Source organism: Streptomyces sp. NPDC002181 (genome assembly GCF_042890485.1).
In the GTDB taxonomy this organism is placed as follows: Bacteria; Actinomycetota; Actinomycetes; order Streptomycetales; family Streptomycetaceae; genus Streptomyces.
This window is the reverse complement of the sequence record NZ_JBIASC010000010.1, coordinates 169,301-278,684: the sequence shown is the minus strand read 5'-3', so window position 1 is coordinate 278,684 and position 109,384 is coordinate 169,301. Positions and strand designations below refer to the sequence as shown.

The window sequence follows — 109,384 nt, the reverse complement described above, 5'->3', positions numbered from 1 at the left end:
CGGGCCCACGAGTCCCACCGCAGGAGGATCTGACATGGTGACACCAACAGAACGCCCGACCGTGACCGTCTGGTCGGACGTCGGCTGCCCCTGGGCGACCCTCGCCCTGCACACCTTGCGCGCCGCGGCCCGGCGCCGTTCCGTACCGCTGCTCATCGACCACCGGGCGTTCCCGCTGGAGCTGTTCAACCGCGAGCCCACCCCCAAGTTCATCGTGGACCCGGAGATCATGGCGATCGCCGCCCGCCTGCCCGAACTCGGCTGGCGGATGTGGGACGGCCCGGCACACACCTACCCGGTGACGACCCTGCCGGCCCTCGAAGCGATCCAGGCCGCGAAGGACCCCGCGATCGGCGGGCTGGAGGGCAGCGACGAGCTGGACGAGGCGCTGCGCCGGGCGTTCTACAACGACAGCAAGTGCATCAGCGTGCACGCGGTGATCCTGGACCTCGCCGAGCAGTGCGAGCACGTCGACGCAAAGGCGCTGGCCGAGGCACTGGCCCGGGGCAGTGGCCGGGCCGAGGTGTACGCGCAGTGGCGGACCGCCGAGGGGCCGCAGATCCAGGGCAGCCCGCACCTGTTCGCCGTGGGCGACTACGCCTCGCACAACCCCGGCGCCACGTTCACCTGGACGGGCTCCCCCTACGAGGGCGGCCTTCCGCGGCTGGACGACTACAGCACCGCCTGGGCCGACGAACTGCTCGACGCGATCCACGCGGAAGGCTAGGCGGTCACCCCAGGGGGCTCGACCGGGTGTCCGGGAGCGGGCGCCTCAGCGGACCGGCCGTTCGGCCGCCCGCACGGCGCCCGCCAGGGCGATCCACAGGAGCAGTGCCACCGCCGACGCCAGGGCCCAGCGCGGACCGTGGTGGATCGTCAGGAGCCCGCCCACCAGCGCCCCGCAGAACAGGACCGCCACGGAGACGACCCTCCGCACGGCGGCCCTGTCCCACGGGTCGGCGGCCAGGCCCGTCAGCGTCCGGGTGACCACGGTGGTGGTCAGATCGGGCACGCCCAGCCGGAGCACGACGGCGTTCTGCAGTCCCATGCCGAGCGCCAGCAGTCCGACGACCGGCAGCGTCCCCGCCCCGGCCGCCGACAGGCCGAGGGCCCCGGCCACCAGCGCGGCCTGCGCCGCGACCAGCGGCGCGAACGTCCGCACCGGTTCCCGGCCCCGGCGCAGCCGCCCGGCGGCCGTCGCGCCGGCCAGGAACGCGCCGAGCGCCAGCAGGGAGGCCGTGGCCGACAGCTGGCGGTCCCCGGCGAGCGCGAACCCGAGGAACGCCACATTGCCCGTCATGTTCGCCACGAAGGTGTGGTCGAGCCCGAGGTAGCTGACCGCGTCGACCACCCCGCTCACGAAGGTCAGCGCGACCAGCAGCGCGGGCAGCACCCCGTGCGGCCCGTGCCCGCCCTCGGGCCCCGGCGGGAAGAGCAGCTCGGCCAGCCGCCGCTGGATCCCGCGCCGGCGGGCCCCGGCCGTCACCGCGCCGGACCCGCCGTCCCGGGCCCGGCGGTACGGGCCAGCAGCGCGAGTTGCAGCCGGTTCGCGGCGCCCAGCTCGGCCAGCGTCCGGCCGACCAGATCCCGTACGGCGTCGTGCGCCGTTCCCAGCCGCTCGCCGATCTCCCGGTTCGACAGCCCCTCGGCGACCAGGCCCAGCACCTCCGCCTCCCGCGGCGGCAGGAGGTCCAGCCGCTCCCGGACCCGCCGGCTCCACGCAGCGGCCGGAGCGCTCAAGCCCTCCAGGACCTGCCGCAGCGCCTCCGGGGACAGCACGGCGTCCCCGTCCCTCACGGAGCGCAGGGCGGCGAGGAGTTCCTCGCGCGGGGTGTCCTTGCGGAGGAAGGCGTCCGCACCGAGGGCCAGGGCCCGCTCCACGTCCGCGTCGAGCCCGAAGCCCGTCATCAGGACGATGTGCGCGGCGGCCTCCGCGGCGTCCGACTCCGGTGCGCGCAGCGCCGCCGTGGTCTCGACGCCGTCCAGTCCCGGCATGCGGAGGTCCAGCAGCAGGACGTCCGGCAGGTGCGCCCGTACGGCCTCCACCGCCTCGTGCCCGTCGCCGGCCTCGGCCACCACGTGGAATTCCCCCGTCGACTCGACGGACGTCCGCAGCGCCCTGCGGACGACCGGTTCGTCGTCGGCGAGGACCACCCGCCCCACACGGCCGAATTCCATGCGCCAACCCCGTTCCGAAAGGGACTTCCGGTGGGAAACCGTACCCGCCGAACGAGCGGCACCGGAGGAACGACCCGGAGTCCGGGGGCGGCTTCCGGGGCCGCTGTCAGTGCTCCTCAGTAGGGTCCCTCCCATGGCATACACATTCCAGGTGACCATCGACTCCGCCGACCCGCACTCCCTCGCCGACTGGTGGGCCGAGGCCCTCGGCTGGAACGTGGAGCCGACGGACGAGGGGTTCATCCGCAAGATGGTGGCCGAGGGCCAGGCCTCCGAGGAGGACACCACCACCCACCGCGGGGCCCTCGTCTGGAAGGTCGGCGCGGCCATCCGCCACCCCGGGGGCACCGAGCGCGCGCCCCGGGTCCTCTTCCAGCTCGTCCCCGAGTCGAAGACGGTCAAGAACCGGGTCCACCTGGACGTCCGCACCGGCGCCGACGATCCGAAGGACGTCGTCGCGCGCTTGATCGCCAAGGGCGCCCGCCACCTCCACGACAGCAGCCAGGGCCCGTACACCTGGACCACCCTCGCCGACCCCGAGGGCAACGAGCTCTGCGTCTCGCACTGAGGTGGGCCGCAGCCCCGCGGACCAGCGATAATTCGGTACCGGGCCATCCCTCCCGCACGTGAGAATGAACGATCTCGAACCGGGAGGAACCCATGGGCCAGAGCCAGGCCTACCCGACCCTGCACGACCTGCTGCCGCGACAGGAGCTTGAGGCAGCCATCGACGCCGGGTACGTGACCCGCAAGTCGCACCCCGAACTGCCGCTGTCCATCTACACCTACACGCGGACGGCACAGTACGAGCACGTCTGGAACCGGGTCACCACGCGCTGCCGCGGACTCGTGGCCGACGACGCCACCGGCGCGATCGTCGCCCTGCCGCTGCCGAAGTTCTTCAACGTCGCCGAGCACGAGTCCGGCAGGCCGTACGCACCGGCCCTGCCCGACGAGCCGTTCGAGGTCTACGACAAGGTGGACGGCAGCCTCGGCGTGGTCTTCCACTACGCGGGCAGCTGGCGCGTCGCCTCCAAGGGATCCTTCATCAGCACCCAGGCCACCTGGGGCCGGCGCCACCTCGACGGCCGCGACACCTCGGCCCTCGTCCCCGGCGTCACCTACCTCGCCGAGATCCTCTACCCGCAGAACCGCATCGTCGTCGACTACGGCGACCGCCGGGACCTGGTGCTCCTCGCCGCGTTCGGGACGGACGGCACCGAGGTCCCGCTCGCCGAGGCGGCGGTCCACTGGCAGGGCATCGGCTCCGTCGTGACGGTGTGGCCCGCCATGCCGCTCGCCGAACTGCTGGCGCTGGCCGAATCGAACACCCTGCCCGGCGGCGAGAACGCGGCCGGCACCGACGCCGAGGGCTTCGTGCTGCGGTTCGCCTCCGGCGTGCGCGCGAAGGCCAAGCTGTCCGAGTACGTCCGCCTGCACAAGCTGGTCACCGGAGTCACCGAACGGGACGTCTGGCGCACCCACGGCATCGAGCGCTTCGCCGGAGTGCCCGCCAAGGAACTGGCGCAGGGCCTGAACTGCACCGCCGCCGACATCGAGGCCTCGGGCGGGAAGCCGCTCGAAGCGCTGCTCCAGCAGGTGCCGGACGAGTTCGACAGCTGGGTGCGCGAGGTGGTCGCCCGCCTGGAGGACGCGGCCGCCGAGCGCGAGCGCGCCATCGACGAGGCCTACGCGCGGCTCGCCCATCTGGCGGACGACCGGGGCGCGTTCGCCCGCGCCGCCAAGGCCCTGCCCGACCCCCGGATCCGCGCCGCGGTGTTCCTGCGACTGGACGGCCGGTCCACCGAGCTCGTCGTATGGCGGCAGGTGCGGCCCGAGGCGTCCGACCCCTTCACGACCGATGAGGAGAACTGATCCAGTGTCCGAAGACCCCGCACGCCCCGTCGTCCACGTCATGACGGGGCTGCCGGCCTCGGGGAAGACGACGGCCGCGCGCGCCCTGCAGGCCGAGGCCGCGGGCCGGATGCGCCGCGTCAACCTGGACGACCTGCGGGCCATGCTCGACCTGCCCGATCCCGGGCGCGGCCGCTCGTACCGGCACGAGCAGACCGTTCTGGCGGTCCAGGACGCGGCCGTCCGGGCGGCCGTGGAGGGCGGGTTCGACGTGGTCGTGGACAACACGCACCTGACCTCGAACATCCCCAAGCGGCTCAAGGCGGCGGTCGCCGGGCTCGCGACCTTCGTCGTGCACGACTTCACCGACGTGCCGGTGGAAGAGTGCCTGCGCCGGGACGCCGCTCGGGAGCGGCCGGTCGGCGAGGAGATCATCCGGATATTGAACGAGAAGCACCTGAGCGCCAAGAAGGGCGGCTGGCGGCTCACCGCGGAGTGGCTGAACGACCAGCCCGTGGTCGAGCCCTACGTGCCCGACCCGGCGCTGCCCTCCGCGGTGATGTGCGACATCGACGGCACGCTCGCGCTGACCGGTGACCGCAGCCCGTACGACTTCTCGCGCTGCGAGATCGACGCGCTCAACGAGCCGGTGCGGTACGCGCTGGACGCCTTCCGGCGCGCCGACGGGGACACGATCGTGCTGCTGTCCGGGCGCGGGGAGGAGCACCGGCCGCAGACGGAGGCGTGGCTGCGCCGGCACGAGGTGCCCTACGACGAGCTGTGGATGCGGCCGCTCGGCGACACGCGCCGCGACGACGTGGTGAAGGCGGAGCTGTTCGACGCCCATGTGCGCCACCGGTACGCGGTGCGGGTGTCGCTCGACGACCGGGACCGGGTGGTCGCGGTCTGGCGCCGGATGGGCCTGCCGACCTGGCAGGTCAACTACGGGGACTTCTAGGAACCGGGGGCGCTGCGGGTGGGTCCGGGCGTACGGGGCGCGGTGTGCGGGGCCGCGCGCCGTACGGCCGGCGGACCGACCCGTGCGGGGACCGGAAGGTCAGTCGCACCACTTCACGCGGTCGAGGTTCTTCACGTAACGGGCGGTGACCCAGGCCTGCTTGCGCTCCTTGCCGCCCGGCGCGTCCATGCGGTCCGCCGCCTGGGCCCCGTTCACGGCGTCCGTGCCGGTTCCCGTGTCCGAGACACCCGGCCGGTCCACGGGCGCCTGGCCGTCCCGCTCCTTGACGTGGAGGAGGTACCAGATGTCGTTGCCGTCCACCTTCTCGCCGCGCACCTTGCACACGATGGCGACCTTGTGGTCCTGCTTCACGTGCCCCACGGACTTCGAGCGGCTGGTCGGCTTGGAGCGGAGCTTCAGCGGCCCGTGCGAGACGACCTTGCCGACGGAGTACTCCTTGCCCTGGTAGGTGCCGGACTGGTCGCCGTCCGGTTCGAGGACGACCAGTTCCTGCGACGGGCCGTCGGCCGTCGGACCGTCGTCCGCGACGGCGGTGCCCGCCCCGGCCCCGCCGAGCACCAGGCTTGCGGCGGCGAGAGCGAGGATGGCCCTGGTGGGCTTGCGCATGTGCAGGCTCCTCTGCGAAGACATCCGCCCGGCCGCGGTGGACCGCGGGCCGGGGTGGCGGCCAGTCGGCCGCCACGGCCGACTATGGCGAGAGCGGGTCGGGCAGCCCCGGTGACGCACCGCCGTTCAGCCTGAAATGCCCCATAAGAACCTTTTGTCATGAGAGTCGGATCATCGGGATATCGTCCGGTCGAGGCACCCGTTCGAGGGACTCCCGTGGCCCGTACATCTGGCTAGCATTTCCGTCATGCAGATCAGCAATGGCGTGATGGCCGGCGCGATTCCCGGCGCGATTCCCGGCGTGGTGTGGATCAAGAGCAGTGCCAGCGTGGGCAATGGCAACTGCGTGGAAGTCGCCTCCCTGGCGGGTGGTGACGTGGCGGTACGGAATTCGCGCTTCCCCGACGGCCCGGCGCTGGTGTTCACCACCGCCGAGATCGAGGCGTTCCTGCGCGGCGCCAAAGACGCGGAATTCGACCACCTGACGGGATGACGGCGGGGGCCTTGCGGCTCACCGCGGGGCCGGAGCACGAGGGGGTGGACCGATGGGCAGCGATCCGGTCCGGGCGGCGGCCGACCGCCTGCTGGGGAGGGAACTGCGCAGATGCCGCGAGGCCCGTGGCCTCACCCTGCGGCAGGTGGCACCGGTCATCCGCGGCTCGGTGTCGAAGATCAGCCGGCTGGAGCGCGGCGAGAGCCCTCCCAGACCGCGCGACGTACGCGACCTCGCCCGGTACTACGGCGTCGACGCCGACGAGATGCGCGCGCTGGAGCGGCTCCTGGAACACGCGCGGGACTCGGAGTGGTACGAGCAGTTCAGCGATGTCACCCCCGATTTCCTCAAGCGCCTGATCCAACTGGAGGGCGATGCCGAGGAGATCTGCGTCTACGAGAACCTCGTCGTCCCCGGCATCCTCCAGACCCGCGCCTACGCCCGGCACATGGTGCGGGCGGTCATGCCGGGAGCCGACCACGAGGAGGTCGACCGGGTCGTCGAACTGCGCGCGGAGCGGCAACTGCGCCTGATGAACCGCCCGCTGCCCAGGGTGACCGCCCTGCTGGAGGAAGGCGTACTGCACCGCCGCTGCGGGAACGCCGCCGTGATGGACGAGCAGCTGACCCACCTGCTGCGGGCCGGGGACTGCGGCAAGGTGAGCATCCGCATCCTGCCGATGGCCCGCGCGTACGGGAGCACACCGCCCTACGCGATCACCCACCTGCGGTTCCGCGACGGGGAGCACGCCGAGCTGGCGTACGTGGAGCACATCAACGGCGCGAACTACGTGACCAGGCCGCGCGCCCTCGACGACTACCGCGACGCCCTGGCCGACCTGCGCCGTACGGCGGCGGCCGAGGAGGAGAGCGTCGAGCTGATCCTCGCGGCGCGGCGCCGGTTCGGCGCTCCGGGACTCCGGGTGGGCTGAACGCCCGCCCGGGAGGCCCGCTCCCGAGGCGGCCGCCGATCGTACGCGGGCCGTGCCCGCCCCCGAACGGGCACGGCCGCGCGGCGGGGCCCCGGGGGGCAGGGCCGGTGCCGGCTCGGGCCGGCTGAAGGGAATCTACGCGCGCCGCCCGGCGGACTCGCCCATCCAGGGGGTGAAATCCGCCTACCCCCCAAGGGAGTCACCCTGTACAACCAGGGGTGTACACAAGGGGGGTGACGTGCAGCTGTCCGCGCATCCGGCGATGGTCCGGCTCCGATCCGTGCTTCCGGCCGTCGGCGAGATCGTGTACGCCATCGGCTCGCTGTGGATCTCGGCCACCATGCTCCGCAACTGGCCCGACCCCCAGGGCTACTGGCGTGACACCGACGCATGGGCCTACGCCCTGCTCGCCGCGATCTACCTGCCGCTCGTCCTCCGCCGGCGCTACCCGGTCGCGATCCTGGTCAGCACCGCCCTCTGCGTGGCCTGCTACTTCACCCTCGGCTACTACCACGTCGTCGCGGTCTGCGGCCTGGCGCTCGCGCTGTACACCGTGGCCTCCCTCCGCGACCGGCGAGTTTCGGCCAGATGCGCGGCCGGTGCCCTGCTCGTCCTCCTCTGGGGGACCCGGCTCGCCGAACCGGGCATCGGGCCGCTCAGCGTCGGATTCGTCACCGTCACCACCATCGTCTGCTGGGTGACCGGCGACGGCTCCCGCAGGTTGCGCGAGCTCACCCGGCAACTGCGCCGGGAACAGGCGGAGAAGGCCCGGCGGGCCGTCATGGAGGAGCGCATCCAGATCGCCCGCGAACTGCACGACGTCATCGCCCACCACGTCTCGGTGATCTCCGTCCAGACCGGCCTCGCCGGGTACGTGTTCTCCTCCGACCCGCCCACCGCCCGGCGGGCGCTGGACACCATCGGGGACAGCGCCCACGAGGCCCTGGCGGAGATGCGCCGGATGCTGGTCGTGCTCCGGGACGACGGCCGGGCGCCCGCGGGGCCGGACCCGGCCCGGGGGGCCGGGCTCGGGCGCCTCGGCGAACTGGTCAAACGGGTCGGTGAGGCCGGTGTTCCCGTCGAGGTGTCGGTCACGGGGACCGCCCACCCGCTGCCGCCGGGGATCGACCTGTGCGCGTACCGCGTCATACAGGAGGCACTCACCAACGTGATCAAGCACGCCCCGGCGTCGCGCACCACCGTCCGCGTCCATTACGGCGAGGACGAGCTCCGCGTACGGGTCACGGACGACGGAAGCGGCCGGGCGGCGGCCCGTACGGGGGCGCGGGTTTCGGCCGCGGCCCCCGGCGGCACGGGCCAGGGCTTGATCGGCATGCGCGAGCGGGCCACGATCTACCACGGCACGGTGACCGCCGCACCGGCTCCGGAAGGCGGTTTCGAAGTCAGCCTCCGGGTCCCCGTGCCCCGGGCCGCCACCGAGGCCCGGGCACAGAGTGAATAGAAGAGGCGCCATGCTGCGTGTGCTCGTCGTCGACGACCAGTTCCTGATCCGGTCCGGGCTGACCGCGCTCCTGAGCGCCGCCCCCGGCATCGAGGTCGCCGGTGAGGCGGCGGACGGCGAGGAGGCCGTCCGGCTCGCCGCCGAGACCCGCCCCGACGTCGTGCTGATGGACATCCGCATGCCGGGCACCGACGGGATCACCGCCACCGAGCGGATCCTCGCCGAGGCCGAGGCCGAGGGCGTGGGCGATGGCGGCGGCGATGGCGGCGGCGGCGGTGGTGCCGGGCGGGTCCGCCCCAAGGTGCTCGTACTGACGACCTTCGACTCCGACGAGTACGTCTTCCGGGCCCTGCGCGTCGGCGCGAGCGGGTTCCTGCTGAAGGACACCCCGCCCGACCGGCTGCTCGCCGCCATCGCCACCGTGCACGCCGGCGAGATGCTGTTCAGTCCCCGGGCGCTCCAGGGGATCATCGCCGCGTACGCCGCCCCGGTGGCCCGGGACCCGCACCCGGGCCTCGCGGCCCTGACCCCGCGCGAACGCGAGGTGCTCGGCCTGGTCGGCGCCGGTCTGTCCAACGCCGACATCGCCGGGCGGCTCGTGCTCAGCGCCGCCACCGTCAAGACGCACGTGCACCGCTGCATGAGCAAGCTCGGGGTGTCCAGCCGGGCCCAGGCCGTGGTCCTGGCCCACGAATCGGGACTCGTCACCCGCCCGTCCTGAACCCGGCCCCGGCGCCGTACGCCGGAGACGGCCGGAACGGGTCCCCTCCGGATGCGCGGGCCCGCGCCCGCGGCCAGAGTGGTTGCCATGGGTATCGAAGATTACAGCGGCGGCCCCGGGGCCCAGCAGACCGGCGTCCTGGTCGTGACGACGAACGACGTTCCCGGCTACCGGGTCGAGCAGGTCATCGGCGAGGTCTTCGGCCTCACGGTCCGCTCCCGCCACCTCGGCAGCCAGATCGGCGCGGGCCTGAAGTCGATGATCGGCGGCGAGCTGAAGGGGCTGACCAAGACCCTGGTGGAGACCCGCAACCAGGCCATGGAGCGGCTCATCGAAGCGGCGAAGGCCCGCGGCGGGAACGCCGTCCTGATGATGCGCTTCGACGTGACCGAGGCCGCCGACGTCGGGACCGAGGTGTGCGCGTACGGGACGGCCGTGGTGATCACCCCGGCCGCCTCCTGACCCTCACCACCCCCGCCACCCCCGCCATTCCCTCCCTCCACTTCCGTAAGTCCAGGACGGGGCTCTGCTTTGTCCATGGGCCTGCGCGGGCGCGGTCCGCAAGCTGACAGGTCAGTGAGCGGACCGCGGGCCTCCGTGCCGTGCGGTCTTCCGCCCAGGAAGCACCGACCCCCGGAGGCCCGATGCGCACCCCCCTCTGGCCGACCGCCGCCGCGGTCGCCGGTCTCCTCGCCACGCTGGTCGTCTCCGTGCCCGCGGCCTCGGCCGCCGATCCCGCCGGAGCCGCCGGCGCACCCGTGACGATCAGTTCGCCCGAGCTGTCCGTCAGCGTCGACAGCGGCTTCCCCCGGGTCGTCGGCTACACCCGGCGGGCCACCGGCGACGTCCTGAACGGCAACGAGGACACGCTGAGCACCATCCTTGTCGACGGCACCGCCTACACCCCCACCGTGACCTCGACGGCCTCCGCCTCCGCCGTGGACTACGCGCTGTCCTTCTCCGGTGTGACCATCAGATCCCGGCTCTCGGTGTCCGGTTCGGTCGTGGACTTCAAGGTCACCGCGATTGAGGACACCGCCGCCCTGCGCGTCCACAGCCTGGCCATCCCCGACCACACCCTCGTCAGCGTCCGCAGCGACCAGCCCGGCGCCGCGCTGGCCACCGCGAACATGCACACCGCCACCACCGGCACCGGGGACACCTTCACCCCCGTCACCGCGAGCACTCCGGTCGATCCCGCCGCGACGACCGTGATGTACGGGCTCGCCAACACCGCCGAGCTGGCCGCCGCCATCGACTCCAACTCCCTCTACGACACCCCCTCCGGAGGCACGGCGCGGGAGAACGGCCGGATCAGCAAGCGGATCACCGACAAGGGAGCCCACCGCCGCGCCGGACTGTGGAGCGGAGCCTGGCTCTACCGGGCCGCGGGCGCCGCCGACGGCGACACCGAGCCGCTCCCGTACGCGCGGATCGCGATCACCGGGGACCGCAACGGCGACGCGGCCGTCGACTGGCAGGACGCCGCCATCGCCTACCGCGACATCTGGACCCCGCCCACGGGCTGGCAGCGGACCGCCGACCGGGTCGTGCAGCGCATCCCCTTCAACTTCGCCTCCCAGGCCACCCACCCCTTCGCCGAGACCCTCGACGAGACCAAGCGGGTCAGCCTCGCCACGGACGGACTCGGCCAGTTCGTCCTCCTCAAGGGGTACGCCTCCGAGGGCCACGATTCCGCGCACATGGACTACAAGAACATCGCCTCCAAGCTGGGCGGCGCGGCGGGCCTGAACGCCCTCACCACGGCCGGGCACGCCTACAACGCCGACTTCGGCGTCCACGTCAACGCCACCGAGGAGTACCCGGTCTCCGCCACCTTCGACCCGGCCCGTCAGAGCGGGGGACAGGGATGGGACTGGCTCGACCAGTCGTACTACGTGGACACGCGCAAGGACGGCCGGTCCGGCGAGCGGCTGAAGCGGCTGAAGGACCTCAAGGCGGCCGCGCCCGGACTCGACTTCCTGTACGTGGACGTCTGGTACGGGGACGGGTACGTGTCCCGCGCACTCCAGCGAGAGGCCGGGAGCCTCGGCTTCCAGCTCGCCACCGAGTTCCCCAACACCCTGACCGAGCAGTCCCTCTGGCACCACTGGGCCGCCGACGTCGACTACGGCGGCAGCGACCTCAAGGGCATCAACTCCACGATCGCCCGCTTCGTCGCCAACCACGCCAAGGACGACTGGATCGCCGCGAACCCGCTGCTCGGCGGCGCCGAACTCACCGCGTACGAGGGCTGGCTGGGAAAGAAGGACTACCCGGCCTTCCTGAACACCACCTTCGCCGTCAACCTGCCGACCAAGTACCTCCAGCAATCCCCGATCGTGAAGTGGACCGCCGACACGGTCACCCTCGAGAACGGCACCACCGCCACCACCGCCGGCGGCACCCGGAAGATCACCACCGCCGGGCGCACCGTCCTCAGCGGCGGGAGCTACCTGCTCCCGCGCGACGGGAAGCTCTACCACTGGAACGACAAGGGGGGGCCCAGCACCTGGACCCTGCCCGCGGGCTGGTCCGCGCCCCGGCTGTACAAGCTGACCGACACCGGGCGCGAGCCGGCCGCCGGCCTCTCCGTCAGCGGCGGCCAGGTCACGATCAACGCCACCGCGAAGACCGCCTACGTCGTCACCGACGGCGCCGCGCCCGCCCAGGCCGACCCGAACTGGGGCGAGGGGACTCCGGTGAAGGACCCCTCCTTCTACGCGGGCGATCTGAACGCCTGGACGGTGACCGGGGCAGGCGCCGCCGTCACCCGCAACGCCCTGGGCCAGAGCGAGCTCACGTTCGCCGCCGGGACCGCCCCGGCCGTATCCCAGCAGCTCACCGGACTGACCCCCGGCACGTACGCCGCCTCCGTGTGGGTCTCCACCCCCGCGGGCCGCGCGACCACGCTCACCGTCACCCCGGCGGGCGGCGCCCCCGCGTCCGTGTACGCCGACTCCTCGCCGCTGACGGACAACCTGGGCGGCAGCGAGAAGAACGGGACCGGGATGCAGCGCATGAAGGTGCTCTTCGACGTACCGGCCGGACAGTCCGCGGCCGCCCTCAGGCTGTCCGCCGCCGCGGGTTCCGGCACTGTCCGCCTGGACGACGTACGGGTGGTCCGCTCGGCCCGCACCCCGCTCTCCGGCCACTGGTTCACCGAGGACTTCGAGAACGTGGACGCCGGCTGGGGCCCCTTCGCCTTCGGCGGTGCCGGCGGCTCGGCCGCCGACCCGCGCACGCACATCGCCCAGCGCAACGCCCCCTACACCCAGGCGGGTTGGAACGGAAAGCTCGTCGACGACGTGATCTCCGGACAGAACTCGCTCAAATCGCACGAGGAGCGCCAGGGCCTGGTCTACCGCACCCTCCCGCAGACGCTGCGGTTCACGCCCGGCCGCTCGTACAAGGTCACCTTCGCCTACGAGAACGGCTTCCCCGGCGACTACCGGTTCATCACCGGATCCGGCAGCACCGAGACGGCGACCGCGCTGGACCGGGCGCGGACGGCGACCACCTTCACCAAGACCTTCACCGCCGGAGCCGACGCCTGGATCGGCATCCGCAAGGTCACCGCCGAAGGCTCCCACAACGAGGCGGACTTCATCCTCGACGACCTCGCGATCGACGACCTCGGGCCGGCCGGAGGCGGTGAACGCCTCGTACCGCAGGGGCAGATGGCGGTGAAGGACGTCGACAGCCAGGAGACCGCCGGCGAGGACGGCAGAGCCGCCAACGTCCTGGACGGCGACCCCGCCACCATCTGGCACACCCAGTGGTACGCGGCCACCGCGCCGATGCCGCACGAGATCACCCTGGACCTGGGAACCCCGTACGACGTCTCGTCGCTGTACTGCCTGCCCCGGCAGACGCAGAGCAACGGCCGCATCGCCGACTACCAGGTGCTCACGTCCGCGGACGGCGTGAACTGGGCGACCGCCGCCACGGGCACCTTCGCGAACACCACCGCCCGGCAGGACGTGCCGTTCACGGCCAGGACCGCCCGCTACGTCAGGCTCAGGGCCACCGGAGAGGTGGGCGGCAACCCCTGGACCTCGGTCGCGGAGCTCAACATCGGCTATCTGCCCTGAGGCCGGGGGAGCGTCGACTGCTGCCGGCGGAAGCGGACGGGCGCCATGCCCACCCTGCGGCTGAACAGCCTGCTGAAGTACGCCGGATCCTCGTACCCGACCCGCCGGGCGATCCCCGCGACCGGCAGGTCGGTCCGGGCCAGCAGCTCCTTCGCCCGGCTGAGCCTGATCCCGAGGAGGTACTCCTTGACCCCCTCCCCGGTGCTGCGCCGCACGGCCGCGCGCAGCTCGGGCAGGGGGATCCCGAGCCGGGCCGCGTGCTCGGCCACCGAGATGGGCAGCAGGGCGTCGCGGGCCAGGGCGTCCATCACCGCGTCCCCGTGCCGGGACACCTCGGCGCGGGCGTAGCGCAGCGCCACGAGCAGTCCGTGGACGGCCGCGGCGGCCTCCACCTCCAGGAGCGGTCCGCCGCGCCGGGCCGCCCGTACGATCCCGTCGACCACGTGCCGTACGCCCTCCGTCCCGCTCAGCGGCACCAGCGGGCGGTCCGGGGTGACGTAGCCGAGGTCGGTGTACGCCTCGACGCCGCGTCCCGCGAAGTCCACGAAGCACTCGTCCCAGCCGGTCTCCGGGTCCGGTCCGTAGTGGTGCTCCACGCCCGGCACCAGCCACAGCAGCGCGGGCGCCGCCACCGGCTGCGGCGGGCGCCCCCCGTGGCTGAACCAGCCCCGCCCCCGGGTGACGACCACGGCGACGTGGTGGTCCAGCGCCCGGGGGCCGACCACCGGCAGCAGGCCCTGCTGCACCCCGACGCCGAGACAGACCAGGCCGAGGCGCCGGTGGTTGGCGGTGGGGGAGAAGTACCGCATCCAGCTGCTGTACGGGGGCTTCGGCATCTGCGGATTGTGAGCCACCGGGCAGGGCCCCCTCAAGGGGACGCGGGAGCCCGCCCCTTGTGCGGCCGCGGCCGTGGCCGCATCCGACCCGGTACGGACCCCTGCCGGGGGCCGCGGAGCCCGGCCGCCAGCCCGGCGACCACCACGACCAGGCCCAGCCAGACCGGCGGCCCGGGCGTCCCGCCGCCGCAGAGCGCCCCGATGGCGGCCGCGGCGAGGGGCGCGACCCCGGTCAGCAGCCCGGCCCGGCCGGCGCCCACCGCGGCCACCGTGCGGTACCAGAGGAGGAAGGCCACCGCGGTGACCATGACGGCGAGGTACCCGGCGGCCGCCCACCGCACCGGCCCGAGGGACAGCAGGTCCGCCGGGCGCTCGGTGAGCAGTGTCAGCGCCGCCAGCATCACGGCCCCCATCCACACCGCGTGTACGGAGACTCCCCACGGGCCGTGCCGGCGCAGCACGGGCACGGCGAGCAGGGTGAACGCGGCCTCGCAGGCCAGGGCGAGCGCCGCCCACGCCACTCCCGCGGCGTCGGTCCGTCCCGTGCCCTCCACGAGGACGGCCCCGGCCACGACCACGACGGCCGCCACCAGGATCCGGCGGCTGGGCCGGCGGCCCTCAAGCAGGGGACCGAGCACACCGAGGAGGACCGGTACGGAGGCCACCGCGACGGCGATGACGGCCGGCTCGGCGTGCGCGACCCCGCGGACGACGGCCACGTTGAACAGCACGAGCCCGGTCGCCGCGATCCCGGCCAGCCACAGCCACTCCCGGCCGCGCGGACGCAGGACGGGCACCCGCGCGACCCGGGCGAAGGCGATCAGGAGGAGCGTGGCGGCCGCGTAGCGGACGGCCTGGGTGGCGAACAGCGGGGCGTGGACCAGGGAGCGGGAAACGGACACGCTGCTGCCGACCAGCACCATGCCGAGGGCGCCCGGGGCGAGGTCGCGCAGCGGGCTGCGCGTGCGGGGAGCGGAGGAGGTGTTCACGAGGTCCAGGCTCTGCCAGCATTGGACCCGTGGACAGTGCCGAAGAGGGGCGACCCGAGGGGTCCGAAAGGCCGGTACGCGCCGTCACCGCCACCGGCTCGGACTTCCTCCAGCTCGACCTGGACCAGGCCCCGCCGGGTGGCCGCACCGCGTGGCTGACGGCACGCATCCGGGCCGCCATCGCCGACGGCACGCTCCCGCTGGGCAGCCGGCTCCCGTCGAGCCGGGTGCTCGCGGCCGAGCTCGGCGTCACCCGCGGCCTGGTCACGGAGGCCTACCGGCGGCTGGCGGACGCGGGCCAGGTCCAGGGCGGCGGCCGCGCGGGCACGAGGGTGGTGGCCGCCCCGCTGCCCCCGCCCACCCCGACGGGCGGGCCCGGACAGCCCCCGCCCGGTACGGGCGGGCCATTCGGGCCGGGCGGGCCGTTCGGGCCGGGGGCAGGCGGGGCGCTGGTCGACGCCTTGCGGGCCGTGCCCTGCCGGATCGACCTCTCGCCGGGAGTACCCGATCTGACCGCCTTTCCCCGTACCGCCTGGCTCCAGGCCGAGCGGCGCGTGCTCGCCGGACTCACCGCCGCCGACTTCGGGTACGGGAACCCGCAGGGCGCCCCCGCGCTGCGGGCGGCGGTCACCGGCTGGCTCGCCCGCAACCGCGGGATCCGCGCCGACCCGGGCGAGGTCGTGATCGTCGCGGGGGTGGCCCAGGCACTCGGCCTGGTCGCGCACGTCCTGCGCGACCGCGGCGTACGGAGGGTGGCCGTGGAGGACCCCGGCTCGCTCGGGGCGCGACAGCAGCTGGAGTACGGACGGCTGGAAACCGTGCCGGTGCCCGTGGACGAGGGCGGGCTGGACACCGCCGCGCTCCGGGCGAGCGGGGCCCGCGCGGTGCTGCTGACCCCGGCGCACCAGTTCCCGACCGGGGTCGTCCTGGACGGCGCGCGCCGTCGGGACCTGCTCGGCTGGGCGGCGGCCGGGGGGCTGGTCGTCGAGGACGACTACGACGCCGAGCACCGCTACGACCGCGCGCCCGTCCCCGCCCTGCGCGCCCTGCTGCCCGAGGGCGTCTGCTACGCCGGGAGCGTGTCCAAACTGCTCGCCCCGGCGCTGCGGCTCGGCTGGCTGCTGGTCCCACCACGCCTGCACGACGCGGTGGTCGCCGCCAAGCGCTACGCCGACCTCGGCAATCCGGTCCTCGCCCAGCTGGTGCTGGCCCGGCTGATGGACTCGGGCGAGCTGGAGCGCCACCTGCGCTTCGTCCGGCGCCGCCACCGCCGCCGGCGCGACGCCATGCTCCGGGCGATCTCCGCGCACCTGCCGGCGGCCCGGGTCCACGGGGCGGCGGCGGGCCTGCACCTGGTGGTCACCTTCGACGGCGCGGACTTCGAGGACACCGCCCTGGCGGCGGCGGCCCTGGCGCTCGGGGTCAAGGCCCACCCCCTGTCCTGGCACCGCATGCGGCCGGGCGCCCCCGGGCTGGTCCTCGGCTACGCGGCGGGCCCGCCGGGCGAACTGGAGGAGGGCATCGCCCTCCTCGGGCGCGCCCTGTCCCGCCTCCGCTGAGGGCGGCCCCCTCCGAAGGCGCGGAAGCGGAACTTTATGCTCAACTGCATGCAGCACGCGTCCGTCCCCGACATCACCGTGATCATCGCCGTCTACAACGCGATGCCCTACCTGAACGAGTGCCTCGACTCCGCGCTCGGGCAGAGCCTCGGCATCGAGCGGCTGGAGGTGATCGCCGTCGACGACGGCTCCACGGACGGCAGCGGCGCCGAGCTGGACCGCTACGCCGCCCGGTACCCGCAGCTCCGCGTCCTGCACCAGCCGAACTCCGGCGGCCCCGGCGGCCCCCGCAACCGGGCCCTCGACCTGGCCCGCGGCCGCTACGTCTTCGTCCTCGACGCCGACGACCACCTCGGCCCCGAGGCCCTGGAGCGGCTCCTGGACATGGCCGAGACCCAGGGCAGCGACGTCGTGCTCGCCAAGCAGGTCGGGCTCGGCCGGCCGGTGTCGGACAAGGCCCACCGGCACGCCGAGGAAGCCGGCCTCCACACCTCCGAGGTCTACCGCTCCCTCCACTCGGCCAAGCTGATGCGCCGCCGGATCATCGAGGACGCCCGCCTGCGCTACCCGGAGGACCTCTGGTACGGGGAGGACCAGGTCTTCGTCACCGAGGTGTACCTGGCCGCCGGGAAGATCTCCGTCGTCGGGGACTACGACTGCTACTTCCTGCGCCGCCGCGAGGACGGGCAGAACATCACCGCGCGCCCCCGGACCGCGGCCGAGACGGTGGCCCACATCGAGCGCGTCATGGCCCTGGTCGCCGAGCGGGTGCAGGACCCGGTCGGGCGGCGCCGGATGCTCGGCCGGCACTTCCGCAGCCTGCTGCGCACGGCGCTGCGGCCGGCCGTCGAGGCCCGCCGCGAGAACCCCGGCTTCAGCGCCGAGGTGTACGAGCGGGGGAGGGCGCTGGTGCAGACGTACTGGCGGCCGGAGATGGGCGGCGAGCTGCCGACCCTCGACTGGATCCGGCTGTACGCCTTCGCCTGCGGCCCGCTGTCCGCCTTCGAGCAGCTGATGGAGTACGACCCGGCACTGGAGCCGGCGCCGCGGGAGATCGTCGACGACGGCCGCGTGTACCGCTGCTACCCGCTGTTCCGCGATCCGGCGGCGGGGCTGCCGGACGTGCTCTTCGACGTGACCGACAAGCTCAAGACGCAGCACCGGCTCGCGTCGCTGACCTGGCAGGGCAGCCGCGTACGGCTGACCGGGCACGGGTACGTCCAGTCGCTCGGGACCGGGCGCATGGAGAGCGAGCTCGTGCTGCGGGCGAGGGAGACGGGCGACGAGCACCTGGTGCCCGCCCGGGCCCGGCCGGCCCCGGAGCTCACCGAGCAGAACCCGGAGCTGATGATGGCCGGGTTCCTGGCGGAGCTCGACCTGGCCACCCTGGCCGGCGGCGGGCCCGTAGCGCCCGGCACCTGGGACTGCTTCCTGAACGTACGGGCGGACGGGGTCACGCGCACCGTGCGGCTCGGCCGCCGGCACGCCCCGGAGCTGGACCGGACGGCCCGCCGGGCCAAGGTCGTGGCCCGCGACCCGGGCGGCGCCACGGAACTGACGGCCGCCGCCTTCTTCACGGCGTACGGGAATCTGAGCTTCGAGGTGGTCCGCAGGATCCCCCTGCCGACAGCCTGAGAAAAATTCTTCGGAATCGGCGGCAACCTCCCGGGGGGTCGCGCGTCGTGCGGGGGTGAAGGGCGGCATTGCGAGCCCTGCACCGACCGTGACCCGACCGTGGAGAACCACTGTGATGAACCTGAAGCGCGTCCCCTCGACCGTCCGCCGGGCGGCCGTCACCGCTGCCGCCGCCGGGGCGGTCCTCGCGCTCGCCGGACCCGCCTTCGCCGCACAGGGGGCCTCGGCCACCCCGTCGCCCGCCCCCAGCACCCCGTCGAGCGCGTCGCCCACCCCCTCGCGCAGCGTCCCGCCGACCGCGGTGCCGAGCGCCAAGCCGACTCCCTCGCGCAGCGTCCCGCCCACGGCGGCGCCGAGCGTCCAGCCGACCGGCGGCCGGACCGACGCCGTGCCGAGCGCGTCGCCCTCCGCCGCGCCCTCGCAGGGCGGGGACGAGCTCGCGAAGACCGGTTCGTCCGCGACCACCGCCGCCATCGGGGGCGGGGCCGCCGTCCTCATAGCCGCCGGGGCCGGCACGCTCTACGCCGTCCGGCGCCGCGCCAACGGTTAGGAACCCAGGACTCCAGTGCTCCATCTCGTACCACCAGCACCATCCGCACGCCCCCTCACGCTCGGCTTCGGCCGGGCGTGGCGGGGCTCGCGGTCGTGGCGGCGTCTGTGGTCGGCGGTGCTGCGCCGCGAGCGCACGACCCCGCCGACGTCCGCGCAGCCGTACGGGCAGGGGACCGCGTACGGGGCCTGGGCGGGGGAGGGCGCCGGCTGCGACGGCGCCGCGCGCGGCGACGCGCCGCAGCCCACCGTCACCGAGCTCTACCACGCGCACCGGCTGCGCATGGTCCGGCTGGCGGTGCTGCTGGTCGACGACCTGGCCACCGCAGAGGACGTGGTCCAGGACGCCTTCACGGCCCTGTACCGGCGCCACGGGGAGCAGATCAGCGAGGTGGACAACGCGCTCGGCTACCTGCGGACGGCCGTCGTCAACACCTCCCGGTCCGTGCTGCGCCGCCGCCGCACGGCCCGCGCGTGGACGCCGCCCGCGGCGGCCGAGGTCCCCTCGGCGGAGGACCACGTCGTCCTCGACGAGGCGCACCGCGAGGTCCTCGCCGCACTCGCCCGGCTGACCCCGCGCCGCCGCCAGGTCCTCGTACTGCGGTACTGGGCCGAACTCAGCGAGGCGGAGATAGCGACCACCCTCGGAATCAGCCGGGGCGCGGTGAAGTCGAACGCGAGCCGCGCCCTGGACGCGCTGGAACGGATTCTGGAGGGACGGATATGACGCACGGCGAACGCCCCGTCGAACGCAGGCTGCGCCAGGCCCTCGACGCCCGCGCGGCCGGGATCACCATCCGCGAACTGCGCCCCGCCCAGCCGCCGGGTCTGCACGCCGGGCGGCTGCCCGCCGCGCGGCTTCGGATGACCCTGCGCCGGTACGCGCTCCCGCTCGCGGGACTGGCCGCGGCTGCCGCCGCCGTGACCGGGTACCTCGTCCTGGGACCGGACCATTCCCCGTCCCGGCCGGTGCCGCCGGCCTCGCCCCCCGAGATCACCGGCCCGGTGCCGACACCGGATTCCCGTACGGGACCCGGCAGCCCGCGTCCGTCGGTGGCCCCGTCCCCGCCGGCCTCCCCGGCCCCCGGGACCCGCTCGGCGCACCCGCCCGAGGCGACGCCGACCCCGTCGGGGTCGCGCTCCCCGTTCCCGCCGTCGAGGTCCCCGTCCGCCGGCCCGACGTCCACGCCGGCCCGGTCCTCCCCGCCCCCGAGCCCCAGCAGCTCCAAGGGCTAGGCCGGTTCTTTCGGATCAGGGCGGGCCCGGGCTGCCGCGCCCTGATCCGAAAGACACGGCCCGGGCCGCGTCAGAGCCGCGCTCGATCGTCCGTCCCGCGGGGAGTCCTGAGTTCACCCCCGCATGGTCTCGGCAGGGTGCTTCGCGGCACGCGCCCGGTCCGGTCCGCCGAGCGGCCGCCCGGGCCCGCCCGCGGTCCGGCGCGCGGTCTAGCCCCGGGTGTTCTCCACCGCCGCGACCAGCGGGGCGAGTTCGGGGTTGCGGCCGGCCTCGGCCAGCGCCTCGCGCAGCGCGGCGTCATTGGTCGGCCGGGCGGCGGCCAGCAGGGCCAGGCCGGCCTCGCTCACGTCGGTGTAGATGCCCCGGCGGTCCGTGTCGCAGATGTAGCGGTTGAGCAGCCCGCGGTCCTCCAGCCGGCTGACCAGCCGGGTGGTCGCGCTCTGGCTGAGCACCACCGAGTCGGCCACCTGGTGCATCCGCAGGTGGCCGCCCGGGCCGCTGTGCTGGCGGCTCAGGACGTCCAGCAGTGAGTACTCGCGCACGCTGAGCCCGTGTCCGGCCTGCAGGGCCCGCTCGATGTGGGCCTCGATCCGGCCGTGCAGCAGGGAGAGGGCGCACCAGCCCTGGGCGAGGCCGGTGAGTGCGCTGTCGGTGGCCGTCATGGCTGCTCCCTGCTCCTTCACACCGCTTCCGGTGTTCCCGTACCCCGTGTTCCCAGGGGTTCCCTCCAGGATAGGTCACTCGCGCAATAGCCCGCGTTTGCAATTATCCCGCGTCTGCAATTAATGTGTACGCATGTAACTGGCGCTGGCAAGTGCCACGGAACCGCACCACCACCTCCCCCTGAAGGGCACTCCCCTCATGCCTCTCGCCCTCCTCGCCCTGGCCATCGGGGCCTTCGGGATCGGCACCACCGAATTCGTGATCATGGGCCTGCTCCCCGAGGTCGCCGCCGACTACGGCACCTCGATCCCCACCGCCGGCTTCCTGGTCACCGGATACGCCCTCGGCGTCGTCCTCGGGGCCCCGCTCATGACCGTCCTCGGCACCCGGGTCCCCCGCAAGCGCATGCTGATGCTGCTCATGGGCCTGTTCATCGCGGGCAACGTGCTCTCCGCGCTCGCCCCCGCCTTCGGCGTCATGCTCGCCGGGCGCGTCGTCGCCTCCCTCGCCCACGGCGCCTTCTTCGGCATCGGCTCGGTGGTCGCCGCCGGGCTCGTCGCCCCCGAGAAGAGGGCCGGGGCCATCGCCATGATGTTCACCGGTCTGACCGTGGCCAACGTCGTCGGCGTCCCGCTCGGCACCCTGGTGGGCCAGACCCTCGGCTGGCGCGTCACCTTCCTGATCGTCGCGGCCCTCGGCGTCCTCGGCCTGCTGGGCATCGCACGGCTGGTCCCCGAGCTGCCCCGGCCGCAGGGCGTCCGGATCCGCCACGAGCTGGCCGCCTTCCGCAACGTCCAGGTGCTGCTCGCGATGGCGATGACCGTCCTCGGCTTCGGCGGCGTCTTCGCCGCGATCACTTACATCACGCCGATGATGACCAACGTGGCCGGCTTCGCCGACACCTCCGTGACCTGGCTGCTCGTGCTCTTCGGCCTCGGCATGGTCGCCGGCAACCTCATCGGCGGCCGGTTCGCCGACCGCGCCCTGATGCCGATGCTGTACGTGTCCCTGGGCGCCCTGGCCGTCGTGCTGGCCGTGTTCACCGTCACCGCCCACCACAAGGTCGCCGCCGCCGCCACGATCGTGCTGATCGGCGCGCTGGGCTTCGCGACCGTGCCGCCGCTGCAGAAGCGCGTGCTCGACCAGGCGGCAGGCGCCCCCACACTGGCCTCCGCCGTCAACATCGGAGCCTTCAACCTCGGCAACGCGCTCGCCGCCTGGATGGGCGGGCTCGTCATCGCCGCCGGGCTGGGCTGGACCGCCCCGAACTGGGTCGGCGCCGCCCTCGCCGCCTCCGCCCTGGTCCTCGCCCTCGTCTCCGGCGGGCTGGAGCGCCGTACGGCCGCCCGCGCGGGCGCCGGGGGCCGGGGCCTGGCGGGCGCAGCCGCCGCCCCCGTACCCGTCCACCACTGATCCACCACCCCCCGTACACCCGCCCCGCACCACGATTCAGGAGAACCCGCATGTCCGGCACCACCACCCCCGCCCGCTCCGCCGTCGCCCCGCTGACCACCGAGGACGCCGAGCTGCTCGTCTCGGCCGCCCGCGCCGCCGCCGAGCGGGCCGGGGCCACGGTCAGCGTCACCGTCCTCGACGCCGGCGGCCACCCGCTCGCCTTCCGCCGCGACGACCGGGCCGTGCTGATCTCCGGCGAGACCAGCACCCGCAAGGCCTTCACCGCCCTCCAGCTCGACGCCCCGACCGTCGACCTCGTCGACGCCGTCCGGCCCGGCGGGCTCTTCCACACCCTGCCCACCGCCCTCGACCGGCCGCTGCTGTTCATCGCGGGCGGGCTGCCCGTCCACCGCGACGGCCGCCTCATCGGCGCCATCGGTGTCGGCGGCGGCGCCCCCGACCAGGACCACGGCTTCGCCGCGGCCGCCCTCGACGCGCTGGTCTGACGCTCCCGGCCCGGCTCCCGGGTCGCGCGCCCGGGTCCCCCGTGCCAGGTTGGTACGGGGGACAGGGGTGCATGATGCGAGAGTCCGGTCAGTTCAGGTCCATGCGGGTCACGTCCGGGAAGCCCAGGCGCGGCCACGCCGGCGCGACGGCGGTCGTCGCCGCGCTGGTCACGCTCGCCGTGCCCGGCTGCACGGCCGCTTCCGAGGGGCCCCGGGGCGCCGGGGAGGCCAGCACCGCCGGTTCCGCCGCCCCCGCCGCCACGGGTTCCGCACCCACCGCCCCGCCCCCCTCGCCCACCCCCTCGTACGCGCTGTCCAGCGCCCCGCGCACCATCCCGGCCGTACGGGAGCACACCCCGGCCCGCGGCCCCGGCTGGAAGCCGGCCGCCGACGCGCGGGTCGTCGTACCGCCCGGGAACGCCGCGGCCCTCGCCGACGAGGGGAAACTGCTCGCCGGTGAACTGCGCATGGGCTTCGCCGAGACGGCCGACCCGCGCCCCGGAGACGTGGAACTGGCCCTCGGCGCCAAGAACTCCGGCCCCCCCGAGTCCTACACGCTCACCGTGCGGGGCAACCGGGTCCGGGTCACCGGCCCCGACGAGGCCGGGGTCTTCTACGGCACCCGCACCCTCAAACAGGCCGTGAAGTCCGGGGGTTCGGCCCCCGAGGGCACGGTGCGCGACGCCCCGGCCAAGCCCCAGCGCGGTCTGAACCTCGACATAGCCCGCAAGAACTTCACCGTCGGCTGGATCGAGGACGAGCTGCGCCGCATGGCCGACCTCAAGCTCAACCAGCTCGGCCTGCACTTCTCCGACGACCAGGCCTTCCGGATCCAGTCCGACACCCACCCCGAGATCGTCTCCACCCCCCACCTCAGCAAGGCCGACGTCCGGCAGATCAACGCCCTCGCCGCCCGCCTGCACATCACGGTCGTCCCCGAACTCGACTCGCCGGGCCACCTCGGCGCGGTGCTGCGCGCCTACCCCGCCCTCCAGCTGCGCGACGTACAGGGCAGGGCCGTGAAGGGCGCCGTGGACATATCGAACCCCGCCTCGGCCAAGCTCATCGACGAACTGCTCCGCGAATACCTGCCGTTGTTCCCCGGCGCCTTCTGGCACCTGGGCGCCGACGAGTACCAGGCACTGGTCTACCGCGACCCGCAGGCGTCCTTCCCGCAGCTCGCGCGGGCGGCGCGGCAGAAGTACGGGCCCTCGGCGCGCATCCAGGACCTTGCGGAGGGCTGGCTGAACGACCGGGCGGACGTGGTGCGTCCGGCGGGCAAGGTGCCCAAGGCGTGGAACGACGGCTTCTTCACGGGAGGCGTGGTCCAGGCGGCCAAGGACATCCAGGTCGAGTACTGGACGGGCAAGGAGAACGGGGCCCGGCCGCCCCTGGAGTACCTGCGCGAGGGCCGCAAGCTGGTCAACCTGAACGACGAGTACCTCTACTACGTGCTCGGCCAGCCCAACCAGTTCGCCTACCCCACCGGCAAGAGGATCTACGAGCAGTGGACCCCGCTCGTCCTGCGCGGCACGACCCCGGTACCCGCGCAGTACGCGGCGCAGGTACTCGGCGCGCGGCTCGCCGTGTGGTGCGACCTGGCCGGCGCCCAGACCCAGGCCCAGGTCGCCGAAGGGATACGGCTGCCGCTCGCGGCGCTCGCCCAGAAGGTCTGGGACGCCCGCCCGCCGCAGCCCGCCTGGACCGAGTTCAAGGCGCTCGCCGACCGGCTCCAGCCGCCGGTCTGACCAGGGCCGGGGCGCCGGCGGATATTCGCTGGCCGGACCGGTGCCCGCGTTGCTTGGATGCGGGGATGAACAGTGAGCTTCCGGACGGCTATGAGCTGTCCACCGACCCCGCCCGCCTCGACGCCGAGCTGGTCCACCGCTGGCTGTCGGGGGACGCGTACTGGGCGCTGGGCCGCAGCAGGGAGAAGCACGACCGGGCCGTGGCGGAATCCCTGAACTTCGGCGTCTACGAGAGGGTCTCGGGCGCCCAGGTGGGATACGCCCGAGTCGTCACCGACCGTGCCACCTTCGCCTGGCTGTGCGACGTCTACATCGACCGGGCAGCCCGCGGCAAGGGCCTGGGCACGATCCTCGTCGCCGCGATCCGCGACCACCTGGCCCCGTACGGGCTGCGCCGGGTGATGCTCGCGACGGCCGACGCGCACGCCGTGTACGCCAAGGTCGGCTACGAGCCGCTGGCGGACCGGGAGAAGTGGATGCTTTACGGCGAGCAGTAGGGGGACGAGCAGGAGGGGAGCCGGGCGGGAGGGGAGCCGGGCGGGAGGGGAGAGCGGTCGCCGGAGCCGCTAGAGGCGCCCGGCGTGCTCGCGGCGCTGCCAGCGGCGGCGGATCCACTGGCCGACCAGCGGCAGGGCCAGCACCACGGTCAGCGTCCACGCCGCGGCGAACCCCCAGATCAGCGGGAGGGACACGGTGACCGCGGCCGCCACCAGCAGGGCCAGTGTGGCCGCGCCGAGCAGGCAGGCGGCCACGGTGCGGTGGCGAGGACGGGTGTGCGCGGCGCGCAGGATCCGCTGGAGGGTGTGGTCCGCTTTGAGATCCGCCTCGATCTCCGAGAGGGCACGCCGCTCGTGGTCGGACAGTCCGGGTCCGTCCATGACGACCTCCCTCGGCCGGCGTCGCCGGGCGGCGCGCACCGCAGCCTCTGGCCTGCGAATACCCGACCAGGGGCGGCCCAACCCTCGCGGGCCGTCCCCTGTCCGCCGGGGGAGCGTCACCAGATGGAGTTGACCCACTCCGGGTGGTCGATGAACGGGTTCCGGTTGTGCTGGAACTGGTCGAATATGACCTGGTTGCGGCGCTGCTCGAAGGCGTCCGGCGGGTCCTGCTGGCTCCACTGCTTGAGCACGCTGATCCGGCCGATCGCCGGGGCGCTGCCGTTGTTGACCTTGTCGTTGACTTCCAGGTTCGCGAAGCCGTCGCCGCCGTCGTAGCGCACGGCCATGTACAGGAGCATCCGCGCGACGTCGCCCTTGACCGCGTCGCGCGGCTCGAAGGAGTCGGAGTCGGTGAAGCTGCCGGGGGCCTCGGCGACGGGGCTGCCGCCCATGTCGAAGTCCTTGTTGCCGCGGGTGCTGTTGACCGTGACGTCCTCGGGGCGCAGGTGGTGCAGGTCCGTGCCCGGGCCGGTGGCGGTGCCGAAGTCGCCGTGGCTCTTGGCCCAGACGTGCTCGCGGTTCCAGTCGTTGACGCCGCCGCCGTTGGTGGACTTGGACTGGGAGCGGCCCGAGTAGACGAGGATGACGTTGTTCGGGTTCGCCGGGTCCTGGTCGGTCACCTTCAGCGCGTTCCACACGCCTTCGTAGGTCACCTTGGACTGGGTCTTGATGATGTTGTGGAGCGCGGTCTTCAGCGCGGCTCCGGTCTTGCCCTCGGCGGCCGCGTAGTACGCGTCCACGGAGGCGGTGGTGGTGGCCGCGGTGACGGCCGGGCCGGAGGCGGCCGCGTCGGCGTGGGGAGCCGCCGTCCGCTGCGAGCCGGCCGACGCGGTGGCCGGAACGAGGGTCAGGGCCGCGACGGCGAGGCCGGCGACCCAGGGGGCGCGTGGGGAGATTTTCATGATGTGGGGGAGACCTTTTCGCAGGCACCGCCCCCGCCATGGCAGTTGGCGGGGCGTCAGGTGACAGAGCCGAGGCTCACATTGTCATGTGCCCTACAGATGAAATCCATGTGTCGGAAGGCCGGATTCTGCCCCCGGAGGTCACTGGGCCGAACGGGTGAGGGCCTCTTGGCAGATCGCCGCCCCGCGGGCACGGTGGCGGTGGCCCCGGCCGGGGCCGCTCGGACGTGCACACTGTGAACACCGTGCACGCCGTGAACACCCCACCGGGAGCAGCCCATGGCAGTGAAGATCCTCATCGTGACCGGCGACGCGGCGGAGTCGCTGGAGGTCCTCTACCCGTACCAGCGCCTGCGCGAGGAAGGGTACGAGGTGGACATCGCGGCCCCGGCGGTCAAGAAACTGCGGTTCGTGGTGCACGACTTCGAGGAGGGGTTCGACACCTACACGGAGAAGCCCGGCTACACCTGGCCCGCGGACGTGGCGTTCGCCGACGTGGTGCCCGAGGAGTACGCGGCCGTGGTCGTGCCGGGCGGCCGGGCGCCGGAGTACCTGCGCAACGATCCCGAGGTGCGGCGGATCCTGGCCGCCTTCACCGGCTCGGACAAGCCGGTCGCCCAGATCTGCCACGGCCCGCTGATCACGGCCGCGAGCGGCGGGCTGGAGGGCCGCCGGGTGACCGCGTACCCCGCACTGGAGCCCGACATGAAGGCCGCGGGGGCGGCGTACGAGGACTCCGAGGCCGTGGTCGACGGAACCCTGGTCTCGGCGCGCGCCTGGCCCGACCACTCCGCCTGGATGAGGGAGTTCCTCAAGGTGCTGCGCGCCAAGGCTCCGCTGGCCTGAGGCGCGCGCACGGCGAGGCGGTGTTCGGCTCCGGCCGGTCGGAGCCGAATACCGCCTCGCGGATCGTCAGCTGCCCGTCGTGATCGGCGGGGCCGGCTCGTTCTTGTAGTTGGCCGGGCCGAAGTTCTTCTTCACCGCGGCCTCCCAGGATCCGTCCTGGACCATCTTCTTCAGGGCGGCGTTGATCTTGCTCTGAAGGTCCTTGTTGCCCTTCTTGACGCCGATGCCGTAGTTCTCGTTGCTCAGGCTCAGCCCGACCAGCTTGAACTTGCCGGTGTTCTCCTTCTGGGCGGCGTATCCGGCCAGGATGGAGTTGTCCGTCGTGAGGGCGTCGACCAGACCGTCCTGGAGCGCGACGACGCACTCCGAGTACCCGTCCAGTTCCAGGACGCTGGCCTTGGGCGCGAGGGTCTTCTTGACGTTCTCGGCCGAGGTGGAGCCGGTGACCGAGCAGAGCTTCTTGTTGTTGAGGTCCTCGGCCTTGGTGATGGTGGTGTCGTCCGCGCGGACCAGCAGGTCCTGGTGCGCCAGGAAGTACGGGCCGGCGAAGTCGACCTTCTCCTTGCGCTTGTCGTTGATCGAATAGCTGGCCGCGACGAACTTGACCTCGTTGTACTGGAGCAGCAGCTCGCGGTCGGAGCTGTCGACCCGCGTGAATTCGATCTGCTCCGGCTTGTAGCCCAGTTCCTTGGCGATGTACGTCGAGACGTCCACGTCGAAACCGGAGAAGGTCCCGCCCTGCTCGCGCAGTCCCACGCCCGGCTGGTCGAACTTGATGCCGATCGCGAGGTTCCCCTGGGGGCCGCTGTCACCGCCACACCCGGAGGCGGTCAGGGCGAGGCCGACCACTGCGACCAAAGCACCGGCCTTGGGAACCTTCATGCTGCACTCTTTCCTAGGGGCCGCGGGATGCGCTGCGGGGATCGCCGGCAGCGGGGGGAACCGCGGATTGGTACGAAGCGTCAAGAAGAGTCGTGACGCGTGTACCAGGAAGCTAGGAAGGCGCCCGGCGCGATGTCACTGCAATTGAGCAAAACTTGAGGTAACGATCCGGCGTGGCCGTCGTTTCTCCGTCGAATTGTGTGGCGAACGGGATAAAGGGGCCGGATGCATTGAAAATTCGGCGAATTCGGTACGGGTAAGAGGAAATGCGTCGCTGCCGGGTGAAGGGTGCAGACCGGCTTCATCCGTACATTGCGCCCGCCGGAAGACCGGCCCGCGGCCGTTCAAACTGGTGATCGAGTTCAGGCCTGCCGATGGGTATGATCTCCGGCAGCAAGGCCGTAGCGCAGAGGTCGTCGCGCCCACGCATCGAGCTGGAGGACGTCGGTTCGAATCCGACCGGTCTTGCGTTCTCTTCATGCTTCTTCCCATGCCGTTGTGGACGCCGGGCACCGGCGAAGGACCGGTGGAACGGTGATGACACAGCCCACACCCGTACGCTGCCCCGCGATAGAGCACCCCGACGTGCCGCTCGCCGACCCGGCCGGCCTCGACCCGCTCCTCGCGCGGCTCGCCGCCGAGGCCCCCGTCGAGTCCGACGAGGCGTTCGCGGTCGGAACCCTGCGCGCCGACGGCCGCGTAGACCTGTGCAAGCAGGGCCTCGGACCGGCCGGCGCCGCCCGGGTGGCCGCCGTCGCCGCCGGCTCCGCCCACGCCCGGCACCTGCTCCTCGGCACCAACTCCATCGGTGACGAGGGCGCCCGTACGCTCGCCGGCGTCCTCACCGGCGGACACGGGCTGCACACCCTCTACCTGGGATGCAACCGCATCGGCCCCGACGGCGTGGCCGCACTCGCCGGAGCCCTCGCGCAGGACACCGGAGTCAAGGCCCTGTGGCTCAAACGCAATCCGGTCTTCGAAGACGGCGCCCGCACCCTCGCCGCCCTGCTGCGCCGCAACCGCGCCCTGCGCACCCTCGACCTGGTCAACACCGGCATCGGCACCGAGGGCGTACGGCTGCTCCTCGACGCCCTGCGCACCCGCGAGACCCCGCTCGAACGCCTCTTCCTCGGCGGCAACGGCCTCACCCCCGAGGCCGCGCCGCTGCTCGCCGCCCTGATCCGGGAAGCCGGGGTGCGCGAGCTGTACCTCCCGGCCAACCACCTCGGCGACGAGGGCGCCGCGGTCCTGGCGGCCGCCGCGGCCGCCGACCCCGCCCGCCCGGTCCGCCTCGGCCTCGGCGGCAACGGCATCGGAGCCGTTGGCGCCCGGGCCCTCGCCGAGGCACTCGGCGGGATCGAGGCCCTCGACCTCGGCCGGGCCATGTCCGAGCGCAGCCTCGGCTCCGCCGGCAACGACACCGGCGACGAGGGCGCGTACGCCCTGGCCGGCGCCCTCCCCGGCAGCCCGCTGCGCCGCCTCGAACTGCGCCACACCGGGCTCACCGGGCGCGGCGCCAAGCGCCTGCTGGCCGCGGTGCCCGAGGACTCCCCGCTGGAGTACGTGGGCCTGGGCCCCGGACTGCCCCGCAAGGTGAAGCGGTCCTTCACCGCCCGGCTGCGGCCCGCCCGGCCCGCCCACCCGGACCTCGGCGCCATCACGAGCGTGTACCGGTGAGCCCGCGCCCGCACCCCGCACTCGACGAGCTGCCCGGGGGGTTCCGGACGGAGGACGGACCGGCCTGGCAGCGGATCCGCCGCTACGCCGTACCCGGCTGGATGATCGAGCGCGCCACCGCGCACCGGCTGGCCGGCGACTGGCGGGCGGCCTGCGCCGCCGCCGCGGTGGACGTCGTCCTCGACCTGCCCGGGCTCGCCGCGCGCCACGGGGCCCCCGTCGCGGAGGCGGTGGAGGAGGACCTGCGCCACCTCGCCCCGGACCTGGTGCGCTGGCACCTGCCCCGGGTGCTGGGCGGCCGTACGACCCTCGACCCCGACACACGCGTCCTGCTCGCCCGCTACGGTTCCGGCGCCGACGCGCCCGTACTGTCCGTCACCACCGGCTCGATGATCGAGGGGCCGCAGCGGCTGCGGCTGGACTGCGGCCCGCTCGCCCCGCGGCGGCGCACCCACTCCCTCGTCCCCCAGCCGCGCGCCGAGGACTGGACGGCGGCCCGCCCGCTCTGGGACGCGCGGCACACCGCCGAGCTGCGCGAGCGCCTCGGAGGCGGCGCGGGCCGGCTGCCCTTCCTCGCCCCGCACGGCACCCCGCTTGCTCCGGACGAGCTGCCCGCCTCCGATCCCGGCGCCGCCGACCCGGCCGCACGCGCCGAGTGGATCGCCCTCCTGGACGTCCGCGGCGAGAGCGCCGCGGCGTACGAAGCCGCGGGACTCGAACGCGGCGAGACGGCCCCGCGGCCCTCGTCGCACGGGTACGGGCGGGCGATCGACCCGGCGGCGTTCCTGCTCTCCGCCGGCATCGACCTGACCCGGCTGGCGTCGGAACTGCGGCGCCTCGCGGCGGCCGGAGCGGGGGAGCGGTGGCTGATCGGCTCGTACTACCGCTTCGCCCTGCTGGAGCCGGCCGGTCCGGATCCGGCCGACCGCATCCGGGTCAGGGTCGTCGAGCGCGACGAGGCGAAGGACGTTCCCCTGCTTCCCAGGTTCGCCTGGAAGCGCCAGCCCGACCTCGAACTGGTCCGCACCGGCCGGATCACCCCGAGCGAGCTGCACCCGCTGGTCAGTGCCGCCCTGTTCCCCGAGGCCGGTCCCGCGGACGGTCCGCCCGGCCCCGCCGAGGCGAAGCCCGTACGGGTGCGCTGCGGGGGCGAATGGCACCAGGTCCGCTCCGGGGGCGGCGTACTGGACCTGCTCCCGCACAGCCGCGAGGAGCAGCAACGGGAGCGCGCCATGCGGGCGTTCGGCGGTGCGATCCAGGGCTGCTTCGCCGTTCAGCAGATCTGGACCACCGGCGAGGGCCGGCTACCCCGCGCGCTGCGGGAGGAGCGGCGCGAGCTGTTCCTTCGCGTCCAGCACGGGGACACCCCGGGCGTCATCGCGCTGCTCGACGCGGGGACGGACCCCCGCGTCCGCGACGGCCGCGGCCGCACGCTGCTGCACGAGCTGCACCTGCTCGACCACGAGGAGCTCCTGCCCCGGCTGCTCGCGGCGGGCCTCGACCTGGAGGCCCGGACCAAGACGGGGCTCACCCCGCTCCAGATCGCGGTCCAGTGCGGAGGCTCCGCGGAGCTGGTCCGGGCGTACCTCGAAGCCGGCAGCCGGATCGACGTCATCGACGACGCGGAACTGTCCCTGGCGCAGGTGGCGCGCCGCTACCGGCGCACGGACCTCGCGTTCCTGCGCGGCCGGGTGGAGGAGGAGTTCCCCGACATCGGCTCCGAGTGGTTCGACGAGTACATGGAAGAGCGCGAGGGGGAGGACGGGGACGCATGAGCACCCAGCCGCAGCAAGTGCCGCAGCCGCAGCAAGTGCCGCAGCCGCAGCGGGGGTCGCGCCCGCAGCCCTCGGGGGCCCTTGCGGCCGCCGACGCGCTGGGCGCCCGGCTCCGCGCCACCCGTACCGAACCCGCCGCCAACCCCCAACTGGAAGCGCTGGCCCTGGCCGTGACGGCCAATCAGCCCGTGCTGCTGTGGGGCGAGCCGGGCATCGGCAAGTCCGCCGGCATGCAGCAGCTCGCCACCGCCCTCGGTGTCGGGCTGGAGACCGTCATCGCCAGCGTCCACGAGCCCTCCGATTTCGCCGGGCTGCCCATCGTCGGCGAGGACCCCGCCACCACCGGCGTGCCGATGGCCCCGCCGGACTGGGCGGTCCGCCTCGCCCGCACCGGCCGCGGACTGCTGTTCTTCGACGAGCTGTCCTCCGCCCCGCCCGCCGTGCAGGCGGCCCTGCTGCGCGTGGTCCTGGAGCGCCGCATCGGCAGCCTCGTCCTGCCCGAGTCCGTACGGATCGTCGCCGCGGCCAATCCGCCCTCCAGCGCGGCGGACGGCTGGCACCTCAGCCCGCCGCTGGCGAACCGCTTCGTCCACCTCGACTGGACGCACGACCCGCGCACCGTGGCCCGCGGCCTGGCGGGCACCTGGCCCGAGGCGGCCATCCCGGCCGTGGACCCGGCCCGCGCCTCCGGGGCCGTCGCCCGCGCCCGCGGTGTGGTCTCCGGCTTCCTGACCGCCCGGCCCGGCCTGGTCCACCACATGCCGAACGAGGCCGAGGGCCGCGGCCGCGCCTGGCCCTCCCCGCGCACCTGGGAGATGGCGCTGCGGCTGCTGGCCACCGGGTACGCGTCCGGCGCGGGCCGCGAAGCCCTGGCCGCCGCGCTCACCGGCGCCGTCGGGGATGCGGCCGGCATCGAACTGCTCTCGTACGTGGAACACCTCGACCTGCCCGACCCGGACCGGGTCCTCGCCGATCCCGACGCCTTCGCGCTGCCCGAACGCGGCGACCGGCAGCTGGCCTTCCTCATCGCCGTGGTCGCCGCCGTCCAGGGCGAGCTCACCCGCCCGCGCTGGGAGGCCGGCTGGGCGGTGCTGGCCAAGGCGGTCGACGCGGGCGTACCGGACGTCGCGGCGCGGGCGGCCACCGACCTGGCCGCCATGCGCGACCTGGACTGGCCGGTGCCCGCCGGGATCGACGCGTTCGTCGAACTGCTCCAGCTCTCCGGCGCCCTGCCGGGCGGCGGCTGACGGGCCGATGGCGCTTCCCGCGGACGGCGCGTCCGCCGACGGCCCGCCGGCGGAGCGCGGGCGCCTGGACCGGGCCAAACTGCTGGCCGCCCGGTACAAGGCGGCCGAGGCCCGGCCGTACCTCGCCTCCGCCCTGTACGCGCTCACCGTGGTCCCCACGGCCGCGGTCCCCACGATGGGCGTGGACCGGCACTGGCGGTGCTACGTCTCGCCCGCCTTCGTCGATGCGACGCCGGTCGCGGAGCTGGCCGGGGTGTGGATCCACGAGGTGGCCCACCTGCTGCGCGACCACCACGCCCGCGCCGACCGGCTCCCGGCCGCCGACCAGCGTGACCGGGTCCGCGTCAACATCGCCCAGGACTGCGAGATCAACGACGACCTGATCGCCGACGGGCTGGCGCTGCCCGAGGGCCGGATGGAACCCCGGCTGTTCGGTCTCGCCACCGGCGGGATGTTCGAGACCTACCTGTCCGCGATCCCGGCCACCCCGCCGCACGCACCGGACTGCGGCTCCGGGGCCCACGGCACGCCCGTGCCCTGGGAGCTGGGCGAGGGCGCCGGACCCGCCCGCATCGGCCCGGTCGAGGCGGAGGCGCTGCGCCGGCAGACCGCCCAGGCCATGCGCGCCCACCAGCGCACCCGCGGCCGGCTCCCGGCCGGGTGGCAGCGCTGGGCGCAGGAGCTGCTGGAGCCCACCGTCGACTGGCGCCGCGCGCTGTCCGGGGCGGTCCGGGAGGCCGCCGCGTGGGCGGGCGGCGCCGTGGACTACACCTACCGGCGTCCCTCGCGCCGCACTCCGGCACTCGGCGGCCGGGTGGTGCTGCCCAGCCTGCGCCGGCCGCTGCCGCGGGTCGCGATCGTCGTCGACACCTCGGGGTCGATGGGCGAGGACGAGCTGGCCGCCGCGCTCGGCGAGGTCACCGGGGTGCTGCGGGAGGTGGGGGTCCGGGGCAACCGGGTCGCCGTACTGGCCTGCGACGCGGACGTGCACGCCGTGTCCCGGGTGACGAGTGCCGAGCAGGTGACCCTGGCCGGGGGAGGAGGCACGGACATGCGCGTCGGCATCCGGGCCGCGCTGGCGGCGGCGGAGCGGCCGAACATCGTCGTCGTCCTGACCGACGGGTACACGCCGTGGCCGGACGAGATCCCGTCCTGCCGGCTGATCGCCGCGCTGATCGGGGCCGATGCCCCGCAGCCGCCGGGCTGGGTGGAGACCGTACGCGTGCTGCCGCGATCCTGAAGAGGTCGTATCCGGCTCAACTGGCCGAAAACGTCGGGTGGTCCGGCCCGCGCAGGCCGCCGCATGACAGCATGGCCGGGCAACACCCGGGAAGCGGAGGGGGAGTTCGGTGAGCACGTCCACGAGCGGAGTACGCAAGGGCCTGGCCAAGGTGGAGATCGCACTGCGGTGGGATCCGAGCCCCGCGGGCACGCCCGCGCACGACCTGGACATCATCGCGGCGGTGTTCGGCGCCGCGGCCCCCCACGGGGAGCCGGTCCACCTCGTGCACTTCGGCAGCCGTTCCCCCGACGGCACCATCACGTTGAACCGCGACAGCCACACCGGCCAGGGCTTCGGCTTCGACGAGGTGATGACCCTCGAACTGGACCGGATGGCGCCCGCGCTGGTGCGGGTGGTGGTCGGCGTGGTCATACAGGACACCGGGCAGAGGGGTGCCCGTACGAAGTCCTTCGCGGCCATAGGCGGTACGGGGGTCCGGATCCGGGAGGGCTACACCGACCTGGCGGTGAGCGATTTCGCGGCGATCCCGGCCGCCACGGCGGCCACGATCGCGGAGTTCGCCCGGGACGGTTCGGGCGCCTGGTCGCTGGATGCCGCGGTACGCGGTTTCGACGCGGATCCGGAGGAGTTCGCCCGGGTCATGGGCGTGGCGAGGCCCTGAGCCGAGGTCCTGATCCGCGGTCCTGAGCGGAGATCCTGACGCGAAGCCGTCATGCGGGGCCCGGCGCGGGGCGGCCGCACAGACCGGGCGGTGGCCACTCCCTCGACGAGTGAGTGGCCACCGCCCTGTCCGGGTGGCGCGCTGCCGCCGTCCCCACGAGGCAGCGCGGGCGGGTCGCCAGTCGGTCATCGGTGACGGCGGCCCACCGGTTCAGGGGGTCTCGGCCCGGTCCGGGTCCGGGACGGGCGCGGGTTCGGGTCCGGGGGTCAGGCCCAGGGCGGGCAGCAGGGCCGCGTCGACGAACCGGACCAGGTAGTCGGCGTCCGCGTAGCGCCCCTCCAGCACCGGCCGGATGCGCATGACGCCCATCAGCTGCGCCGGCAGGAACTCCGTGGCCGGATGGCCCGCCGCGATCTCGCCGCGCGCCACGGCCCGCGCCACCATCGCGTCGAACGCGGCCAGCTCCGGCTCGACCAGCGCCTCGCGCAGTGCGGCCTGCAGCTCCTCGTCGCTGAGCACGGCGTGCCCGAGGGCCTGGGTGAGGAGGGTGTCGCGTCCCGAGCTGCCGGCCGCGATCCGGGCCGCCTCGCGCAGGTCGCCGGCGAGCGTGCCGGTGTCCACCGCGGCCAGCGTGCCCTGCCGGTTCGCCCGCAGGGCGGCCGCGACCAGCTGGGGCTTGGTCTTCCACTGCCGGTAGAGGGTCGACTTCCCGCAGCAAGCCCGGGCGGCGACGCCTTCCATGGTCAGCGCCTCGTACCCGTGCTCGCGCAGCTGGTCCAGGACGGCGTCGTAGAACTCCTGCACCCGTTCCGGGGTGATCTTGGAGCGGCGCGCGGCGGGCGCTGTCGACGTCATGGTGAGCGGCTCTCCTCGGGGGCTCCGCAGCTGATGTATCCGTGGGGAAAGTGTACGGGAACGCGAGCGTATCGGTACACCCGCGTATCGATACGCGAATGTATCGATACACTGGCGTGTCGATGTCCGCGCACAGGGCGGCGCCGAGCACAGAGAAGGAAGCGGGGGAAATGAGCTCCCACACCACACAGGCCGGCCCGGCCGACGGCCCGGCGACAGCCGGCCCGCGGCGCCGACTCATACGCGAGCTGCTGCTCGTCGCGGGCCTGTTCGCCGTCTACAAGACCGGCCGGATGCTGTCCACGGACCGCACCGACGAGGCGTTCCGCAACGCGGGCCGGGTCTGGGACGCCGAGCGCGCCCTGCACCTCCCGGGCGAGGGCGTGATCCAGCGGCTCCTGCTGCACGGTGACGGGGACGCCCTCGTGCACACGGCGAACACCTACTACGCGGCCGTGCACTTCCCGGCCACCGCGCTCTTCCTGATCTGGCTCTACGTGCGCAGGCCCGGCCACTACCTGTGGGCCCGGCGCGTGCTCGCCGTCCTGACCGGCGCCGCCCTCGTGCTGCACCTCACCTTCCCGCTCGCGCCGCCGCGGATGCTCGGCGCCGCGCACCTCGTGGACACCGCCCAGGTCTACGGGCCCTCCGTGTACCGGGCCGCCCCCACCACCGACACCATGGCCAACCAGTTCGCCGCGATGCCCTCGCTGCATTTCGGGTGGGCGCTGATGCTGGCGCTCGGCATGATCGCCGCCACCCGGTCCCGGTGGCGCGTGCTGTGGCTGCTGCACCCGCTGGTGACCCTGCTCGTGGTCGTCGGCACCGCCAACCACTACTGGCTCGACGCGATCGTGGCCACCGTCCTGCTCGGCGGGGCCCTGCTGGTGGTGCCGCGCCCGCGGGTCCGGACAGGATCGCCGGTCGTCGTACGCCACCTGCCGCGTCCGCGGCGACGCGCGGAGCCCCCGGCCCCGGTGGTCGCGGACACCCCGGCTGCCGCGGAGGCCCCCGCGGTTCGGGGGGCCCCGGCGGTTCCGAAGGGCGCGGCGGTTCCGAAGGCCCCGGCCGAGACCGTGGGGGCGGCCCGGTGAACGCCACCCTCCTCGCCGTCCTGCTCTGCCTCGCCTCGGCCGTCGCGTACGCGGCCGCCGCCGTGGCCCAGGAGCGGCTCGCCCGCGCCGCCGTGGCCCGCAGCGCCGGAGCCCTGCTCGGCAACGGGGCCTGGTGGTGGTCGGCCGGTCTCAACGCCGGCGCCGCGCTCCTGCACGCGGCCGCCCTGCGCTACGGGCCGCTCACCCTGGTCCAGCCGCTCGGCGCCCTCACGCTCGTCGCGGCCGTCCCGCTCGGGGCGCACGGGGCCGGCCGCCGGGTCGCGGCCACGGAATGGCGGGGCACCCTGGCCACCGTCGTCGGGCTCGGACTCCTGCTGCTGCCCGCCTCGGGGCCGGCCCCCGACGACACGCTCACCCTGGCCGAAGCGCTGGCCGTGTCCGGGGCCACGCTCGCCGTGATCACGCTGCTGACCGTACGCCGGGACGTGCGCTCGGGGCTGCGGCACGCGACGGCCTCCGGGCTGGCCTCCGCCGTGGCCTCCGCGCTGACCCAGACGGTGGCCGTCGCGGGCGGCCGCGGCGGGGCCCTGCTCAGCGTGCGGGTCGTCGCCGTCGCCCTGCTCGTGGTGGTGTTCGCGGTCGGCGGGATGCTGCTGTCCCAGCGGGCCTACCGGGGCGGTCTCGGGGCGCCGCTCGCCGTGGTGAACCTGGCCAACCCGCTGGCCGCGGCCGCGATCGGCATGATCCTGCTCGGGGAACGCCTCCAGGGCGGGGCGGTGGGGCTCCTGCTCGCCGTGGCCGGCGCCCTGGCGGCGGCGCGCGGGGTGCTGCTGCTGACGCGAACGGCCCCGGACGCGGCGCCCGCCCCGGGCGCCGCCGCAGCCGCCGCGGCCTCCGCGCCCGTACGCGCGACCGCCCCCGCATCCGTGGCCCCGCCCGCACGCGCAGCCGTGCCCGCGACCGTACCGGCGGCGCCCGCGCCGGCCCCCGTGCCGGCCGGCCGGGTGCCGGTCTGAGACGGCCGAGAACCGTTTCGCCGGTGTTCGCGTCCTCCCCGGTGAGAACGCGAACACCGACGTACGAACGAAGCGGAGTGAACGACCATGGGGATCGTCAGCTGGATCGTCCTGGGGCTGCTGGCCGGGATCATAGCCAAGGTCCTGCTGCCCGGCCGTGACCCCGGCGGGCTCATCGGCACCACGTTCATCGGCATCGCCGGAGCCTTCATCGGCGGCTGGCTCTCCGCGAAGTTCCTGGACAAGCCGATCGGCCACGACTTCTACGACCCCGCCACCTGGGGCTCCGCCATCGCGGGCTCGCTGGTCCTGCTCATCGGCTACCGCATCCTCTTCGGCAACTCCCGGGACTGATCGGCTCCGGGGCCACCGGTTAGGCTCGGGCCGCACGGCGCGACGTACGAGCTGCGAGGAGCCCCGAATCCCATGAGCGTCACCCCTGCCACTCCCGTCACCCCCGTACCCACCAGCGACCTGTACGACGAGCACGGCGAGGGGCTGGCCGTCTGCACCACGCCCTTCCGCCAGTTCGGCGGGCGCCGGCTGTTCGCCGGCCCGGTGCGCACCGTCACCTGCCACGAGGACAACGCGCTGCTGCGCGAGCTGGTCAACACACCGGGCGGGGGCGCCGTCCTCGTCGTGGACGGCGGAGGCTCCCTGCGCACCGCCCTCACCGGCGACCTCATCGCCGGAGCGGCGCAGCGCAACGGCTGGGCCGGCCTGATCATCAACGGCGCGGTCCGCGACAGCGTGGCCCTCGGCGGGCTCGACCTCGGGATCAAGGCACTGGGCACGGTCCCGCGCAAGAGCGGGAAGACGGGCGCGGGCACGGTGGACGAGCCGGTCACCCTCGGTGAAGTGACGTTCCGCCCGGGGGACACGGTCCACGCGGACGACGACGGCACGGTCGTCCTCCCCACCGTCTGACCCGGTCGGGGGCGAGATCCGGCCAGGGGCGTGCCAGGGCCCTGGTGCCGCCCGCGCCGGGCCGGATTCACTGCGGGGCCATGACACGACACAGGATCACGGGCCTGCTCGGCGCGCTCGCGCTGGCGGCCGGAGCCCTGGCCGGCGCCGCGGGACCCGCGGCCGCCGCCGACCCGGCCGCGCGCGACGGCGGGGTCCACGCCTCCGCCGCCGGACCCTCGGCCGAACCGCCCGCCGAGTTCGGAACGGACTGGCACGACCCCCTCACCGCCGCCCCGCCCGTCGCCCGCCCCGCGACCCGCTCCTGCGAGGTGACCGTCGCCGAGGCCCGGTTCCGCGACTACACCCCGTACGTCGGGACGTACGCGCCCCCGGCCGCGTGCGGCGGGACCTGGGCCAAGGTCGTCCTGCGCCTCGACGGCAAGGTCAAGGGCCGCCAGTACGACCGCCTGGGCCACCTCTCCCTCGGCGGCGTCGAAATCCTGCGCACCTCCACCCCCGAGCCCTCGCCCGACGGCATCACCTGGTCCGTAGAGAAGGACGTCACCCGCTACCGCGACGTCCTGGACAAGCCGCAGCCCGTCGAGATGCTGATCGGCAACTTCGTCGACGACACCTACACCGGCGTCATCGAGGTCAAGGCCACGCTCACCTTCTACGCCGCCGACCGGGACCGGCACGTCCCCGCCCCCGACGCCCCCGACCGCGTCCTCCCGCTCACCACCCCCTCGGTCACCACCCCGCGCAACACCGAGCGGCTCCTCGCCGAGGTGTACGCCACCGGCTCCGGCGGCGGTTGCGAGGAGTACTGGTACATGACCACCCCCGACGCCGCGCCTTACTCCTGCAAGGCCGCGGACGGCCCCTACCGCGAGGTCCGGATCTCCGTCGACGGACAGCTCGCCGGCATCGCCGCCCCCTTCCCGACCGTGTGGACGGGCGGCTGGTCGAACCCCTTCCTCTGGTACGTCACCCCCGCGCCCCGCGCCTTCGACGTCCAGCCGATCGTGTACGACCTCACCCCGTACGCCGCCCTCCTCAACGACGGCCGCCCGCACCGGATCGAGGTCGGCGTCGCCGGCGTCCCGGCCGGGCAGAGCGGCTGGAGCACCCCGGCGAACCTGCTCCTGTGGCAGGACGAGGGCCGCGCCGTCGTCACCGGCTCCCTCACCCGCCACGAGGAGGGACAACCGGCCAACTCCACCCGCTGGACGCCCGCCGCGCCCGGCAACCCCGCCGCGCAGCACCGCCTCGACACCGAGGGCGGCCACCGGCTCACCGTCGCCGGCCGGCTCGACACCTCCCACGGCCGGGTCACCACCACCGTCACCCGCGCCGTGCACAACACCTCCGCGCACCGCTGGACGGAGGGCGAGAACCAGGACGCCCTGACGGCGACCTGGACCGACGAGGAGAGCGTCACCCGCGGCCCCGCCACCGTCCGCACCGCGCGCACGTACACGATGGACGGCGAGACCACCCTCGGCGCCGGGGACCGGCTGCGCACCGTCATCTCGCTCGGTGACAGCGCCGAGACGAGCACCCTGCGCGGCGGCCGCACCGTGGACCGCACCCGGCTCGACGACCGGTACACGGGCGACGCGAGCTACACGGCGAACGTCCCGCGAGAGCAGCGGCACGCGGTCGGCACCAGCACCGAGCACTACCAGCTGTACGGGGCGGAGCCCGGGCACGGGTGCTACGACCGCACCCTGTCCACCGCCCAGGGCACCGTGACGGTGGACCGCCGACGCTGCTGACACTGCCTGCGCCTACGATGTCCGGCCATGGACATGAGTGAGGCCGACAGACAGCTGGTCGACGGCCGCTTCGAACTGATCGCACCGCTGGGCGCCGGCGGCATGGGCACGGTGTGGCGCGCCCGCGACATCGCACTGCACCGCGACGTCGCCCTGAAAGAGGTGCGCCCGCCGGACCCGGCGACCGCCGCCGCCCAGCCCGGACTGACCGAACAGCTGCGCGAGCGCGCCATCCGCGAGGCCCGCGCGCTCGCCCGGCTGGCGCACCCGCACGTGGTGACGATCCACCACATCGTCGAGCCCGCCCCCGGCACGGACGGTCATCCGTGGATCGTGATGGAGCTGGTCAAGGGCGGCTCCCTGCACGACCGGCTGGAGTCGGGGCCGATGCCCGTCGCCGACGTGCTGCGGCTCGGCCTCGACGTGCTGTCCGCGCTGCGGGCCGCCCACGCCGAAGGGGTCCTCCACCGCGACGTGAAGCCGGCCAACGTGCTGCTGCGCCCCGACGGCTCCGCCGTGCTCACCGACTTCGGCATCGCGGCCCTGCACGACTCGACCGCGCTCACCTCCACCGGCGTGCTGATCGGCTCGCCGGAGTACATCGCCCCGGAGCGGGCCCGCGGCGAGGAGGGCCTCGCCGCCTCCGACCTGTGGTCGCTCGGCATGCTGCTCTACGTGGCCGCGGAGGGGACCCACCCGCTGCGCCGGGCCACCACCCTGGCCACCGTCGTCGCCGTCCTCGACGAGCCGATCCCGGCCCCGGTGCGTTCCGGTCCGCTGGGGCCCGTACTGGAACGGCTGCTCGTACGGGACCTGTCCGTACGGCCCGACGCGGCGCAGCTGGAACAACTGCTCCGGGACGCGAGCGCCGCTCCGGCCGGGAGCGCCCCGGCGGCCCCGTCGCCCGCGGCCCTGGGCCAGTACGGGCCGCCGACCCCGCCGCCGGGCGCCGTCGGCGGCACGGGCAGCGGCTTCGGCAGCGGCTTCGGCGCCGGCCCGACCCGGCCCGCGCAGCAGCCGCAGGTCCCCCAGCCCTACGCGCCGTCGGCGCCGTTCACCCCCGGGGGCGGCTCCCCGTACTCGGTCACCGCCCCCGTCCCCGCGACGCGGACCCCGCGCCGCCGCCCGGCGCTGCTCGCCGCCCTCGTCGTGCTGGTCCTGGCCGTCGGCGCGATCGGCTTCGTCAAGTGGTTCCCCGGCGGCGACTCCGGCGGCAAGGGCGGCAGCGGCGAGGCGAAGGGCGGCGCCGCCGGCGCGAGCACCGGCCCCACCACCCCGCGTCCGCAGCAGAGCCCGCCCAAGTCGGCCGGCGGCAAGGCCGCCGCCCCCAAGGGCAGCCTGCTCACCCCCGCCAACGTGCGCACCGCGATCGAGGCCTTCAAGCAGAAGACGGGCACCACCCAGTTCGTGGAGATGAACATCTACGAGGAGTACGTGCTCGCGTCCATCCCCACCGCCCCGGGAGCCAAGACCTACGACCGCTACCAGTACCGCGACGGCGAGGCGAAGCGCACCGGTCCGGGCAGCACCATCAAGGAGGACGAGCCGCTGATCGACATGGCGACCGTCAACTGGGACGCCCTGCCCGGCCTCCTCGACACGGCCAAGCAGGAGCTCGGGGTGGCCAACCCGACCTCCCGCTACGTCATCGTCGAGCCCTGGCTCCTCGACAACACCCCGTCCATGCGGCCCTACCTCACCGACGAGTACGGCCAGGGCGGGTACGTCTACGCCGACACCCAGGGCAAGGTGAAGAAGGTCTACCGCTCCTGACATCGTGTACCCGTACGGTCGTTCACGGTTCGGTTCGAGGAGCAACACCACCATGCCCAGCTGGCGCACCACCCTCACGGCGGCCGGAATCACCGGCCCCCGGCTGCGCGAGGACTACACGCACGTCGCCCGCCGGGTCCTGCGCCGCGAACCGGCCCCGTACGTGACGCTGCGCCTGCTTGCCGCGCCGCCGCTGGTGCCCTGGCTGACGGCGGGGGTGGCCTTCATGAACCTCGTCGACGACGTGGCCGAGACCGGCACCCCGCAGGAGCGCTCCGCCGGTCTGGCCGCGCTCACGGAGCAGGTGGAGACGGCCCTGAAGACCGGCGACGGCCCCGACCCGCTGATCCGCGCGTACGCCCACGCCGTCGCCACCCGCGGGCTGCCCGCGCACTGGGTCTCCCGGTTCCTGGAGGGCGCCGCCACCGCCGAGGCCGGATTCGAAGGCTTCGACACCGAGGAGGACTTCCAGGCCTACCTCGACGCCTACGCCTGGCCCGGGGTACTGGTCTTCACCGGGCTCCAGTACCGGGGCGGCCCCGACGAGGAACAGGCCGCTGGGTGGCGGCGGTTCGTGGACGCCGCCCAGCGGGTCGACTTCCTCGCCGACCTCGCCGGAGACCTGGCGGACGGCCGGCTGTGCCTGCCGCGCGCCCGCCTCGCCGAGCACTCCGTCACCCGGGCCGACCTCGAACAGGCCCGCGACACCCCGGCCGTACGCGCGCTCCTGGCCGAAGAGACACGGCGCGCCCGCGGCGCCCTCGACGCCACCGAGGGCATCCTCGGCCTCGTCGAGCCGGGCCTGCGCCCCGTGATCGCCGCCATGACGGAGCTGATGGGACACCAACTCGCCGCCGTGGAACGGGCCGGCATCCGGGCGCTGCGCAAGGACGTCGGCTACGGCCTGGCCGCCCCCGTACGCACCCTGCTGCGCGCTCGCGCGGGCCGGTCCCGGCTCCGGCCCGCCGGGTAGCGCCCCCGCGCGGCGCGGGCCGGGACATTTGTACCGGTGGGGTCCGTACATGCGGATCTGCCGGGGGGCCCGCCCCGATTCGTAACGTGGTGGGCATGACGCAGACGACACCGGCGGCCCCGAAGACACGGACCGCGCAGCCACCGCACGAGGAGCCCGCGATCCGCTTCCGGCACGCGGCCAAGTCCTTCGGAGCCGTCCGCGCCGTCGCCGGCATCGACCTCGACGTCCGGCGCGGCGAGACGGTCGCCCTGCTCGGCCGCAACGGCGCCGGCAAGTCCACCGCCATCAGCCTGCTGCTCGGCCTCGAAGAGCCCGACGCGGGCAGCGTACGGCTCTTCGGCGAGACCCCCGACCGGGCGGTCCGGGCCGGCCGGGTCGGCGCCATGCTCCAGGAGGGGCGCGCCGTACCGCGCATCACCGTGCGCGAGCTCATCGGCTTCGTGGCCCGCACCTACCCGGCTCCGCTGCCCGTCGCCGAGGCGCTGGAGCTCGCCGGTCTCACCGATCTCGCCGGCCGCCGCATCGACCGGCTCTCCGGCGGACAGGCCCAGCGCGTCCGCTTCGCCGTCGCCCTCGCCGGGAACCCGGAGCTCATCGTGCTCGACGAGCCGACGGCCGCCCTCGACGTCGAGGCCCGCCGCGCCTTCTGGGAGTCCATGCGCGGCTACGCCCGGCGCGGCAACACCGTCCTGTTCTCCACCCACTACCTGGAGGAGGCCGACGCCCACGCCGACCGCATCGTGGTCCTCGACGCCGGCCGGATCGTCGCCGACGGCACCGGGGAGCAGCTGCGCCGGGCCGCGGGCGGCTCGCTGGTCTCCGTCGACCTGGCCGGGCGCCCCACCGAGGGCCTCGGCGAGCTGCCCGGGGTGGTCTCCGTGGAGGTGCGGGGGGACCGCGCGCGGTTGCGCACGGAGGACCCGGACGCGACGGTCGTCGCCCTCGCGGGCCTCGGCGCGGTCCGGGGGATCGAGGTCACCGCCCCCTCGCTGGACGACGCGTTCCTCGCGCTCACCGACAGCCGCACCGACAGCCGAACCGGCGGCCTCGCCGGCGGCCGCACCGTCACCCTCTCCGCCGGGAGCACCCGATGATCACCGCCTACGTCCGCCTGGAAGTCCGCCGGACCCTGCGCGACACCTCGTTCGTCGTCTTCGGCATCGGCATGCCGGTGCTGATGTACCTCCTCTTCACCAACATCGGGTCCGGCGCCGACACCGGCGACTGGAAGACGGCGTCCATGGTGGCCATGGCCGCGTACGGGGCGCTGGGCGCGGCCCTGGGGACCGGGACCGGCGTCGCCGAGGACAAGGGCATCGGCTGGCTGCGGCAGCTGCGGGTGACCCCGATGACCCCGCGCCAGGTCGTGGTCGGCCGGGCCCTGACCGGCTCGGTCACCGTGCTGCCCGCCGTGGCCGCCGTGCTGGCGGCCGGTGCGTTCGTCAACGGGATCCGTCTGGAGGCCTGGGAGTGGGCCGCGGTCGCCCTCGTCCTGTGGCTCGGCGCGCTCCCCTTCACCCTGCTCGGCATCGGCAACGGCTACCGGCTCACCGCCCAGACCACCGGCGTGGTCAACGTCGGGTGCAGCCTCGCGCTCTCCATCGCCGGCGGACTCTGGTTCCCGACCGAGCTCTTCCCGCACTGGCTGCGCTCCCTGTCCGATCTCACCCCGACCCGCCGCTTCGCCGAGCTGGGCCAGTCCCTCGCCGCGGGCTCCGCCCCCGGCCCGGCCGCGATCGCGGTGCTCGCCGTATGGGCCCTGCTGTTCGGCGCGTACGCGGTGCTCTCGTACCGTCGGTCCGCGAGGGCGGTGTAACGCATGGAGCGGGGAACGGGCGTGAAGATCCAGGACTGGCGCAGGGACAGGGCGGCGCGGAAGGCCGAATGGGAGGTCCGCAAAGCCGAATGGCGGGCGCGGGAGAAGCTGCGCAAGGCACGTGGCGAGGCCCCCGACCACGGCTGCGGCCCGATGGCCCCGTCCAACCCCTTCGCGCTGCTGCCGTGGCTGCTGCTGGGCATGGGCGCCATCTCCAACATCGTCAAGGGGGAGACCCCCAACCCCTGGATCGGTGTTCTGGGCCTGCTGCTGTTCAACTCCCTCTACGTCACCCTGGTGTTCCGCGCGTTCGACCGCCGGGCCCGGGAGGCCGCCGGCACCCGCTGGTGCCTGGCCGCCCTCGGCGCCGTCACCTGCGCCCTCGCCCTGGCGTACGGGGGCAACTGGCTGCTGTTCTTCCCGCTGTGGGGTCTGGCCACCGGAGCGGTGGTCCGGGGCCGGATGCTGGGCCCGGTGATGCTCGTCGTCACCGCCCTCGCCGGGGCGGTCGCGGGACTCGACGAGGGCTGGGACACCCTCGGCATCGCTTACGGGACGCTCGTCTCCGGCATGGTGACGGCGGCCATCCTCGCCCTGTCCGAGACGGTCAAGGAACTGCGCGAGACCCGGCAGGAGCTGGCCCGGGCCGCCGTGGACCAGGAGCGGCTGCGCTTCTCGCGCGATCTGCACGACCTGCTCGGCCACACCCTGTCGGTGATCGTCGTGAAGTCGGAGGCGGCCCGGCGGGTCGCCCCCCGGGACATGGACGCCGCCCTGGGCCAGATCGCCGACATCGAGGCGGTCGGCCGGCAGGCGCTCACGGAGATCCGGGAAGCCGTCACCGGCTATCGGGAGACCAGCCTCGCCGCCGAGCTCGACCGGGCCCGCGGCGCGCTGACGGCCGCCGGGATCGAGCCCGTCGTACGGCAGTCCGGGCCCCCGCTGCCCCCGCAGGCCGCGGCGCTGCTGGGCTGGGTGGTGCGAGAGGGCGCCACCAACGCCATCCGCCACAGCGGCGCGACCACCTGCGAGATCGAGGTGCGGAGCGCGGCGGAACGGGTCCGCCTGGTGATCACCGACAACGGGCACGGCGTAGGCTCGACCCTGCCGGGCAGCGGTCTGACCGGACTGACGGAACGGCTCGCCGCAGCGGGCGGCACCCTCGTCGGCGGCCCGGTCCCCGGCCCGGGGCGGGGGTTCCGGGTCACGGCCGAGCTGCCGGTGGAGAACGCCGAGAACGCCGAGAACGCCGAGAACGCCGAGAACGTCGGGAACACCGACAACGGGGAGAGTCGATGATCAAGGTCCTGCTCGCGGAGGACCAGGGCATGATGCGCGGCGCGCTGGCCCTGCTGCTCGGGCTGGAGGAGGACATCGAGGTCGTGGCGCAGGTAGGCGCCGGGGACGAGATCGTGCCCGCCGCGGTCGAGGCGCGGCCGGACGTGGCCCTGCTCGACATCGAACTCCCGGGCCGCAGCGGCCTCGACGCGGCCGCCGAGCTGCGCACGCGCCTCCCGGACTGCCGGGTGCTGATCCTGACCACCTTCGGCCGCCCCGGCTACCTGCGCCGGGCGATGGAGGCGGGGGCCGCCGGGTTCCTGGTCAAGGACGGGCCGGTGGAGGAACTGGCCGCCGCGATACGCCGGGTGCTCGCGGGGGAGACCGTGATCGACCCCGCCCTCGCCGCGGCCGCGCTCAGCGCCGGACCGAGTCCGCTGACCGCGCGCGAGGTCGACGTGCTGGGCGCGGCGGTCGACGGGGCGACCGTGGCCGACATCGCGGCCAGGGTCCATCTGTCGGAGTCGACGGTGCGGAACTACCTGTCCTCGGCCATCGGGAAGACGGGCACCCGCAACCGGATGGAGGCCGTCCGCGCGGCCCGCCGCCAGGGCTGGCTCTGAGCCCGCTCCGAGGCGGCCGTCCGGGGTTTCTAGTAGGCGCCGTTGACGTTGTCGATCGAGCCGTAGCGGGCCGCCGCGTAGTTGCAGGCGGCCGTGATGTTGGCGACCGGGTCGTACGAGTCCAGTGAGGTGCCGGGCACGTGGTAGGCGCGGAACGTCGGGTCGATGACCTGGAGCAGGCCCTTGGAGGGAATGCCCGCCGCGGCGTTGGAGTCCCAGTTGTTGATGGCCATCGGGTTGCCCGAGGACTCCCGCATCACGTTGCGGTGAATTCCGTTGTAGCTGCCGGGGATTCCGTGCCGGGACATGATGTCCAGCGACTGGCGGATCCAGCCGTCGAGGTTGTTCGCGTAGGTGGTCGCGGGCTTGACCGCCGCGGCCGCCTTCACTCCGGTCGCCTTCGCGGCCGCCGCCTTCGCCGCCGCGCCGATGCTCAGCTTGAGCCCGGGCCGGATGATCGCCGGGTCGGACCCGATGGCGCTCCGGTTGGCCTCGTACAGGGCCTGCCAGCCACCGCTCACCGCGTGCTCCACGGCGATCTTCGAAAGGGTGTCGCCCACGGTCACGGAATAGGTCAGCGGGAGCGCCGCCTTTTCCACCGCCGGCTTGACGGCGGGCAGCGCCACGGTCTTCACGGCGGGTGCCGCGGCCGGCTGGGTGACGGCCGCGCCGGCCGTGGTCGCGCTGATCAGCGGCAGGGCGAGGGCGGCGCCGCCGGTGCCGGCGAAGGCCAGCTTGCGGGCGATCGGGCGCTGCTTGGGCCGACGGTGCTTACCGAGTCCGGGCATGGCGGAATTCCTCACGTGCGGGTGCGGGGGATCCCTGGCGGCCGCCGGTTTCGGCAGCTGCCCGCTGGGAATGACGTGAAGGTAAGCGAGTCCGCCGGGCGGGAACAAGGTATGAATTCCCCCGGGTGATCGACTTGCCGGTTTCGGGGTCGGAAACGACCTTGGGGGCGCCTTCCGGGAATGCCGAAATTCCTTTCCGGGAAAAGGGAATCGCCTGTCCCGTATTAATGATGTTGCTCGTATTCGAGTGACTCACATCACGGGCTCCGGAGCCCCTGCCTTGAAACGGACAACTCGCCCATTCCCCTGCCCGATTCGGGCATCTCGCCCGATGTTTGCGAACCGCCCACAGGGGGTGCTTCCCGGCACGCCCGACTCGGCGGCGGGGCGGGGCTACCCGACCTCCGCGAGCCGCTCCAGCGCCGCCGACACCGCCCCCGCGCCCGCCGGCAGCAGCGGGAGCCGCACGTCCGGCGTCGGGATCCGGCCCCGGGCGTGCAGCACGCCCTTGACCACCGCCGGATTCGGCTCGGCGAAGAGCGCCGCCGAGAGCCGGGCCAGCCGGTGCCCCAGGGCCCGCGCCCGCGGTACGTCCCCGTCCCGCCAGGCCGCCGCCAGCTCCGCGTACCGGGCCGCCGCCAGGTGCGCCGAGGCCAGGACCCCGCCCGTCGCACCCAGCGCCAGCAGCGCGGACACGTACAGGTCGTCGCCCGCCAGCACGGCGAACCCCTCCGGCAGGTCGCCGAGCAGCGCCACCGCCTCCTCGCCGACCCCGCCGCCCGCGTACTTCATCCCGGCCACCCCCGGCAGCTCCCCGAGCGCCCGCAGAGCGGCCGCGTCCAGCGGCTGACCCGTCCGGTACGGGATGTGGTAGACGACCAGCGGTACGGGGCTCACCTCGGCCAGTCGCGCGAAGTGCGCCAGCACCCCCGCGGCCCCGGGCCGGACGAACGGGGGCGGGGTCACCAGCGCCGCCCGCACCTCCGGCCACCGCGCCAGCCGGCCCAGCGCCTCCCCGGCGGCCCGGGTGCCGCTCCCCCCGGCGCCCACGGTCAGCACCGCCCCCCGCTCCCGGCAGACCCGGGCGCAGACGCCGGTGACGAGGTCGCGCTCCGCCTCGTCGAGGGCGGCGGCCTCACCGGTGGTGCCGAGGGCGACGATCCCGGTGGCGCCCTCGTCCAGCACGTGGTGGGCGAGCGCCTCCAGGGCGTCGGCGGCGACGTCCCCGGCGCGGTCGAAGGGGGTGACGAGCGGTACGTGAATCCCGTGGAGGGAGAGGTCCTGTGCCATGCCTCCGAGCTTCATCCGCCCCGAGCCTCAAATCCAGTTCGCGTTTCCGACCAGACCCGTAAGCTGAACCGATGCTCGACGTACGACGCCTGCGCCTGCTGCGCGAACTCGCCCGCCGCGGGACCATCGCCGCCGTGGCCGAGGCCCTCGCCTTCAGCCCTTCGGCGGTGTCCCAGCAACTCTCCGTCCTCGAACGCGAGGCGGGCCTGCCGCTCCTCGAACGCACCGGCCGCCGCGTCCGGCTCACCCCCGCCGGGCAGAACCTGGTCCGGCACGCCGAAGCCGTGCTGGAGCGGCTGGAGGAGGCCGCCGCCGATCTCGCCGAGGCGCGCAGCGGCCTGGCCGGAGCCCTGCGCATCGGGGCCTTCCCCACCGCCACCCGGGCCATCGTCCCCGCCGCCCTGGTGGCTCTGGCCCGGCGCCATCCGGGGCTGGAGCCGATGGTCTCGGAGACCGACCCGGCGGCCGTCGCGCACGCGCTGCGCGCCGGGGACCTGGACGTGGCCCTGGTCCACGAGTACGACTTCGTCCCGGCGGCGCAGGAGCCGGGGCTCGCCACGCGGCCCCTGTACCGCGAGTCGATGTACCTGGCCGCCCCCGCGCGGGCCGCGTCCCCCGACCTCGGCCCCGAGCTCGGCCCCGCGCCCGGCCCCGTACCCGGCCCCGCGCCCGGCCCCGTACCCGGTCCCGCGCCCGGCCCCGACCAGGGCGAGGTCCTGCGGGCGCACGCCGAGGCCCCCTGGATCACCGCCACCCACGGCACCCTGTGCCACGCGATGGCCGTCCGGGCCTGCCAGGCCGCCGGGTTCACCCCGCGGATCCGCCACCGCGTCGACGAGTTCCCCGCCGTGCTCGCCCTGGTCGCGGCCGGCCAGGGCGTCGCCGTCGTCCCGCAGCTCGGGGTGATGGCCCCCGCCGACCCGGCCGTCTCCCTCACCCGGCTCCTCATGGAGCGCCGCACCAAGGTCGCCTTCCGCAGCGGCGCCGCCGCCCACCCGGCCGTGGCCGCGTTCACGGCGGCTCTTCGCGCCGCCGTACCGCCGGAACTCGCCACTCCGACTTCCCGTGAGTGACACGGCTCCCCTCCACCGCCTCGCCCGTGTACGTTCGTTGATCCAGACAGAACCGACCAGAGCGGGGTACGACGTGACGCATCGAGTACGAGGGGTCATCGCCCGGAGCAAGGGCGCACCGGTGGAGACGACGACGATCCTCGTGCCCGACCCGGGACCCGGCGAGGCCCTGGTCAAGGTGCAGGCCTGCGGGGTCTGCCACACCGACCTGCACTACCGCGAGGGCGGCATCAACGACGAGTTCCCCTTCCTGCTGGGGCACGAGGCCGCCGGAATCGTCGAATCCGTCGGCCCGGACGTCACCTCCGTCGCACCCGGCGATTTCGTCGTCCTCAACTGGCGCGCCGTGTGCGGCACCTGCCGGGCCTGCAAGCGCGGCCGCCCCTGGTACTGCTTCAACACGCACAACGCCACGCAGCCCATGACCCTGGAGGACGGCACCCCGCTCTCCCCGGCGCTCGGCATCGGCGCGTTCGCCGAGAAGACCCTGGTCGCCGCGGGCCAGTGCACCAAGGTCGACCCGGCGGCCTCGCCGGCCGCCGCCGGACTCCTCGGCTGCGGGGTGATGGCCGGCCTCGGCGCCGCCCTGAACACCGGCAACGTCGGACGCGGCGACTCCGTCGCCGTCATCGGCTGCGGGGGAGTGGGCAACGCCGCCATCGCCGGCGCCCGCCTGGCCGGCGCGGGGCGGATCATCGCCGTCGACCTCGACGACCGGAAGCTGGAGTGGGCCCGTGGCCTCGGGGCCACCCACACCGTCAACGGCCGTACGGAGGACGTGGTCAAGGCCGTCCAAGCCCTGACCGGCGGAAACGGCGCCGACGTGGTCATCGACGCCGTGGGCCGCCCCGAGACCTATCAGCAGGCCTTCTACGCCCGCGACCTCGCCGGCACCGTGGTCCTGGTCGGCGTGCCGACGCCGGAGATGAAGCTGGAACTCCCGCTGCTCGACGTCTTCGGCCGGGGCGGCGCCCTCAAGTCCTCCTGGTACGGGGACTGCCTGCCCGAGCGGGACTTCCCCCTCCTCGTCGACCTCTACCTCCAGGGCCGCCTCGACCTGGACGCCTTCGTGTCCGAGACCATCTCCCTGGACGCGGTCGAGGAAGCCTTCGCCCGCATGCACCGCGGGGAGGTCCTGCGCTCGGTGGTCGAGTTCTAGGGCCTGTCCGCGGCGGACCTCCGCCCTCCGGCCCCCGCCCGCCGTAGGCGCAGGTGGGGGCCGGTGTGCGCGACCGGGCCCGTACTAGACTCGGCCGGGCCGCCACACCCGTGCCCCGGCCGCGATCCGGCCCGGGCCGCCGCACACCCAGGGGCCGTTCGTGACCATCGACCACAGCTACCGCCAGCCCGGTGTCGTCCTCACCGACCACCGCTTCAGCGTCCCGCTCGACCACGCGCGCCCCGACGGGGAGCACATCGAGCTGTACGCCCGCGAGGCCGTCGCCACCGGCAAGGACCCCGAGGCGCTGCCCTGGCTCCTCTACCTGGAGGGCGGCCCCGGATTCGGCGCCCGACGCTTCACCGGCCGGCAGGCCTGGCTGGAGCGGGCCCTCACGGAGTACCGCGTCCTCCTGCTCGACCAGCGCGGCACGGGCCGCTCCACCCCGGCCAACCGCCAGACCCTGCCCCTGCGCGGCACGCCCGCGCAGCAGGCCGAGTACCTGGCCCACTTCCGGGCCGACTCGATCGTGCGCGACGCCGAGGCCATCCGCCCCGCCCTGACCGGCGGCGCGCCCTGGACCGTGCTCGGGCAGAGCTTCGGCGGCTTCTGCACCGTCCGCTACCTCTCCACCGCCCCCGAGGGCCTGGCCGCCGCTCTGATCACCGGCGGTCTGCCTTCCCTGACCGCCACCGCCGACGAGGTGTACGAGGCCGCGTACCCCCGCATGGAACGCAAGAACCGGGCCCACTACGCCCGCTACCCGATGGACGTGGAGCGGGCCCGCCGCATCGCCGCCCACCTGGTGGAGCGCCCGGCCGTCCTCCCCGGCGGCCACCGCCTCACCGCCGAGGCCTTCCAGTCCCTCGGCATCCTGCTCGGCACCGGCGACGGCAGCCACCAGCTGCACCACCTGCTGGAGGACGCCTTCGTGCCCACCCCGGCGGGCCCGGCCCTCTCCGACGCGTTCCTGGAACACGTGCGGGGGCTGCTCTCCTTCGCCGCGCACCCCCTGTACGCCCTGCTCCACGAGCCCATCTACGCCCAGGACCCGGCCGCGCCCACCGCGTGGGCCGCCGAGCGGGTCCGCGCGGGCCACCCGGGCTTCGACGCAGGAAAGGCCCTCGCGGGCGAGGCGCCCCTGCTGTTCACCGGCGAGACCGTCCACCCGTGGCAGTTCACTTCCGACCCGGCGCTGGCCCCGCTGCGCGAGACCGCCGGGCTGCTGGCCGCCCGTACCGGCTGGACACCCCTGTACGATCCGGCCCGGCTCGCCGCCAACACGGTCCCGGTGGCCGCCGCGATCTACCACGACGACCTGTACGTGGACACCGCCCACTCGCTGGAGACGGCCGCCCGGATCCGGGGCCTGCGCACCTGGGTGACGGACGAGTTCGAACACGACGGGGTCCGCGCCGGCGGCCCCCGCGTCCTGGACCGCCTGCTGGCCCTCGTACGCGACGACGTCTAGGACTCGGCCCGCGGAACGCGGGGGTCCGGGGAAGGGCGTCTAGGGTGCGGGCATGACCGAACAACTGGATCAGCCCGCGCCCTTGGAACCGATGCCCGCCGACTGGCAGCGCGCCCTCGCGGTGGTCGCCCACCCCGACGATCTGGAGTACGGCGGGGCGGGGGCGATCGCCCACTGGACGGACGGCGGCCGCGAGGTCGTCTACCTCCTGGCCACCCGCGGCGAGGCCGGGATCGACACCATCCCGCCCGAGGAGTGCGCACCGCTGCGCGAGGCGGAGCAGCGCGCGAGCGCCGCGGTCGTCGGGGTGTCCGCGGTGGAGTTCCTCGACTACCGCGACGGCGTCGTCGAATACGGCCTGGACCTGCGCCGGGACATCGCGGCGGCCATCCGCCGGCACCGCCCCGAACTGCTCATCACCCTCAACCACCGCGACACCTGGGGCGGCCAGGGCGGCGGGGGCAACTGGAACACCCCCGACCACAAGGCCGTCGGCCGGGCGGCCCTGGACGCCGCCGCCGACGCCGGCAACCGGTGGATCTTCCCCGAGCTCATCTCCGAGCAGGGCCTGGAGCCCTGGAACGGGGTGCGCTGGGTCGCGGTGGCCGGGTCCTCGACGCCCACGCACGCGGTGGACGCCGGTCCCGGACTGGAGCGTTCGATCAAATCGCTGATGGAACACAAGGCGTACATCGAGGTCCTCACCGACCAGGACCCCGAGGAGTACGTCCGCGGCTTCCTCACCGGTTACGCCCAGCAGGCGGCCCCGCGCTTCGGCGGCCGCCCGGCGGTGACGTTCGAGCTCTTCACCCGCTGAGCCCGACCCCCTATTCTGACTGATCGTCAGAAGGAGGGGTTTCGTGATCGACACCATCGGCACGGAGGTCGCGGAGGGTGAGGAGCGCATCCGGCTCGACACCGGGGACGGCATCGCGGTCCTCACCCTCTGCCGCCCCGACCGGCTCAACGGCTGGAGCTGGGAATCCACCCGCCAGCTGGGGCTGCTCGCCGACCGGATCCGCTTCGATCCGCAGGTACGGGTGGTGCTGCTGAGGGCCGAGGGCCGCGCCTTCTGCGCGGGCATCGACGTGAAGGCCCCCGGCGGCGCCATCACGGGCGCCACCACCGCGGAGCGGACCCGCAACTACTACGAGGGCATCCGCTGGGTGCACGAGCGCTTCGCCGTGCTCTCGCGTCTGCCGCAGCCGGTGGTGGCCGCCGTACAGGGCTACTGTCTCGGCTTCGGCTTCGAACTGGCCCTGATGGCCGACCTCCGCATCGCCGCCGAGGACGCCGTCTTCGCCCTGCCCGAGGCGCAGCTGGGCGTGGCGGTGGACGCGGGCGGCGATCTGCGGATCGCCCGCGAGGCGGGCGCGGGGTGGGCCAAGTTCCTGGCGCTGACCGGCCGCCGCATCGACGCGCAGACGGCGCACCGGCTGAACCTGGTCCAGCTGCTCGTCGCCCCCGCCGAGCTGGAGGACACGGCCCGTGCGGTGGCGGCGGAGATCGCGGCCAACGCCCCCCTCGCCGTGCAGGGCGTCAAGCGCGCGATCGACGCCTACGCGGACGCCGCCCTCGCCCCGGCCCTCGACCGCGTGGCGATGACGGCGGCTCTGACCCTCACTTCCGAGGACTGCCGCGAGGGCTACGCCGCCAAGGCGGCCCGCCGCCCGCCGCACTTCAGCGGAGGCTGAACACCGGCCGGGTCGAGAACTCCTCGCCCATCCCCGCGCCGTCCGGCCCGTACACGAACTCCGCCATGGACGGGTTGCGGTTGGCGGTGGCCAGCGGCAGCCACGCGAGCAGATCGCCGTATCCGCCGCAGACGGCCTCACCGCCGTCGCCGCCGTGTACCGCGGTCCGGTCGCCGCTCAGCTCCGTGGCGTAGCTGTCGTACGCGATGTGCAGCCCGAAGGCGTTCGGTTCGTGCCGCACGCCACCGCCGCCCCCGTACGAGGGCTCGTCCAGCGGGCACTCGTTCCCCCACCGGAAGAGGGTGCCCGCCCCGGCCCCGCAGGCGTGCTCCCACTCGTCGGCGCTCGGCATCCGCAGCCCGCGCTCCGCGAGCACCTCCGCCATCTCCTCAGGGCACTCGGTCAGCGTCTCGTCCCGCACCGCCATGAGCACGGTGGCCGCCGTCGCGGTCCGCACCGGGCTGAGCACCTCGGCGAGATACTCCTTCAGGGGGAGCTCGTAGCCGTACCCCTCCGCCCGGCTCTCCTCGTAGTCGGCGATCTGCGCGGGCGTCGGCTCCCAGGCGTCCAGGTCGAACCCGAGCCGTACCCGTCCGCCGGGTATCAGGGCGAACTCCTGCCCCTCGCGCTCGATGCGGACGCGGTGCAGCGGCGCGCCGAGGTGCTCGACGGTGTCGAGCAGCACCACGCGGCCGCCCGCCTGGGCGGCGGCCTCGTGGGCCGTGCGCCCGGCGGCGGCCCGGTCGAGCGAACGCCAGTGGGCCAGGGTCAGTTCGGCGAGAGACATGCGGCGATCTTCGCACCGGGCACTGACAACCGGCTCTCAGGGGGTGAACGGGCCGCGGCCCAGCTGGGTGCGCAGGGGGACCACCTCGGGGTTGACCAGCGCGCGGCGCTGCCAGTTCGCCCCGTCGACCACCAGTGTGTGCCCGGTGATGAACCGGGCGTACGGAGAGGCCAGGAAGGTGGCGGCCCAGCCGAGTTCGCGGGGGGCGCCGACGCGCAGGGCCGGCTGGCGCGCGTCCTTCGCACCGGCCGCGGCGCGCTCCAGGCCGCCGCGGACGTCCCCGGTCATGTCGTCGTGCGGGAACAGGCCGGGGACGAGTCCGTTGACCTGGATGCCGTACGGGCCCCACTCGACGGCGAGGGTCTCCACCAGGTTCTTCACGCCGGCCTTGGCCGCCGCGCTGTGGGCGAAGCCCGGCCCGCCGGTCCAGGCGTACGAGGCGCCGATGTTCACGATGGACCCGGGCGTGCCGGCTCCGAGGTGGCGGCGGCCGAACTCGCGGGTCATGAACCACGTGCCGGTCAGGGTGATGTCGACGACCGCCCGCCAGGCGTTCGGGGACAGGTCCTCCGCGGGGGAGGGGAAGTTGGCGGCCGCGTTGTTGACCAGGACGTCCGGCAGGCCGAGCGCCGCCTGCGCCGCGTCGAAGACCTCCGCGATCCGCTCCGGGTCCCGGATGTCGCAGACAGCGGCCGTCACCCGGCCCGCGCCGGGGACGGCCGCCAACTCCTCCTGTGCCGCCTTCAGCTGCTCGGCGCGCCGGCCCGCGATCACCAGGTCCGCGCCCAGCCGCGCGAACTCGGCGGCGATGGCCCTGCCCAGCCCGGTACCGCCGCCGGTCACGAGGACCACCCGCCCCCCGTACGTACCGGGGGGCAGGGCGGCCGCGCCGAGCGGCGGGGGCGCGGGCAGCCCGCGCGGGGTCTCTTCCGTCATGGGGGCATCGATAGCGCGCGGGCGCCGAGATCACCATGCCCGCGGCGGGGTCAACTCTGCGACGTGTACGCCTGCTTGCTCGCGCAGGTCCAGACCACGGCGCTGCCCTTTCTGGTCTCCCAGTCGTAGAACGTTCCGCCCACCCGGTCGTCGTCCGAGGCCGCGTACGCCGAACTGCGCGAGTCCGGGCCGGTGCCGGCGGGGTGGGGGAGGGCCAGAGGGGCTCCCGTGCCCGGCCAGTACGCGGCGTGGACGAAGTTGGCGTACCCCTCGACGAAGGTGACGGCCGAGCCGACGGCCACGTTCGTGGCCGGGCTGAGCCCGTCGAGGGTCAGGTGGTCGTAGCCCTTGACCCGGCCGGGGTCGTTGGGCAGGGCGTCGTACGGCTTCTTCCAGACGGCCGGCTTGCGCTCCTGCCAGTCGCGGTAGCTGCGGTCCTCGTGGCCGATGACCCGGCCGCGGTCGTCGATGCCGGCCGCGGCCGTCCAGACCGTCCGGTCGTCCTCGGTCCACACCTGGAGGCTGTACGGCGGGTACCCGCCCCCGGCGGGCCAGACGACCGGGAAGCTCTTCCCCCGGAGCTGGTCGTCCTCCTCGTAGGAAGTATTCGCCGTGCCGACGATGTCCCCGCGCGCGTTGATCCCGTTCACCGAGACGATCCTGGTGCCCGGGTGGGCGTCGGCCGGCACCGGCAGCTCGCGCACCACCGCGCCGTTCAGCCATTCCTTGGCGACGCCGCCCTCCACGCCGACGGAGCGGCCCGCGTCGTTGACGTCCGTCACCGCGCTCGAAGCGGTTCCGCCGCCGACCAGCCGGACCGCGGCCGCACCCTTCTGGTACGTGAACCCGTACGGCGTGCCGGGCGAACCGGCCCGCCGGAGGGTGCCCACCATCAGGCCCTTGGCGTTCACGCCGACGACCTCGCCGGACACGAAGCCCTCGGGCAGCGGGACGGCGTGCACCGCGTGGTCGGCGGTCCAGTACGCGGGCAGTCCGACGCTTTCGCCGGCCAGCAGGCCGCCGGCCCCGAAGGCCCGTACGGACCCGTAGGCCGGCGAGGGGCCCTCCGCGAGGGCCGGCAGCCGGAGGATGTCCGGCGCGCAGGCGGTCCCGACCGCCGCGGCCGGGGCGGCCGCCGTGATCAGACCGGCCAGAACGACGGCGGCCGCGGCCGCGGACGTGCTTCTTCTCATGTGGTGGTCCCCCCTGGACTCAAGCCATGACGAGTGCACGCCACATGTTGCCGTCTCCGGGGCTGAAGTGGCCGGATTGACGCGTGGTGTTTCGGTCCGGCCCGGAATCCCTCCCGCCGACGGTTCCCAGAGGGGCAAGCGACCGCTTAGTATGCCCGCGGAGCGTGGTTCCTCGACGGCGGCTGGAGGCCCCGGATGCAGGCATGGCGAGTACATACCCCCGGCGAACCCCGAGAGGCCCTGCGCCTTGAGGAGATTCCCGAACCGGTCCCCGGCGAGGGCGAGGTGCGGCTGCAGGTGCTCGCGGCGAACCTCAACTTCCCCGACGCGCTGCTCGTCCGCGGCCAGTACCAGATCCGCCCGCCGCTGCCCTTCACCCCCGGAGTCGAGATCTGCGGCCTCACCGACGACGGCCGCCGCGTCATCGCCACCCCGAGCCTGCCCCACGGCGGCTTCGCCGAGTACGTGATCGCGTCCGAGCGCGCCCTGCTGCCGGCCCCCGCGAGCCTCGACGACGCCCGGGCCGCCGCCCTGCACATCGGCTACCAGACCGGCTGGTTCGGCCTGCACCGCCGGGCCCGCCTCCAGGCCGGCGAGACCCTGCTCGTGCACGCCGCCGCCGGCGGGGTCGGCAGCGCCGCGGTCCAGCTCGGCAAGGCCGCCGGGGCCACCGTCATCGGGGTCGTCGGGGGCAAGGCCAAGGTGCGCACCGCCGAGGAACTCGGCTGCGACCTGGTGATCGACCGTACGAGCGAGGACGTCGTCGCCCGGGTGAAGGAGTTCACCGGCGGGCGCGGGGCCGACGTGGTCTACGACCCCGTCGGCGGCGACTCGTACACCGCCTCCGCCAAGTGCGTGGCCTTCGAGGGCCGGATCGTCGTCGTGGGCTTCGCGAGCGGCACCATCCCGACCCCCGCCCTGAACCACGCCCTCGTCAAGAACTACGCCATTCTCGGCCTCCACTGGGGCCTGTACGCGGCCAAAGACCCGGCCTCGATCCTCGCCTGCCACACCGAACTCACCCGCCTCGCCGACGAGGGCGCGATCAAGCCCCTGATCAGCGAACTCGTCGCACTGCCCGGCGTAGCCGACGCCGTACAGCGCCTCGCCGACGGCACCACCACCGGCCGGGTCGTCCTGGCCATGCCCCGGCAGCCGGGTGTGTCCCGATGACCGTGATCACCGCCGAACACCTGCTCACCCGCGTCCGCGACCTGCTCGCCGCGCACCCGCCCGCCGACACCGACCGCGCCGACTTCCTGCGGGCCCGCTTCGACGCCGGCCTCGCCTGGGTCCACTACCCCGAGGGCCTCGGCGGGCTCGCCGCGCCCCGCACCCTCCAGGCCGTCGTCGACGCCGAACTCGAAGCGGCCGGCGCCCCCGACAACGATCCGCGCCGGATCGGCATCGGCCTCGGCATGGCCGCGCCCACGATCCTCGCGTACGGCACCGAAGAGCAGAAGCGGCGCTTCCTTCGCCCGCTGTGGGTGGGGGAGGAGGTCTGGTGCCAGCTCTTCAGCGAGCCCGGCGCGGGCTCCGACCTCGCCGCGCTCGGCACCCGTGCGCTCCGCGAGGCCGGCACCGGCGACTGGATCGTCGACGGGCAGAAAGTGTGGACCTCCAGCGCCCACACCGCCCGCTGGGCCATCCTGATCGCCCGCACCGACCCGGCGCTGCCCAAGCACCAGGGCATCACGTACTTCCTCTGCGACATGCACGCCCCCGGCGTCGAGGTCCGGCCGCTGCGCCAGATCACCGGCGAGGCCGAGTTCAACGAGGTCTTCCTGACCGGCGTCCGCATCCCCGACAGCCAACGCCTCGGCGCCGTGGGCCAGGGCTGGGAGGTCGCCCGCACCACCCTGATGAACGAACGCGTCTCCATCGGCGGCATGCGGATCCCGCGCGAGGGCGGCATGATCGCGCCCGTCGCCGCGGCCTGGCGCGAACGGCCCGGGCTGCGTACCCACGCCCTGCACCAGCGCCTGCTCGGACTGTGGGTGGAGGCCGAGGTGGCCCGGCTCACCGGCGAGCGGCTGCGACAGCAGCTCGCCGCCGGACAGCCCGGCCCCGAGGGCTCCGGGATGAAGCTCACGTTCGCCCGCCTCAACCAGGAGATCAGCGGCCTGGAGCTGGAACTCCTCGGTGAGGAGGGCCTGCTGTACGAGGACTGGACGATGCGCCGGCCCGAGCTCGTCGACTTCACCGGCCGCGACGCCGGCTACCGCTACCTGCGCGCCAAGGGCAACAGCATCGAGGGCGGCACCAGCGAAATCCTCCTCAACATCGTCGCCGAACGCGTCCTCGGCCTGCCCGCCGAACCGCGCGACGACAAGGACCTCGCCTGGAAGGACCTGGCCCGATGAGCACTGCGTTCGACCTCCTCTACTCCGAGACGGAGGAGGAGCTCCGGTCCGCCGTACGGGCCCTGCTCGCGGACCGGTGCGCACCCGCGGACGTACTCGCCCGGGCGGAGACCGGCCGGCCGCACGACCCCGGGCTGTGGCACACGCTCGCGGCGGAGATCGGCACCGCCGGGCTGCTCGTACCGGAGAAGCTCGGCGGCCAGGGCGCGGGCCACCGGGAGGCGGCCGTGGTCCTGGAGGAGCTGGGGCGGGCGGTGGCTCCGGTGCCGTACCTGACGAGCGCGGTGCTCGCGACGGAGATCCTGCTGGGCTGCGACACCGCGGAAGTCACCGCACTGCTGCGGGAGCTGGCCGCGGGCCGGCAGGTCTGCGTCCCCGCGCTGCCGCTGACGCAGGCTCCCGGCGCGCCGCTGCCGGCCCCCGTACGGGACACGGGCGGCGGGATCCTGACGGGCACCGTCACCTCGGTGGCGGACGCGGTGGCCGCCGACGTCCTGCTGGTCCTCGCGGACACGGGGCTGTACGCGGTCCCGGCGGGCGAGGTCTCGCTGACGGAGCCCGTCCCGCTGGACCTGACCCGCCCGCCCGCCACGGTGTCCCTGGACGGCGCCGCGGGAACCCGGCTCGCGGACCCGGCGACGGCTCGGGCGGCGGTCGCCGGCGCGCTGCTCTCGGGAGCCGGACTGCTGGCCTCCGAGCAGCTCGGGCTCGCGGAGTGGTGCCTGACCGAGACGGTCCGGCACGTGCGCGGGCGCCACCAGTTCAACCGGCCGGTCGGATCCTTCCAGGCGCTGAAGCACCGGCTGGCGCGGCTGTGGCTGGACGTGGCCTCGGCGCGCGCGGCGGCCCGCGCGGCGGCGGACGCACTGGCCACCGGGGCGCCCGACGCCCCGCTCACGGTGGCGGTCGCGCAGGCGTACTGCTCCGGCGTCGCGGTGCGGGCGGCCGAGGAGTGCGTGCAGCTGCACGGCGGCATCGGCATGACCTGGGAGCACCCGGCCCACCTGTACCTGAAGCGCGCCAAGACCGCGGCCCTGACCCTCGGCACCCCGGGCCACCACCACACCCTGGTGGCCGACTTCGCGGAGATCCCGGCCCCGTAGGGACCGGCCCCGCCGGCGTTCGGTGCGCCGGCGGGGCCGCGGCGGTGCGCCGGCGAACGGGAGGACCGCGGCCCGCACCCGCACCCGCCCTGCCCTGCCTCCGGGGGGCCGCCGGCCGATCCCTATCCTCGCGGCATGACCCCCGTGATCGCCCGGCTCGACGCCGCCCAGCTGTCCGCCCACCGCGAAGAACTCGCCGACCTGCTGCTCGCCGTGGTCCGCGGCGGCTCCTCGCTCGGTTTCCTCGCCGATCTCGACCACGACCGGGCGGCCGCCTGGTGGGACTCGCTCGTTCCCGCCGTCGAGGAGGGCTCCCTCGCCCTCTGGGCCTCGCGCACCGGCGACGGCCGCCTCGACGGGACCGTCAGCTGGTACCGCGAGTCCAAGCCCAACGGCCGCCACCGCGCCGAACTGCGCAAGCTCATGGTGCACCCCGAGGCGCGCGGCCGCGGCACCGCCCGCGCCCTGCTGGCCGAGGCCGAACACGCGGCCGCCCGGGCCGGTGTGCTGCTGCTGGTCCTCGACACCGAGACCGGCAGCGGGGCCGAGCGCGTCTACCGGTCCGCCGGCTGGACCGAGGCCGGCACCATCCCCGACTACGCCGCCGACCCGGCCGGCCGGCTCCACCCCACCACCCTCTTCTACAAGCACCCTGAGCCGTCGAGGTGACCTCGCCCGCCGCGCCGCGTTAGACCCGTAGCGCGGACCACCGAGCGAAGGAGACCGTATGTACGACACACCCGCCTCCGCAGCACTCACCCGCCGCACGGTCCTGCGTACGGCTTTCACGGCGGCGGTGCTCGCCGGTACGGCCGCCGCCCTGGCCCCCGTACTGCGCGCCCGCCGCCCCCGGCAGACCCTGACCCCGGCCCCCCTCGCCGAGGAGACGTACCGGGGCCGGCACATCGCCGTCGACCTCGCCGGGGTCCGCATCGACGGCCGCCCCCTGCACGTCATGCGCCGCGCGGACGGCAGCTACCTGAGCGGGATCAACCACTTCCAGTCCTTCGGGACCCCGCTGGAACTCGCCCGCGCCGCCGTCGACGAACTCGGCACCACCCAGCTGGCGTTCGCGGCCCCGCACCACGGCTGAGGAGCCCCGCATGTACACCCGGCAGAACCAGAAGAACCTGACCAGCGCCCAGAAGAAGCGGTTCACGGCGGCCGTGCTGGAGGTCAAGCGCAGCGGCGCGTACGACGGCCTGGTGCGCACGCACGACAAGTACTTCGTGCCCGACCGCGACAGCAAACTGCGGGTCGGGCACATGTCCCCGTCCTTTTTCCCCTGGCACCGCCGCTACCTGCTCCAGTTCGAGAGGCTGCTCCAGGCCGTCGATCCGGGCGTCTCGGTCCCGTACTGGGACTGGACCGCGGACAACAGCCCGGTCTCCTCCCTGTGGGCCGAGGACTTCCTCGGCGGCACCGGCCGCGAGGGCGACCGCCGGGTGACGACCGGCCCGTTCGCCTACGAGAAGGGCAACTGGGAGATCACGGTGGGCATCACGGAGGCCCGCTTCCTGACCCGCAACCTCGGCCGGCCGCAGAACCCGATCGCCCTGCCGACGGCGGCCGAGCTCCAGTGGGCGCTCGACGATCCGAAGTACGACACCTCGCCCTGGGACTCCACGGCCCAGGGCGGCGGCTTCCGCAACAAGCTGGAGGGCTGGGCGGCGCCGAAGAGCGAGCGCTGGCGCAACCACAACAAGGTGCACCAGTGGATCGGCGGCCACATGACGGGCGGCACTGCCCCCAACGACCCGGCGTTCTGGCTGCACCACGCCTTCGTGGACCTGCTCTGGGACCGCTGGCAGCTGAGGCACCCCGGCTCCGGGTACCTGCCCGCCGCCCCGCTGGCACCGGGCGACCTCCAGCGCGGCCGGGTGATCGCCCTCGACGAGCCGATGCCCCCGTGGGACCTCACCCCGCGCGACATGCTCAGCCACCAGGGCCTCTACCGCTACGAGTGACGGCCGCGGGAAACGGGAAGGGCCCCCGCCGTGCGGCGGGGGCCCTCGGTCCTCGATCCGGCCGTCAGCCGCCGTAGCCCTCGGTGTGGTGCTCGCCGCCACCCGACGCGTTGACGCAGGTGTTGCCGAACGCCGGGTTCAGCAGGGCGATCACGTTCACGGTGTTGCCGCAGACGTTGACCGGGACGTGCACCGGAACCTGGACCAGGTTGCCCGAGAGGACACCGGGGGAGCCGACCGCCGCACCGTGCGCTCCGGCATCGGCGACGGCCAGACCGGCACCGGCGGCCAGGGCGCTACCGGCAACAGCGGTGACGGCGACTGCCTTCGCGATACGCGACATCAAGATCTCCTCGTGAGATGTGTGGGTGCCACAGGGGTCTGTGGCATGTGACATGGCGTACAACGCGGCCGACGCCCGGCGGTCACGGCCGTTGGGCCTTGGTGATGAAGGAAAATCGCACGGAGGCGAAGTACGGCTTGATCTGACCCGCGGCGCCCGGCTCCAGCACCGCCGCCGGGCTGCCCGCGCAGCCGGGCTCCCGGTAGAAGGTCGCCGTCCCGCGGGTGGAGTTGGTGACGGCCCTGGAGCCGCCGCCCTTCGCCGCCACACAGCCCTGCGGGGCGGCGATGCCGTGGACCTTGTCGTCCTGGCCGACGTACTGGAAGCCGGGTCCGGCCGCGGCCCGCGCCGGGCCCGCCGCCACGAGCAGGAGCAGGGGCAGCAGCACGGGTGCGAGCGGGGGGACCGGCCCGGCCGCCCGGACGAGGCCGCGGACACCGGGGTGGATACGCATGGATCGCATGCCGGTCCAACCCGGACCGCCCCGCACCGGGTCACGCCTTGTCACCCCTCGCAGGCCTGTGCGACCGTGCCCAGGAGGCGGAACACCGCATTCGGGCCCTCGCCGCGAGGGCGGTTCGACGGAGGACGCGATGGGCACAGCGGGCGGCAGCGGACGGCCCCGGGTCAGGACCGGGTACGGCCTCGTCGAGGGCCGGACCGGCCCGGGCGGGACCGCCTCCTTCCGGGGCGTCCCGTACGCGGCCCCGCCCGTCGGCGCCCTGCGCTTCGCCGCGCCCGTGCCCCCGGCCGCCTGGGAGGGCGTACGCGACGCCGGCGCCTTCGGGCCCACCGCGCCCAAGGTGCCCTACCCGCCGAAGTTCGCCGCGCTGCTGCCCGACCCGGACGTCCCCGGGGACGACTGCCTGAACCTCAACGTGTGGACCCCGGACCCGGCCCCCGGGGCCCGGCTGCCGGTCATGGTGTGGCTGCACGGCGGGGCGCTCACCCGCGGATCCTCGGCCGTCCCCGTCTACGACGGCTCCGCCTTCGCCCGTGACGGGGTGGTGTTCGTCTCCGTCAACTACCGCCTCGGCGTCCTCGGCTACGGGCTCTTCCCCGACGCCCCCGCCAACCGAGGGCTGCTCGACCAGATCGCCGCCCTGAACTGGGTCCGGGAGAACATCGCGGCCTTCGGCGGGGACCCCGCCCGCGTCACCGTCTTCGGCGAGTCCGCCGGAGCCATCAGCGTCGGAGCACTGCTCGGCGCTCCCCGCGCCGCCGGGCTCTTCGCGCGGGCCGCGCTCCAGAGCGGCGCCCCCGAGGTGCTGGCGCGCGAGAAGGTGCGCGCCATGGTCCGGCGGATGGCCTCCCTGCTGAAGGTCCCCGCGACCGCCCGTGCCTTCGGCGCCATCCCCCTGCCCGATCTGCTCGCCGCCCAGGCCGCCGTGCTGCGCCGCTCCAGCCCGCTCACGGGAGGCCCCGCCTTCGGCCTCGTCACCGACCCGGACACGCTCCCCGGGGACCCGCTGGAGGCCGCCGTGGCGACGGACGTACCGCTGCTGCTGGGCTGGACCACCGAGGAGTACCGGCTCTGGCTCGCCCCCACCGGCGCGCTGCCCGTCATGGACCGACTCGGCCCCCTCACCGTGGCTCTGGCCCGCGCCCGCAGCGGCAAGGACCGGGCCGCCGTACGGGCGCTGCGCGCCGCACTGCCGGAGGCGGGACCGGCCGAGCTCGCGGGGCAGCTGCTCACCGACCGGCTGCTGCGCGATCCGCTGCGCAGCCTCGCCGGGGCGCGGCGCCCCGCCCCGAGCTTCCTGTACGAGTTCGGCTGGCCCTCGGGGGTACCGGGCCTCGGCGCCTGCCACGCCCTGGAGCTGGGCTTCGTGTTCGACACGCTCGACGTGCCGGAGTCCTCCTGGCTGGCCGGGCCGGGCGCCCCGCAGGAACTGGCCGACCGGATGCACGCGGCCTGGGTGCGCTTCGCCGTGACCGGGGACCCGGGCTGGACGGCCTGGGACGGCAACGGCCCGCCGATGGTGTTCGGCGGGCCGAGGCGCGGGGAATCCGTCGGAGCGGCGCTTACTCCACCGGTCCTTCCATGACCTTGCTGATGAACTGGATCGGGCCCTCGCCCATGTTCGGGACGTAGGTCTTGGCGTTGTGCTGGCCGCCGGGGATGACCCTCATGCTGGTGTGGATCGGCCCCTTGCCGTACGTCGCGATGAACTTCTGCACGTCGGGCAGCGTCTTCTTGTTGCTCTCGTTGTCGCCGACCTGGAAGGCGAGGTAGACGTCCGGCGAGCCCTTCTTGTCGATCAGGGCCTTCGCCAGGAGCTCCGGGTTGTTCTCGGCCTTCTCCTTGTCGTGGCCCTTCCACAGCGAGGAGTCGGGCACGATGTCCGGACCGGAGCAGATCGCGGCCTTGAACTTGTCCGGGTGCTTGAGCACGGCCTTCAGGCTCGCGAAGCCGCCGGTGGAGGAGCCCATGTAGGCCCAGCCGTCACGGGACTTGACGGTGCGGAAATTCGCCTTCATCAGGTCCGGGACGTCCTCGGTCAGCCAGGTGCCCATCTTCGGCTGGTCGGGGATGTCGGAGCCGTCCCAGTAGATGCCCTTGTCGTCCGGGCCCGGGTTCAGCACGGGCATGGCGAGGATGAAGGGCTTGCTCTTGCCCTCGGCGTACCACTTGCTGATGCTGGTCTGGAGCCCCAGGTCGGTGCCCATCCAGTAGTTGTTCGGGTAGCCGGCGCCGCCGGGCAGCGCGATCATGACCGGGAAGCCGCTCTTGGCGAACTTCGGGTCGTTGTACTCCTTGGGCGCCCAGACCCACACCTTGCCCTTGAAGCCGGACTTCTTGCCGTCCAGCGTGGTGACGGCCACGTGGGTGCCGTCGGCCAGGGTCATCGAGTTCTTGAAGTCGGCCTTCGGACCGGTGGGCATCAGGGCCTTGGAATTGGCCGCCTGCTTCGCGGCGCCGTCGGCGCCGCCCGCCTGACCGCCGCCCGCGGCCGGCTGGCCGAAGGAGACGTCCTTGCCCTTGTCCGTGAACGGGGGTATCTCGAAGTGGTACATCACCCCGGCCGCTATGCCCGCGAGAGCCAGGACCGAGACGCCCGCGATCAGCCAGCGCCTGCCCCGCCGCGGCCGCCGCTCCTCGTACTGCGGCTCCTGCGGCTCGCCGTACGGCGGCTGCGGCGGCCCGTACGGGGGCTCGGGCTGGTACTGGGGTTCGTACTGCTGCGTGTACGAAGCGCCGTAGGGCTGCTGCTGGTACTGCCCTTCCGATCGGTACGGCTGGTGCTGTCCGTCGGGTGAGTACGACATGTGCGGTTGCTCTCCGGCTGGTGCTGCCCCGTGGGGGGATGGATTCTTCCCCGCCTGGGGGTGGTCTCTTCTGTTCGAAGGATGAGCCTACGTGCTACCCGGTTCCGCTTTTTTCCAGCTCTTGGGCTTCCGTAGGTCGGGGCGTTGCCGAACACCGGGAGGGCCACCGGAGTTCCCGGTCCGTTAGCCGACTGTCCCTGGCCCATGCACATGCCCCTGGGTATGGTGCCTGCGCGCCGCCACCCGACCCCCCCTGCCCGGAGGTATTTCCGTGTTTGGCATGACCTCGTCACGGTCCGCCCGAAAGACCGCACTTGCCACCGCCTTCGGCCTCACCGCCGCCGGCACGGCCCTGTGGGCCGGCCTCGGCGCCGCCCAGCCCGCGCACGCCGCCGGCCTCCCGGCCCCCGACCACGTCGTCGTCGTGGTCTTCGAGAACCACGCCTACAACCAGGTCATCGGCAGCTCCAGCGCCCCGTACATCAACTCCCTCAAGAGCGGGGGTGCCAACCTCACGCAGTCCTTCGGCATCACCCACCCCAGCCAGCCCAACTACCTCCAGCTCTTCTCGGGCTCCAACCAGGGCGTCACCGGCGACAGCTGCTACACGCCGGGCTTCAGCTCCGCCCCCAACCTGGCCTCCGAGCTCATCGCCGCGGGCAAGAGCTGGGCCAGCTACAACGAGACCCTCCCCAGCCAGGGCTCCACCATGTGCAGCAGCGGCAACTACGCCCGCAAGCACAACCCCTGGTTCGCCTTTTCCAACGTGCCCACCAGCACCGCGAAGACCATGACCCAGTTCCCGACGGACTACACCACCCTGCCCAAGGTGTCCTTCGTCGTCCCGAACCTGTGCAGCGACATGCACGACTGCTCCGTCGGCACCGGCGACACCTGGCTCAAGAACAACCTCAAGGCCTACGCGGACTGGGCCAAGACCCACAACAGCCTGCTCGTCGTCACCTTCGACGAGGACAACCGGCTCGCGGGCAACAAGATCCCCACCGTGCTCTACGGCCAGCCCGTCACCCCCGGCAGCACCTCGTCCACCACGTACAACCACTACGACATGCTGCGCACCCTGGAGGGCCTGGCCGGTCTGACCGCCCACGCCGGGAACGCGGCCACCGCCAAGGACATCACGGGGATCTGGGCTTCCTGACCATGTACGTTGCGGACAGCCGCGGTACCCCCGCGCCCGCCGTGACCCCCGAGCCGCAGGCCGCCGTCCCGGGCATCAGCCCGGGGCGGCGCGCCGCGCTCGCCCCCACGGTCCTCGCCCTCGGCACGGTCAGCCTGATCACCGACGTCTCCTCGGAGATGGTCACGGCCGTGCTCCCGCTCTACCTCGTCGCAGGCCTCGGCCTGTCCCCGCTCGGCTTCGGCCTGCTCGACGGGATCTACAACGGCATCAGCGCCCTCGTCCGGCTCACCGGGGGCCACCTCGGCGACCGCCTCGGCCGCCACAAGGCCCTCGCCGGCCTCGGCTACGGCCTCTCGGCCCTGTGCAAACCGCTGCTGCTGCTCGCCCACACCCTCCCCGCCATCGGCGCGGTGCTCGCCCTCGACCGCACCGGCAAGGGCCTGCGCACCGCCCCGCGCGACGCGCTGATCTCCCTGGCCGCCGCCCCGGAGGACCGCGGCCGGGCCTTCGGGGTCCACCGGGCCATGGACACCGCCGGCGCCCTGATCGGACCGATCCTCGCCTTCCTGATCCTGCGCGGCGCCGCCGACGGCTACGACGCCGTCTTCACGGTCAGCGCCTGCGTCGCCGCCCTCGGCGTGCTCGTGCTGGTCCTGTTCGTGCCCGGCCGGCGCACCGAGCCGTCGCCCGGCGCCGAGCCCGTCTCGCTGCGCGCCGCCTTCGGGCTGCTGGGCCGCCGCGACCTGCGCCGGATCGCCCTGTGCGCCCTGCTGCTCGGGCTGTGCACCGTCAGCGACGCCTTCGTCTTCCTGCTGCTCCAGCGGGCCACCGGGATCGCCGACCGCTGGTTCGCCCTGCTGCCGCTGGGCACCGCCGCCGCGTTCTTCCTGCTCGCGCTGCCGCTCGGCCGGCTCGCCGACCGCATCGGCCGCTGGCGCGTCTTCCTCGGCGGCCACCTCGCACTGCTCCTCGCGTACGGGCTCCTGCTGGCCGGCGGGCACCACCCGACCCTGCCGTACGCCGTGCTCCTCCTCCACGGCGGCTTCTACGCGGCCACCGACGGCGTGCTGATGGCCGCGGCCGCCGGAGCCGTGCCCGAGGAGCACCGCGGCGGCGGCCTCGCCCTCGTCCAGACCGGCCAGGCCCTCGCCCGCTTCGCCGCCTCGCTGGGCTTCGGCGCCGCCTGGACCGTCTGGGGCCCCCGCCCGGCCCTCGCGGTCGCGGCCGTACTGCTGGCCGCCGCGGCCGCGGCCTGCGCCCGCCTGCGGCCCGCCGACGCGATGGACGCCGAGTCCGCCGGCGCGCGCGCCGGCTGAGCGGCCCGCCGCCTCCGAAGTTCCCCCACATCCCCGAAAGGCCCCCATGACCCTCCAGCGCCGGATCCTGATCCTCCTCTCCGCCGTCCTCCTGCTCGCCGCCGTGGGGGTGCTCGCCGTCGTACGGGCCTCCTCGCGGGCCGACGAGAAGGACCAGGCCCAGGCCGGCGGCCCGCAGATCACCCGGGGCGAAGTGACGCTGGCCCCCGGCGGGGACGAGCGGCGGATCGTGTTCCGGAACATGGCGTGGGGGCCGCACCGGGACGAGCTGGCCACCGTCCCCGCCGACGCGCCCCAGGGCCCCCGTACCGCCTCGGGGGTGAGCTGCCTGCGCTTCCACGCCGCCGCCGGCACCGGCATTTGTCTCCAGGCCGACAAGGGCGGGGTCCAGGAGAGCTACCGGGCCGTCGTCCTCGACGCCCGCCTCAAGGAGGTCTCCGCGCACCCGCTGGCCGGCATCCCCACCCGCGCCCGGGTCTCGCCCGGCGGGCACCTCGTCGCCTGGACGGTCTTCGTCGGAGGGGACTCGTACGCCGGTACGAACTTCTCCACCCGGACCTCGCTGCTCGACCTGCGCACGGGGAGGTTCGACGCCTCGCTGGAGGACTTCGCGATCCGCATGGACGGCAAGGCGTACCGCAACGCAGACGTCAACTTCTGGGGTGTGACCTTCGCCGCCGACGAGCGGACCTTCTACGCGACGCTCGCCACCGGAGGCCGGACCCACCTGGTCCGCGGCGACCTCGCCGAACGCACCGTGACCACGCTGCGCGAGAACCTGGAATGCCCGTCGCTGTCGCCCGACGGGACCCGGCTGGTGTTCAAGAAGCGGGTACCGGGCCTCTCGCCGGACGCCCCGTGGCGGCTGTACGTCCTGGACCTGGCCTCCATGCGGGAGACCCCGCTCGCCGAGGAGCGCAGCGTGGACGACCAGGTGGTGTGGACGGACGACAAGACCGTCGTCTACTCCCTGCCCGGCGACTTCGGCGCCGACCTGTACTCCCTGCCGGCCGACGGCAGCGGCGCGCCCGCCCCGCTGATGGCATCGGCCCTCGCCCCGGCCTTCCTCGGCTGACGCCGGGGGAGGGCGGGGCGGAGGGCCGCCGGGACCGCTGGGGCGAACGCGGGACCGCTGGGGCGCACGCGGGACCGTTACGCCGAATGCAGGACCGTTACGCCGGGACCAGGGTCTTGCGGCGCCGCTTGCGCTGGGCTCCCGCCGACAGCTTCAGCTCGATGATCGACCGTACGGCCGGCCACTCCTCGTCGAGGATCGAGTAGAAGGCCGTGCTGCGCACGGCGCCGTCCAGGCCCCGCGAATGGGCCCGGCGGACCCCCTCGCAGGTGAACCCGAGCCGCTCCATCGCGGCCCGCGAGCGCCCGTTGCGGGCGTCGGCGCGCAGCGAGATGCGGCGTACGCCCCAGGTCTCGAAGGCATGGCGGAGCATGAGCAGCTTCGCCTCCGTGTTGATGCCCGTCCCCTGGGCGCCCGGGGACAGCCAGGTATTGCCGATCTCGGCGGCATCGGGGACCGCGGTCGCCGGATCACCGAACGGGACGCCCGGCACGGCGGGCCACACCAGTGGTCCCTGCCAGTAGTCGAGTTCCAGGAAGCGGGTCGAACCGACGACCCGGCCGTCGGTGGCTCTGACCACCGCGAAGGGGAGCGATCGACCCGCCGCCTGATCTGCGAGGGCGCGGTCGATGTACTCGTGGGACGCCTGCACCCCATGGGGTACGGGGGTGAAGGCGTAAGTCGTACGATCCTCGGCCCCGGCCAGGGCCAAGGCCTCGGTGTGGTGGGGGGCGAGGGGCTCGAGCCGCACGGAGCGGCCGGCGAGAAGTACGGGTACGGGCACGGAGCCTTCGGTCCTTCTGGGCGGTGGGGTGGTTGCACAGTGTGCGTCCCTGACGTCACCCCCCGCGCAAAACACGGGTGAAAGGCAACGGGCTGTCAGGTGAACGCGAGTGGCTCAATGTAGCCCCTAAATGTGCTCTCATGAACCCCCAAATTGGCAACGCCGCGGCCATGTTTTTCGATGACTTTGGTCCCCGCTCCGGAGCGTCCGTAATCCTGATCTCCGGACATGCGTTCCGGCGCGCCGCACAGGTCCCCCGGACGGCCGCCCCGACCGCCTCCGATCGAGGTAAAAACACCCCCTGACCTGCATGGACGTAAGAGAGCCCAGATGCGCCCCGGGGTGGCGCGGGCCGTCGCGGGGCCTGATGATCCCGGGCCCGCTCCGGGGTCGCGCGGGCATCGAACGGGCGGCCGTCGGTGATGTGTCCAACACCGCCCGCGGGGCGCCGCGAGGGCGTGCCAGGCCCTCCGGAGGACGGTCCGCAGCCGGTGGCGCCCGCCCTCGCTCGAACGAATGCCCGAGCGTGCCGATCGTGCATCCGCGACGGCTTCGGCTCCTCCTCCGGTGCGATCGACCCGCGCCGTCAACCGCGGCATCGCCGGCAGACCCCGGCCGCTCATCCCGGTCGGCCCCGCCTTCGGCGGGTCCTCCCATGTGCTCTCCTACGTGCGCTTCCGCCGGGCCATCGTGAGATCCGACCCGGGCGGCCCGGGGCCGCGAACGCGAGGGGGACGGGGCGTCCGGCACCCGCCCCCGCCGTCCGCCCCCTACGGTCCCTCCAACGCGCTCTTCCCGCGCGGAGCTTCACACCGTTCAAGGAAAGACGAGAGACCCCCCACCATGTCCGCACCCCGCATCACCTTCCTCCAGGGACAGGCCGTCCAGGGCGCCGCCCTCGCCCGGATCGCCGCCCGCGTCCGCACCCGGCTCGCCTCCCCGGAGTGCGCCCCGCTGCGCACCGCCCGGCGCCCCCTGTTCACCGGCATCGGCGCCTCGTACGCGGCCCTCGCCGTCCCCGTGCAGCAGCTGCGCACGGCGGGGATCGTCACCCAGCGGGTGCTGTCCGGCGAGATCGAGACCGGCACCGCGGGCTTCGACGCCGACTGCCTGATCGCCGTGTCCCGGGGCGGCCGCAGCTGCGAGACCATCGCCGCCTTACGGTGCGCCGCGCCCGGCATCACGAGGACCGCGCTGCTGGGCGTCGTACCCTCGCCGCTCGGCGAGCTCGCCGACCTGACCGTGGACCTCGGCGGCGAGCCCGACTCGTACGCCTCGACCGTCGGCTACACCGGGGCGGTCGTCGCCCTCGACCTGGTCGCCGGGGCCATCGCGGGCCGTGACCGGGATCCGTGGGGGGACATCGCCGAGCAGACGACCGCGGTCCACCGGCAGGCCGCCGATCTCGTCGCGGGCCTGCGCGTGCGCGGTGCCCGCTGCGTCGCCTCCGACGCGGTGGCGGCCGGGGCCTCGCGGGCCTCGGCCGAGGAGGGGGCGCTGCTGCTGCGCGAGGTGGTCCGGATGCCCGCGGCCGCCTCCGCCACCCGCAACTACCTGCACGGGGAGATGGAATCGGCGGGCAACACCCTGCACCTCGTCTTCGGTGACGGCCGGGAGATCGAGCTGGCCCGCTCGCTGGCCGCCGCCGGGCACCTCACGCTGCTGCTGACCACGGCCCCGGCCCGGGCGTCGGACAGCCTGTTCGTGATCCGCCTTCCCGAGGTCGCGGACGCCGTCCGGGCGGTGCTGGAGGCGGTGGTGCTCCAGGAACTGGCCGCCCAGCTCAGTGCCGAGCGCGGCGTACCGATCGAGTCGTTCGTCTTCGCCCAGGCGGACACCAAGCAGGGCGACCTCGACGCGGCCGGCGTCCAGGCGGCCGCCTACGCCCCGGCCGGCGACGCCGCAAGGGCCCCGAGCCCCTGATTCCGCCATGGTCGCGACTCAGGGGTGCTGCGGGGAATGCCCGGTCTGCGACGCTGGTTGCCCCGTCACGAGATCGAACCCCAGGGGAGCCCCGGCATGACCGAGACCGTCACCCGCATCGAGTACACCCTGCCCGTGAACGACCCCGTGGCCGAGGACCAGGTCCAGCTCAGCCGTGACGACCTCTGGGCCGGCCTGGTGGCCAAGGCCGCCGACCCGCGCCCGTACGCACCGGCGATCACCGAGTGCACGGTCCTGTCGGAGGACCCGCAGGGCCTGGTCCGCGAGATAGCCCGCGACGGCGACCGCTTCCGGGAGGTCGTGGTCTTCGACATCGGCCACCGCGTGAGCTTCCGCCGCGCGGACGAGAAGGCGGTCTGGACGATCGACAACGTCATCGGCGAGGACCCGGCCGGCGCCCTCACCCTGACGTTCAGCGGCGAGTTCGCGCGCGAGTTCGCCGCCTCCCGGCTCGCGGCGATGCGTGCGTCCATGGCGGAGACGGCCGCCCGTACCCTCGCCGTGATCCGCGAGTCCGCCGCGGCCTGAGACCGCCCCGGACCACCTGAGATCATCCGCACATGGACTTGGTACTGCGCCGGCTCGCCGCCGTCGGGCCCTTCTTCACCGTCCCGTACGGGAAGGAGCCGCCCGGGGAGGGCTTCCGGCCGCTGAGCGAGCTGTACGGACCCGCGCTGGAGCCCTACGTGGCCGAGGTGGGGCGCCGGATCGGCAGCGGGCCGGGGCGCGTCGCGGCCTCGACCGCGCAGTTCGGCATCGCCGCACGGCTGTGGTCGGTCGGGCTCGGCTGCGCCGTGCTGGGCGGCCGGGTGCCGGATCTGGGCGCCGACCGCGTGTGGTGGCGGCTGCCCGGGGAGGGATCGCTGGAGCTGTGGCTGCCCGAGCCCGGCAGGGGGGACCTGCCGGCCGGGGCGCTCGGGGAGACGGTGCTCGGCAACCTCGCGGGCCTGGACGCGCGGCTGCGGGAGCGGTACGGGGTCTCGCCCAAGGTGCTGCGCGGGAACGCCGCGTCGGGGCTGGTCGGCGCGGTGCGCATGCTGCTCGACCGGGTCCCGGGCGGCGCGGCGGTGTCCCTGGCCGCGGAACTGCTGGCCGAGGAGGGGCCGCTCGGCGGCACCGGTGCCTTCATCCACGAAGAGGGCCTCGGGGTGGCCTTCGTACGCCGCAGCTGCTGCCTGTACTACCGGGTTCCCGGCGGAGGCCTCTGCGGGGACTGCGTGCTGCGCACGGGATAGCCGGACGGGCCACCGGGGAGTCGGCTCCCCGGTGGCCCGTCAGTGTCAGCGCTTCAGGTCACCGCAGCTCAGAACGTGAGGTTCCAGGCGTCGATCTTGCCGGTGTCCGAGTTGGCGTTGTCGTTCACGCGCAGCTTCCAGAGGCCGTTGGCGACCTCGGAAGAGGCGTTGACCGTGAAGGTCTGGACGATTTTGTCCGTGCTGCCGCCGGACCGGTTGGTCAGGTTGTAGACGGTGCCGTCGGGGGCCACCAGGTCGACCTTCAGGTCACCGATGTAGGTGTGCTTGATGTCCACGCCCACCTTGAGGGTGGCCGGAGCGTTGCCGCTCACACCGCTGACGGTGATCGGGCTCTCCACGGTCGCGTTGTCGTTGATCGCGAAGTCGCCGAGGTTCTCGAAGTACTTCCCGGGCGGCGGGGTGGAGCCCACCGCCTTCAGCGCGTCGACCTGGCCCTCGCCGAAGAACGAGTTGTTGGCCGCGGTGCCGGTGCACCGGCTGTCCGAGGGGCAGGCGATGTCGTTGGCCTGGGTGGCCAGCTTGTCGCGCAGCTGCGCCGGGGTGATGTCGGGGTTGGTGCTGGCGAGCAGCGCCGCGACGCCGACCACGTGCGGGGTGGCCATCGACGTGCCGCTCTTGGTGCCGTACTTGCCGCCCGGAACGGTGGAGTAGACGTCGCTGCCCGGGGCGGCGACGTCGATGACGCCGGAACCGAAGTTGGAGAAGGAGGCCTTCGAGGTGCCGGTGCCGTTCGCCGCGACCGTGACCACGCCCGGGAGCTCGGTCGGGATGTCGAGGCAGGCGTTGGTGATGGTGCGGGTGACCGGCGTCGAGTCGTTCGGGCTCGCGGAGTCGGTCGTCTTGTGGGCGAGGTCGTAGTTCTCGTTGCCCGCCGCGGCGATCTGGAGGGAGCCCTTGCCCTCCGCGTACTCCTGGGCGCGCTTGACGCCCTCGATGATGGCGGCCTGGTCGATGTTGTCCGGGCAGTTGAACTGCCACGGGTCCGTGTAGTAGCTGTTGTTGGTGACCTTGAAGCCGTGGTCACCGGCCCAGACGAAGCCGCAGATGGTGTTCTCGGCGAAGAAGAACGAGTTGCCCGGCTCGGCGACGCGGACCGCGGAGATCTTCACGCCCGGGGCCACGCCGACGACGCCCTTGCCGTTCTTGGCGGCCGCGATGGTGCCGGCGACGTGCGTGCCGTGGCTGTCCACGTCACGCCAGGCGCCCGCCCGCGTGTCCGGCTTGCCGTACGCGCAGGAGACCGAGTCGGCCGCGTTGAAGTTCGGCGCCAGGTCCTGGTGCTGGTCGTCCACACCGGTGTCCAGGATGCCGACCTTCACGGAGGAGGAGCCGGTGGTGACGGCCCAGGCCTGGTCCGCCTTGATCTGGCTCATGTCGGCGCGGACGGGCTCGCCGGCCGGGGTCGTCGACTGGGCCGGGTTGGCGGGCAGCGCCGGGTTGTAGGCGTCGGCCGGGACGTCCGAGGTACGGGTGGCCCCGACCTGCTGGACCCCGCTGACCCCGCGCATCGTCGTGGCGAAGCCGGCCGAGGCGGAGTGGGCGACGATCACGCCGATGGAGTCGAAGTTGGAGAAGACGGTGCCGCCGTTGGCGGCGACGGCGGCGCGCACCGCCGAGCTGTCACCGGGGGCGGTGATCACGAGGTAGGCGCGGGTGCCGGCAGCCCAGGTCGCACTCTGGGAGGTCGGCGCCGCGGCGGCCTTGCCCGCTGCCTTGGCGGGTGCGGCCGGGACGACCTGGCCGGAAGGGGAGACGGGGGCGGTGCCGGCGAGCGCGGCGGGGGCCCCGAAGGCGAGTGCGGCGCCGAGCGTGGCGGCGAGCACGAGGGTACGTCGGGGTCGGCTGGATATGTGGGGTATCAATGCGTCCTCCGAAGACGGCCCGGAGGTGCTCATGACACCTACCGGGCCGTACGAAACGAGTGGTGGACGCAAGATGTCAGACGCGTGCCCCGCTATGGAAGTACCTTTTACCGCACGACACTTAACGGCCCCGTGGCCGAAAATCGACCACGGGGCCGTGTGGGGGCCGCGTGAAGGCGGTGTGAGGGCCGGCCGGCCGGGGCACCGTGGGGGCGAGCCCCGCCCGGCCGGCCCGTGACGGGCGCTCCGGTCAGACCGGTACGCCGTCCTTGGCGCCGGCCGGCGACGGGGCGGGTACGGTGGGGAGCTCCGCGCCGTGGCCGTCGTCGATCAGCGTGGTCTCGTCGAACTCCAGCCGTCCCGCGAGGACTTCGGTGGCCCGTTCGCGGTCGAACTCCTTGGTCCAGCTGCCGATGAGCACCGTCGCCACCGCGTTGCCCGCGAAGTTCGTCAGCGCCCGGGCCTCGCTCATGAACCGGTCGATGCCCACGATCAGCCCGACGCCGTCGACGAGTTCCGGCCGGTGCGACTGGAGCCCGCCGGCCAGCGTCGCGAGCCCGGCGCCGGTCACGCCCGCCGCGCCCTTCGAAGCGATGATCATGAACACCAGCAGCGAGATCTGTTCGCCGATGGCCAGCGGCTTGCCCATGGCCTCCGCGATGAACAGCGAGGACATCGTCAGGTAGATCGCGGTCCCGTCCAGGTTGAACGAGTAGCCCGTCGGCACCGTGATGCCGACCACCGGCTTCGAGACGCCCAGGTGCTCCATCTTCGCGATCAGCCGGGGCAGCGCCGATTCCGAGGAGGAGGTCGACAGGATCAGCAGGAACTCGCGCCCCAGGTAGCGCAGCAGCGAGAACACGCTCAGCCCGGTGCACACCCGCAGCAGGGTGCCGAGCACCACGAACACGAACAGCAGGCAGGTCGTGTAGAAGCCGATCATGATGACGGCCAGTGACTTCAGTGCGTCCATCCCGGTCGCGCCGACCACCGCCGCGATCGCGCCGAACGCGCCCACGGGCGCCGCCCACATGATCATCGCCAGGACGCGGAAGACCAGCTTCTGCACGTGCCCGATCCCGCGCAGCAGCGGCTCGCCCGCCGTGCCCATCGCCTGGAGCGCGAACCCGCACAGCAGCGCCACGAGCAGGGTCTGGAGCACCTGCCCGCCGGTGAAGGCGGAGACCAGGGTGGTCGGGATGATCCCGAGCAGGAACTCGGGCGTGCTCTGCGCCCCGCCCGCCTTGGCCTGCGCCTCGCCGGCGTGCTTGACGGCCTCGGTCAGGTGCAGTCCGCTGCCCGGCTCCAGCAGGTTCCCGACCAGGAGCCCGATGGCCAGCGCCACCGTGGACATGATCATGAAGTAGCCGAGGGCGAGGCCGCCCACGGCGCCGACCTTCGCGGCCTTGCGCACCGACCCGATGCCCAGCACGATCGTGCAGAAGATCACGGGCGAGATCATCATCTTGATGAGGTTCACGAAGCCGGTGCCCAGCGGCTTGAGCTCCACGGCCGTGCCGGGTGCGGCGAAGCCGACGGCGATGCCGAGGAGCACCGCGGCGATCACCGCGATGTACAGGTAGTGGGTCTTGTCGCGTCTGCCGGCCACGGCTCGCCTCCTGGTGGTGAATACGTCCCGGGAGGACCATCGCCCGAGGCTGTGACCCCGGTCACCCTTGCGTTCATTGAGTTCACGGCCCGGTGCACACTGAGCGCCATGTTCCGTTTCCCCCGACCGCCGCGCAGCCTCGCCGGCCAGCTCTTCGCCATGCAGGTGCTGCTGGTCGCCGTGGTCGTGGCCGGCTGCGCCGTCTTCGCGTACGCCACCGCCCGCGGACAGGCCGAGGAGGCCGCCCGGCGCCAGGCGGGGGCCGTGGCCCGCGCCGTCGCCGACTCCCCGTCCGTGCGCGAGGCCGTACGGGGGGCCGCGGCCGGCGCCGACCCCTCGGCCGCGCTCCAGCCGTACGCCGAGCGGGTCCGCGTGGACTCCGGGGTGGACTTCGTGACGATCATGGCCCCGGACGGGCGGCGCTGGACGCACCCCGACCCCCGCCGCATCGGCGAGCACTTCATGGGGAACACCGGCCCCGCCCTGCGCGGCGAGACCTTCAGCGAGACCTACACCGGCACCCTCGGGCCCTCCATCCGCGTGGTCACCCCGCTCGTGGACGACGGCCGGGTCACCGGCATGGTCAGCGCCGGCATCACCGTCCGCGCGATCAGCGCCCGGCTCGCCGAGCAGCTCACGGTCCTCGTCTGGGTCGCGGCCGGTGCGCTCGCCCTCGGCGGAGCCGGTACGTACGTCGTCAACGCCCGGCTGCGCCGGCACACCCACGGCATGAACGCGGCCGAGCTCAGCCGGATGTACGACTACCACCAGGCGGCCCTGCACGGGGTCCGCGAGGGCCTGCTCATGCTCGACGGCCAGCGCCGCATCACGCTCATCAACGACGCCGGACGCGAGCTGCTCGGCCTGCGCGGGGACGTCCGGGGCACCGGCGCCGCCGACCTCGGGCTGCCCGCCCCGCTCACCGGGGCGCTGCTCGCCGACCGCCCCCGCGTGGACGAGGTGCACCTGACCACCGACCGGGTGCTCGTCCTCAACAGCTCGCCCGTCGCGGGAGGAGGCCGCCGCGGCACCGTGGTCACCCTCCGCGACCACACCGAACTCCAGTCGCTCACCGGCGAACTGGACCAGGAGCGCGGGTTCACCGAGGCGCTGCGCTCCCAGGCCCACGAGGCCGCCAACCGGCTGCACACCGTGGTCTCCCTCATAGAACTCGGCCGGGCGGACGAGGCGGTGGAGTTCGCCACCGCCGAACTCCAGCTGGCCCAGGCCCTGACCGACGAGGTGGTCACCGGAGTGGGAGAGCCCGTCCTGGTGGCGCTGCTGCTGGGCAAGGCCGCCCAGGCACACGAACGCGGGGTCGAACTGGTCGTCACCCCCGACAGCCGCGCCGTCAGGGCCGGCACCGGAAACCTCCCCGCCCGGGACCTCGTCACCGTGCTCGGCAACCTCCTCGACAACGCCGTCGACGCCCTGACCGGGGTCCCCGGGGCCCGGATCGCGGTCACCGTCCGGCCCGACAAGGACGCACTGCTGCTCCGCGTCGCCGACAACGGCCCCGGGCTGCCCGCGGGCGCCGCCGCCGACGTGTTCCTGCGCGGCTGGTCGGGCAAGGGAGAAGGGCGCGGCCTCGGCCTCGCCCTGGTCCGGCAGGTGGCCCACCGCCACGGCGGGAGCGCGCTGGCCGGCGAAGGGCCGGGCGGGGGAGCCGAGTTCACCGTACGACTGCCGATGCGAAGGGAGCCGACGCCATGAGCGACGCGCTCGGGGCGCCCGCGGGATCCGCAGTGCGCGTGCTGGTGGTCGAGGACGACCCCGTCGCCGCCGACGCGCACGCCCTCTACGTGGGCCGGGTGCCCGGCTTCACCGCGGTCGGCGCCGTCCATTCGCTCGCCGAGGCCACCCGCCTCCTGGAACGGACCCGGGTCGACCTGCTGCTGCTCGACCTCACCCTGCCCGACGGGCACGGGCTGCGCTTCGCCCGCCGGCTGCGGGCCTCCGGACACCCCGTGGACGTGATCGTCGTGACGTCGGCGCGTGACCTGGCCGTGGTGCGCGAGAGCGTCTCGCTCGGGGTGGTCCAGTACGTGCTGAAGCCGTTCGCCTTCCCGACGCTGCGCGAACGGCTGCTGCGCTACGCCGAGTTCCGCGCGACGGCGGGTGAGGCGGCCGGCCAGGACGACGTGGACCGGGCGCTCGCCGCCCTGCGCGCCCCGAGCCCCGCCGAGCTTCCGAAAGGACTGAGCGCGCCGACCCTGGAGCGGGTCGGCGCGCTGCTGCGGGCGGCGCCCGAGGGGCTGACCGCCGCGGGGGCGGCCGAGGCGGCCGGCATCTCCCGGATCACGGCCCGCCGCTACCTGGAGCACCTGGTGGACACCGGCCGGGCGGACCGCACCCCCCGCTACGGGCAGGTCGGCCGCCCGGAACTGCACTACCGCTGGCTGCCCGCGGCGGCCGGGACCGGTTCGGTGTCGAAGGTGTAGAACTTCCGGTGGTCCAGCAGGTCGGCCGGGGCCACGTCGTTCCACGGCCGCATCGTGTCGTTCAGGTCGACGACGTTCGCGGTGCCGGCGGCCGGCAGGTACGCGGACTTCGGGTGGCGGGCCTGCCACTCGGCCCACAGCTTGTCGACGTAGGCGTGGTGCATCCAGAACACCGGGTCGTTGGGGGAGACCCCGGTGGCCATCTGGCCGCCGACCCAGACGTGCACCCGGTTGTGCAGGTTGGCGCCGCGCCAGCCCTCCAGGTTGTTGCGGAAGCCGTTCGAGGAGCTGTTCCAGGGGGCCATGTCGTACACCGGCATGGCGAGGACGGCTTCCACCTCGGCCTTGCTCGGCAGTTCGGCCACGCCCTCGCCCAGCGCGCGGCGCAGGTAGGCCCGCCCGTCCACCCGTACGTTCACGTTGAACTTCCCGGCGGCGTACGCGAACGGCCCGTCCATGACCTGTCCGTCGCGGGCCCGGCCGGTGCCGCCGAGGAAGTCGGCGGCCCAGAGGGAGGAGCGGGAGGTGCGGTCCGCGGTCCAGTCCCAGTAGGGGAGCGCCACCTTCGCGTCCACTTTCTGCAGCGCCGCCTCGAACTCCAGCAGGAAGCGGCGGTGCCAGGGAAGGAAGGAGGGGGAGCGGTGGCCCACCCGGTCGCCCGAGTCCGTGTCGCTCATGATGAACCCGTTGTGGGTGGTCACGAAGCGGTCGTAGACACCCGTCCGCTTCAGTTCCAGCAGCGCGTTCGTGAAGGCGCGCTTCTCCTCGGCGGTGAGGGCGGCCTGGTTCTTGCGGACGGTCATGCCGTGCCTCCCATGGGCGCGAAGGGGGCGAGGACGGCGCCCTGGAGCTCGCGCACCGCGGCGCGGGCGAGCGAGGCCGGATCGGCGAAGGTCTCGTAGTGGTTGACCACGCTGATCCAGGTGCCGTCGGCGTTGCGCATGACGTGCAGTTCGCGGCCGTCTATCCGGACGGTGGGCAGACCGTCGTGGCCGCCCCCGTGGTGGCCGCCGTGGTGTCCGCCCCCGTCCGCGGCCGGGGTGATCTGTATGCGGCGGCCCTGGTACACCTCGTCGACCGTGCCGGAGGGTATGGAGGCGCGGGAGTCGGCGGCGGCCGCGTGCGCGGTGGCGCCCGCTATGCCGAGGGCTGAGAGTGCGCCGGCTGTGGTGCCCAAGGCCTGCCGGCGGGTGATCTTGTTCATGGGCCGAAGAACTATCAGGGCCGCGCGAGCCGTTGACCGGTATCCGGACATCGGCGGATAAGTTTCCCGTAGAACCAGTTGGCCGATCTTGCGGTTCGAACCGGCTCCGGCGGCCCGAACGGGAAGATCTTCGATCAAAAGTCTACTCGACGGTAATTTATCCGGTCGCGCGCGGTCCACTTCTTGTAACGATCAGTCACTTATAGTCCGAATATGGCTCTTCACGAGACGAAAGACGTAGGCGCCGGCGACGCCGACGAGGACGTGTTCACGACCGCCCTCAGCGGCGAGGTCCTCCCCAAGTACCGGATCCCCGACGACCACGCGCCCACCGAGGTGGTCTACGAGCTGCTCAGCAACGAGCTCCTCCTCGACGGCAACGCGGCCCAGAACCTGGCCACCTTCTGCACCACCTGGTCCGACGACGGCGTGCACCGCCTGATGAACCAGTGCCTCGACAAGAACATGATCGACAAGGACGAGTACCCGCAGACCGCGGAGATCGAGGCCCGCTGCGTCAACATCCTGGCCGACCTCTGGAACGCCCCGGCCGGCGGCGCCGCCACCGGCTGCTCCACCACCGGATCCAGCGAGGCCGCCATGCTCGGCGGCCTCGCGCTCAAATTCCGCTGGCGCGCCCGCCGCCAGGCCCAGGGGCTCCCCGCCGACCGGCCCAACCTGGTGTGCGGGCCGGTCCAGATCTGCTGGGAGAAGTTCGCCCGCTACTTCGACGTGGAACTGCGCCCGGTCCCGCTCGAACCCGACGCCACCGGCCTGCGCCCCCACCAGCTCGCCGAGTACGTCGACGAGAACACCATCGGCGTCGTCGCCATCGTCGGGGTCACCTACACCTGCGACTACGAGCCCGTCGCCGAGATCGCCGCCGAGCTCGACCGCATCCAGGCCGAGCACGGCTGGGACATCCCGATCCACGTGGACGGGGCCAGCGGCGGCTTCGTCGCGCCCTTCCTCCACCCCGACGTGGTGTGGGACTTCCGGCTGCCCCGCGTGGCCTCCGTCAACAGCTCCGGGCACAAGTACGGGCTCGCTCCCCTCGGCGTCGGCTGGATCGTGTGGCGCACCGCCGACCTGCTGCCCAAGGAGCTCGTCTTCGACGTGGACTACCTCGGCGGGGACATGCCGACCTTCGCCCTCAACTTCTCCCGCCCCGGCGGCGAGGTCATCGCCCAGTACTACCTGTTCCTGCGGCTCGGCCGGGCCGGCTACCGGCGCGTCCACGAGGCCTGCGTCGCCACCGCCCAGTACCTGGCCGGGGAGATCGCCGCCATGGGCCCGTTCACCCTGCTCTACGACGGCCTCGGCGGCCTCCCCGCCGTCTCCTACCGGCTCACCGACCCCGCCGCTGCCGGGTTCAGCCTCTACGACCTCTCCGACCGGCTGCGGATGCGCGGCTGGCAGGTGCCCTCGTACCCGCTGCCGGCCAACCGCCAGGACACCGTCATCCAGCGGGTGCTGATCCGGCACGGGGTGACCCGCGACCAGATCGCCCTCCTCGCCACGGACCTGCGCAACGCGGTCGAACACCTCACCGCGACACCCCCGCCGACCCCGGCGACCGAACCCCGCTCGGGGTTCCACCACTAGAGGAACACGCTCCAGGGGAACCCCGGCGTCAGGCGGGCGCCGACCAGCGCATGCCGAGGGCGTCCAGGGCGGCGACGCGGTCCGGGGCGAGGGCCGAGGAGCGGGAGCGCTGGTTGGCGATCCAGGCACCCAGGCGCACCTCCCGGTCGCCGACCCGCTCCACATGCGTGCGCGGGACGCGCAGGTGCTGCTCGCGCGTGTGGAACTGGCGGGCCGCAGCCAGGTGCTGCGCCCACTTCTCGGCCTGCGTGCGCCGGGGGCGCGGCCGCTCGGCCGCGCTCGCCCCCGTCACCCCCAGCGTGTGCTCCAGCAGCCAGCGCTGCGCCCAGGCCAGCTGCTCCCACGCCACCCGCTGGCTCCGCAGCCACCGGCCCAGGTCCTCGCCCTGGACGACCACCTCGCCGGGGGCCAGCGGCAGCCGGCCGCCCGCGTCGAGGTGGACGCGGGTCAGGTGGAAGGCGCGCTGCCAGGAGATCTCCCAGGCCGGGCACCAGGACGCGTCGATGGCCTCCAGGGCCTCCCGGCGCTCCTCCGGCAGGCCACCGGGGCCCTCGCGGCGGGCGGCGGCCCGCTGGTTCTTGACCCACACCCCGACCGGCGCGCCGCGCCAGGTGGCCTCCGCCGGGGGCAGCAGGTGGCCGTGTTCCGCCGCCCAGCCGCGCGCCGCCGCGAGCCCCTCCTCGTACGCCACGTCGAAGTGGCTCCACACCATCCCGAGCCCGTCGAGCTGCGCGACCCGCTCGCGGCCGAGGGCGCCCCGGCGGTGGGTGCGCCGTACGTCCGCGATCCACTGGCCGAGCGGGAACCGCTCAAGCCCGGGCGGCCAGGCCCCGGCGGCGGGTTCCGCGCCGGCCCGGGCCTGCCCGGCCGGCACCCTGAACGCGAACGGAACCCGCAGGTCCCCCGCCCGGGCCGCGTAGATCCGGGCCGCCTCCACCCCGCGCCGCCAGTTCTCGTGCTCCGGATGCAGCACCCGCAGCCGGATGAACGCCGCCAGCAGCGCCGGATCGCGCGGGGTGGAGAAGCTCAGCAGGGCCCGCGCCCCGGTCCGCACCCCCGTCCCGGCCACGGCCTCGCCGCCGGACTCCGCCCCCGCCCGGCTCGGCGCCTGGGGCTGGGCCAGCGATTCGACCAGCCGGGTGTCGTGCGCCCGCAGCGCCTCCAGCAGCCGGGCGAGATCCCCGTACGCGCGCGAGGTCAGCATCGACTCGGCCGTCTCACCCGGCCCCAGCAGCACGGGGACCACCAGCGAGGCGACCTTTCCCTCGCCGGGGCGGATGCGCAGCGCCCGGCCGACGGCCTGGACCAGGTCCGGCATGGACCCCCGTACGTCGGCCCAGAAGACGGAATCGCACTCCTTGGTGTCCACGCCCTCGCCCAGGACCCGGACACTGCCGAGGAAGGCCTTGTCGGCGCCCCCGTCCGCGGCGAACTCCGCCAGCACCCGCCGCCGGTGCTCCGCCGTGTGCTGCCCGCACAGCCAGTCCGCCCGGACCGTACGGGGGTACAACGGCTCCGCCGCCCCGCTCGCGGCCCGCAGCCGCCGCGCGACCGCCGGCAGTCCGGCCGCGAAGGCCTCGGCCTCCCGCGTCAGATGGTGGAAGACGAGGGTGCGCCGGAACCCCTGGTCCGCGGCCGCCTTCACCAGCGCCGCCTGGAGCGCGGCCAGCCGTGATCCGCGCACGGCGTCGGATCGCGCGTCCGCGCCCAGGAGCACCGCCGCCTGGAACCCAGGATCGCTGACGTCCACGCACACCACCCGGTACGGGGCGCAGATGCCGCGGTCGATGGCCTCCGCGAGGGTCAGGGTGTGGCAGCGCCCGCCGAAGGGGCCGGCGGGGTCGTCCTCCATCGACGCGACGAGCCCGCCCCGCCCGGGGCCGCCCTCCCCGCCTTCCTCTTCCTGCGCGCCGTCCTGCCAGACCCGGGGCGTGGCCGTCATGTACAGCCGCCGGACGGAGGGGATCCGGGTGTTGTCGTGCACCACGGCCCACGGTTTCCCGGTCCGCCCGGACGTCCGGTGCGCCTCGTCGACCACGATCAGGTCCCAGCCCGGCAGCCCGGCGAGGTGGGCCTGCTCGATCGTGCCGAGGCCCAGCGAGGCGTACGTGGCGTACACCGTCACCCGCTGCGCCGCCGGGCCCGCCCGGCGGGCGAGTTCGGCCGGGTCGGTCGTGGCCGGCATGCCGGCGTCGGCGGGGCTCAGGGAGCACACCGCCAGGGCGGCTCCGGTCCGGCCGCCCTCGCGCCAGGCGGCCGCCGTCTGTACGAGCAGGTCCAGCGAGGGTACGAGGACCAGGACCCGGCCGGCCCGCAGTTCCTCGGCCGAGCGGACCGCGACCAGGGATTTGCCGGAGCCGGTGGCCATGATCACCTGGGTGCGCAGTCCGGGCCCGGGCACCCGGCCGCGGGCGGGCAGTTCGAGGGCCCGCAGCACGGCGTCGACGGCCTCGCGCTGGTGCGGACGGAGTTCTTTCCTCGCCATGCCCCGCTCCGTCCGCCGCTCCGCCCTGATCAGCCTTTTCGGCTCCAGACCCCATCCTGCACGAGGTTTGAAGCATGCAGGGCCCGCGGCGCGTGCGGATCACATCTTGGCGCCGAAGTTCTGCGTCCACCAGGGACCGCCCGGACCCGAGTGGATGCCGACGCCGATGTCCTTGAAGGAGCAGTTGAGGATGTTGGCGCGGTGGCCCGGGCTCTTCATCCACGAGTCCATGACCGAGGCCGCGGTCTGCTGGCCCCGCGCGATGTTCTCCCCGTACGTCGACCAGCGGTACCCGGCGGCCGTCGTCCGCTTCCCGGGGTCGGCCCCGTCGGGGTTGGTGTGGTCGAAGAAGTTCCGGGCCGCCATGTCGTCGGAGTGGCCCTGGGCGGCGTTCCGCAGCTGCGGGTCCTCCTTGAGGGGGCCGCAGCCGGCCGCCGCGCGCTCGGAGTTGACCAGCGCGATGACCTGGCCGGCGACACCCGTGGGCGCGGGTCCCGGCGCGGGCGCCGACGGGCGCGGGGCCGGGGCCTTGGACTTGGTCGGCTCGGGGCTCGGCGTCGGGCTCGCGGCGGACGGGCTGGGCGAGGCGGAGGGCGACGGGGAGGGCGAGGCCGAAGCGGAGGGCGAGGCCGATTCCGAGGGGGAGGCGAGAGGGGAGTCGGACGCCTTCAGCGCCGACACCGGGGCGGCGGGCGCCGCGCCGGTGTCCTTGCCGTCCGAGCCGGGGAACCCGCCGAGGTAGGCGAGGCCGCCGCCCGCCACGCAGGCGGCGAGCACCGCGCCGCCGATCGCCCGGCGGCGGCCCTGGCGGCGCTTGCGCAGGGCGCTGCGGCCACCGACGTGGCCGGCGTCCGGTATGCCTCCCTGGCCGGAGACCGTGGGGGTGAGCTGCGTCGCGGCGTCGGAGAAGTCGGCGCCGGAGAAGTCGGTGCCGTCGAATGCGGTGCCGTCGAATCCGGCTCCGTCGAAATCGGCGCCCGTGCCCGCGCCGCCGTCGTACCCGTACGCCGGGGAGGCCGAGCCCGCGCCGCCGTCGTACGCGTACGCCGCGTCGGCCGGGGCGAAGCCCGCACCCGCGGAGGCGGAGCCGGCCGCCGCGGCCGACCGTATGCCCGCCAGCAGCGCCATCGAGACCGGGACCAGGGCCAGGCCCGCCAGCAGCCCCTCCGCCGGGAGCAGTCCGCTCCACAGTCCCGCGCACCGTACGCACTCACGCGCGTGCCGGGCTATTCGCTTGCGCCACAGCGTCGACGGCACCCCGTCCCAGGTGCCCGTCAGCGCCCGCAGACCCTCGCACGGGGGCTGCGCCTCCAGCGCCCGCTCCACCACCCGGGCCGACTCCAGCTGCGCCTTCATCCGCTGCACCCGCACCGCCGTGTGCTGCGGGGACAGTTCGAGGGCCGTGGCCACCTCGGCACGGGTCAGCTCCCCGGCGCACTCCAGCCACCACAGCGACAGCAGCGCCCGGTCGTCGGTCTCCAGCCAGCGGGTGGCGCGGGCGGTCTCCCGCTGCTGGCCTTCGAGCTGGAGCCGCAGGACGGTCAGGTCGACGAAGTCGGCGCCCGGGTCGGCCAGTTCCCAGGCGGCTTCGAGCCCGCTCTCGCCGGGGGCGCTGTGCCGGGCCTGCCAGTGCGCCCGCACGCGGTTCATCGCGATCGCGACCAGCCAGGACCGGAAGCTGTCGTCCGACCGCAGGGTGCCCAGCCCGTCGAGCGCCCGCAGCATCGTGTCCTGCACCACGTCATCCACGTCGACGGAGCCGTTCAGAGCGCGCCCGACGATGTTGTAGACGAGCGGCAGATAGGTGCCGACCAGCTCGTCCTGCGCGCGGGGATCGCCCGCGCGGGCCGCTGCCACCAGCGCTGCCGTGTGCTGTTCAGTCATGTGAGGTTCCCTGTCCGTACCGGCGGTCGATGATGCCCGATACCTGGGAGACCGTCGAGCGCGGGCCGGATAACGGTTATCCGGAAGAAGAACCGAAGATATTTTCCGGCAGCCGGTGGGGGCGGCGTCGCGCCACTGTTTCACAGCAGCGGAGCGAGCGCCTCCGTGGCCGCGAGCAAGGCCGGGGCGTACGCCTCGATCTCCTCGCGGGAGACGAGGAACGTCACCGTGGTGACGCTGACTCCGCCGATGGGGTGGCCGTCCGGGCCCAGGACGGCGGCGCCGACGCACCGGATCGTCGGCTCGTTCTCCTCGTCGTCCACGGCGAAGCCCCGGGCCCGGACCGCCTCCAGCTCCGCCAGCAGCGCCCCGGGGCCGGTCAGCGTCTTCGGCGTGCGGCGCGGCAGGCCCGCGCTCGCGATCAGCTCCCGTACCTCCTCCTCGGGCAGGTGCGCCAGGATGCTCTTGCCGATCGCCGTGCTGTGCAGCGGCATCCGCATCCCGACCCGGGAGGCGGTCTGGAACGGCTGGTCGCTCTCCAGCTTCCGGATGTAGGTGAGCGTCTCCCCGCTGTGCAGGGCCAGGTGGACCGTCTGGCCGACGGCCTCGCGCAGTTCGCCGAGGATCCGGCCGATGCTGGCCGGCTCGCCACCGCTGACCAGGGCGGACAGTCCGCGCAGCCGGGGGCCCACCCCGTATCGCGATCCGCTCTGCGGGCGTACGAAGCCCTGCTCGGTCAGCGAGGCGAGGATCCGGAACGCGCTCGACTTGGGCACGGCGGCGGCGGCCACGACGTCGGTGAGCCGGTGCGGTCCGCCGGGCGCGGCCACGGCCTCCAGGATCCGCATCGACTTCTCCAGCGCCGTGCCGGCGGCCGAGGTCCGGCCGCCGCGCGCGGGGCTCTCGGCCGCGTCCTCCGTGGGCCGGTCATCGGGCATGCGCTCTCCCAGGGCAGGGCGGGTGGGGGTAGGGTCTGCCAAAGTGGTTCCGCTACACGGTACTGCGTTCCGCTACGTGGAACAAGTGGTGGATGTGACGCAGTGGAACAGATGGAGAGGGAGGGGTCCTTTGTCCTGCCACCCGTACGACGCGATGTCAGCCCAGCGCCTGCTGCCGGTCCTGCGCGACGCCGACGCGGACGGAGCCGTCCGCCGGACCGCCGGCCTGCTGGCCGCCGGCTGCCGCGTGGTCGAGCTGACCACCTCCACCCCCGGCTGGGCCGAGGCCGTCGCCCGGACCGCACCGCTCGCCGACGCGCACGGCCGGCAGTCCCTGATCGGCGTCGGCACCGTCACCACGGCCGCCCAGGCCGAGACCGCCCTCGACGCGGGCGCGGCCTTCCTGATCTCCCCGTACCCGGCCCCCGGGGTACGCGCGCTCGCCGACCGGCGCGGGGCGGTCTTCGTCGAGGGCGGCTTCACCCCGGGCGAGATCGCCTCCGCCGTCCGGTCGGCGGGCGCCGCCAAGGTGTTCCCGGCCCACGTCGGCGGCCCGGAGTTCATCCGCTCCCTCAAGGCGGTGCTGCCCGGAGCGCTGTTGATCCCGACCGGTGGCATCCGGCCCTCGGGGATACGGGACTGGCTCGCCGCCGGGGCCGCCGCCGTCGGCATCGGCAGCGGACTCCCCGGCGATCCGGCCGAACTGGCCGCCGTGTTCGCCGGTCTGGCCCGGCCGTGCTGCACCGGCTGCGCCGCCGCGGGACGCTGAGGATGGCGCCTCCGGAGCCGGCGCCCCGTACCGGCCGCGCCGCGGGCCGCGACAGCGGCTACGACGTCCTCGTCCTCGGTGAAGTCCTCGTCGAGATCCACGCCGGCACCGCCCTGCGGGAAGCCGCCGACGGCGCCCCGGCCCGCATCTCCTACTCCGGTGACGCCCTCAACGCGGCGGCCGCCGCCGCGGCCGCCGGGGCCCGGACCGCCCTGCTCACCGTCGTCGGCGACGACGAGCTCAGCGTCCCGCTGCTGCGCCGCGCGGCCGCGCTCGGCGTGGACGTCGCCCACGTGCACCGCGCCCCGCGTCCCAACGGCGCCTATCTGCTGGCCTCCGACACCGAGGGCGACCGGGAGTTCGTCTACTGGCGCACCCACAGCGCCGGTTCCACCCTCTCCCCCCGGCACGTCGAGTCCTGGCGGGAGCTGCTGACCGGCACGAAGGCCCTCGTCACCAGTGGGATCACCGGCGCCCTGTCGGCGAGCAGCCGCGAGGCGGTGGTGGCCGCCGCCGAGACCGTGCGGGGCGCCGGCGGGCACGTCTCGTACGACCCCAACTTCCGCCCCCGCCTGACCGGACGGGCCGCGGCCCGAGAGCTGCTGGCGCGGATCGCCCCGCTGACCGGGCTGCTCAAGACCTCCTGCCCGGCCGACGCCGAGGCGCTGGTCGGCACCGCGGACCCGCGGGCGGCCGCCGCCCGCTGCCGCGCCCTGGGCGCCCGTACGGTCGTGGTCACCGCGGGCGCCGGGAGGCTGCTGCTCGACGACGGCACGCGGGCGGAGTACCACCCCGTACCGGTCAACCCCGCCCCGGTGGACGCGACCGGGGCCGGGGACTGCTTCACCGGCACCGCCACCGCCCGACTCGCCCTCGGTGACCCGCTCGCCGTCGCCGTCGCGTACGGCATGGCGGCGGCCTCGCTCTCGGTGTCCGGGCGCGGCGGCACGGGCCGCGTCCCCGCGTTCGCCGAAACGGCGGCCCTGGCCGCCGCGCACCCCCTGGGCGGTTTCGAGTAGCGCGATCACCTCCGGGGGCAGCCGCAGCGCCCCGGGCGGCCGTGGGCGTACGTGGTGGGACGCCGCCGGGCCGGGCCGTTTTCCGCGGCCCGGCGGCGCCGGTCGGGTGGGCCTCGCGGCGGGTGCCGCGGCTGGTCGGCGGCTGGTCGGCGGCCGGTCAGCGGCCGTGCAGGCCCCGGTCGACGGCCGTCATCAGCTCGCCGTCGGCGGTGTCCGCGTCCAGGGACCAGAACATCGCGCCGCCCAGGCCGTTCTCGCGGATGTACTCCGTCTTGGTCCGCAGCACCTGCGGGTCGTCGTACGTCCACAGGGTGCTGCCGTCGAAGAGCCAGGCGTGGCCGCCCCTGCGGTCGCGGTAGACCTTGTACGTGCCCGAATCGGCCAGCTTCTTCAGTGCCTTGTAGTCCTCGTAGCCGGCCGCCCAGGTCGCCGGCGCCGGGCCCGTCGCCGGCCGGCCCATGCCGTCCCCGCCGCCGCTGACTCCGGTCCAGCCCTGACCGTAGAACGGCATGCCCATCACCAGCTTGCCGGCCGGTGCCCCGCGGTGGCGCCAGGCCTCCACGGTGCCGGCGACGCTGAAGTCGCCGCGGGCGCGCAGTGCGGACTGCTGGGCGGTGACCGGCTCGCCGGACACGTGGAAGTCGTAGCCCTGGAGGTTCACGAAGTCGAGGTCGCGCATGATGCGGGGGACGTCGAAGCCCGCGTCGATCTTGGCGGGGGCGGTCGGGACGAACGCCGTCAGCTCGTACTTCTGCTTGCGCTTCTGGCTGCGCGCGTACGCGTCGAGCTGCGTGCGGAACTCCTTGACCAGCGCCGCGAAGTTCTGCTTGTCCTCCGGGCGGTGGGTGGTGTCGGTGTCACCGGCCGAGCCGGGCCACTCCCAGTCGAGGTCGATCCCGTCGAAGAGGCCGGCCGCCGCGCCGGCCCCGCCGCGGGCGCCGTCCTGGGGGAGGTTGCCCTTGATGTAGAGGTCGATGCAGGACTGCACGAGGGCCTTGCGGGAGGCCGGGGTGAGCGCGGCGTCCGAGAAGTGCGTGGACCAGCTCCAACCGCCCAGCGAGAGCAGGACCTTGAGGCCGGGGTGCCTGGCCTTGAGCTCGCGCAGCTGGTTGAAGTTCCCGGCGAGCGGCTGCTCGGCGCTGTCGGAGACGCCGTCGACGGAGTTCGCGGCGTCGAGCGGGCGCACGTAGTCGGCCCAGGCGTCGGCCTCGCCCGGAACGTTCCCCGTGAAGCACTTGCCCTCCGCGCTGATGTTGCCGAAGGCGTAGTTGATGTGCGTGAGCCTGCCGGCGGTGCCGCTCGTTTCGAGGTCCTGGACCTGGAAGTCCCTTCCGTAGACGCCCCATTGGGTGAAGTACCCGACCCGCTTGTACGAGCGGTCGTGCCCGCCGTCGGCCTGCGCGGCTGCGGCGGGTGCGAGGGCGGTGAGCAGGGCGAGGGAACAGGCGGCGACGGCCAGCCTGCCGGGCATGCTGCGGCGCATGGGCTTCCTTTGCGGAGGCGGGAGCGGTGCGGGACGCGTGCGCGGTGCATGCCGGAAACTATTGGTCTGGACCAGCTGGGTCAAGGGGGTGTGCGCAACTCGGCGGTCCCGGGGTCCGTCACGAGAGGCTCCAGTGGCCGACGTCGTCGGCCAGGCCGGCGTTCAGCGCGAACTGGACCGCGGCGAGGGCGGCCCCCTCGGGCAGGCGGAACGTGACGAACCCGAGGGCCGAACCGCCGGGGGAGAGGGTGACGGTTTCGGGGAAGGAGGGACCGGCGCCCGTGGCGGTGTTGGTGCCGGTGAACCGCTGCCCGTCGGAGTCCAGCAGGTGCGCGGCCTTGGCGGGGGAGTCCCGGTACACGGCGGTCCCGGTGTTCTCCAGCCGGAACCGTACGGCGACCAGCCGGTCGGGGGCCGCGCGGGCGGCCGAGGCCGGCGCGGCTGCCGGATCCGCCGGGTCGACGAGCCGGGTGAGGGTGACGTCGAGGTGCTGGCCGGGCTCGTTGCCGGAGAGCGGGATCGTCTCGCCGGAGCCACCGGGGGACGTGCCTCCGAGGCCTCCGAGGCCTCCGAACAGGGCCGGGGCGAGGAGGGCCAGCGGGGCACACGCGGCCAGCGGGCTCAGCAGGCGGTGCGGCGACCACGGCCCGGGAGCCGGGCCTGTCCGTCGGCGCATGACGGGACCTCCTCCCCGCACACGGTCCCCCCACCCACGATCCTCCGCGCCGCCGGGCCCCGCCACCCGCGCCGCCCGGCCGCGCCGCCCCCGGCGGCCGCGCCCGCCTCGTAGCCTGGGCTCCGCACCCATGGAAGGAGGGTCCAGGCCATGCAGACCCCGTCCGACGCGCCCCCTCTGCTCCTCGACTCCGGCGATCCGCTCGCCGTCTCCGTCACGGCCGCGATCGAGGGCGGTGACGTACCCGGGCTGCGGCGGCTGCTGGACGCCCACCCCGGGCTCGCGGCCGGCCGTATCGTCAAGCGGGGTGCGGGCGCCGGCCAACGCAGCCTGCTGCACCTCGCCACGGACTGGCCCGGCCACCGGCCCGAGACCGCGCGGGTGATCCGCGCCCTGGTCGCGGCCGGCGCCGACCCGATGGCCCGGTTCGTCGGGGCGCACGCCGAGACCCCGCTGCACTGGGCCGCCAGCAACGACGACGTGGAGGCCGTCGACGCCCTCGTCGCGGCGGGCGCCGACCTCGCCGCCCCGGGCGCGGTCATCGGCGGCGGCACCCCGCTCGCCGACGCCTGCGCGTTCGGCCAGTGGCGGGCGGCCCGCAGACTCCTCGCACTCGGCGCCCGCCCCGACCTGCACGAGGCCGCCGCCCTCGGACTCCTGGACCGCGTCACGGAGTTCCTCGCGGCCGACCGCCCGCCGGCGGACGAACTCACCGCCGCCTTCTGGGCCGCCTGCCACGGGGGTCAACTGTCCACCGCCCGGTACCTCCTGTCCGATCGTGTGGACGTCGACTGGATCGGATACGGCGAGAGCACCCCGCTGGACGCCGCCTTGACCAGCGGAAACGAGGCGATGATCGACTGGCTCCGGGCCGTCGGCGCCCACACGCGGGCCGAACTTCCACCCGCTTGACCCGCTAATGCATTTGGATCCCCGGGGCGCTTCGTGTCAGAGTTCCCCTCAGCGAAGGGGCGTAGCTCAGCTGGTCAGAGCGTCGGTCTCCAAAACCGCAGGCCGCAGGTTCGAATCCTGCCGCCCCTGCAAGCAGTACACGGCATCGGGCCCGTCCCCTCGAAGGGGGCGGGCCCGATGGCGTTTCGTGATCGTCTGGCAGACTGGGGCGAAACCACCCCAGGCGGTGCAGGACAGGAAACCGGTGCGAATCCGGTGCGGTCCCGCCACTGTGACCGGACCCCGCGCGGGGGTCCGGGAGTCAGACACTGACGCATCGCCTCTTCACGTCGACCAGGGGACGAGGATCCCCCGGAGAGGCTTCGCCATGCCGCGTTCCCGCGCCGTTCTGCGCGCCCTTGCCCCCCTCGCGCTGCTGATACCCCTGGCCGCCTGCGGCGGTTCGCCCCCGGCGGGGGGCGGGGCCGCGGACGCGGCCGCCGCGCCGGGATTCCCGTACACCGTCACCAACTGCGGTGTCAGCAGCACCTACCAGGCCCCGCCCCGGCGGGCCGTCACCATGAACCAGCACGCCACCGAGATGCTGCTGGCCCTCGGCCTCCACGACAGGATGGCCGCGACGGCGTACCTCGACGACTCCGTACTGCCGGCCTACCGGCCCGCCTACGACAAGATCAAGGTGCTGGCCGAGGAGTACCCCTCCAAGGAGGTCCTGCTCGGCGCCGACCCCGACTTCGTCTACGGCGGGTACGCGAGCGCCTTCGACAAGGCGCAGGGGCGCGACCGCGAGGGACTCGCCAAGGCCGGCATCAACTCCCGGCTCAGCGTGGAGTACTGCGGCACCGGCCCGGTCGGTCTCGAACAGCTGAAGACCGAGATCACCGAGGTCGCGCGGACCTTCGGCGTGCCCGAGCGCGGGGCGCGCCTCATCGAGGACGAGCAGCGGCGCATCGACGCCGTGACCGCCCGGGTCAAGGACAGGGCCAGGCCGAACGTCTTCGTCTACGACTCCGGCGAGGGCACCGCCTTCACCTCCGGAGGAAGCGGCATCGGCAACGAGATCATCTCGCTGGCGGGCGGGACGAACACCTTCGCCGACCTCAAGGACACCTTCGGTGACGTGTCGTGGGAGAAGGTCATCGAGCGGCGGCCCGAGGTCGTCCTCGTCTACGACTACGGCGGCACCACCGTCGAAGCCAAGAAGCAGCGCCTGTTGAACGATCCGGCGCTGGCGGAGGTTCCCGCGATCAGGAACAAGCGGTTCGTGGTGCTGCCCCTGTCGTCGGCCGTCCTCGGCGTGCGCGTCGCCGACGCCGTGGAGTCCCTGGGCCGCCAGCTCCACCCCGACGCCGCGTGAGCCGCCCCCGTACGCCTGCCGTGGTGGTCCTCCTGGTCGCGGCGCTCCTCGCGTCCGCCGTCGCGGGCCTGGCCCTGGGACCGGTGCGGATCGCCCCCGGCCGGGTCCTGGACATCGTGCTCGGCGGACCCGGGCAGCGCACGGGGGCGTTCGCCTCCATCGTGTGGGACGTGCGGATGCCGCGGGTGCTGCTCGGGGCGGTCGTCGGAGCCGGGCTGGCCGTGGCAGGGACCGTCCTGCAGGCCCTCGTACGCAACCAGCTCGCCGATCCGTTCCTGCTGGGGGCCTCCTCCGGGGCTTCGCTGGGGGCCGTCCTCGTCATCGTCCTCGGCGCGGGAGCGGCGGGAGCGGCGGGCGGGATCGGGGCCGCGGGCGTGCCGGCCGCCGCGTTCGCCGGATCGATGGGCGCGCTCGTCGCCGTCTACGCCATGGCCCGGCGCGGCGGCACCATGACCACGGGGCGGCTGATCCTCGCCGGGGTCGCGGTCCAGTACATCCTGTCCGCGCTGACCAGCCTGGTGCTGGTGCTCGCCGCGCACCCCGACCAGATCCGGTCCGTCCTGTTCTGGACCCTGGGGGGCCTGGGCGGCGCCCGCTGGGACGAACTGGCCCTGCCCGCCGCGGCGCTGTTCGTCGGCACCGTCCTGCTGACCGCGCTCGCCCGGCCGCTCGACCTGCTCCTCGCGGGGGAGGAGGGCGCGCGGACCCTCGGTCTGGACACCGGGCGCTTCCGCGCCGCCGTCTTCGTCCTCACCTCCCTCGTCATCGGTGTGCTCGTCGCCTACAGCGGCGCCATCGGCTTCGTGGGGCTGATGGTCCCGCACGCCGCCCGGATGGTCGTCGGCGCCGGGCACCGGGCCCTGCTGCCCGTGGCCGCGCTGGGCGGGGCCGTGTTCCTGACCCTGGCCGACCTTCTCGCCCGTACGGCCGCGGCGCCCGAGGAGATACCGGTCGGCGTGGTCACCGCGCTCGTCGGCGGACCGTTCTTCCTGTGGATGCTGCGCCGCTCCACGCGGGTCGAGGGGGTGGCCGGATGAGCGGCCGCCGGCCCGTGGAACTCGCCGTGGAGGCCCTGCGTTACGCGACCGAAGGGCACACGCTGCTCCACGGGGTGGACCTCGCCGCCCGGCCCGGCGAGACGGTCGGTGTGGTCGGTCCCAACGGCAGCGGCAAGACCACGCTGCTGCGCTGTGTCTACGGAGCCCTGCGGCCCACCGCCGGCCGGGTGCTGCTGGACGGCGCCGACGCGGCCGGGCTGGGCGCCAGGGACCGGGCGCGGAGGGTGGCGGTGGTCCCGCAGGACGCGGCGGGCACCTTCGGGCTGACCGTCCGCGAGGTGGTCGCGATGGGGCGCAGCCCGCACAAGCGGTTCTGGGAGCAGGACGGACCGGACGACGTGCGCCGCGTGGCCGAGGCCCTGCGGACCGTGGGCGCGGGCGGCTTCGCGGACCGCCGGTACGACGCGCTCTCGGGCGGGGAGCGGCAACGGGCCCTGGTGGCGCGCGCCCTCGTCCAGGACCCGGGCCTGCTCGCCCTCGACGAGCCGACGAACCACCTGGACATCCGCTACCAGCTGGAGATCCTCGGCCTCGTCCGCGCACTGCCCGCCACCGCGCTGCTCGTGCTGCACGACCTCAACCTGGCGGCCTCGTACTGCGACCGCCTCTACGTCCTGTCGGACGGCCGGGTGGCGGCCTCGGGGACACCGGCGCAGGTGCTGACCGAGGACCTGCTGGCCGAGGTGTACGGGGTCCGCACCCGCATCACCACCCACCCGGCCACCGCCGCCCCGAACATCGTCTACCTCCCGCCCGACGGCCACCGGGCGGAGGACAGAGGCACCGGCCCGGCCGGCTAGGACGTGTCCGGCCGACCGCCTGCGGAGCCGGATGGTGATGGCTGCGCCGGTGGCGCGGCCGACCACTCGGATCTCCCCGCCCCCGGCACACGACAACGACATCGGCATGCCGTGGAAACGCCAGACCTACGCTATCGGTCATGCCCACTCACAACCCGTCGTTCACTGTCGGCGACGACGTCGTGGTGCCCGATCCCGTCTCAGGCGAGGTCTGGACCGTCGGCGCCGTCATCCTCAACCAAGACGGCCGAGCCTTCGCCCAGAAGCGGAGCCCGGACCGCCGCCTGTTCCCCGATACCTGGGACATCGTGGGAGGCCACGTCGAGCCCGGGGAAACGGTTCTGGAGGCTCTCGCACGCGAGGTCGAGGAGGAGACGGGCCGGCGCCTGACCCACGTCCGGCGGTTCCTCGGCACCACATCCTGGACGGGGGACGACGGCGGTGGACTCCGTCACGAGGCCGACTATCTCGTCGAGGTCGAGGGCGACTTGGACCACCCCACGCTGGAGTGGTCCAAGCACTGCGCCTACGACTGGTTCAGTCCCGGCAACCTCGCCCGCCTCAAGGAGAACCGCAGACCCGGAGAGTTCCTGATCCACGAGCTCATCGCACGGGCCCTGGAAGACCGCCCGGCCTAGCCGGCCGCCGGGTCCTGGTGGCCGTACGGGCGGGTGATGATTTCCATTCCGTGGCCCGACGGGTCGAGGAAGTAGACGCCGCGGCCGCCGTCGTTGTGGTTGATCTCGCCCGGACGCTTCATGTGGGGGTCGGCGAAGTACGGGATCCCGCCCGCCCGGATCCTTCCGAACGACGCGTCGAACTCCTCCTCGGAGACGAGGAACGCGTAGTGCTGGACGCTGAGGGAGCCGGCCGGGACGGTCGCGAAGTCGAGGGTGACGCCGTTGGCGGTCTCGACGGGGACGAACGGGCCCCACTCCGTCCCGACCTCAAGGCCGAGGACGTCCGCCAGGAATGCGGCGGCCTCCCGGTTGTTCCGGGAGTGGATGATCGTGTGGTTCAGCTGGACTGACATGAGTGAATGCCTCCGCAAGGCACATCACGGGCACCTCCATGCCTCACCCGGTCGGTGACCGGCACGCGATGCCGTGATCACGATCCTAGGACGTCGCCCGGCTTCCGTACACCGCCTCCACGTTGTCCTGTGCGGGGTGGGTGCGCCCCGCCGGGCCCGCCGCGAACGCCCGCAGCAGGTTCTCCGTGACCCGGGTGGTCAGCGCGCCCGCCTTCGCGTCGAGGCCGTGGTTGGCGCCGCTGCGGCCGTCGCCCGTCGCGTCCAGGGCCTCCACCCACCGCATGGTCCCGGTCGCGAACACGCCCGCGCCGCTCGGCGTCGTGTGGTACGCCGTGTCCTGGTGGCTGGGCCGGCCCTCGCACACCACGGGGGAGTGGGCCAGGATCTCGATCGGCCGGGGCGTCGGGAAACCGGTGTTGACCTTGTCGTACTCCACCCCCACCAGGTGGGCGAAGCGGTCGCCGGCCTTCACTCCGGTGCCCTCGAACAGCCAGTGGCCCGGTTGGGTCACCACGTACGGGGCGTCCACCGGGTAGCCGTCGTAGATCACGCCGAGCAGCGAGCTCTCCGGATCGGCTCCCGGCGCCGAGCGGAAGTCGACGGTGGCCGGCTGCCCGCGCTTGAACCCGGGGTCCTGGTCGTAGGCGGACTTGTAGCAGACCACCGTGCGGTCCGGCCCGAGATCGGAGGGCTCCAGCCGGATCCGGCGGAAGCAGCAGTTCGCACCGAGGATCGCGAGGTTGGTCCCGGCGTCCCGGGCGGCGGTGAAGTGGGCACGCTGCTCGGGCGACCAGTACTCGTCGTGGCCGAGGGAGAGGACCGCCGCGGCCCCTTCCAGCAGGCGCTTCTCCCGCGCCACGTCGGTGGTCGTCGCGTAGGCGAGGGGTATGCCGAGCCGCTCGGCGAGGGCGAGCAGCGGGGCCTCGTACACGAGGAACAGGCCCGCGCCGTCGTCGTACTCGTACGGCCGGTCGAACGTGACGGCGAGGGAGCGTGAGGCGTAGCCGCCGCTGGGGCCGTCGTAACTGCCGTAGCCGCCCCACCGGTTGTACGCCTGCCAGGTCGCCACCGCGTTCACCACGACCGTACGGCCGGCGCTCGCCGCCGAGCGGACGGTGACCGGGACGAAGCGCTGGCCCTCGGCGCCCTGTGCGTCGAGCCGCAGCAGGTAGCAGCCCTCGGGCCAGTCCTTGGTGTCGACGGTGGTGGTACGGGGCCACCGGGTGCCGACCATCCGCGTCGCGGGATCCAGCGTGTGCTCCGGCTGGCGCACGCCGGGCAGGGCCTCGGACCGCCACACCAGACGGGCGCGGGCGCCGCCGTACCAGCCCATCCGATAGGCGGAGACGGTGAACCGGGGTGCGGTGGTGGATACGTGCAGGCCGAAGGATTCGCCGGGCAGCACGCTGACCTTGTCGGCGAAGCCCTCGACGGCCCGCGCGGGCCCCGCCTTGGTCACGTGCCAGTCGGCATGCCCCGCCTTGGCGTTCTCGGCTTTGACGTCGAAGCCGGCCGGTCCGCCCTTCCCCGCCGCCCCGCCGGGTGCCGCTCCCTTGCCCTCGTCCGTTCCCGCCGCACCGTGGCCGGCTCCGCCCGCGCAGCCGGCCGCGGCCCCGAGCCCGGCGGCGGTGGCCGCTCCCGTCGCGAGCGCGAGGAACCGCCGCCTGTCCGCGCCGCCGCCGTCCCCGGGCCCGGCTATGTGCTCCTGATCCATGGAGGGCACGTTATGTCACGCTTGACGCCCTTCTTCGACCGGCCCGGCCGCCCGCGCCGGGCTCCTCTCACCCCAGCCGGACCACCACCTGCTGGCCGGCCCCCGCCGCCGTGGTGAGGTCCCCGAATTCGAGGCGCAGCCGGGCGCCCGTGGCCTGCGAGACCAGGCTCGGCGGCCGGGTCAGCACCGCGGTCACCGGCCGGTTCCACACCAGCGTCAGCGAGGTCAGCGCCCGGGCCGGGTCCGCGACGCAGACCGTGGCCGTTCCGTCCGGTCTCTCCCGGACGGTCACCGAGCAGGGTGCTCCCGCCTCCAGCGGACCGGCCGATCCCGGCTGCCAGAAATTGACCCCGGTGAAGCCCAGCGAGGGTACGCGGACGCCTTGTGCCGCCTCTGAGTTGGCCAGTACGGCGAGCCAGTCCGTGCGGGCGGCTCTCGCGGCGGTCCCGGCCGCGGTCGCCCCCGGCATCATCTGGTGGACGTATCCGGCGCCGGCCGGGTCCTTGCCGTGGTCGTACCAGAGGGTGAGGTAGCGCCGGGTCAGGGCCGTGGTGGACCCGACCCGGTTGATCTCGCTCCACCGGCCGGTGCGCGCCTCCCGCAGCGCTGTGAACGCACCCGGACCCGACATCACGTACCCGCCGAAGCCCGCCAGATGGGCCCAGCCGGGGGAGGGGAAGGCCGCCGACCAGCCGAGGGCGGCCGGCTGGACGGCGCCGCCCACGGTCAGGGCATGGGTGCCGGCGGCGCCCAGGTTGCGGTTGTCGACCACCGTCTCGACCCCGGTCCCGTCCGAGCAGCGGATCCCGGCCCCCAGGCAGACGACCGTGTCGTCGAGGAAGAACCAGGACTTTCGGGCCGTGAGCGTGCTGCCCAGGCCCCGCAGGTGCTGACCCAGCGAGGCGAACTCGCCGTCGGTCGTCCCGCCCACCCAGGCCGCGTCGGGCCGGGACGCCCCCCAGTCACCGCCCGCCCCGTCGGCCAGGACCTTCCGCGACACCGTGGTCCCCGGCAGCCGGTACGGGTCCACCGTGGGCCAGAAGGCGTCCGAGTACTGGCCGTTGCCGTACGCGGCTCCCCACCAGGAGAGCATTCCGCTCCCCGTGTGCCAGCCGCGCAGGTTCTCCCCGTTGCCCGTCTCGTAGTGGGCGATCCGCTTCGAGGCCATGGACAGCGAGGCCGCCCAGCCGGGCCGCCGGTGCGTGGCCCGGTCCATGGACGCGAACAGCCGGTGTCCGACGGGCTCGGGCAGCGCGGTGACCGAGGCGTCGGATTCGACCTCCGCCAGCCGGGCGAGCGAGGACAGGGCGAGCGCCGTGTCCGCGAGCGGAGGGCTGTAGTGGTCCCGGGCCATCCAGCCCTTCACCAATCCCCGCCAGCGCGCCCGCTCGGAGGTGCTCGCGCCCTCCGCGAGGAGCAGGATCGCGGCGAGCACCGCGTGTCCGCGCCCGTGGTCGTCCTGCTGGACCTGCCGCGGATCGGCGGCCATCAGCCCCCGGCTCACCGCCCGCCCCGACACGCCGTCCATGACCAGACCGTTGAACAGGAACGGCGCCCAGGCCCGCTCCACCGCGTCGAAGGCGATCTGCGCCCCGGGATCCGTGACCTGCCAGGCGGTGTCCTTCAGCAGGGCGAACAGCATCCCCAGTCCGCCGAGCAGCACCGCCCCGTACGTCCCCGTGTACGGCACCCACGTGTGCTGGACGAACGACCCGTCCCGGTAGAGCCCGTCGCCCGCGGTGACGTACGGGAACACCGGCGTGAGCCCGTCCCGTGCCAGGGCGATCTTCGCCGAGTCCGCGCCGACCACCCCGCGCAGTGCCAGCACCCGGCACAGGTCCACCCGGTTGGCCCCCGTACTGGTCCCGGTGTACGAGCCGACGACCGAGTCCGGGACGAAATGGTCGACGGCCGCGCAGAACCCGGCGAGCCGGGACGCCGACAGCTCCCCGTACAGCAGCACGCACAGGTCCAGCAGGGCCTGCGGGGCGCCGATCTGCCAGCAGTACCAGTTGCCGTACCGCACCTGGCCGGCGTGGTAGACGTCCGTGTGCAGATGGTCCAGCCCGGTCAGGAGGGCCGAGCGCAGCCCCGCGTCCCCGGTGAGCCCGGTCCCGGGCCGCAGGTATGCCTCGGCCATCGTCCGCAGCCGGTAGTAGCTCTGCATCATCATCTCGGGGTCGCCGCCGTACCCCAGGTCGGGCCAGAGCGAGCCCGGCGCCGGAGCCATGGCCGAGCGCCATCCTCCGGACAGGGCGCCGAGATCGGCGAGTCTCGACCGGAACGGCTCGGCCGAGGCCGGGATGCCCCCGCCCAGGAAGAGGTCGCGCCACACGGCCCGCATGGCGTCGTGGACCTCGTCCGCCGGCGCGGCCCCCGCACGCACGGCGGGCGCCCCCAGCAGCAGCGCACCCCCGCCGGCGGCGGAGAGGAAGGCGCGCCGACTCCACACCTCTGTCATCGCATGCTCCTTGTCCGATCCCGTACCGGCCCCCGCCGGCCCCTCAGTTGCCCCGCTCGGAACGCCTCAGGCCACGTGCTCCCGGTAGCGGTCGATCACCTCCCGCAGCACCTCGGCCCCGTCCCGCGCCCACAGCCCCGGATGGAAGATCTCCACCTCCACCGTGCCCCGGTAGCCGGCCGAGTCGGCCAGCTCCCGGAAGGCCCGCAGATCGATGCAGCCGTCGCCCAGCTGCCCGCGCCCCAGCAGCACCCCGGCGGGCAGCGGGGTCACCCAGTCGGCCACCTGGACCGACACGATGCGCCCGCCGGCGCCCGCCCGGCGCAGGTCGGCGGGCAGTCGCTCGTCCCACCACAAGTGGTAGGAGTCGGCGACCACCCCCACCTGCCGCGCCGGGAACTGCTCGGCGATGTCCAGGGCCTGGCCGAGCGTGGAGACCACGCAGCGGTCCGAGGCGAACATCGGATGGAGCGGCTCGATCCCCAGCCGTACGCCGTGCGCGGCCGCCCACGGGGCGAGCTCGGCCAGGATGTCGACGATCCGCCGCCGAGCCCCGGCCAGGTCCCGGTCGCCGTCGGGCAGGCCCCCCGAGACCAGGACCAGTGCTTCGGCACCCAGCTCGGCGGCCTCCGCGACCGCCCGGCGGTTGTCTTCGAGGGCCGTCGCCCGACCGGCCGGATCGGCGGCGGTGAAGAACCCGCCCCGACACAGCGAGCTGACGCGCAGCCCTGCCCCGGCGACCAGCTTCGCCGTCTCGCGCAGCCCGAACTCCCGCACCGGATCACGCCACAGCCCGACCGCGCCCACCCCGGCCGCCACGCACCCGTCGACCAGCGCGGGCATCGACCACTGCCGGATGGTCTCCTGGTTGAGGCCGAACCGGGCCGGGGCCTCCCCGCGGCTCACGACGCCACCCCGTACACCGCGAACAGCTGCCGCATCCGCGCCTCGGCGAGCTCGGGATCGGGGAACAGACCCAGCAGATCGGCCTGTTCGTACGCGGTGGCCAGATGGGGCAGCGCCCGGGCCGACTGGTGCCCGCCCAGCATCGCGAAGTGCTCCTGGTACCCCGCCAGCCAGGCCAGCAGCACCACCCCCGTCTTGTAGTGGCGGGTAGGCGGGGCGAACAGGTGCCGCGACAGCGTCACCGTCGGATCCAGCGCCTCGCGGAATCCGGCCAGGTCGTCCCGGTCCAGGGCGAGCCCCGCCCGGGCTGCCAGCGGGGCGATCGGATCGAAGACGCCCAGCAGCGCGTCGCTTCCCGGCTCCCCCGCCCCCTCCCCGGCGATCAGCCCGGGATAGTGGTAGTCGTCGCCCGTGTAGCAGCGCACGCCCGGTGGGAGCCTGCGCCGGATGTCCTTCTCCCGCTCCGCGTCCAGCAGCGAGACCTTGATCCCGTCCACCTTCTCCGGGCAGTCGGCGATCACCTTCAGGAACACCTCGGTCGCCGCGTCGAGATCGGAGTGCCCCCAGTACCCGGCCAGCTCCGGGTCGAACACCGGTCCCAGCCAGTGCAGTACGACGGGCCGGGCGCTCTGCCGCAGCAGCCTCCCGTACACCCGCGGATAGTCCTCCGGGCCGCGCGCCGCGGCCGCCAGGGCGCGGGAGGCCATCAGGACGGCCTCCGCCCCGCAGTCCTCGACGTGCGCGAGCTGTTCCTCGTAGGCGGCGGTGATCGCGGACAGCGTGTGCCCGCCGCCCGGGGCGAGCTGGTCGGTGCCCGCGCCGCAGACGATCCGGCCGCCCACCGCCCGGGCCTCGGCGGCCGACCGGCGGATCAGCTCGGCCGCGGCCGGCCAGTCCAGCCCCATCCCTCGCTGCGCCGTGTCCATCGCCTCCGCCACCCCGAGGCCCTGGGCCCACAGCCGGTGCCGGAAGGCCAGCGTGGCCTCCCAGTCCACCGCCGGACCCGTCTGCGAGGCCGGGCCGTCGGCACAGGCGGCGAGCGGATCGGCGACCACGTGCGCCGCCGCGTAGAACCGGCGGCTGCGCGCCGGACCGCAGACCAGCGGCGCGAGGGGGTCGGCGCAGGGCCGGTGCAGTCGGTATCCGCCGTCCCCGGCCGGAAGCCGGATGCTCACAGGACCACCTCCGGCACCGGCAGCCGCCGGCCCTCCGCAGAGGACCGCAGCCCCAGCTCGGCGAGCTGCACCCCGCGCGCACCGGCCAGCAGGTCCCACTGCCAGGGCTCGTCGAGCACGACATGGCGCAGGAACAGCTCCCACTGGGCTTTGAAACCGTTGTCGAACGGGCCGTTGTCCGGGACGTCCTGCCATTGGGCACGGAACGCCTCCGTCTGCGGCAGATCCGGATTCCACACCGGCTTCGGAGTCGCCCCGCGGTGCTGGATGCGGCAGCCGCGCAGCCCGGCCACCGCCGACCCCTGTGTCCCGTCCACCTGGAACTCCACCAGTTCGTCACGGTGGACGCGCACCGCCCAGGAGGAGTTGATCTGCGCGATGGCACCGCCCTCCAGCTCGAAGACGCCGTACGCGGCGTCGTCCGCCGTCGCCTCGTACGGCTTGCCCTCCTCGTCCCAGCGGCGGCCGATGTGCGTACGGGCCAGGGCCTGCACCGTGCGGACCCGGCCGAAGAGCTCGTGGAGCAGGTACTCCCAGTGCGGGAACATGTCGGCGACGATGCCTCCGCCGTCCTGCGTCCGGTAGTTCCACGACGGCCGCTGGGCCGGCTGCCAGTCCCCCTCGAACACCCAGTACCCGAACTCTCCGCGCACGGAGAGGATCTCGCCGAAGAAGCCGCCTTCGATCAGCCGCTTGAGCTTCAGCAGGCCTGGCAGGAACAGCTTGTCCTGGACCACCCCGTGCTTGACCCCGGCCTCCGCCGCCAGGCGGGCCAGCTCCAGCGAGGAGGCGAAGCTCAGAGCCGTCGGCTTCTCGCAGTAGACGTGCTTGCCCGCTTCCACGGCCCGCCGCACCGCAGCCTCGCGGGCTCCGGTGACCTGCGCGTCGAAGTAGATCTCGACCTCGGGGTCGGCCAGCACGGCCGACAGGTCCGTGCTGACGTGCTCCAGTCCGTGCTCTTCGGCGATGGCCCGCAGCGCCGGCTCCCGGCGTCCGACCAGCACCGGCTCGGGCCACAGCACCCGGCCGTCGCCCAGGTCCAGCCCGCCCTGCTCGCGCAGGGCGAGCAGTGAGCGGACCAGGTGCTGGCGGTATCCCATCCGCCCGGTCACGCCGTTCATCGCGATCTTGATCGTCCTGCGCTCCATGGTGGCCCCTCCTCGTGCTCTTCGTCCGATGGAAGCGATAGAAAGCGCTTTCTCTCTCATCACGCTAAGGCCGGCAGCGATTGCTGCGCAACACTCGTTCGAGTGATAGAAAGCGCTTTCCCGATCGGAGAGCATGGAGGTCACACCCGGATGAGACGATGGCCCGGGACAAGCAGGAGGGGCGAAAAGATGGCGGTGACTCTGGCCGAGGTCGCGGCGCACGCGGGGGTGTCGCCCGCGACGGTCTCGCGCGTGCTCAACGGCGGATACCCGGTGGCCGGCGGCACCCGGACCCGGGTGGAACAGGCCGTCGAAGAGCTCGGCTACGTGGCCAACGGCCCCGCCCGCGCCCTCGCGGCCGCCACCTCCGACCTGGTCGGCGTCCTCGTCCACGACGTGGCGGACAGCTTCTTCGGCATCCTCGCCGGATCCCTGCAGAGCGCCCTCGCCCCGACCGGCCACGGCGACCCCCGCCGGCTCGCCGTGGTCTGCAACACCGAGGGCGCTCCCGCGGCCGAACTCGCCTACCTCACCCTGCTGGAGGGCCAGCGTGCCGGCGGGGTCGTCCTGACCGGCGGCGCGGTCGAGGAGCCCGGGCACACCGACGCCCTCACCGCCCGAGTCACCCGAATGGCGGATGCCGGCGCCCCCGTCGTCCTGTGCGGGCGGCCCCCGCTTCCCGTTCCCGCCGCACTGCCCGTGGCCACCGTCATGTTCGACGACCGCGGCGGTGCCTTCCGCCTCGCCGAACACCTGCTGTCGCTGGGCCACCGGCGCATCGCGTACGTCGCCGGCCCGCCGGGGCTGAGCACCACCCGAGAGCGGCTCGCGGGTCACCGCGAGGCGCTGGCACGGCACGATCCCGCCCTGCCCGAAGCCTGCGACCCGCTCACCGTGCACGCCGGCTTCGAGCGCTCCGCCGGCTACGACGCCACCCGCGAGCTGTTGCGCCGCGGCGCCCCCTTCACCGCCGTCGCCGCGGCCAACGACACCGTCGCCACCGGAGTGGCCGCGGCCCTGCGCGAGGCCGGACTGCGCATCCCCGGGGACGTCTCCGTCGCCGGCTTCGACGACCTCCCCGTCTGCGTGGACACCGCGCCCGCGCTCACCACCGTCCGCGTGCCGCTGCGGGAAGCCGGCGTGCTCGCCGCCCAGCTGGTCACCGGTCGCAAACCGCTGCCCCCGGGCGGCATCACCACCCTGCCCACCGAACTCATGGTGCGCGGCTCCACCGCGCCGCCCCCGCCCGAGGGGAGCCGTCCGTGAGGTACGCCTTCTCGACGCTCGGCCTGCCCGGGGCGCCGCTCGACCGCAGCGCGGCCCTCGCCGCCGCCCACGGCTACGAGGGCCTCGAACTGCGCGCCCACCCCGAGGAGCCCCTGCACCCCGGCAGCCCGAAGACGGACCGGGCGGCGGGCCTGCGCACTCTCACCGCCGCCGGAGTCGCGGCCCTCGGGATCGCGGGATATGCCCGGGTGGCCGCCCCCGGCGCGGACGAGCCGGTCCTCGCCGAGCTGCACGCCCTGGTCCGGCTCGCCGCCGACCTCGAAGCCCCGTACGTCCGGGTGTTCCCGGGCGGCGCCGAGCAGCCCGAGGCCGCCGCCGACGCCCACGCCGTGCGCCGACTGGCCGCCGCCGCGCCGTTCGCCGAGCGGCACGGGGTGCGGATCCTGCTGGAGACGCACGACTCGCACCGGACCGCGGCCGCCGCCGCGCGCGTACTGGACCGGGTCGGTCAGGCAGGCGCGGGCGCGCTGTGGGACGTACTGCACACCTGGCTCGGAGGCGAGTCACCGGCCGAGTCCCGCCGGGTGCTGGACCGGCACCTGGGCTACGTACAGGTGAAGGACGTGGCGTCGGCGCACCGGCTCACCCCCCTCGGGCTCGGCGCCGGAGTGCTGCCGCTCGCCGAGGCGGTGGCCGCCGCACCGAGGGACGGCTGGCTCTGCTGGGAGTACGAGAAGCGCTGGTACCCCGGCGCCGCCGAGCTGCCGGGGCAGCTCGCGGGGGGCCGGGAGTACCTGGGGCAACTCGTGGCGAGGGGAGGGGAGGCGGGGGCTCAGGCCGAGTAGGCGAGCCGGCCCCGGTCCACGGCGTAGCGGAAGTCCAGCCCCAGCGCGTACCGCTCCAACTCCTCTACCGCCGTCGCCGCGAGCCGGTCCAGCTCGCCGCCCAGCGAACCGGCCACGTGGGGAGTGAGCAGCACGTTCGGCAGGTTGTAGAGCGGGGATCCGGCGGGCAGCACCTCGGGCTCGGTGTGGTCGAGCACGGCGTGCAGCCGGCCCGCGACCAGTTCCTCGGTCAGCGCCACGGTGTCGACGAGCGAACCCCGTGCGGTGTTGACGAGCGTGGCGCCGTCCGGCATCAGCGCCAGCCCGGAGGCGTCCAGCAGGTGGCGGGTCCGCGGCAGCGCGGGGGCGTGCAGGCTCACCACGTCACTGCGGCGCAGCAGTTCGTCGAGCGCGCAGGACTCGCCGCCCAGCGCGGCGAGCTCGCCCGGGTCGGCGAACGGATCGTGGACGAGTACGCGCAGGTCGAAGGGGCGCAGCAGTTCCATCACGCGCCGGCCGATGAGCGAGGCGCCGACGATGCCGACCGTGCGGTGGTAGTTGCCGACGGCCGGGTAGCGGCGCAGCAGGTCGATGGGGCCGCGCGCCGCCCGGTAGGCGTGGGCGGATTCCAGGACCCGCTTGTTGGCGAACAGGATCGCGGCGAGCGTGTACTCGGCGACCGGTACGGCATTGGCCGCGGCCGCGCTGGAGACCAGCAGCCCGCGCTCCCAGCAGGCCTCCGTGACATGGTGTTTGACGCTGCCGGCGGCGTGCACCACGGCGCGCAGCCGCGGCATCCGCTCCAGCGCCTCGGCGTCGAGCGGCGGGCAGCCCCAGCCGGTCAGCAGCACCTCGGCGTCCGCGAGGCGGCGGCCGAGCTCGGGCTCTTCGTGCTCGAAGCCGGTCAGCAGCAGATCGGTGTCCACGTCGGCGACCCGGACCAGCTCGGGCAGCATGCGGCCGCTGAGGACGGCGGCCCGGGTGCCGGGGCTCATGGCGAGCACGGTGGCGGGGCGGCGCCGGGGGCGGTTTTCGGCGGAGAGGAGGCGGTGGGTCACTTGACGGCTCCTGCGGTGAGACCCGAGCGCCAGAACCGCTGCAGACCGAGGAAGGCCAGTACGAGCGGGACGACGGCGACGAGTGAACCGGTGATCACCAGGGGATAGAGCTCCGGCTGCTGGTAGACGCTGCGGTTCCACATGAACAGGCCCAGACTGACGGGGTAGAGCCGCTCGTCGTTGAGCATGGTCAGAGCGCCGTAGAAGTTGTTCCAGATCGCCGTGAAGGTGAACAGGAAGATGGTCACAAACCCCGGCCACAGCATCGGGAACGACACGTGCGCGAAGAGCCGCAGTTCACCCGCGCCGTCGACGCGGCCGGCGGCGAGCACCTCCTCGGGGACGTGGCCCTCGGCGAACACCCGGGCCAGGTACACGCCGAAGGGATTGACCAGGGCGGGCACCAGATAGGCCCAGTACGTGTTCACGGCGCCGGCGGCCGAGGCCATCAGGTACAGCGGCAGCTGGAGGACGGTGGCGGGCACGAGGATCCCGGCGAGGACGAGGCCGAAGAGCTTCTCCTTGTGCCGGAACTCGTAGGCGTGGAAGGCGTAGCCGCAGGCCACGCTGATGAGGGCGGACAGGGTGGAGCCGACGACGGTGTAGAGGAGGCTGTTGGCGAGCCAGCGGCCGAAGATGCCGTCGTCGTACGCGAAGACCTCGCCGAGGTTGGTGAGGAGGCTGAAGTCGCCCAGGGCGTAGGGGCCGGTGGCGAAGAGGTCCCGGCGGTTCTTGGAGGCGGCCAGCACCAGCCAGGCGAGGGGCATCAGGGTGTAGGCCGCCACGAGGAGCAGGGCGGCGTTGACGGCGGTGCGGGAGAGCAGTGCGCTGCCGCGTGGTGTGCGGGCGGGGGTCGCGGGCGCTGCCCGGTGCGGGGCCGATGCAGCGGGGGGCGGGGTCGCGGGAGCCGCGGTCGCGGGGGCCGGGGCGGAGCCCGGGCGCGCGGCCGCGGCCTCGGCGGTGGGTGAGGGGGTCATGCGGACCTCCAGCGGTTGCCGAGCTTGGTGACGACGTACGAGGCGGCGCCGGCGACCAGGGCGAGGAGCAGCGCGCTCGCGGCCGCCAGCCCGTAGTCGTGGCCCTTGAAGGCGGCGCTGAAGACGTACATGGTCGGGGACCAGGACTCGCCCATCTCGGTGGCCCGGAGCTGGAGCAACTGCGGGGCGTCGAAGAGCTGGACGGCGCCGACGCAGGTGAACAGGACGGTCAGGACCAGGGTCGGCCGGATGCTCGGCACCTTGACCTGGAAGGCGGTGCGCACGGCTCCGGCGCCGTCCATCGTGGCGGCCTCCAGGGTCTCGCGGGGGATGGCCTGGAGCCCGGCGAAGAAGATGATCGTGTTGTAGCCCGTCCACTGCCAGGCCGAGACGTTCACCACGGAGAGCAGGGCCTCGTCGCGGCCGAAGAAGTTCCACGTGATCCCGGCGGAGTCGAGGACGTCGAGGACGGGGCTGAGGCCGGGCGTGTAGAGGTAGAGCCAGACCATCGCGGCGATCAGTCCGGGGACGGCGTGCGGCAGGTAGAAGGCGATCTGGAAGAACCGCCGGGCACGGGCGAGGGCGGAGTCCAGCAACAGGGCGAGGACCAGGGCGCCGCCGACCATGACGGGGATGTAGAGCAGGCAGTAGACGGCGACGTGGCGGAACGAGGCGAGGAAGAGGGGATCGGACAGGGCCTTGGTGTAGTTCCCGATTCCGCTGAAGACCCGCCGGGCTCCGCCGAATCCGAGCCCTGACCGCTCCTCGCCGAAGAGGCTGAGCCAGGCGGCGTACCCGATGGGGGCGACGGTCACGAGCGCGAAGAGGACGAAGAAGGGGGCCATGAAGAGGGCGGCCGCACCTCCGGTGCCGGCGGATCGGCCGCGGGTCGCGTTCCGGCCGCGGTTCGTGTCCCGACTGCGGGTCGTGTGCCGGCCGGGGGCCGTGTCCCGGCCGGGGGCCGTGTGCCGGCCGGGGGCCGTGTCCCGTCCGGGGGATGGGATTGGGGCGGCTGATGTCGGGGGCTCGGGGGCGCGCATCAGCCGGCCAGGGCCAGGCCGCGGTCCTTGATGGCCTTCTCCGCGGCCGACTGGCCCTCGCCCAAGGCCTTGGCCAGGT

103 protein-coding genes, 1 tRNA gene, 2 pseudogenes and 1 riboswitch (1 of these 107 only partly in view) are annotated in these 109,384 nt (G+C 73.9%); of the genes and pseudogenes, 68 read left to right on the top strand and 38 right to left on the bottom strand.

Features of this window, described 5'->3' with window-relative positions:
- Window positions 1-34 precede the first annotated feature (34 nt).
- Window positions 35-727: a DsbA family protein gene (locus ACFYXV_RS24470; RefSeq protein WP_385475953.1), complete on the top strand. Its 693-nt coding sequence runs from the start codon at window positions 35-37 to the stop codon at window positions 725-727.
- A gap of 45 nt (window positions 728-772) precedes the next feature.
- Here the strand turns inward: ACFYXV_RS24470 and ACFYXV_RS24465 are convergent, their stop codons facing one another.
- Together ACFYXV_RS24465 and ACFYXV_RS24460 are read right to left on the bottom strand one after the other, a co-directional pair.
- Complete coding sequence (locus ACFYXV_RS24465; protein ID WP_385475955.1) at window positions 773-1,486, bottom strand: YoaK family protein; 714 nt, start codon at window positions 1,484-1,486, stop codon at window positions 773-775.
- A complete protein-coding gene (locus ACFYXV_RS24460; RefSeq protein WP_389384033.1) occupies window positions 1,483-2,178 on the bottom strand; it encodes a response regulator in 696 nt (231 codons plus the stop codon). Before ACFYXV_RS24460 ends, ACFYXV_RS24465 begins: the two co-directional genes overlap by 4 nt.
- 133 nt (window positions 2,179-2,311) lie before the next feature.
- On the opposite strand from ACFYXV_RS24460, the gene ACFYXV_RS24455 reads away from it, so the two are divergent.
- The 3 genes from ACFYXV_RS24455 to ACFYXV_RS24445 all read left to right on the top strand — a co-directional run bounded on the left by ACFYXV_RS24455 (window position 2,312) and on the right by ACFYXV_RS24445 (window position 4,990).
- Window positions 2,312-2,746, top strand: coding sequence for a VOC family protein (locus tag ACFYXV_RS24455; RefSeq protein WP_385475959.1), 435 nt, complete (start codon window positions 2,312-2,314; stop codon window positions 2,744-2,746).
- Window positions 2,747-2,838: 92 nt separating this feature from the next.
- Window positions 2,839-4,053, top strand: a complete 1,215-nt coding sequence (locus tag ACFYXV_RS24450) for an RNA ligase (protein WP_385475961.1) — start codon at window positions 2,839-2,841, stop codon at window positions 4,051-4,053.
- Window positions 4,054-4,057: 4 nt separating this feature from the next.
- On the top strand, window positions 4,058-4,990 hold the full coding sequence (locus tag ACFYXV_RS24445) for an AAA family ATPase (RefSeq protein WP_385475963.1): 933 nt from the start codon (window positions 4,058-4,060) through the stop codon (window positions 4,988-4,990).
- Between the two features lie 99 nt (window positions 4,991-5,089).
- Here the strand turns inward: ACFYXV_RS24445 and ACFYXV_RS24440 are convergent, their stop codons facing one another.
- Window positions 5,090-5,617, bottom strand: coding sequence for a hypothetical protein (locus ACFYXV_RS24440; RefSeq protein ID WP_385475965.1), 528 nt, complete (start codon window positions 5,615-5,617; stop codon window positions 5,090-5,092).
- A 247-nt stretch (window positions 5,618-5,864) separates the two neighbouring features.
- On the opposite strand from ACFYXV_RS24440, the gene ACFYXV_RS24435 reads away from it, so the two are divergent.
- The 6 genes from ACFYXV_RS24435 to ACFYXV_RS24410 all read left to right on the top strand — a co-directional run bounded on the left by ACFYXV_RS24435 (window position 5,865) and on the right by ACFYXV_RS24410 (window position 13,318).
- Entirely contained in the window at window positions 5,865-6,110 is a 246-nt protein-coding gene (locus ACFYXV_RS24435) for a DUF397 domain-containing protein (protein WP_385475967.1), read from the top strand.
- Between the two features lie 52 nt (window positions 6,111-6,162).
- Window positions 6,163-7,041 carry a helix-turn-helix domain-containing protein gene (locus ACFYXV_RS24430; protein WP_389384032.1) on the top strand — a complete coding sequence of 293 codons (879 nt, stop codon included), beginning with the start codon at window positions 6,163-6,165 and terminating at the stop codon, window positions 7,039-7,041.
- A 238-nt stretch (window positions 7,042-7,279) separates the two neighbouring features.
- On the top strand, window positions 7,280-8,503 hold the full coding sequence (locus tag ACFYXV_RS24425; RefSeq protein ID WP_389384031.1) for a sensor histidine kinase: 1,224 nt from the start codon (window positions 7,280-7,282) through the stop codon (window positions 8,501-8,503).
- A gap of 10 nt (window positions 8,504-8,513) precedes the next feature.
- Window positions 8,514-9,224: a response regulator gene (locus ACFYXV_RS24420; RefSeq protein WP_389384030.1), complete on the top strand. Its 711-nt coding sequence runs from the start codon at window positions 8,514-8,516 to the stop codon at window positions 9,222-9,224.
- Window positions 9,225-9,311: 87 nt separating this feature from the next.
- Window positions 9,312-9,686, top strand: coding sequence for a YbjQ family protein (locus ACFYXV_RS24415; protein WP_053689141.1), 375 nt, complete (start codon window positions 9,312-9,314; stop codon window positions 9,684-9,686).
- A 182-nt stretch (window positions 9,687-9,868) separates the two neighbouring features.
- Window positions 9,869-13,318, top strand: a complete 3,450-nt coding sequence (locus ACFYXV_RS24410) for an endo-alpha-N-acetylgalactosaminidase family protein (RefSeq protein ID WP_389384029.1) — start codon at window positions 9,869-9,871, stop codon at window positions 13,316-13,318.
- Here the strand turns inward: ACFYXV_RS24410 and ACFYXV_RS24405 are convergent.
- A complete protein-coding gene (locus tag ACFYXV_RS24405) occupies window positions 13,306-14,154 on the bottom strand; it encodes a helix-turn-helix domain-containing protein (RefSeq protein ID WP_389384028.1) in 849 nt (282 codons plus the stop codon). The genes ACFYXV_RS24410 and ACFYXV_RS24405 overlap by 13 nt on opposite strands.
- Before the next feature lie 32 nt (window positions 14,155-14,186).
- On the bottom strand, window positions 14,187-15,143 hold the full coding sequence (locus ACFYXV_RS24400) for an EamA family transporter (RefSeq protein ID WP_389384027.1): 957 nt from the start codon (window positions 15,141-15,143) through the stop codon (window positions 14,187-14,189).
- Between the two features lie 29 nt (window positions 15,144-15,172).
- Between ACFYXV_RS24400 and ACFYXV_RS24395 the strand changes: the two genes are divergently transcribed.
- From ACFYXV_RS24395 to ACFYXV_RS24375, 5 genes are all read left to right on the top strand, one after another.
- The gene (locus tag ACFYXV_RS24395) at window positions 15,173-16,702 is read left to right on the top strand and encodes a PLP-dependent aminotransferase family protein (RefSeq protein ID WP_385475984.1); all 1,530 of its coding nucleotides are present in this window, start codon (window positions 15,173-15,175) and stop codon (window positions 16,700-16,702) included.
- A 48-nt stretch (window positions 16,703-16,750) separates the two neighbouring features.
- A complete protein-coding gene (locus ACFYXV_RS24390; protein WP_389384026.1) occupies window positions 16,751-18,337 on the top strand; it encodes a glycosyltransferase family 2 protein in 1,587 nt (528 codons plus the stop codon).
- A 115-nt stretch (window positions 18,338-18,452) separates the two neighbouring features.
- Window positions 18,453-18,887 (top strand): LAETG motif-containing sortase-dependent surface protein, encoded by a 435-nt coding sequence (locus ACFYXV_RS24385; protein ID WP_389384025.1) that lies wholly within the window; start codon window positions 18,453-18,455, stop codon window positions 18,885-18,887.
- A 117-nt stretch (window positions 18,888-19,004) separates the two neighbouring features.
- Window positions 19,005-19,613, top strand: a complete 609-nt coding sequence (locus ACFYXV_RS24380; protein WP_389384024.1) for an RNA polymerase sigma factor — start codon at window positions 19,005-19,007, stop codon at window positions 19,611-19,613.
- Window positions 19,610-20,122, top strand: coding sequence for a hypothetical protein (locus ACFYXV_RS24375; protein ID WP_389384023.1), 513 nt, complete (start codon window positions 19,610-19,612; stop codon window positions 20,120-20,122). Before ACFYXV_RS24380 ends, ACFYXV_RS24375 begins: the two co-directional genes overlap by 4 nt.
- Before the next feature lie 209 nt (window positions 20,123-20,331).
- On the opposite strand, the gene ACFYXV_RS24370 is transcribed toward ACFYXV_RS24375, so the two are convergent.
- Window positions 20,332-20,784 (bottom strand): MarR family winged helix-turn-helix transcriptional regulator, encoded by a 453-nt coding sequence (locus ACFYXV_RS24370; RefSeq protein ID WP_383352845.1) that lies wholly within the window; start codon window positions 20,782-20,784, stop codon window positions 20,332-20,334.
- Window positions 20,785-20,983: 199 nt separating this feature from the next.
- Between ACFYXV_RS24370 and ACFYXV_RS24365 the strand changes: the two genes are divergently transcribed.
- From ACFYXV_RS24365 to ACFYXV_RS24350, 4 genes are all read left to right on the top strand, one after another.
- Complete coding sequence (locus tag ACFYXV_RS24365; protein WP_385835547.1) at window positions 20,984-22,198, top strand: MFS transporter; 1,215 nt, start codon at window positions 20,984-20,986, stop codon at window positions 22,196-22,198.
- 50 nt (window positions 22,199-22,248) lie between these two features.
- The gene (locus ACFYXV_RS24360; protein ID WP_389384022.1) at window positions 22,249-22,686 is read left to right on the top strand and encodes a heme-binding protein; all 438 of its coding nucleotides are present in this window, start codon (window positions 22,249-22,251) and stop codon (window positions 22,684-22,686) included.
- A gap of 101 nt (window positions 22,687-22,787) precedes the next feature.
- Window positions 22,788-24,434, top strand: a complete 1,647-nt coding sequence (locus tag ACFYXV_RS24355) for a glycoside hydrolase family 20 protein (RefSeq protein ID WP_385475130.1) — start codon at window positions 22,788-22,790, stop codon at window positions 24,432-24,434.
- A gap of 65 nt (window positions 24,435-24,499) precedes the next feature.
- Complete coding sequence (locus tag ACFYXV_RS24350) at window positions 24,500-24,931, top strand: GNAT family N-acetyltransferase (RefSeq protein WP_385475132.1); 432 nt, start codon at window positions 24,500-24,502, stop codon at window positions 24,929-24,931.
- A gap of 69 nt (window positions 24,932-25,000) precedes the next feature.
- On the opposite strand, the gene ACFYXV_RS24345 is transcribed toward ACFYXV_RS24350, so the two are convergent.
- Complete coding sequence (locus ACFYXV_RS24345; protein WP_385475134.1) at window positions 25,001-25,312, bottom strand: DUF3040 domain-containing protein; 312 nt, start codon at window positions 25,310-25,312, stop codon at window positions 25,001-25,003.
- A gap of 116 nt (window positions 25,313-25,428) precedes the next feature.
- Window positions 25,429-26,274, bottom strand: a complete 846-nt coding sequence (locus tag ACFYXV_RS24340) for an endonuclease I family protein (RefSeq protein WP_385475136.1) — start codon at window positions 26,272-26,274, stop codon at window positions 25,429-25,431.
- Between the two features lie 279 nt (window positions 26,275-26,553).
- Between ACFYXV_RS24340 and ACFYXV_RS24335 the strand changes: the two genes are divergently transcribed.
- Window positions 26,554-27,120, top strand: a complete 567-nt coding sequence (locus ACFYXV_RS24335) for a DJ-1/PfpI family protein (protein ID WP_383501560.1) — start codon at window positions 26,554-26,556, stop codon at window positions 27,118-27,120.
- A gap of 66 nt (window positions 27,121-27,186) precedes the next feature.
- On the opposite strand, the gene ACFYXV_RS24330 is transcribed toward ACFYXV_RS24335, so the two are convergent.
- The gene (locus ACFYXV_RS24330; protein WP_383351970.1) at window positions 27,187-28,002 is read right to left on the bottom strand and encodes a glutamate ABC transporter substrate-binding protein; all 816 of its coding nucleotides are present in this window, start codon (window positions 28,000-28,002) and stop codon (window positions 27,187-27,189) included.
- A 395-nt stretch (window positions 28,003-28,397) separates the two neighbouring features.
- On the opposite strand from ACFYXV_RS24330, the pseudogene ACFYXV_RS24325 reads away from it, so the two are divergent.
- From ACFYXV_RS24325 to ACFYXV_RS24300, 6 genes and pseudogenes are all read left to right on the top strand, one after another.
- Window positions 28,398-28,470 (top strand): annotated as a pseudogene (locus ACFYXV_RS24325).
- Window positions 28,471-28,539: 69 nt separating this feature from the next.
- Complete coding sequence (locus tag ACFYXV_RS24320; RefSeq protein WP_385475138.1) at window positions 28,540-29,679, top strand: gala protein; 1,140 nt, start codon at window positions 28,540-28,542, stop codon at window positions 29,677-29,679.
- Complete coding sequence (locus ACFYXV_RS24315) at window positions 29,676-31,454, top strand: ankyrin repeat domain-containing protein (protein ID WP_389384021.1); 1,779 nt, start codon at window positions 29,676-29,678, stop codon at window positions 31,452-31,454. The genes ACFYXV_RS24320 and ACFYXV_RS24315 overlap by 4 nt, the downstream gene beginning before the upstream one ends.
- On the top strand, window positions 31,451-32,701 hold the full coding sequence (locus ACFYXV_RS24310) for an AAA family ATPase (RefSeq protein ID WP_385475142.1): 1,251 nt from the start codon (window positions 31,451-31,453) through the stop codon (window positions 32,699-32,701). Before ACFYXV_RS24315 ends, ACFYXV_RS24310 begins: the two co-directional genes overlap by 4 nt.
- Before the next feature lie 7 nt (window positions 32,702-32,708).
- Complete coding sequence (locus ACFYXV_RS24305; RefSeq protein ID WP_389384020.1) at window positions 32,709-33,941, top strand: VWA-like domain-containing protein; 1,233 nt, start codon at window positions 32,709-32,711, stop codon at window positions 33,939-33,941.
- A 109-nt stretch (window positions 33,942-34,050) separates the two neighbouring features.
- The gene (locus ACFYXV_RS24300) at window positions 34,051-34,605 is read left to right on the top strand and encodes a TerD family protein (RefSeq protein ID WP_389384019.1); all 555 of its coding nucleotides are present in this window, start codon (window positions 34,051-34,053) and stop codon (window positions 34,603-34,605) included.
- Between the two features lie 210 nt (window positions 34,606-34,815).
- Here the strand turns inward: ACFYXV_RS24300 and ACFYXV_RS24295 are convergent, their stop codons facing one another.
- Complete coding sequence (locus ACFYXV_RS24295; RefSeq protein WP_389384018.1) at window positions 34,816-35,460, bottom strand: TetR/AcrR family transcriptional regulator; 645 nt, start codon at window positions 35,458-35,460, stop codon at window positions 34,816-34,818.
- Between the two features lie 170 nt (window positions 35,461-35,630).
- Between ACFYXV_RS24295 and ACFYXV_RS24290 the strand changes: the two genes are divergently transcribed.
- From ACFYXV_RS24290 to ACFYXV_RS24240, 11 genes are all read left to right on the top strand, one after another.
- Window positions 35,631-36,554, top strand: coding sequence for a phosphatase PAP2 family protein (locus tag ACFYXV_RS24290; RefSeq protein ID WP_389384017.1), 924 nt, complete (start codon window positions 35,631-35,633; stop codon window positions 36,552-36,554).
- Window positions 36,551-37,531 carry a hypothetical protein gene (locus ACFYXV_RS24285; RefSeq protein ID WP_389384016.1) on the top strand — a complete coding sequence of 327 codons (981 nt, stop codon included), beginning with the start codon at window positions 36,551-36,553 and terminating at the stop codon, window positions 37,529-37,531. Before ACFYXV_RS24290 ends, ACFYXV_RS24285 begins: the two co-directional genes overlap by 4 nt.
- 87 nt (window positions 37,532-37,618) lie before the next feature.
- The gene (locus ACFYXV_RS24280) at window positions 37,619-37,885 is read left to right on the top strand and encodes a GlsB/YeaQ/YmgE family stress response membrane protein (RefSeq protein WP_048478695.1); all 267 of its coding nucleotides are present in this window, start codon (window positions 37,619-37,621) and stop codon (window positions 37,883-37,885) included.
- Window positions 37,886-37,957: 72 nt separating this feature from the next.
- Window positions 37,958-38,458, top strand: a complete 501-nt coding sequence (gene rraA / locus ACFYXV_RS24275; protein WP_385475155.1) for a ribonuclease E activity regulator RraA — start codon at window positions 37,958-37,960, stop codon at window positions 38,456-38,458.
- 80 nt (window positions 38,459-38,538) lie between these two features.
- Entirely contained in the window at window positions 38,539-40,218 is a 1,680-nt protein-coding gene (locus tag ACFYXV_RS24270) for a peptide-N4-asparagine amidase (protein WP_389384015.1), read from the top strand.
- A 27-nt stretch (window positions 40,219-40,245) separates the two neighbouring features.
- Window positions 40,246-41,991 (top strand): serine/threonine-protein kinase, encoded by a 1,746-nt coding sequence (locus tag ACFYXV_RS24265; RefSeq protein ID WP_389384014.1) that lies wholly within the window; start codon window positions 40,246-40,248, stop codon window positions 41,989-41,991.
- Window positions 41,992-42,043: 52 nt separating this feature from the next.
- A complete protein-coding gene (locus ACFYXV_RS24260) occupies window positions 42,044-42,964 on the top strand; it encodes a squalene/phytoene synthase family protein (RefSeq protein WP_385475161.1) in 921 nt (306 codons plus the stop codon).
- Between the two features lie 95 nt (window positions 42,965-43,059).
- Window positions 43,060-44,061 carry an ATP-binding cassette domain-containing protein gene (locus ACFYXV_RS24255; protein WP_389384013.1) on the top strand — a complete coding sequence of 334 codons (1,002 nt, stop codon included), beginning with the start codon at window positions 43,060-43,062 and terminating at the stop codon, window positions 44,059-44,061.
- Window positions 44,058-44,783: an ABC transporter permease gene (locus ACFYXV_RS24250; RefSeq protein WP_389384012.1), complete on the top strand. Its 726-nt coding sequence runs from the start codon at window positions 44,058-44,060 to the stop codon at window positions 44,781-44,783. Before ACFYXV_RS24255 ends, ACFYXV_RS24250 begins: the two co-directional genes overlap by 4 nt.
- 3 nt (window positions 44,784-44,786) lie before the next feature.
- Entirely contained in the window at window positions 44,787-46,082 is a 1,296-nt protein-coding gene (locus tag ACFYXV_RS24245) for a sensor histidine kinase (protein ID WP_389384011.1), read from the top strand.
- Window positions 46,079-46,684 carry a response regulator gene (locus ACFYXV_RS24240; RefSeq protein ID WP_385475167.1) on the top strand — a complete coding sequence of 202 codons (606 nt, stop codon included), beginning with the start codon at window positions 46,079-46,081 and terminating at the stop codon, window positions 46,682-46,684. Before ACFYXV_RS24245 ends, ACFYXV_RS24240 begins: the two co-directional genes overlap by 4 nt.
- A gap of 29 nt (window positions 46,685-46,713) precedes the next feature.
- Here the strand turns inward: ACFYXV_RS24240 and ACFYXV_RS24235 are convergent, their stop codons facing one another.
- Window positions 46,714-47,472 (bottom strand): transglycosylase SLT domain-containing protein, encoded by a 759-nt coding sequence (locus tag ACFYXV_RS24235; protein WP_389384010.1) that lies wholly within the window; start codon window positions 47,470-47,472, stop codon window positions 46,714-46,716.
- 393 nt (window positions 47,473-47,865) lie between these two features.
- Window positions 47,866-48,762, bottom strand: a complete 897-nt coding sequence (locus ACFYXV_RS24230; protein ID WP_389384009.1) for a dihydrodipicolinate synthase family protein — start codon at window positions 48,760-48,762, stop codon at window positions 47,866-47,868.
- Between the two features lie 71 nt (window positions 48,763-48,833).
- Between ACFYXV_RS24230 and ACFYXV_RS24225 the strand changes: the two genes are divergently transcribed.
- From ACFYXV_RS24225 to ACFYXV_RS24205, 5 genes are all read left to right on the top strand, one after another.
- Window positions 48,834-49,835, top strand: a complete 1,002-nt coding sequence (locus ACFYXV_RS24225) for a LysR family transcriptional regulator (RefSeq protein ID WP_389384008.1) — start codon at window positions 48,834-48,836, stop codon at window positions 49,833-49,835.
- Window positions 49,836-49,908: 73 nt separating this feature from the next.
- Window positions 49,909-50,994, top strand: coding sequence for an S-(hydroxymethyl)mycothiol dehydrogenase (locus ACFYXV_RS24220; protein ID WP_385475173.1), 1,086 nt, complete (start codon window positions 49,909-49,911; stop codon window positions 50,992-50,994).
- Between the two features lie 166 nt (window positions 50,995-51,160).
- Window positions 51,161-52,465 (top strand): alpha/beta fold hydrolase, encoded by a 1,305-nt coding sequence (locus ACFYXV_RS24215; RefSeq protein WP_385475183.1) that lies wholly within the window; start codon window positions 51,161-51,163, stop codon window positions 52,463-52,465.
- Window positions 52,466-52,517: 52 nt separating this feature from the next.
- On the top strand, window positions 52,518-53,282 hold the full coding sequence (locus tag ACFYXV_RS24210) for a PIG-L deacetylase family protein (RefSeq protein WP_385475175.1): 765 nt from the start codon (window positions 52,518-52,520) through the stop codon (window positions 53,280-53,282).
- Window positions 53,283-53,325: 43 nt separating this feature from the next.
- Entirely contained in the window at window positions 53,326-54,159 is an 834-nt protein-coding gene (locus ACFYXV_RS24205; protein WP_385475177.1) for an enoyl-CoA hydratase/isomerase family protein, read from the top strand.
- Here ACFYXV_RS24205 and ACFYXV_RS24200 read toward each other — a convergent pair.
- The 3 genes from ACFYXV_RS24200 to ACFYXV_RS24190 are packed head-to-tail and all read right to left on the bottom strand — an operon-like array spanning window position 54,146 to window position 57,075.
- Window positions 54,146-54,946 carry a hypothetical protein gene (locus tag ACFYXV_RS24200; protein ID WP_385475179.1) on the bottom strand — a complete coding sequence of 267 codons (801 nt, stop codon included), beginning with the start codon at window positions 54,944-54,946 and terminating at the stop codon, window positions 54,146-54,148. The genes ACFYXV_RS24205 and ACFYXV_RS24200 overlap by 14 nt on opposite strands.
- 36 nt (window positions 54,947-54,982) lie before the next feature.
- Window positions 54,983-55,882 carry an SDR family oxidoreductase gene (locus tag ACFYXV_RS24195; RefSeq protein WP_389384007.1) on the bottom strand — a complete coding sequence of 300 codons (900 nt, stop codon included), beginning with the start codon at window positions 55,880-55,882 and terminating at the stop codon, window positions 54,983-54,985.
- A gap of 50 nt (window positions 55,883-55,932) precedes the next feature.
- Complete coding sequence (locus tag ACFYXV_RS24190) at window positions 55,933-57,075, bottom strand: hypothetical protein (protein ID WP_389384006.1); 1,143 nt, start codon at window positions 57,073-57,075, stop codon at window positions 55,933-55,935.
- Between the two features lie 195 nt (window positions 57,076-57,270).
- Here ACFYXV_RS24190 and ACFYXV_RS24185 point away from each other — a divergent pair, with 195 nt between their 5' ends.
- The 6 genes from ACFYXV_RS24185 (at window position 57,271) to ACFYXV_RS24160 (ending at window position 62,508) form a co-directional block, all read left to right on the top strand.
- Window positions 57,271-58,248, top strand: coding sequence for an NADPH:quinone oxidoreductase family protein (locus ACFYXV_RS24185; RefSeq protein ID WP_389384005.1), 978 nt, complete (start codon window positions 57,271-57,273; stop codon window positions 58,246-58,248).
- Entirely contained in the window at window positions 58,245-59,438 is a 1,194-nt protein-coding gene (locus ACFYXV_RS24180; protein ID WP_389384004.1) for an acyl-CoA dehydrogenase family protein, read from the top strand. Before ACFYXV_RS24185 ends, ACFYXV_RS24180 begins: the two co-directional genes overlap by 4 nt.
- Window positions 59,435-60,541, top strand: a complete 1,107-nt coding sequence (locus ACFYXV_RS24175; protein ID WP_389384003.1) for an acyl-CoA dehydrogenase family protein — start codon at window positions 59,435-59,437, stop codon at window positions 60,539-60,541. Before ACFYXV_RS24180 ends, ACFYXV_RS24175 begins: the two co-directional genes overlap by 4 nt.
- 135 nt (window positions 60,542-60,676) lie before the next feature.
- Window positions 60,677-61,210 carry a GNAT family N-acetyltransferase gene (locus tag ACFYXV_RS24170; protein ID WP_385476133.1) on the top strand — a complete coding sequence of 178 codons (534 nt, stop codon included), beginning with the start codon at window positions 60,677-60,679 and terminating at the stop codon, window positions 61,208-61,210.
- 58 nt (window positions 61,211-61,268) lie between these two features.
- Window positions 61,269-61,634 carry a tyrosinase family oxidase copper chaperone gene (locus tag ACFYXV_RS24165; RefSeq protein ID WP_385476131.1) on the top strand — a complete coding sequence of 122 codons (366 nt, stop codon included), beginning with the start codon at window positions 61,269-61,271 and terminating at the stop codon, window positions 61,632-61,634.
- Window positions 61,635-61,644: 10 nt separating this feature from the next.
- Complete coding sequence (locus ACFYXV_RS24160) at window positions 61,645-62,508, top strand: tyrosinase family protein (protein WP_385476129.1); 864 nt, start codon at window positions 61,645-61,647, stop codon at window positions 62,506-62,508.
- A gap of 64 nt (window positions 62,509-62,572) precedes the next feature.
- Here ACFYXV_RS24160 and ACFYXV_RS24155 read toward each other — a convergent pair whose 3' ends face one another.
- A complete protein-coding gene (locus ACFYXV_RS24155; protein ID WP_030868780.1) occupies window positions 62,573-62,851 on the bottom strand; it encodes a chaplin in 279 nt (92 codons plus the stop codon).
- An 82-nt stretch (window positions 62,852-62,933) separates the two neighbouring features.
- Window positions 62,934-63,314 (bottom strand): hypothetical protein, encoded by a 381-nt coding sequence (locus tag ACFYXV_RS24150; protein ID WP_385835542.1) that lies wholly within the window; start codon window positions 63,312-63,314, stop codon window positions 62,934-62,936.
- A 130-nt stretch (window positions 63,315-63,444) separates the two neighbouring features.
- On the opposite strand from ACFYXV_RS24150, the gene ACFYXV_RS24145 reads away from it, so the two are divergent.
- The gene (locus tag ACFYXV_RS24145; protein ID WP_389384002.1) at window positions 63,445-64,899 is read left to right on the top strand and encodes a carboxylesterase/lipase family protein; all 1,455 of its coding nucleotides are present in this window, start codon (window positions 63,445-63,447) and stop codon (window positions 64,897-64,899) included.
- Here the strand turns inward: ACFYXV_RS24145 and ACFYXV_RS24140 are convergent.
- Window positions 64,877-66,121 carry an alpha/beta hydrolase gene (locus ACFYXV_RS24140; RefSeq protein WP_385476124.1) on the bottom strand — a complete coding sequence of 415 codons (1,245 nt, stop codon included), beginning with the start codon at window positions 66,119-66,121 and terminating at the stop codon, window positions 64,877-64,879. The two genes, ACFYXV_RS24145 and ACFYXV_RS24140, sit on opposite strands and share 23 nt — an antisense overlap.
- Window positions 66,122-66,401: 280 nt before the next feature.
- Here ACFYXV_RS24140 and ACFYXV_RS24135 point away from each other — a divergent pair, with 280 nt between their 5' ends.
- The 3 genes from ACFYXV_RS24135 to ACFYXV_RS24125 are packed head-to-tail and all read left to right on the top strand — an operon-like array spanning window position 66,402 to window position 69,656.
- Window positions 66,402-67,283 (top strand): alkaline phosphatase family protein, encoded by an 882-nt coding sequence (locus ACFYXV_RS24135; protein ID WP_389384001.1) that lies wholly within the window; start codon window positions 66,402-66,404, stop codon window positions 67,281-67,283.
- Between the two features lie 2 nt (window positions 67,284-67,285).
- Window positions 67,286-68,581, top strand: a complete 1,296-nt coding sequence (locus ACFYXV_RS24130; protein WP_385476120.1) for an MFS transporter — start codon at window positions 67,286-67,288, stop codon at window positions 68,579-68,581.
- 46 nt (window positions 68,582-68,627) lie between these two features.
- Window positions 68,628-69,656 (top strand): TolB family protein, encoded by a 1,029-nt coding sequence (locus ACFYXV_RS24125; protein ID WP_389384000.1) that lies wholly within the window; start codon window positions 68,628-68,630, stop codon window positions 69,654-69,656.
- Between the two features lie 97 nt (window positions 69,657-69,753).
- Here the strand turns inward: ACFYXV_RS24125 and ACFYXV_RS24120 are convergent, their stop codons facing one another.
- Window positions 69,754-70,440 carry a GNAT family N-acetyltransferase gene (locus ACFYXV_RS24120; protein WP_383352485.1) on the bottom strand — a complete coding sequence of 229 codons (687 nt, stop codon included), beginning with the start codon at window positions 70,438-70,440 and terminating at the stop codon, window positions 69,754-69,756.
- A gap of 843 nt (window positions 70,441-71,283) precedes the next feature.
- Here ACFYXV_RS24120 and ACFYXV_RS24115 point away from each other — a divergent pair.
- From ACFYXV_RS24115 to ACFYXV_RS24105, 3 genes are all read left to right on the top strand, one after another.
- Entirely contained in the window at window positions 71,284-72,363 is a 1,080-nt protein-coding gene (locus ACFYXV_RS24115) for an SIS domain-containing protein (protein WP_389383999.1), read from the top strand.
- 96 nt (window positions 72,364-72,459) lie between these two features.
- On the top strand, window positions 72,460-72,912 hold the full coding sequence (locus ACFYXV_RS24110) for an SRPBCC family protein (RefSeq protein WP_385476114.1): 453 nt from the start codon (window positions 72,460-72,462) through the stop codon (window positions 72,910-72,912).
- Between the two features lie 32 nt (window positions 72,913-72,944).
- A complete protein-coding gene (locus tag ACFYXV_RS24105; protein ID WP_385476112.1) occupies window positions 72,945-73,619 on the top strand; it encodes a (2Fe-2S)-binding protein in 675 nt (224 codons plus the stop codon).
- Between the two features lie 68 nt (window positions 73,620-73,687).
- On the opposite strand, the gene ACFYXV_RS24100 is transcribed toward ACFYXV_RS24105, so the two are convergent.
- Window positions 73,688-75,463, bottom strand: a complete 1,776-nt coding sequence (locus tag ACFYXV_RS24100) for a S8 family serine peptidase (RefSeq protein ID WP_389383998.1) — start codon at window positions 75,461-75,463, stop codon at window positions 73,688-73,690.
- 289 nt (window positions 75,464-75,752) lie between these two features.
- Window positions 75,753-77,111, bottom strand: a complete 1,359-nt coding sequence (locus tag ACFYXV_RS24095; RefSeq protein ID WP_389383997.1) for a cation:dicarboxylate symporter family transporter — start codon at window positions 77,109-77,111, stop codon at window positions 75,753-75,755.
- Window positions 77,112-77,219: 108 nt separating this feature from the next.
- On the opposite strand from ACFYXV_RS24095, the gene ACFYXV_RS24090 reads away from it, so the two are divergent.
- Both ACFYXV_RS24090 and ACFYXV_RS24085 read left to right on the top strand, forming a co-directional pair.
- The gene (locus tag ACFYXV_RS24090; protein ID WP_389383996.1) at window positions 77,220-78,824 is read left to right on the top strand and encodes an ATP-binding protein; all 1,605 of its coding nucleotides are present in this window, start codon (window positions 77,220-77,222) and stop codon (window positions 78,822-78,824) included.
- Window positions 78,821-79,552, top strand: a complete 732-nt coding sequence (locus tag ACFYXV_RS24085) for a response regulator (protein ID WP_385835539.1) — start codon at window positions 78,821-78,823, stop codon at window positions 79,550-79,552. Before ACFYXV_RS24090 ends, ACFYXV_RS24085 begins: the two co-directional genes overlap by 4 nt.
- Here the strand turns inward: ACFYXV_RS24085 and ACFYXV_RS24080 are convergent.
- Complete coding sequence (locus ACFYXV_RS24080) at window positions 79,501-80,355, bottom strand: tyrosinase family protein (protein WP_389383995.1); 855 nt, start codon at window positions 80,353-80,355, stop codon at window positions 79,501-79,503. The genes ACFYXV_RS24085 and ACFYXV_RS24080 overlap by 52 nt on opposite strands.
- Window positions 80,352-80,756: a tyrosinase family oxidase copper chaperone gene (locus tag ACFYXV_RS24075; RefSeq protein WP_385465900.1), complete on the bottom strand. Its 405-nt coding sequence runs from the start codon at window positions 80,754-80,756 to the stop codon at window positions 80,352-80,354. Before ACFYXV_RS24075 ends, ACFYXV_RS24080 begins: the two co-directional genes overlap by 4 nt.
- A 213-nt stretch (window positions 80,757-80,969) precedes the next feature.
- Between ACFYXV_RS24075 and ACFYXV_RS24070 the strand changes: the two genes are divergently transcribed.
- Window positions 80,970-82,361 (top strand): glutamate decarboxylase, encoded by a 1,392-nt coding sequence (locus tag ACFYXV_RS24070; RefSeq protein ID WP_385465897.1) that lies wholly within the window; start codon window positions 80,970-80,972, stop codon window positions 82,359-82,361.
- Window positions 82,362-82,389: 28 nt separating this feature from the next.
- Here ACFYXV_RS24070 and ACFYXV_RS24065 read toward each other — a convergent pair whose 3' ends face one another.
- The 3 genes from ACFYXV_RS24065 to ACFYXV_RS24055 all read right to left on the bottom strand — a co-directional run bounded on the left by ACFYXV_RS24065 (window position 82,390) and on the right by ACFYXV_RS24055 (window position 87,668).
- Window positions 82,390-84,846, bottom strand: coding sequence for a Helicase associated domain protein (locus tag ACFYXV_RS24065; protein WP_389383994.1), 2,457 nt, complete (start codon window positions 84,844-84,846; stop codon window positions 82,390-82,392).
- A 99-nt stretch (window positions 84,847-84,945) separates the two neighbouring features.
- Window positions 84,946-86,730 carry a sigma-70 family RNA polymerase sigma factor gene (locus tag ACFYXV_RS24060; protein WP_389383993.1) on the bottom strand — a complete coding sequence of 595 codons (1,785 nt, stop codon included), beginning with the start codon at window positions 86,728-86,730 and terminating at the stop codon, window positions 84,946-84,948.
- A 140-nt stretch (window positions 86,731-86,870) separates the two neighbouring features.
- Window positions 86,871-87,668, bottom strand: coding sequence for an IclR family transcriptional regulator (locus tag ACFYXV_RS24055; protein ID WP_389383992.1), 798 nt, complete (start codon window positions 87,666-87,668; stop codon window positions 86,871-86,873).
- Here ACFYXV_RS24055 and ACFYXV_RS24050 point away from each other — a divergent pair.
- Both ACFYXV_RS24050 and ACFYXV_RS24045 read left to right on the top strand, forming a co-directional pair.
- Window positions 87,667-88,380: pseudogene (locus tag ACFYXV_RS24050) on the top strand (bifunctional 4-hydroxy-2-oxoglutarate aldolase/2-dehydro-3-deoxy-phosphogluconate aldolase); the annotation flags it as partial. The gene ACFYXV_RS24055 and the pseudogene ACFYXV_RS24050 overlap by 2 nt on opposite strands.
- Before the next feature lie 59 nt (window positions 88,381-88,439).
- Window positions 88,440-89,456, top strand: coding sequence for a PfkB family carbohydrate kinase (locus ACFYXV_RS24045; protein ID WP_389383991.1), 1,017 nt, complete (start codon window positions 88,440-88,442; stop codon window positions 89,454-89,456).
- A gap of 157 nt (window positions 89,457-89,613) precedes the next feature.
- Here the strand turns inward: ACFYXV_RS24045 and ACFYXV_RS24040 are convergent, their stop codons facing one another.
- Both ACFYXV_RS24040 and ACFYXV_RS24035 read right to left on the bottom strand, forming a co-directional pair.
- Window positions 89,614-90,939 carry a glycoside hydrolase family 18 protein gene (locus ACFYXV_RS24040; protein WP_389383990.1) on the bottom strand — a complete coding sequence of 442 codons (1,326 nt, stop codon included), beginning with the start codon at window positions 90,937-90,939 and terminating at the stop codon, window positions 89,614-89,616.
- Window positions 90,940-91,057: 118 nt separating this feature from the next.
- Window positions 91,058-91,615: a hypothetical protein gene (locus tag ACFYXV_RS24035; RefSeq protein WP_389383989.1), complete on the bottom strand. Its 558-nt coding sequence runs from the start codon at window positions 91,613-91,615 to the stop codon at window positions 91,058-91,060.
- Between the two features lie 150 nt (window positions 91,616-91,765).
- On the opposite strand from ACFYXV_RS24035, the gene ACFYXV_RS24030 reads away from it, so the two are divergent.
- The 6 genes from ACFYXV_RS24030 to ACFYXV_RS24005 all read left to right on the top strand — a co-directional run bounded on the left by ACFYXV_RS24030 (window position 91,766) and on the right by ACFYXV_RS24005 (window position 96,380).
- Window positions 91,766-92,527, top strand: coding sequence for an ankyrin repeat domain-containing protein (locus tag ACFYXV_RS24030; RefSeq protein WP_385465873.1), 762 nt, complete (start codon window positions 91,766-91,768; stop codon window positions 92,525-92,527).
- A 55-nt stretch (window positions 92,528-92,582) separates the two neighbouring features.
- Window positions 92,583-92,656 (top strand) — tRNA-Trp (locus tag ACFYXV_RS24025).
- A 104-nt stretch (window positions 92,657-92,760) separates the two neighbouring features.
- Window positions 92,761-92,838, top strand: a riboswitch (cobalamin riboswitch).
- Between the two features lie 56 nt (window positions 92,839-92,894).
- Complete coding sequence (locus ACFYXV_RS24020; RefSeq protein WP_389383988.1) at window positions 92,895-93,884, top strand: ABC transporter substrate-binding protein; 990 nt, start codon at window positions 92,895-92,897, stop codon at window positions 93,882-93,884.
- The gene (locus ACFYXV_RS24015) at window positions 93,881-94,921 is read left to right on the top strand and encodes a FecCD family ABC transporter permease (RefSeq protein WP_389383987.1); all 1,041 of its coding nucleotides are present in this window, start codon (window positions 93,881-93,883) and stop codon (window positions 94,919-94,921) included. Before ACFYXV_RS24020 ends, ACFYXV_RS24015 begins: the two co-directional genes overlap by 4 nt.
- Window positions 94,918-95,742, top strand: a complete 825-nt coding sequence (locus tag ACFYXV_RS24010; protein WP_389383986.1) for an ABC transporter ATP-binding protein — start codon at window positions 94,918-94,920, stop codon at window positions 95,740-95,742. Before ACFYXV_RS24015 ends, ACFYXV_RS24010 begins: the two co-directional genes overlap by 4 nt.
- 140 nt (window positions 95,743-95,882) lie before the next feature.
- On the top strand, window positions 95,883-96,380 hold the full coding sequence (locus ACFYXV_RS24005) for an NUDIX hydrolase (protein WP_389383985.1): 498 nt from the start codon (window positions 95,883-95,885) through the stop codon (window positions 96,378-96,380).
- On the opposite strand, the gene ACFYXV_RS24000 is transcribed toward ACFYXV_RS24005, so the two are convergent.
- From ACFYXV_RS24000 to ACFYXV_RS23975, 6 genes are all read right to left on the bottom strand, one after another.
- On the bottom strand, window positions 96,377-96,775 hold the full coding sequence (locus tag ACFYXV_RS24000) for a VOC family protein (RefSeq protein ID WP_385465858.1): 399 nt from the start codon (window positions 96,773-96,775) through the stop codon (window positions 96,377-96,379). The genes ACFYXV_RS24005 and ACFYXV_RS24000 overlap by 4 nt on opposite strands.
- A gap of 85 nt (window positions 96,776-96,860) precedes the next feature.
- Window positions 96,861-98,489: a N,N-dimethylformamidase beta subunit family domain-containing protein gene (locus tag ACFYXV_RS23995; RefSeq protein WP_389383984.1), complete on the bottom strand. Its 1,629-nt coding sequence runs from the start codon at window positions 98,487-98,489 to the stop codon at window positions 96,861-96,863.
- 67 nt (window positions 98,490-98,556) lie between these two features.
- Window positions 98,557-100,950, bottom strand: coding sequence for a polysaccharide lyase 8 family protein (locus ACFYXV_RS23990; RefSeq protein ID WP_389383983.1), 2,394 nt, complete (start codon window positions 100,948-100,950; stop codon window positions 98,557-98,559).
- A gap of 66 nt (window positions 100,951-101,016) precedes the next feature.
- Window positions 101,017-101,793, bottom strand: a complete 777-nt coding sequence (locus ACFYXV_RS23985; RefSeq protein ID WP_389384044.1) for a sugar phosphate isomerase/epimerase family protein — start codon at window positions 101,791-101,793, stop codon at window positions 101,017-101,019.
- 59 nt (window positions 101,794-101,852) lie between these two features.
- Window positions 101,853-103,031 carry a dihydrodipicolinate synthase family protein gene (locus ACFYXV_RS23980; protein WP_389383982.1) on the bottom strand — a complete coding sequence of 393 codons (1,179 nt, stop codon included), beginning with the start codon at window positions 103,029-103,031 and terminating at the stop codon, window positions 101,853-101,855.
- Window positions 103,028-104,179, bottom strand: coding sequence for a Gfo/Idh/MocA family protein (locus ACFYXV_RS23975; RefSeq protein WP_389383981.1), 1,152 nt, complete (start codon window positions 104,177-104,179; stop codon window positions 103,028-103,030). The genes ACFYXV_RS23980 and ACFYXV_RS23975 overlap by 4 nt, the downstream gene beginning before the upstream one ends.
- Window positions 104,180-104,368: 189 nt before the next feature.
- On the opposite strand from ACFYXV_RS23975, the gene ACFYXV_RS23970 reads away from it, so the two are divergent.
- Together ACFYXV_RS23970 and ACFYXV_RS23965 are read left to right on the top strand one after the other, a co-directional pair.
- Window positions 104,369-105,445 carry a LacI family DNA-binding transcriptional regulator gene (locus ACFYXV_RS23970; protein WP_389383980.1) on the top strand — a complete coding sequence of 359 codons (1,077 nt, stop codon included), beginning with the start codon at window positions 104,369-104,371 and terminating at the stop codon, window positions 105,443-105,445.
- Window positions 105,442-106,251, top strand: a complete 810-nt coding sequence (locus ACFYXV_RS23965; RefSeq protein WP_389383979.1) for a sugar phosphate isomerase/epimerase family protein — start codon at window positions 105,442-105,444, stop codon at window positions 106,249-106,251. The genes ACFYXV_RS23970 and ACFYXV_RS23965 overlap by 4 nt, the downstream gene beginning before the upstream one ends.
- On the opposite strand, the gene ACFYXV_RS23960 is transcribed toward ACFYXV_RS23965, so the two are convergent.
- The 4 genes from ACFYXV_RS23960 to ACFYXV_RS23945 all read right to left on the bottom strand — a co-directional run.
- Window positions 106,239-107,225, bottom strand: coding sequence for a hydroxyacid dehydrogenase (locus ACFYXV_RS23960; protein WP_389384043.1), 987 nt, complete (start codon window positions 107,223-107,225; stop codon window positions 106,239-106,241). The two genes, ACFYXV_RS23965 and ACFYXV_RS23960, sit on opposite strands and share 13 nt — an antisense overlap.
- Window positions 107,226-107,284: 59 nt before the next feature.
- Window positions 107,285-108,055: a carbohydrate ABC transporter permease gene (locus tag ACFYXV_RS23955; protein ID WP_389384042.1), complete on the bottom strand. Its 771-nt coding sequence runs from the start codon at window positions 108,053-108,055 to the stop codon at window positions 107,285-107,287.
- A gap of 206 nt (window positions 108,056-108,261) precedes the next feature.
- Window positions 108,262-109,110 (bottom strand): carbohydrate ABC transporter permease, encoded by an 849-nt coding sequence (locus tag ACFYXV_RS23950; protein WP_389383978.1) that lies wholly within the window; start codon window positions 109,108-109,110, stop codon window positions 108,262-108,264.
- A gap of 194 nt (window positions 109,111-109,304) precedes the next feature.
- On the bottom strand, window positions 109,305-109,384 hold the end of the coding sequence (locus ACFYXV_RS23945) for an ABC transporter substrate-binding protein (protein WP_389383977.1). The gene runs 1,213 nt beyond the window's last position; the window shows 80 of its 1,293 coding nt (coding positions 1,214-1,293); the start codon falls outside the window, past its right edge; the stop codon is at window positions 109,305-109,307.

What these genes read in the sequence shown, in the direction of transcription:
- ACFYXV_RS24470 (WP_385475953.1), top strand. Translation starts at nt 35, where the DNA reads ATGGTGACACCAACAGAACGCCCGACCGTGACCGTCTGGTCGGACGTC.
- ACFYXV_RS24460 (WP_389384033.1), bottom strand. Translation starts at nt 2,178, where the DNA reads ATGGAATTCGGCCGTGTGGGGCGGGTGGTCCTCGCCGACGACGAACCG.
- ACFYXV_RS24455 (WP_385475959.1), top strand. Translation starts at nt 2,312, where the DNA reads ATGGCATACACATTCCAGGTGACCATCGACTCCGCCGACCCGCACTCC.
- ACFYXV_RS24450 (WP_385475961.1), top strand. Translation starts at nt 2,839, where the DNA reads ATGGGCCAGAGCCAGGCCTACCCGACCCTGCACGACCTGCTGCCGCGA.
- ACFYXV_RS24440 (WP_385475965.1), bottom strand. Translation starts at nt 5,617, where the DNA reads ATGCGCAAGCCCACCAGGGCCATCCTCGCTCTCGCCGCCGCAAGCCTG.
- ACFYXV_RS24435 (WP_385475967.1), top strand. Translation starts at nt 5,865, where the DNA reads ATGCAGATCAGCAATGGCGTGATGGCCGGCGCGATTCCCGGCGCGATT.
- ACFYXV_RS24430 (WP_389384032.1), top strand. Translation starts at nt 6,163, where the DNA reads ATGGGCAGCGATCCGGTCCGGGCGGCGGCCGACCGCCTGCTGGGGAGG.
- ACFYXV_RS24420 (WP_389384030.1), top strand. Translation starts at nt 8,514, where the DNA reads ATGCTGCGTGTGCTCGTCGTCGACGACCAGTTCCTGATCCGGTCCGGG.
- ACFYXV_RS24415 (WP_053689141.1), top strand. Translation starts at nt 9,312, where the DNA reads ATGGGTATCGAAGATTACAGCGGCGGCCCCGGGGCCCAGCAGACCGGC.
- ACFYXV_RS24410 (WP_389384029.1), top strand. Translation starts at nt 9,869, where the DNA reads ATGCGCACCCCCCTCTGGCCGACCGCCGCCGCGGTCGCCGGTCTCCTC.
- ACFYXV_RS24405 (WP_389384028.1), bottom strand. Translation starts at nt 14,154, where the DNA reads ATGCCGAAGCCCCCGTACAGCAGCTGGATGCGGTACTTCTCCCCCACC.
- ACFYXV_RS24390 (WP_389384026.1), top strand. Translation starts at nt 16,751, where the DNA reads ATGCAGCACGCGTCCGTCCCCGACATCACCGTGATCATCGCCGTCTAC.
- ACFYXV_RS24385 (WP_389384025.1), top strand. Translation starts at nt 18,453, where the DNA reads ATGAACCTGAAGCGCGTCCCCTCGACCGTCCGCCGGGCGGCCGTCACC.
- ACFYXV_RS24375 (WP_389384023.1), top strand. Translation starts at nt 19,610, where the DNA reads ATGACGCACGGCGAACGCCCCGTCGAACGCAGGCTGCGCCAGGCCCTC.
- ACFYXV_RS24370 (WP_383352845.1), bottom strand. Translation starts at nt 20,784, where the DNA reads ATGACGGCCACCGACAGCGCACTCACCGGCCTCGCCCAGGGCTGGTGC.
- ACFYXV_RS24365 (WP_385835547.1), top strand. Translation starts at nt 20,984, where the DNA reads ATGCCTCTCGCCCTCCTCGCCCTGGCCATCGGGGCCTTCGGGATCGGC.
- ACFYXV_RS24360 (WP_389384022.1), top strand. Translation starts at nt 22,249, where the DNA reads ATGTCCGGCACCACCACCCCCGCCCGCTCCGCCGTCGCCCCGCTGACC.
- ACFYXV_RS24355 (WP_385475130.1), top strand. Translation starts at nt 22,788, where the DNA reads ATGCGGGTCACGTCCGGGAAGCCCAGGCGCGGCCACGCCGGCGCGACG.
- ACFYXV_RS24350 (WP_385475132.1), top strand. Translation starts at nt 24,500, where the DNA reads ATGAACAGTGAGCTTCCGGACGGCTATGAGCTGTCCACCGACCCCGCC.
- ACFYXV_RS24345 (WP_385475134.1), bottom strand. Translation starts at nt 25,312, where the DNA reads ATGGACGGACCCGGACTGTCCGACCACGAGCGGCGTGCCCTCTCGGAG.
- ACFYXV_RS24340 (WP_385475136.1), bottom strand. Translation starts at nt 26,274, where the DNA reads ATGAAAATCTCCCCACGCGCCCCCTGGGTCGCCGGCCTCGCCGTCGCG.
- ACFYXV_RS24335 (WP_383501560.1), top strand. Translation starts at nt 26,554, where the DNA reads ATGGCAGTGAAGATCCTCATCGTGACCGGCGACGCGGCGGAGTCGCTG.
- ACFYXV_RS24330 (WP_383351970.1), bottom strand. Translation starts at nt 28,002, where the DNA reads ATGAAGGTTCCCAAGGCCGGTGCTTTGGTCGCAGTGGTCGGCCTCGCC.
- ACFYXV_RS24320 (WP_385475138.1), top strand. Translation starts at nt 28,540, where the DNA reads ATGACACAGCCCACACCCGTACGCTGCCCCGCGATAGAGCACCCCGAC.
- ACFYXV_RS24310 (WP_385475142.1), top strand. Translation starts at nt 31,451, where the DNA reads ATGAGCACCCAGCCGCAGCAAGTGCCGCAGCCGCAGCAAGTGCCGCAG.
- ACFYXV_RS24305 (WP_389384020.1), top strand. Translation starts at nt 32,709, where the DNA reads ATGGCGCTTCCCGCGGACGGCGCGTCCGCCGACGGCCCGCCGGCGGAG.
- ACFYXV_RS24295 (WP_389384018.1), bottom strand. Translation starts at nt 35,460, where the DNA reads ATGACGTCGACAGCGCCCGCCGCGCGCCGCTCCAAGATCACCCCGGAA.
- ACFYXV_RS24290 (WP_389384017.1), top strand. Translation starts at nt 35,631, where the DNA reads ATGAGCTCCCACACCACACAGGCCGGCCCGGCCGACGGCCCGGCGACA.
- ACFYXV_RS24280 (WP_048478695.1), top strand. Translation starts at nt 37,619, where the DNA reads ATGGGGATCGTCAGCTGGATCGTCCTGGGGCTGCTGGCCGGGATCATA.
- rraA (WP_385475155.1), top strand. Translation starts at nt 37,958, where the DNA reads ATGAGCGTCACCCCTGCCACTCCCGTCACCCCCGTACCCACCAGCGAC.
- ACFYXV_RS24270 (WP_389384015.1), top strand. Translation starts at nt 38,539, where the DNA reads ATGACACGACACAGGATCACGGGCCTGCTCGGCGCGCTCGCGCTGGCG.
- ACFYXV_RS24265 (WP_389384014.1), top strand. Translation starts at nt 40,246, where the DNA reads ATGGACATGAGTGAGGCCGACAGACAGCTGGTCGACGGCCGCTTCGAA.
- ACFYXV_RS24260 (WP_385475161.1), top strand. Translation starts at nt 42,044, where the DNA reads ATGCCCAGCTGGCGCACCACCCTCACGGCGGCCGGAATCACCGGCCCC.
- ACFYXV_RS24255 (WP_389384013.1), top strand. Translation starts at nt 43,060, where the DNA reads ATGACGCAGACGACACCGGCGGCCCCGAAGACACGGACCGCGCAGCCA.
- ACFYXV_RS24250 (WP_389384012.1), top strand. Translation starts at nt 44,058, where the DNA reads ATGATCACCGCCTACGTCCGCCTGGAAGTCCGCCGGACCCTGCGCGAC.
- ACFYXV_RS24245 (WP_389384011.1), top strand. Translation starts at nt 44,787, where the DNA reads ATGGAGCGGGGAACGGGCGTGAAGATCCAGGACTGGCGCAGGGACAGG.
- ACFYXV_RS24240 (WP_385475167.1), top strand. Translation starts at nt 46,079, where the DNA reads ATGATCAAGGTCCTGCTCGCGGAGGACCAGGGCATGATGCGCGGCGCG.
- ACFYXV_RS24235 (WP_389384010.1), bottom strand. Translation starts at nt 47,472, where the DNA reads ATGCCCGGACTCGGTAAGCACCGTCGGCCCAAGCAGCGCCCGATCGCC.
- ACFYXV_RS24230 (WP_389384009.1), bottom strand. Translation starts at nt 48,762, where the DNA reads ATGGCACAGGACCTCTCCCTCCACGGGATTCACGTACCGCTCGTCACC.
- ACFYXV_RS24225 (WP_389384008.1), top strand. Translation starts at nt 48,834, where the DNA reads ATGCTCGACGTACGACGCCTGCGCCTGCTGCGCGAACTCGCCCGCCGC.
- ACFYXV_RS24210 (WP_385475175.1), top strand. Translation starts at nt 52,518, where the DNA reads ATGACCGAACAACTGGATCAGCCCGCGCCCTTGGAACCGATGCCCGCC.
- ACFYXV_RS24200 (WP_385475179.1), bottom strand. Translation starts at nt 54,946, where the DNA reads ATGTCTCTCGCCGAACTGACCCTGGCCCACTGGCGTTCGCTCGACCGG.
- ACFYXV_RS24195 (WP_389384007.1), bottom strand. Translation starts at nt 55,882, where the DNA reads ATGACGGAAGAGACCCCGCGCGGGCTGCCCGCGCCCCCGCCGCTCGGC.
- ACFYXV_RS24190 (WP_389384006.1), bottom strand. Translation starts at nt 57,075, where the DNA reads ATGAGAAGAAGCACGTCCGCGGCCGCGGCCGCCGTCGTTCTGGCCGGT.
- ACFYXV_RS24185 (WP_389384005.1), top strand. Translation starts at nt 57,271, where the DNA reads ATGCAGGCATGGCGAGTACATACCCCCGGCGAACCCCGAGAGGCCCTG.
- ACFYXV_RS24180 (WP_389384004.1), top strand. Translation starts at nt 58,245, where the DNA reads ATGACCGTGATCACCGCCGAACACCTGCTCACCCGCGTCCGCGACCTG.
- ACFYXV_RS24175 (WP_389384003.1), top strand. Translation starts at nt 59,435, where the DNA reads ATGAGCACTGCGTTCGACCTCCTCTACTCCGAGACGGAGGAGGAGCTC.
- ACFYXV_RS24170 (WP_385476133.1), top strand. Translation starts at nt 60,677, where the DNA reads ATGACCCCCGTGATCGCCCGGCTCGACGCCGCCCAGCTGTCCGCCCAC.
- ACFYXV_RS24165 (WP_385476131.1), top strand. Translation starts at nt 61,269, where the DNA reads ATGTACGACACACCCGCCTCCGCAGCACTCACCCGCCGCACGGTCCTG.
- ACFYXV_RS24160 (WP_385476129.1), top strand. Translation starts at nt 61,645, where the DNA reads ATGTACACCCGGCAGAACCAGAAGAACCTGACCAGCGCCCAGAAGAAG.
- ACFYXV_RS24155 (WP_030868780.1), bottom strand. Translation starts at nt 62,851, where the DNA reads ATGTCGCGTATCGCGAAGGCAGTCGCCGTCACCGCTGTTGCCGGTAGC.
- ACFYXV_RS24150 (WP_385835542.1), bottom strand. Translation starts at nt 63,314, where the DNA reads ATGCGATCCATGCGTATCCACCCCGGTGTCCGCGGCCTCGTCCGGGCG.
- ACFYXV_RS24145 (WP_389384002.1), top strand. Translation starts at nt 63,445, where the DNA reads ATGGGCACAGCGGGCGGCAGCGGACGGCCCCGGGTCAGGACCGGGTAC.
- ACFYXV_RS24140 (WP_385476124.1), bottom strand. Translation starts at nt 66,121, where the DNA reads ATGTCGTACTCACCCGACGGACAGCACCAGCCGTACCGATCGGAAGGG.
- ACFYXV_RS24135 (WP_389384001.1), top strand. Translation starts at nt 66,402, where the DNA reads ATGACCTCGTCACGGTCCGCCCGAAAGACCGCACTTGCCACCGCCTTC.
- ACFYXV_RS24130 (WP_385476120.1), top strand. Translation starts at nt 67,286, where the DNA reads ATGTACGTTGCGGACAGCCGCGGTACCCCCGCGCCCGCCGTGACCCCC.
- ACFYXV_RS24125 (WP_389384000.1), top strand. Translation starts at nt 68,628, where the DNA reads ATGACCCTCCAGCGCCGGATCCTGATCCTCCTCTCCGCCGTCCTCCTG.
- ACFYXV_RS24115 (WP_389383999.1), top strand. Translation starts at nt 71,284, where the DNA reads ATGTCCGCACCCCGCATCACCTTCCTCCAGGGACAGGCCGTCCAGGGC.
- ACFYXV_RS24110 (WP_385476114.1), top strand. Translation starts at nt 72,460, where the DNA reads ATGACCGAGACCGTCACCCGCATCGAGTACACCCTGCCCGTGAACGAC.
- ACFYXV_RS24105 (WP_385476112.1), top strand. Translation starts at nt 72,945, where the DNA reads ATGGACTTGGTACTGCGCCGGCTCGCCGCCGTCGGGCCCTTCTTCACC.
- ACFYXV_RS24090 (WP_389383996.1), top strand. Translation starts at nt 77,220, where the DNA reads ATGTTCCGTTTCCCCCGACCGCCGCGCAGCCTCGCCGGCCAGCTCTTC.
- ACFYXV_RS24085 (WP_385835539.1), top strand. Translation starts at nt 78,821, where the DNA reads ATGAGCGACGCGCTCGGGGCGCCCGCGGGATCCGCAGTGCGCGTGCTG.
- ACFYXV_RS24080 (WP_389383995.1), bottom strand. Translation starts at nt 80,355, where the DNA reads ATGACCGTCCGCAAGAACCAGGCCGCCCTCACCGCCGAGGAGAAGCGC.
- ACFYXV_RS24075 (WP_385465900.1), bottom strand. Translation starts at nt 80,756, where the DNA reads ATGAACAAGATCACCCGCCGGCAGGCCTTGGGCACCACAGCCGGCGCA.
- ACFYXV_RS24070 (WP_385465897.1), top strand. Translation starts at nt 80,970, where the DNA reads ATGGCTCTTCACGAGACGAAAGACGTAGGCGCCGGCGACGCCGACGAG.
- ACFYXV_RS24065 (WP_389383994.1), bottom strand. Translation starts at nt 84,846, where the DNA reads ATGGCGAGGAAAGAACTCCGTCCGCACCAGCGCGAGGCCGTCGACGCC.
- ACFYXV_RS24060 (WP_389383993.1), bottom strand. Translation starts at nt 86,730, where the DNA reads ATGACTGAACAGCACACGGCAGCGCTGGTGGCAGCGGCCCGCGCGGGC.
- ACFYXV_RS24055 (WP_389383992.1), bottom strand. Translation starts at nt 87,668, where the DNA reads ATGCCCGATGACCGGCCCACGGAGGACGCGGCCGAGAGCCCCGCGCGC.
- ACFYXV_RS24045 (WP_389383991.1), top strand. Translation starts at nt 88,440, where the DNA reads ATGGCGCCTCCGGAGCCGGCGCCCCGTACCGGCCGCGCCGCGGGCCGC.
- ACFYXV_RS24040 (WP_389383990.1), bottom strand. Translation starts at nt 90,939, where the DNA reads ATGCGCCGCAGCATGCCCGGCAGGCTGGCCGTCGCCGCCTGTTCCCTC.
- ACFYXV_RS24035 (WP_389383989.1), bottom strand. Translation starts at nt 91,615, where the DNA reads ATGCGCCGACGGACAGGCCCGGCTCCCGGGCCGTGGTCGCCGCACCGC.
- ACFYXV_RS24030 (WP_385465873.1), top strand. Translation starts at nt 91,766, where the DNA reads ATGCAGACCCCGTCCGACGCGCCCCCTCTGCTCCTCGACTCCGGCGAT.
- ACFYXV_RS24020 (WP_389383988.1), top strand. Translation starts at nt 92,895, where the DNA reads ATGCCGCGTTCCCGCGCCGTTCTGCGCGCCCTTGCCCCCCTCGCGCTG.
- ACFYXV_RS24010 (WP_389383986.1), top strand. Translation starts at nt 94,918, where the DNA reads ATGAGCGGCCGCCGGCCCGTGGAACTCGCCGTGGAGGCCCTGCGTTAC.
- ACFYXV_RS24005 (WP_389383985.1), top strand. Translation starts at nt 95,883, where the DNA reads ATGCCCACTCACAACCCGTCGTTCACTGTCGGCGACGACGTCGTGGTG.
- ACFYXV_RS24000 (WP_385465858.1), bottom strand. Translation starts at nt 96,775, where the DNA reads ATGTCAGTCCAGCTGAACCACACGATCATCCACTCCCGGAACAACCGG.
- ACFYXV_RS23995 (WP_389383984.1), bottom strand. Translation starts at nt 98,489, where the DNA reads ATGGATCAGGAGCACATAGCCGGGCCCGGGGACGGCGGCGGCGCGGAC.
- ACFYXV_RS23990 (WP_389383983.1), bottom strand. Translation starts at nt 100,950, where the DNA reads ATGACAGAGGTGTGGAGTCGGCGCGCCTTCCTCTCCGCCGCCGGCGGG.
- ACFYXV_RS23985 (WP_389384044.1), bottom strand. Translation starts at nt 101,793, where the DNA reads ATGCCCGCGCTGGTCGACGGGTGCGTGGCGGCCGGGGTGGGCGCGGTC.
- ACFYXV_RS23975 (WP_389383981.1), bottom strand. Translation starts at nt 104,179, where the DNA reads ATGGAGCGCAGGACGATCAAGATCGCGATGAACGGCGTGACCGGGCGG.
- ACFYXV_RS23970 (WP_389383980.1), top strand. Translation starts at nt 104,369, where the DNA reads ATGGCGGTGACTCTGGCCGAGGTCGCGGCGCACGCGGGGGTGTCGCCC.
- ACFYXV_RS23960 (WP_389384043.1), bottom strand. Translation starts at nt 107,225, where the DNA reads ATGAGCCCCGGCACCCGGGCCGCCGTCCTCAGCGGCCGCATGCTGCCC.
- ACFYXV_RS23955 (WP_389384042.1), bottom strand. Translation starts at nt 108,055, where the DNA reads ATGCCCCTCGCCTGGCTGGTGCTGGCCGCCTCCAAGAACCGCCGGGAC.
- ACFYXV_RS23950 (WP_389383978.1), bottom strand. Translation starts at nt 109,110, where the DNA reads ATGGCCCCCTTCTTCGTCCTCTTCGCGCTCGTGACCGTCGCCCCCATC.